The organism is Sphingomonas faeni (assembly GCF_040407565.1).
Lineage (GTDB): Bacteria > Pseudomonadota > Alphaproteobacteria > Sphingomonadales > Sphingomonadaceae > Sphingomonas > Sphingomonas faeni_F.
In genome coordinates this window covers 1-95,235 of record NZ_JAPZPR010000014.1, presented here as the reverse complement: position 1 = coordinate 95,235, position 95,235 = coordinate 1, and the positions used below count along the sequence as shown (strand labels likewise).

At 66.7% G+C, this 95,235-nt stretch carries 98 protein-coding genes and 1 tRNA gene; 47 read left to right on the top strand and 52 right to left on the bottom strand.

All coding sequences use genetic code 11. The annotated features are described in order from the left end of the window. The 10 genes from O6Y00_RS21030 to O6Y00_RS20985 all read right to left on the bottom strand — a co-directional run. Window positions 1–830, bottom strand: an 830-nt coding sequence (locus tag O6Y00_RS21030; protein ID WP_353444470.1) for a FlgK family flagellar hook-associated protein, incomplete at its 3' end; no start/stop codon positions are given. After that, complete coding sequence (locus O6Y00_RS21025) at window positions 827–1,156, bottom strand: rod-binding protein (protein WP_353444469.1); 330 nt, start codon at window positions 1,154–1,156, stop codon at window positions 827–829. The genes O6Y00_RS21025 and O6Y00_RS21030, both read right to left, overlap by 4 nt. Further along, window positions 1,153–2,259 carry a flagellar basal body P-ring protein FlgI gene (locus tag O6Y00_RS21020; RefSeq protein ID WP_353444468.1) on the bottom strand — a complete coding sequence of 369 codons (1,107 nt, stop codon included), beginning with the start codon at window positions 2,257–2,259 and terminating at the stop codon, window positions 1,153–1,155. The genes O6Y00_RS21025 and O6Y00_RS21020 overlap by 4 nt, the downstream gene beginning before the upstream one ends. A gap of 179 nt (window positions 2,260–2,438) precedes the next feature. Beyond that, the gene (locus tag O6Y00_RS21015) at window positions 2,439–3,104 is read right to left on the bottom strand and encodes a flagellar basal body L-ring protein FlgH (RefSeq protein WP_353444474.1); all 666 of its coding nucleotides are present in this window, start codon (window positions 3,102–3,104) and stop codon (window positions 2,439–2,441) included. 29 nt (window positions 3,105–3,133) lie between these two features. Further along, window positions 3,134–3,922 carry a flagellar basal-body rod protein FlgG gene (flgG, locus tag O6Y00_RS21010; protein WP_056061573.1) on the bottom strand — a complete coding sequence of 263 codons (789 nt, stop codon included), beginning with the start codon at window positions 3,920–3,922 and terminating at the stop codon, window positions 3,134–3,136. 13 nt (window positions 3,923–3,935) lie between these two features. Continuing rightward, window positions 3,936–4,688 carry a flagellar basal-body rod protein FlgF gene (flgF, locus tag O6Y00_RS21005; RefSeq protein WP_120299608.1) on the bottom strand — a complete coding sequence of 251 codons (753 nt, stop codon included), beginning with the start codon at window positions 4,686–4,688 and terminating at the stop codon, window positions 3,936–3,938. A 24-nt stretch (window positions 4,689–4,712) separates the two neighbouring features. Continuing rightward, a complete protein-coding gene (locus O6Y00_RS21000) occupies window positions 4,713–5,999 on the bottom strand; it encodes a flagellar hook protein FlgE (protein ID WP_353444467.1) in 1,287 nt (428 codons plus the stop codon). Between the two features lie 28 nt (window positions 6,000–6,027). Then, window positions 6,028–6,711 carry a flagellar hook assembly protein FlgD gene (locus O6Y00_RS20995; RefSeq protein WP_353444466.1) on the bottom strand — a complete coding sequence of 228 codons (684 nt, stop codon included), beginning with the start codon at window positions 6,709–6,711 and terminating at the stop codon, window positions 6,028–6,030. Window positions 6,712–6,713: 2 nt separating this feature from the next. Further along, window positions 6,714–7,124 (bottom strand): flagellar basal body rod protein FlgC, encoded by a 411-nt coding sequence (gene flgC, locus O6Y00_RS20990; protein WP_353444465.1) that lies wholly within the window; start codon window positions 7,122–7,124, stop codon window positions 6,714–6,716. 1 nt (window position 7,125) lies between these two features. Beyond that, window positions 7,126–7,464, bottom strand: coding sequence for a flagellar basal body rod protein FlgB (locus O6Y00_RS20985; protein WP_353444464.1), 339 nt, complete (start codon window positions 7,462–7,464; stop codon window positions 7,126–7,128). Between the two features lie 504 nt (window positions 7,465–7,968). Here O6Y00_RS20985 and O6Y00_RS20980 point away from each other — a divergent pair. The 8 genes from O6Y00_RS20980 (at window position 7,969) to O6Y00_RS20945 (ending at window position 14,176) form a co-directional block, all read left to right on the top strand. Further along, window positions 7,969–8,643, top strand: coding sequence for a motility protein A (locus tag O6Y00_RS20980; RefSeq protein WP_353444463.1), 675 nt, complete (start codon window positions 7,969–7,971; stop codon window positions 8,641–8,643). Continuing rightward, window positions 8,640–9,161 (top strand): hypothetical protein, encoded by a 522-nt coding sequence (locus O6Y00_RS20975; RefSeq protein ID WP_353444462.1) that lies wholly within the window; start codon window positions 8,640–8,642, stop codon window positions 9,159–9,161. Before O6Y00_RS20980 ends, O6Y00_RS20975 begins: the two co-directional genes overlap by 4 nt. Beyond that, window positions 9,158–9,652 (top strand): flagella basal body P-ring formation protein FlgA, encoded by a 495-nt coding sequence (locus O6Y00_RS20970; RefSeq protein WP_353444461.1) that lies wholly within the window; start codon window positions 9,158–9,160, stop codon window positions 9,650–9,652. Before O6Y00_RS20975 ends, O6Y00_RS20970 begins: the two co-directional genes overlap by 4 nt. Window positions 9,653–9,736: 84 nt before the next feature. Beyond that, window positions 9,737–10,030 (top strand): flagellar biosynthesis anti-sigma factor FlgM, encoded by a 294-nt coding sequence (flgM, locus tag O6Y00_RS20965; protein ID WP_353444460.1) that lies wholly within the window; start codon window positions 9,737–9,739, stop codon window positions 10,028–10,030. After that, complete coding sequence (locus O6Y00_RS20960) at window positions 10,017–10,334, top strand: flagellar protein FlgN (protein WP_353444459.1); 318 nt, start codon at window positions 10,017–10,019, stop codon at window positions 10,332–10,334. The genes flgM and O6Y00_RS20960 overlap by 14 nt, the downstream gene beginning before the upstream one ends. A gap of 186 nt (window positions 10,335–10,520) precedes the next feature. Beyond that, entirely contained in the window at window positions 10,521–11,366 is an 846-nt protein-coding gene (locus O6Y00_RS20955) for a lytic transglycosylase domain-containing protein (RefSeq protein WP_353444458.1), read from the top strand. Between the two features lie 3 nt (window positions 11,367–11,369). Continuing rightward, window positions 11,370–13,430 (top strand): flagellar biosynthesis protein FlhA, encoded by a 2,061-nt coding sequence (gene flhA / locus O6Y00_RS20950; RefSeq protein ID WP_353444457.1) that lies wholly within the window; start codon window positions 11,370–11,372, stop codon window positions 13,428–13,430. Then, window positions 13,427–14,176: a FliA/WhiG family RNA polymerase sigma factor gene (locus tag O6Y00_RS20945; RefSeq protein ID WP_353444456.1), complete on the top strand. Its 750-nt coding sequence runs from the start codon at window positions 13,427–13,429 to the stop codon at window positions 14,174–14,176. Before flhA ends, O6Y00_RS20945 begins: the two co-directional genes overlap by 4 nt. 7 nt (window positions 14,177–14,183) lie before the next feature. Here O6Y00_RS20945 and O6Y00_RS20940 read toward each other — a convergent pair whose 3' ends face one another. Together O6Y00_RS20940 and O6Y00_RS20935 are read right to left on the bottom strand one after the other, a co-directional pair. Then, a complete protein-coding gene (locus tag O6Y00_RS20940) occupies window positions 14,184–14,618 on the bottom strand; it encodes a hypothetical protein (protein ID WP_353444455.1) in 435 nt (144 codons plus the stop codon). A 239-nt stretch (window positions 14,619–14,857) separates the two neighbouring features. Continuing rightward, the gene (locus tag O6Y00_RS20935) at window positions 14,858–15,667 is read right to left on the bottom strand and encodes a flagellin (protein ID WP_353444454.1); all 810 of its coding nucleotides are present in this window, start codon (window positions 15,665–15,667) and stop codon (window positions 14,858–14,860) included. A gap of 302 nt (window positions 15,668–15,969) precedes the next feature. On the opposite strand from O6Y00_RS20935, the gene O6Y00_RS20930 reads away from it, so the two are divergent. The 18 genes from O6Y00_RS20930 to O6Y00_RS20845 all read left to right on the top strand — a co-directional run bounded on the left by O6Y00_RS20930 (window position 15,970) and on the right by O6Y00_RS20845 (window position 31,378). Further along, window positions 15,970–17,286 (top strand): sigma-54 interaction domain-containing protein, encoded by a 1,317-nt coding sequence (locus tag O6Y00_RS20930; RefSeq protein WP_353444453.1) that lies wholly within the window; start codon window positions 15,970–15,972, stop codon window positions 17,284–17,286. Beyond that, complete coding sequence (gene fliE / locus O6Y00_RS20925; RefSeq protein ID WP_056061615.1) at window positions 17,283–17,645, top strand: flagellar hook-basal body complex protein FliE; 363 nt, start codon at window positions 17,283–17,285, stop codon at window positions 17,643–17,645. The genes O6Y00_RS20930 and fliE overlap by 4 nt, the downstream gene beginning before the upstream one ends. A gap of 1 nt (window position 17,646) precedes the next feature. Continuing rightward, window positions 17,647–19,317, top strand: coding sequence for a flagellar basal-body MS-ring/collar protein FliF (gene fliF, locus O6Y00_RS20920; protein ID WP_353444452.1), 1,671 nt, complete (start codon window positions 17,647–17,649; stop codon window positions 19,315–19,317). Further along, window positions 19,314–20,324: a flagellar motor switch protein FliG gene (gene fliG, locus O6Y00_RS20915; RefSeq protein WP_353444451.1), complete on the top strand. Its 1,011-nt coding sequence runs from the start codon at window positions 19,314–19,316 to the stop codon at window positions 20,322–20,324. The genes fliF and fliG overlap by 4 nt, the downstream gene beginning before the upstream one ends. Then, window positions 20,317–21,054, top strand: a complete 738-nt coding sequence (locus O6Y00_RS20910; RefSeq protein ID WP_353444450.1) for a FliH/SctL family protein — start codon at window positions 20,317–20,319, stop codon at window positions 21,052–21,054. Before fliG ends, O6Y00_RS20910 begins: the two co-directional genes overlap by 8 nt. Beyond that, on the top strand, window positions 21,048–22,373 hold the full coding sequence (locus tag O6Y00_RS20905) for a FliI/YscN family ATPase (protein ID WP_353444449.1): 1,326 nt from the start codon (window positions 21,048–21,050) through the stop codon (window positions 22,371–22,373). The genes O6Y00_RS20910 and O6Y00_RS20905 overlap by 7 nt, the downstream gene beginning before the upstream one ends. A gap of 1 nt (window position 22,374) precedes the next feature. Then, window positions 22,375–22,800: a hypothetical protein gene (locus O6Y00_RS20900; protein ID WP_353444448.1), complete on the top strand. Its 426-nt coding sequence runs from the start codon at window positions 22,375–22,377 to the stop codon at window positions 22,798–22,800. A 33-nt stretch (window positions 22,801–22,833) separates the two neighbouring features. Next, window positions 22,834–23,973 carry a flagellar hook-length control protein FliK gene (locus tag O6Y00_RS20895; RefSeq protein WP_353444447.1) on the top strand — a complete coding sequence of 380 codons (1,140 nt, stop codon included), beginning with the start codon at window positions 22,834–22,836 and terminating at the stop codon, window positions 23,971–23,973. 19 nt (window positions 23,974–23,992) lie between these two features. Continuing rightward, the gene (locus O6Y00_RS20890; RefSeq protein WP_353444446.1) at window positions 23,993–24,622 is read left to right on the top strand and encodes a flagellar basal body-associated FliL family protein; all 630 of its coding nucleotides are present in this window, start codon (window positions 23,993–23,995) and stop codon (window positions 24,620–24,622) included. Window positions 24,623–24,625: 3 nt separating this feature from the next. Beyond that, the gene (locus tag O6Y00_RS20885) at window positions 24,626–25,588 is read left to right on the top strand and encodes a flagellar motor switch protein FliM (RefSeq protein WP_353444445.1); all 963 of its coding nucleotides are present in this window, start codon (window positions 24,626–24,628) and stop codon (window positions 25,586–25,588) included. After that, window positions 25,585–25,875: a flagellar motor switch protein FliN gene (fliN, locus tag O6Y00_RS20880; protein WP_056054132.1), complete on the top strand. Its 291-nt coding sequence runs from the start codon at window positions 25,585–25,587 to the stop codon at window positions 25,873–25,875. The genes O6Y00_RS20885 and fliN overlap by 4 nt, the downstream gene beginning before the upstream one ends. Before the next feature lie 6 nt (window positions 25,876–25,881). Further along, a complete protein-coding gene (locus tag O6Y00_RS20875; protein ID WP_056054129.1) occupies window positions 25,882–26,136 on the top strand; it encodes a flagellar biosynthetic protein FliO in 255 nt (84 codons plus the stop codon). Beyond that, window positions 26,133–27,083: a flagellar type III secretion system pore protein FliP gene (gene fliP, locus O6Y00_RS20870; protein ID WP_353444444.1), complete on the top strand. Its 951-nt coding sequence runs from the start codon at window positions 26,133–26,135 to the stop codon at window positions 27,081–27,083. The genes O6Y00_RS20875 and fliP overlap by 4 nt, the downstream gene beginning before the upstream one ends. A 4-nt stretch (window positions 27,084–27,087) precedes the next feature. Next, window positions 27,088–27,357 (top strand): flagellar biosynthesis protein FliQ, encoded by a 270-nt coding sequence (gene fliQ, locus O6Y00_RS20865; RefSeq protein WP_055874447.1) that lies wholly within the window; start codon window positions 27,088–27,090, stop codon window positions 27,355–27,357. Between the two features lie 159 nt (window positions 27,358–27,516). Beyond that, a complete protein-coding gene (gene fliR, locus O6Y00_RS20860; RefSeq protein ID WP_353444443.1) occupies window positions 27,517–28,290 on the top strand; it encodes a flagellar biosynthetic protein FliR in 774 nt (257 codons plus the stop codon). Further along, complete coding sequence (flhB, locus tag O6Y00_RS20855) at window positions 28,290–29,432, top strand: flagellar type III secretion system protein FlhB (RefSeq protein ID WP_353444442.1); 1,143 nt, start codon at window positions 28,290–28,292, stop codon at window positions 29,430–29,432. Before fliR ends, flhB begins: the two co-directional genes overlap by 1 nt. Before the next feature lie 66 nt (window positions 29,433–29,498). Next, on the top strand, window positions 29,499–30,983 hold the full coding sequence (gene fliD, locus O6Y00_RS20850) for a flagellar filament capping protein FliD (protein ID WP_353444441.1): 1,485 nt from the start codon (window positions 29,499–29,501) through the stop codon (window positions 30,981–30,983). Beyond that, complete coding sequence (locus O6Y00_RS20845; protein ID WP_353444440.1) at window positions 30,980–31,378, top strand: flagellar protein FliS; 399 nt, start codon at window positions 30,980–30,982, stop codon at window positions 31,376–31,378. Before fliD ends, O6Y00_RS20845 begins: the two co-directional genes overlap by 4 nt. Before the next feature lie 129 nt (window positions 31,379–31,507). Here the strand turns inward: O6Y00_RS20845 and O6Y00_RS20840 are convergent, their stop codons facing one another. Genes O6Y00_RS20840 through argH form a run of 5 tightly spaced genes read right to left on the bottom strand, consistent with a single transcriptional unit; the run spans window position 31,508 to window position 36,150 of the window. Next, window positions 31,508–32,461 (bottom strand): CorA family divalent cation transporter, encoded by a 954-nt coding sequence (locus tag O6Y00_RS20840; RefSeq protein WP_353444439.1) that lies wholly within the window; start codon window positions 32,459–32,461, stop codon window positions 31,508–31,510. Then, window positions 32,458–33,231, bottom strand: coding sequence for a precorrin-2 dehydrogenase/sirohydrochlorin ferrochelatase family protein (locus O6Y00_RS20835; protein ID WP_353444473.1), 774 nt, complete (start codon window positions 33,229–33,231; stop codon window positions 32,458–32,460). The genes O6Y00_RS20840 and O6Y00_RS20835 overlap by 4 nt, the downstream gene beginning before the upstream one ends. A 38-nt stretch (window positions 33,232–33,269) precedes the next feature. Continuing rightward, window positions 33,270–34,532: a diaminopimelate decarboxylase gene (gene lysA, locus O6Y00_RS20830; protein ID WP_353444438.1), complete on the bottom strand. Its 1,263-nt coding sequence runs from the start codon at window positions 34,530–34,532 to the stop codon at window positions 33,270–33,272. Window positions 34,533–34,543: 11 nt separating this feature from the next. Continuing rightward, the gene (locus O6Y00_RS20825) at window positions 34,544–34,786 is read right to left on the bottom strand and encodes a hypothetical protein (protein ID WP_353444437.1); all 243 of its coding nucleotides are present in this window, start codon (window positions 34,784–34,786) and stop codon (window positions 34,544–34,546) included. After that, entirely contained in the window at window positions 34,783–36,150 is a 1,368-nt protein-coding gene (gene argH, locus O6Y00_RS20820) for an argininosuccinate lyase (RefSeq protein WP_435368661.1), read from the bottom strand. Before argH ends, O6Y00_RS20825 begins: the two co-directional genes overlap by 4 nt. Before the next feature lie 16 nt (window positions 36,151–36,166). Here argH and O6Y00_RS20815 point away from each other — a divergent pair, with 16 nt between their 5' ends. Then, window positions 36,167–36,796, top strand: coding sequence for a TlpA family protein disulfide reductase (locus O6Y00_RS20815; protein ID WP_353444435.1), 630 nt, complete (start codon window positions 36,167–36,169; stop codon window positions 36,794–36,796). A 230-nt stretch (window positions 36,797–37,026) separates the two neighbouring features. Here O6Y00_RS20815 and O6Y00_RS20810 read toward each other — a convergent pair whose 3' ends face one another. Then, a complete protein-coding gene (locus tag O6Y00_RS20810; RefSeq protein WP_353444434.1) occupies window positions 37,027–37,971 on the bottom strand; it encodes an NAD-dependent epimerase/dehydratase family protein in 945 nt (314 codons plus the stop codon). Between the two features lie 297 nt (window positions 37,972–38,268). Between O6Y00_RS20810 and O6Y00_RS20805 the strand changes: the two genes are divergently transcribed. Together O6Y00_RS20805 and O6Y00_RS20800 are read left to right on the top strand one after the other, a co-directional pair. Then, window positions 38,269–39,591, top strand: a complete 1,323-nt coding sequence (locus tag O6Y00_RS20805) for a hypothetical protein (protein ID WP_353444433.1) — start codon at window positions 38,269–38,271, stop codon at window positions 39,589–39,591. 50 nt (window positions 39,592–39,641) lie between these two features. Further along, on the top strand, window positions 39,642–40,583 hold the full coding sequence (locus O6Y00_RS20800) for a glycosyltransferase (protein WP_353444432.1): 942 nt from the start codon (window positions 39,642–39,644) through the stop codon (window positions 40,581–40,583). Between the two features lie 6 nt (window positions 40,584–40,589). Here O6Y00_RS20800 and O6Y00_RS20795 read toward each other — a convergent pair whose 3' ends face one another. Beyond that, window positions 40,590–41,471, bottom strand: a complete 882-nt coding sequence (locus O6Y00_RS20795; protein ID WP_353444431.1) for a hypothetical protein — start codon at window positions 41,469–41,471, stop codon at window positions 40,590–40,592. 251 nt (window positions 41,472–41,722) lie between these two features. Here O6Y00_RS20795 and O6Y00_RS20790 point away from each other — a divergent pair, with 251 nt between their 5' ends. From O6Y00_RS20790 to rfbA, 5 genes are all read left to right on the top strand, one after another. Beyond that, the gene (locus O6Y00_RS20790; protein ID WP_353444430.1) at window positions 41,723–42,601 is read left to right on the top strand and encodes a glycosyltransferase family 2 protein; all 879 of its coding nucleotides are present in this window, start codon (window positions 41,723–41,725) and stop codon (window positions 42,599–42,601) included. Between the two features lie 104 nt (window positions 42,602–42,705). Further along, window positions 42,706–43,293 carry a dTDP-4-dehydrorhamnose 3,5-epimerase gene (rfbC, locus tag O6Y00_RS20785; RefSeq protein WP_353444429.1) on the top strand — a complete coding sequence of 196 codons (588 nt, stop codon included), beginning with the start codon at window positions 42,706–42,708 and terminating at the stop codon, window positions 43,291–43,293. An 11-nt stretch (window positions 43,294–43,304) separates the two neighbouring features. Beyond that, window positions 43,305–44,360: a dTDP-glucose 4,6-dehydratase gene (gene rfbB / locus O6Y00_RS20780; protein WP_353444428.1), complete on the top strand. Its 1,056-nt coding sequence runs from the start codon at window positions 43,305–43,307 to the stop codon at window positions 44,358–44,360. After that, window positions 44,357–45,271 carry a dTDP-4-dehydrorhamnose reductase gene (gene rfbD / locus O6Y00_RS20775; protein WP_353444427.1) on the top strand — a complete coding sequence of 305 codons (915 nt, stop codon included), beginning with the start codon at window positions 44,357–44,359 and terminating at the stop codon, window positions 45,269–45,271. Before rfbB ends, rfbD begins: the two co-directional genes overlap by 4 nt. Next, window positions 45,268–46,134, top strand: a complete 867-nt coding sequence (gene rfbA / locus O6Y00_RS20770) for a glucose-1-phosphate thymidylyltransferase RfbA (protein WP_353444426.1) — start codon at window positions 45,268–45,270, stop codon at window positions 46,132–46,134. The genes rfbD and rfbA overlap by 4 nt, the downstream gene beginning before the upstream one ends. 47 nt (window positions 46,135–46,181) lie before the next feature. On the opposite strand, the gene O6Y00_RS20765 is transcribed toward rfbA, so the two are convergent. Further along, window positions 46,182–46,481: a hypothetical protein gene (locus O6Y00_RS20765; RefSeq protein WP_353444425.1), complete on the bottom strand. Its 300-nt coding sequence runs from the start codon at window positions 46,479–46,481 to the stop codon at window positions 46,182–46,184. Window positions 46,482–46,779: 298 nt separating this feature from the next. On the opposite strand from O6Y00_RS20765, the gene gmd reads away from it, so the two are divergent. From gmd to O6Y00_RS20750, 3 genes are all read left to right on the top strand, one after another. Then, window positions 46,780–47,817 carry a GDP-mannose 4,6-dehydratase gene (gene gmd / locus O6Y00_RS20760; protein ID WP_353444424.1) on the top strand — a complete coding sequence of 346 codons (1,038 nt, stop codon included), beginning with the start codon at window positions 46,780–46,782 and terminating at the stop codon, window positions 47,815–47,817. Further along, the gene (locus O6Y00_RS20755; protein ID WP_353444423.1) at window positions 47,817–48,683 is read left to right on the top strand and encodes a GDP-mannose 4,6-dehydratase; all 867 of its coding nucleotides are present in this window, start codon (window positions 47,817–47,819) and stop codon (window positions 48,681–48,683) included. The genes gmd and O6Y00_RS20755 overlap by 1 nt, the downstream gene beginning before the upstream one ends. A gap of 99 nt (window positions 48,684–48,782) precedes the next feature. Beyond that, window positions 48,783–49,865 carry an acyltransferase family protein gene (locus tag O6Y00_RS20750; protein ID WP_353444422.1) on the top strand — a complete coding sequence of 361 codons (1,083 nt, stop codon included), beginning with the start codon at window positions 48,783–48,785 and terminating at the stop codon, window positions 49,863–49,865. A gap of 59 nt (window positions 49,866–49,924) precedes the next feature. On the opposite strand, the gene O6Y00_RS20745 is transcribed toward O6Y00_RS20750, so the two are convergent. The 6 genes from O6Y00_RS20745 to O6Y00_RS20720 all read right to left on the bottom strand — a co-directional run bounded on the left by O6Y00_RS20745 (window position 49,925) and on the right by O6Y00_RS20720 (window position 57,995). After that, a complete protein-coding gene (locus O6Y00_RS20745) occupies window positions 49,925–51,055 on the bottom strand; it encodes a glycosyltransferase family 4 protein (protein WP_353444421.1) in 1,131 nt (376 codons plus the stop codon). A gap of 3 nt (window positions 51,056–51,058) precedes the next feature. Continuing rightward, entirely contained in the window at window positions 51,059–52,396 is a 1,338-nt protein-coding gene (locus tag O6Y00_RS20740; RefSeq protein WP_353444420.1) for a hypothetical protein, read from the bottom strand. A 1-nt stretch (window position 52,397) separates the two neighbouring features. Beyond that, window positions 52,398–53,588, bottom strand: a complete 1,191-nt coding sequence (locus tag O6Y00_RS20735) for a hypothetical protein (RefSeq protein WP_353444419.1) — start codon at window positions 53,586–53,588, stop codon at window positions 52,398–52,400. After that, the gene (locus tag O6Y00_RS20730) at window positions 53,581–55,779 is read right to left on the bottom strand and encodes a GumC family protein (RefSeq protein ID WP_353444418.1); all 2,199 of its coding nucleotides are present in this window, start codon (window positions 55,777–55,779) and stop codon (window positions 53,581–53,583) included. Before O6Y00_RS20730 ends, O6Y00_RS20735 begins: the two co-directional genes overlap by 8 nt. Before the next feature lie 17 nt (window positions 55,780–55,796). Then, a complete protein-coding gene (locus O6Y00_RS20725) occupies window positions 55,797–56,495 on the bottom strand; it encodes a polysaccharide biosynthesis/export family protein (RefSeq protein ID WP_353444417.1) in 699 nt (232 codons plus the stop codon). 87 nt (window positions 56,496–56,582) lie between these two features. Then, window positions 56,583–57,995 carry an O-antigen ligase family protein gene (locus tag O6Y00_RS20720; protein WP_353444416.1) on the bottom strand — a complete coding sequence of 471 codons (1,413 nt, stop codon included), beginning with the start codon at window positions 57,993–57,995 and terminating at the stop codon, window positions 56,583–56,585. 314 nt (window positions 57,996–58,309) lie between these two features. Between O6Y00_RS20720 and O6Y00_RS20715 the strand changes: the two genes are divergently transcribed. Next, window positions 58,310–59,899 (top strand): glycosyl hydrolase family 28-related protein, encoded by a 1,590-nt coding sequence (locus tag O6Y00_RS20715; protein ID WP_353444415.1) that lies wholly within the window; start codon window positions 58,310–58,312, stop codon window positions 59,897–59,899. A 36-nt stretch (window positions 59,900–59,935) separates the two neighbouring features. Here the strand turns inward: O6Y00_RS20715 and O6Y00_RS20710 are convergent, their stop codons facing one another. The 3 genes from O6Y00_RS20710 to O6Y00_RS20700 all read right to left on the bottom strand — a co-directional run bounded on the left by O6Y00_RS20710 (window position 59,936) and on the right by O6Y00_RS20700 (window position 62,954). Further along, entirely contained in the window at window positions 59,936–61,090 is a 1,155-nt protein-coding gene (locus O6Y00_RS20710) for a glycosyltransferase family 4 protein (protein WP_353444414.1), read from the bottom strand. A 117-nt stretch (window positions 61,091–61,207) separates the two neighbouring features. After that, window positions 61,208–62,521 (bottom strand): hypothetical protein, encoded by a 1,314-nt coding sequence (locus tag O6Y00_RS20705; protein ID WP_353444413.1) that lies wholly within the window; start codon window positions 62,519–62,521, stop codon window positions 61,208–61,210. A gap of 359 nt (window positions 62,522–62,880) precedes the next feature. Then, window positions 62,881–62,954: transfer RNA gene (locus O6Y00_RS20700), tRNA-Gln, on the bottom strand. A 185-nt stretch (window positions 62,955–63,139) separates the two neighbouring features. Between O6Y00_RS20700 and O6Y00_RS20695 the strand changes: the two genes are divergently transcribed. Together O6Y00_RS20695 and O6Y00_RS20690 are read left to right on the top strand one after the other, a co-directional pair. Further along, complete coding sequence (locus O6Y00_RS20695; protein ID WP_353444412.1) at window positions 63,140–64,180, top strand: Ppx/GppA phosphatase family protein; 1,041 nt, start codon at window positions 63,140–63,142, stop codon at window positions 64,178–64,180. Next, entirely contained in the window at window positions 64,177–64,848 is a 672-nt protein-coding gene (locus O6Y00_RS20690; RefSeq protein ID WP_056487962.1) for an RlmE family RNA methyltransferase, read from the top strand. The genes O6Y00_RS20695 and O6Y00_RS20690 overlap by 4 nt, the downstream gene beginning before the upstream one ends. Window positions 64,849–65,409: 561 nt before the next feature. Here the strand turns inward: O6Y00_RS20690 and rpoZ are convergent. Continuing rightward, a complete protein-coding gene (rpoZ, locus tag O6Y00_RS20685; protein ID WP_353444411.1) occupies window positions 65,410–65,754 on the bottom strand; it encodes a DNA-directed RNA polymerase subunit omega in 345 nt (114 codons plus the stop codon). A 128-nt stretch (window positions 65,755–65,882) separates the two neighbouring features. On the opposite strand from rpoZ, the gene O6Y00_RS20680 reads away from it, so the two are divergent. Then, the gene (locus O6Y00_RS20680; protein ID WP_353444410.1) at window positions 65,883–67,043 is read left to right on the top strand and encodes a phospholipase D-like domain-containing protein; all 1,161 of its coding nucleotides are present in this window, start codon (window positions 65,883–65,885) and stop codon (window positions 67,041–67,043) included. Window positions 67,044–67,319: 276 nt separating this feature from the next. Here the strand turns inward: O6Y00_RS20680 and O6Y00_RS20675 are convergent, their stop codons facing one another. Next, entirely contained in the window at window positions 67,320–67,934 is a 615-nt protein-coding gene (locus O6Y00_RS20675) for a class I SAM-dependent methyltransferase (protein ID WP_353444409.1), read from the bottom strand. Window positions 67,935–68,127: 193 nt separating this feature from the next. Between O6Y00_RS20675 and O6Y00_RS20670 the strand changes: the two genes are divergently transcribed. Further along, complete coding sequence (locus tag O6Y00_RS20670; protein ID WP_353444408.1) at window positions 68,128–68,451, top strand: antibiotic biosynthesis monooxygenase; 324 nt, start codon at window positions 68,128–68,130, stop codon at window positions 68,449–68,451. Further along, on the top strand, window positions 68,448–69,773 hold the full coding sequence (locus O6Y00_RS20665; protein WP_353444407.1) for an MFS transporter: 1,326 nt from the start codon (window positions 68,448–68,450) through the stop codon (window positions 69,771–69,773). The genes O6Y00_RS20670 and O6Y00_RS20665 overlap by 4 nt, the downstream gene beginning before the upstream one ends. Before the next feature lie 96 nt (window positions 69,774–69,869). Here the strand turns inward: O6Y00_RS20665 and O6Y00_RS20660 are convergent, their stop codons facing one another. Together O6Y00_RS20660 and O6Y00_RS20655 are read right to left on the bottom strand one after the other, a co-directional pair. Beyond that, window positions 69,870–70,028, bottom strand: coding sequence for a hypothetical protein (locus tag O6Y00_RS20660; protein ID WP_353444406.1), 159 nt, complete (start codon window positions 70,026–70,028; stop codon window positions 69,870–69,872). A gap of 396 nt (window positions 70,029–70,424) precedes the next feature. Further along, window positions 70,425–72,698 (bottom strand): CDC48 family AAA ATPase, encoded by a 2,274-nt coding sequence (locus O6Y00_RS20655; protein ID WP_353444405.1) that lies wholly within the window; start codon window positions 72,696–72,698, stop codon window positions 70,425–70,427. A gap of 284 nt (window positions 72,699–72,982) precedes the next feature. On the opposite strand from O6Y00_RS20655, the gene O6Y00_RS20650 reads away from it, so the two are divergent. Continuing rightward, on the top strand, window positions 72,983–73,867 hold the full coding sequence (locus tag O6Y00_RS20650; RefSeq protein WP_353444404.1) for a LysR substrate-binding domain-containing protein: 885 nt from the start codon (window positions 72,983–72,985) through the stop codon (window positions 73,865–73,867). Window positions 73,868–73,988: 121 nt separating this feature from the next. Here the strand turns inward: O6Y00_RS20650 and O6Y00_RS20645 are convergent, their stop codons facing one another. Then, window positions 73,989–74,447 (bottom strand): peptidylprolyl isomerase, encoded by a 459-nt coding sequence (locus tag O6Y00_RS20645; protein WP_056053908.1) that lies wholly within the window; start codon window positions 74,445–74,447, stop codon window positions 73,989–73,991. Between the two features lie 109 nt (window positions 74,448–74,556). Here O6Y00_RS20645 and mgtE point away from each other — a divergent pair, with 109 nt between their 5' ends. Together mgtE and O6Y00_RS20635 are read left to right on the top strand one after the other, a co-directional pair. Continuing rightward, complete coding sequence (gene mgtE, locus O6Y00_RS20640; protein ID WP_353444403.1) at window positions 74,557–75,966, top strand: magnesium transporter; 1,410 nt, start codon at window positions 74,557–74,559, stop codon at window positions 75,964–75,966. Between the two features lie 43 nt (window positions 75,967–76,009). After that, entirely contained in the window at window positions 76,010–76,414 is a 405-nt protein-coding gene (locus O6Y00_RS20635) for a DUF1489 family protein (RefSeq protein ID WP_056053914.1), read from the top strand. Between the two features lie 250 nt (window positions 76,415–76,664). Here O6Y00_RS20635 and O6Y00_RS20630 read toward each other — a convergent pair whose 3' ends face one another. From O6Y00_RS20630 to O6Y00_RS20590, 9 genes are all read right to left on the bottom strand, one after another. Further along, complete coding sequence (locus O6Y00_RS20630; protein ID WP_353444402.1) at window positions 76,665–77,396, bottom strand: GIN domain-containing protein; 732 nt, start codon at window positions 77,394–77,396, stop codon at window positions 76,665–76,667. A gap of 37 nt (window positions 77,397–77,433) precedes the next feature. After that, a complete protein-coding gene (locus O6Y00_RS20625) occupies window positions 77,434–78,165 on the bottom strand; it encodes a head GIN domain-containing protein (protein WP_353444401.1) in 732 nt (243 codons plus the stop codon). A 221-nt stretch (window positions 78,166–78,386) separates the two neighbouring features. After that, complete coding sequence (locus O6Y00_RS20620) at window positions 78,387–78,737, bottom strand: Rap1a/Tai family immunity protein (protein WP_353444400.1); 351 nt, start codon at window positions 78,735–78,737, stop codon at window positions 78,387–78,389. Further along, window positions 78,734–79,453, bottom strand: a complete 720-nt coding sequence (locus O6Y00_RS20615) for a hypothetical protein (protein ID WP_435368660.1) — start codon at window positions 79,451–79,453, stop codon at window positions 78,734–78,736. The genes O6Y00_RS20620 and O6Y00_RS20615 overlap by 4 nt, the downstream gene beginning before the upstream one ends. A 144-nt stretch (window positions 79,454–79,597) precedes the next feature. Further along, a complete protein-coding gene (locus tag O6Y00_RS20610; protein ID WP_353444398.1) occupies window positions 79,598–79,909 on the bottom strand; it encodes a hypothetical protein in 312 nt (103 codons plus the stop codon). A 579-nt stretch (window positions 79,910–80,488) separates the two neighbouring features. Beyond that, window positions 80,489–81,022, bottom strand: coding sequence for a CarD family transcriptional regulator (locus tag O6Y00_RS20605; RefSeq protein ID WP_056053923.1), 534 nt, complete (start codon window positions 81,020–81,022; stop codon window positions 80,489–80,491). 202 nt (window positions 81,023–81,224) lie between these two features. Continuing rightward, window positions 81,225–81,566: a ferredoxin FdxA gene (fdxA, locus tag O6Y00_RS20600; protein WP_031393648.1), complete on the bottom strand. Its 342-nt coding sequence runs from the start codon at window positions 81,564–81,566 to the stop codon at window positions 81,225–81,227. A gap of 255 nt (window positions 81,567–81,821) precedes the next feature. Continuing rightward, the gene (locus O6Y00_RS20595) at window positions 81,822–82,115 is read right to left on the bottom strand and encodes an RNA-binding S4 domain-containing protein (RefSeq protein WP_353444397.1); all 294 of its coding nucleotides are present in this window, start codon (window positions 82,113–82,115) and stop codon (window positions 81,822–81,824) included. A gap of 7 nt (window positions 82,116–82,122) precedes the next feature. Beyond that, window positions 82,123–84,615 (bottom strand): helicase-related protein, encoded by a 2,493-nt coding sequence (locus tag O6Y00_RS20590; RefSeq protein ID WP_353444396.1) that lies wholly within the window; start codon window positions 84,613–84,615, stop codon window positions 82,123–82,125. A gap of 198 nt (window positions 84,616–84,813) precedes the next feature. Here O6Y00_RS20590 and O6Y00_RS20585 point away from each other — a divergent pair, with 198 nt between their 5' ends. Next, a complete protein-coding gene (locus O6Y00_RS20585; RefSeq protein ID WP_435368659.1) occupies window positions 84,814–86,334 on the top strand; it encodes a M23 family metallopeptidase in 1,521 nt (506 codons plus the stop codon). On the opposite strand, the gene O6Y00_RS20580 is transcribed toward O6Y00_RS20585, so the two are convergent. The 9 genes from O6Y00_RS20580 to O6Y00_RS20540 all read right to left on the bottom strand — a co-directional run bounded on the left by O6Y00_RS20580 (window position 86,331) and on the right by O6Y00_RS20540 (window position 94,922). Then, complete coding sequence (locus O6Y00_RS20580; protein ID WP_353444393.1) at window positions 86,331–87,350, bottom strand: Brp/Blh family beta-carotene 15,15'-dioxygenase; 1,020 nt, start codon at window positions 87,348–87,350, stop codon at window positions 86,331–86,333. The genes O6Y00_RS20585 and O6Y00_RS20580 overlap by 4 nt on opposite strands. Then, on the bottom strand, window positions 87,325–88,113 hold the full coding sequence (locus O6Y00_RS20575) for a bacteriorhodopsin-like (protein WP_353444392.1): 789 nt from the start codon (window positions 88,111–88,113) through the stop codon (window positions 87,325–87,327). Before O6Y00_RS20575 ends, O6Y00_RS20580 begins: the two co-directional genes overlap by 26 nt. A 308-nt stretch (window positions 88,114–88,421) precedes the next feature. Then, a complete protein-coding gene (locus O6Y00_RS20570) occupies window positions 88,422–89,045 on the bottom strand; it encodes a PAS domain-containing protein (protein WP_353444391.1) in 624 nt (207 codons plus the stop codon). Between the two features lie 145 nt (window positions 89,046–89,190). Beyond that, the gene (locus O6Y00_RS20565; RefSeq protein ID WP_353444472.1) at window positions 89,191–90,786 is read right to left on the bottom strand and encodes an ATP-binding protein; all 1,596 of its coding nucleotides are present in this window, start codon (window positions 90,784–90,786) and stop codon (window positions 89,191–89,193) included. A gap of 217 nt (window positions 90,787–91,003) precedes the next feature. Beyond that, window positions 91,004–91,723, bottom strand: coding sequence for a TIGR02186 family protein (locus tag O6Y00_RS20560; protein WP_353444471.1), 720 nt, complete (start codon window positions 91,721–91,723; stop codon window positions 91,004–91,006). A gap of 49 nt (window positions 91,724–91,772) precedes the next feature. After that, window positions 91,773–92,687: a sulfite exporter TauE/SafE family protein gene (locus O6Y00_RS20555; RefSeq protein WP_353444390.1), complete on the bottom strand. Its 915-nt coding sequence runs from the start codon at window positions 92,685–92,687 to the stop codon at window positions 91,773–91,775. Between the two features lie 67 nt (window positions 92,688–92,754). Further along, window positions 92,755–93,822 carry a hypothetical protein gene (locus O6Y00_RS20550; protein ID WP_353444389.1) on the bottom strand — a complete coding sequence of 356 codons (1,068 nt, stop codon included), beginning with the start codon at window positions 93,820–93,822 and terminating at the stop codon, window positions 92,755–92,757. Then, window positions 93,819–94,574 carry a glycosyltransferase family 2 protein gene (locus tag O6Y00_RS20545; RefSeq protein ID WP_435368658.1) on the bottom strand — a complete coding sequence of 252 codons (756 nt, stop codon included), beginning with the start codon at window positions 94,572–94,574 and terminating at the stop codon, window positions 93,819–93,821. Before O6Y00_RS20545 ends, O6Y00_RS20550 begins: the two co-directional genes overlap by 4 nt. Window positions 94,575–94,697: 123 nt before the next feature. Continuing rightward, on the bottom strand, window positions 94,698–94,922 hold the full coding sequence (locus O6Y00_RS20540) for a hypothetical protein (RefSeq protein WP_353444388.1): 225 nt from the start codon (window positions 94,920–94,922) through the stop codon (window positions 94,698–94,700). Window positions 94,923–95,235: the final 313 nt, after the last annotated feature.

Genomic DNA, 95,235 nt, shown 5'->3' with positions numbered 1-95,235 from the left:
AGATGTGTATAAGAGACAGGCGCCACCGCGGACGCGCCGCCCGCGCCGGTCACCGCGAACTGCACCGCGCCTTCGCCGTTGCGCGCATAGGAGATCTGCTCGCTGGCCCCGCCCGCGACGAACACCGCGCCGGCCGCCCCGCCGAGCCGCACGGTGGTCCGCCCCAGCGAATCGAACGACGTGTTGACGTCGGCGATCGCGCTCATCTGCTCGAGCACCTGGTCGCGCTGGTCTGCAAGCTGCGCGGCGGTCGACGATCCCGGCGCGGTGCGCGCGATGCCGTCGTTGATCTTGGCGAGCGCGGTGCCGAGCGCATTGAACGACTGCACCGCCTGCGACGCGGTCGAATCGAGATCCGCGGTCGCGGTATCGAGCGCACGCCCGGTCGCGGTGAAGGCGGCGGCGGCAGTGCCGGCCGCTTCGAGCATGACCGCCCGCGCCGGCTCCGATGTCGGATCGGCGGCGAGTTTCTGGGCGGACGTGAAGAAGCCCGTCATCCGGTCGCCGAGCTGGTTGTCGCCCAGCGCTGTCTCGATCCGGTTCATCCAGGTGACCCCGGCTTCGGTCTTGGCGAGATCGGAGCCCGCCGAGCGAACCGCCTGCGAGCGGTACGCGTCGGCGCTGCGGCCGATGCCGGCGATCGTGACGCCCCCGCTGCTGACCGACCGGCGCGCGTTCAGGCCGCCGCCGACCGACGACACTTCGGTGAGCGTCGTCGTCCGCCGCGTATAGCCTGCGGTGCCGGTGTTCGCGATGTTCTCGGACACCGTCGACAGCGCAGTCTGGTACGCGCGCACGCCCGAAGCGCCGATCGAAAGGAGATCGCTCATGGCGGCGAGTCTGCCGCGGCCTGGTTAAGATCGGATTGAGACTTGGCGAGAAAATCGGTCATCGCCTTGCCGATGCCGAGCGGCGTGTGCTCGGCCATCGACTTCGCGATCAGCCCGTCCTGCATGTCGGTGAAGGTGTCGATCGCCTTCGAATCGAACAGCGGGTCGGCGAGCTTGGCCTGCCGCATGCTCTTCAGCATCATGCCGGTGAACACGGCCTCGAACTTCTCCCCCGCCTTGTCGAGATTGTCCTTCGACTTGAGGCGGCTCGTGTCGGTCGAGATCCCGGTCGTGGGCGCGGCTGCGGGTGCGTTGAGCGGGCTCAAAGGACGATCAACTCGGCCTTGAGCGCGCCGGCTTCCTTCAGCGCCTCGAGGATCGCGACCAGGTCGGCCGGCGATGCGCCGATCGCATTGACCGCCTTGACGATGTCGGCGAGCTTCGGGCCGGGCGCGAGCAGGAACATCGGGCGACGCTCCTCCTCGACCGCGACCGCGCTGTTCGGCGTGACGACGGTCTGGCCGCCGCTGAACGGCGCGGGCTGGCTGACCTGCGGCTTCTCGTCGATCCGCACCGTCATCTTGCCGTGCGTGATCGCCGCCGGGCCGACGCGGACCGCCGAGTTGATGACGACGGTGCCGGTGCGCGCGTTGACGATCACCTTGGCGGACGGCTCGGCGGAGACGACGTCGAGATTCTCGATCGTCGACATCAGCGTCGCACGGATATCGGCACCGATCGGCGCACGGACTGCGACCGAGACCGCGTCGATCGCCTGCGCGCTGCCGAAGCCGAGCTTCGAGTTGATCGCGCCGGCGACGTTCTGCGCGGTCGTGAAATCGGCGCGCGCGAGGTTGAAGGTCAGCGTCGGTGCGCTGTCGAACCCGGTCGCGACCGCGCGTTCGACGGTGGCGCCCTCGGGGATGCGCCCGGTCGAGGGCACGTTGACGACGATCTTGGACCCATCCGCGCCTTCAGCTCCGAGCCCGCCGACCGCGAGGTTGCCCTGCGCCATCGCGTAGATCTGGTTATCGGCACCGAGCAGCGGCGTCATGATGAGGCTGCCACCGCGCAGCGACTTGGCCTTGCCCATCGACGCGACGGTGATGTCGAGCCGCTGGCCGGGTTTCGCGAACGGCGGCAGTTCGGCGGTGATCATGACGACCGCCGCGTTCTTCATGCCGGGGTTCGCGGACGGCGGCAGCTGGAGGCCGAAGCGCGACGCGACCGCCTTCAACGACTGCACGGTGTATTCGAGATTGTCGTCGCCGGTGCCTGGCAGGCCGACGACGATGCCGTAGCCGGTCAGCTGGTTCGAACGGATACCCTGGAACCCGCCCAGGTCCTTGATCCGGTCGGCCGAGGCCGGCGCGGCGATCAGGAGCGAGGCGAGGAGGGTGGTGAGGAGACCTGCGAATAAGCGAAACACGGTCTTTAGTCCTTTACCGTTCGTGCTGAGTAGCGACCGAGTAGGCGCGCAGCGGCGTATCGAGGGTGCGTATCGAAGCATGGGTTCCGCGCGCCAACCTGTCCTTCGATACGAGCCCTCGATACGCGCCTTCGGCACTACTCGGTCTCTACTCAGGACGAACGGCTGGGGGGTGCGCATCAAAACGGGCTGACGACGGAGAAGAAGCGGCCAAGCCACCCTTGGCGGCCAGCGCGGGCGACGTCGCCCTTGCCGGTGTACGAGATCTGCGCATCCGCGACCCGCGTCGACAGCACGCGGTTGTTGGCGTCGACGTCGGCGGTGCGGACCAGGCCCTTGATCTTCAGGAACTCGTCGCCGCGGTTGAGCGTGACGCGCTTCTGGCCCTGCACGAGCATCGTGCCGTTCGGATAGACCGCGGCCACCGTGACGCTGACCTCGCCCGACAGCGAGTTCGCCTGGTCGGCCGCGCCCGTCCCGTTAAAATTGCGCCCGCCGCTGATCGACGCATCGGTCTTGTTGAACAGATTGAGCAGCCCGGTGGTCGGCGGCGTGATGCTGGCGCCGCCGTTGCTGTCGAGCTTCGACCCCGACGACTTCGACGCGGCGGTGCGCTCGACCAGCACGATCGTCAGCGGATCGCCGACCTTCCGTGCACGCCAGCCTTCGTACAGCGCCGCGTAGCCGTCCTGCGCCTGGAAGATCGAGCCGGTCGCGACGACCGGCACCGGCTGGACCGGCAGAGGCCGCGCGACCGAGAAATCCTCGGGCGGCGCCTTCTTGCCGAACAGGCCGGCGTCTGCCGACGACGCGCCGAATCCAGCGAGGACGATCGCGCTCGTCATGACGACGGAGTGGAATGGGGTGCGGGTCATCACAGGTTCTGGTTGACGTATTTGAGCATGTCGTCGGTCGCCGAGATCATCTTCGAATTGACCTCGTACGCGCGCTGCGTCTCGATCATGTCGACGAGCTCCTCGACGACGTTGACGTTCGACGCCTCGAGCATGCCCTGCTTGATGCCGCCACGACCGTCCTGCCCCGCGACGCCGACGTTCGCCGCGCCACTCGCTGCGGTCTCGACGAGGTAGTTGTCGCCGGTCGCCTGGAGCCCTGCCCCGTTCGGGAAGCTGGCGACCTGGATCTGGCCGATCTGCGATGCCTCGGTCTGGCCGGGGACCATCGCCGACACGGTGCCGTCGCGGCCGATCGTGATCCCCGTCGTCCCCTCGGGCACGGTGATGCCGGGCTGCACCTGATAGCCTTCGCTGGTGACCAGCAGGCCCTCGGCCGAGCGCGAGAAATTGCCGGCGCGGGTGTAGCCGAGCGTGCCGCCGGGCATCTGCACCTGGAAATAGCCGTCGCCGTCGAGTGCGAGATCGAGGCTGTTGCCGGTCGTCTGCATCGCGCCCTGCGTGTCGATCCGCGCAGTGCCCTGGATACGGACGCCGGTGCCGAGGTTGAGCCCGGTCGCGTATTTGGTCTCGGCGGTGCTCTGCGTGCCGGGCGTCGTGACGGTCTGGTAGGCGAGCGTCTCGAACGCCGCACGGTCCTTCTTGAAGCCCGTGGTGTTCACGTTGGCGAGGTTGTTCGAGATGACGCGCATGCGCATGTCCTGGGCGTCGAGCCCGGTGCGCGCGATATGCATGGCTGCGGATGACATTCGTCTGTTCCTTCTAGCTCGGCAGGCGCATCAGCGATGCACCGCTCTCGTCGATTTCCTTGGCGGATTTCATCATGTTGGCCTGGACTTCGTAGCTGCGCTGGTTCTCGATCATGTCGACCAGCGCCTGCGTCATGTTGACGTTCGATCCTTCGATCGCGCCGCCCTGAACCTTCGCGTCCATGTCCTCGGGCAACGCCCCGCCGCCGCGCACGCGCAGCAAATTGTCGAGGCCCTTGACCGTGTCGGACCCCTTGGTGTCGGCGAGCTTGAGCTTGTCGATCACCTGCGTATCCTTGGCATCGCCGCCCTGCGGCACGATCGAGATCGTGCCGTCGGCCGAGATCGTCAGCGACTGGTAGGGCGGCAGGGTGATCGGCCCCCCCGAGCCGATCACCGGATGCCCGTCGCCGGTCTGCAGCACGCCCGATGGCGCGACCTCTAAGTCACCGCGGCGGGTGTACGCCTCGGATCCGTCCGACGCCTGCACCGCGAGCCAGGCGGTCGTACCGGTGATCGCGACGTCGAGCGGACGCCCGGTCAGCTGGATCGCGCCGGGCGAACGATCGGCGTCGGTCACCTCTTCCGACGTCGGCGCGCGCGCCTCGATCGTCGAGCCGTCGCCCTTCAGGTTGAGCCGGTCGAACACCACGCGATCGGCGCGGAAGCCGGTGGTCGACGCGTTCGCCATGTTGTTGGCGATCGCCGCCTGCGCCGCCATGTGCGCGCGCAGGCCCGTCGCCGCGGTGTAGACCAGCTTGTCCATTCAGGGTCCCCTGCTCGCTCGTGCTTAGCTGCGGATGTTGAAGATGGTTTCGGAGATCTGGTTGGCGGTATCCAAGGCCTTCGAGTTCGCCTGGAAATTGCGCTGTGCCGCGATCAGGTTGACCAGCTCCTCGGTGATGTCGACGTTCGATCCCTCGATCGTCCCCGACATCAGCTTGCCGAAGCCGTTGGTGTCCGCCGCGCCGAGCTTCGCCGACCCCGAGATGCCGGTCGACTGCCAATAGCTGCTGCCGAGCTGGCGCAGACCTTCGGGGTTGGAGAAGTTGGCGAGCATCACCTGCCCCAGCACCTGCGTGTCGCCGTTCGAGAAGCTGGCGTTGACCATCCCCTTCTCGTCGACCGTCACGCCCTGGATCTGGCCGACAGCGGCGCCGTCCTGCGTGCGCGACGCGACGTTGAACGCGCTCTTCAGCTGCGTCGTGCCCGCGCCGAACGCGAAGCTGATCTGCTGCGGGGCGGTCGAGTTGGCGGTGGTGAACTCGTCGTACACGATGGGCGCGGCGGGCGCGGTCAGCTTGCCCGATGCGTCGAACGTCATCGTCGTGCCGCCGACGCTCGGCGATGTCGCCGACCCGCCCGACGTCAGCTCCTTGTCACCGACGAAGCTGTGGACTTCCCACGTGCTGCCCAGGTCGGCGGTCGAGGCCGCGGAGGTGCGCTTGAAGTAATTGGTCATCGTCATCGCGTTGCCGACGGCGTCGTACACCGTGGTCTGCGCGGACTGGTTGTAGCTCGACGGATCGAACCGGTCGAACGTCGCGGTCGTGGGCACCGCGGAATTGGCGTTGAGGTTGAGCGACATCGTCACCGCCTTGGTCGGCGTGGGCTTGCCGCTCGTCTCGGGCAGGCGGAGGCTCACCGACGCGTCGGTGCCGGTCGGGACGACGGTGCCCGAGCCGTCGACCGGGAACACCTGGAGATGCGAGCCCTGCGAGTCGACGACGAAGCGGTTGGAGTCGACCAGGAAGCCGCCGTTGCGCGTGTAGTTGATCGTCGCCGATTCCGCGTTCGGCTTGACCGCGAAGAAGCCGTCGCCCGACACCGCGAGATCGAGGCTGTTCGACGACTGGATCAGGCTGCCCTGCGAGAATTGCTGGCGATTGCCCTGGACGACGACGCCCGAGCCGACCTGCTGCGACGGCGCCAGCGAGACGCTCGAGGCGATCACGTCGGCGAATTCGGTGCGGCTCTTCTTGAAGCCGTTGGTCGAGACGTTCGCGAGATTGTGCGAGATCGTCGACATCTCGGCCTGCGACGCCTGGAGACCGGAGAGCGAAGTGTAGAAGGACATGACGGTTTAGCTCCTGGAAACTCTGGGTTCAGCCGATCTGGCGGACGGCGCTGGCGGGAATTTCGCCGAGGCCGGGAAGCGTGAGGATGGCGGCGCCGGTGGTGGTCGACACCGACTGGACGGGGGACCAGACCAGGCCGGTCGCGCCGACCGTGGTGCCGGCGTTCTGCGCGTTGACCTGGACGGTGAACGGCCCGCTACCGGCGTCCGCACCGGCGGCGTCCCGGCCGTCCCAGTCGTAGCCGATCGTGCCCTTGGCCTGCCTGCCGAGCGACATGGTCTTGAGGACCGCGCCGTTCGCATCGCTGATCGTGACGTTGACGTCGGTCGCGGCACCGGCCAGCTCGACCGACCCGGCGATCCCGCCGCCCGCGCGACCATAAGCGGTGCTGCCCGGGGTCAGGACGGTCTTGCCGACATAGCCGAGCGCTTCGCCGGTGCTGGTGACGCCCAGCTTGTCGGCGATCGCTTTCATCGTCGTGTTCATCTCGGAGATGCCCGAGGTGGTCGAGATCTGCGCCATCTGCGCGACCATCTGGGTGTTGTCGACCGGGTTGAACGGGTCCTGGTTCTGCATCTGCGCGGTCATCAGCTTCAGGAAGTCGGACTGGCCGAGCGCGGTCGACGACTTGGTCGTGGTGGTCGCCGCCGCGGCCGCCGAGGAGCGCGTGATGCCGAGGTTGGACAGCGTGGTATCGAACGATGTTGCCATGATCAGCGGCCTAGCTTGAGGGTATCGATGATGAGCGACTTCGCCGTGTTCATCACCTCGATATTGTTCTGGTAGCTGCGGGCGGTCTCCATCATGTCGACCATCTCGCGGGTTTCATCGACCGCCGCCTCGAAGATGTTGCCATCCTTGTCGGCCAGCGGATTGTCTGGGTCGTAGCGCTTCGTCGGCGCTTCTCCGGCGGTGACGACGCGCTCGACGTCGACCGTGGACATCCCGCTGGCGGCGTCGAAGCTGGTGCGGAACACCGGCTTCATCGTCTTGTACGCGGTCTCCGCGGAGCCGGTTGTGCCGCCGGCGTTGGCGAGGTTCGACGCGGTCGTGTTCATCCGGACGAGCTGCGCGGACATCGCGCGGCCGGCGACCTGGAAGATCGTCATGGGCTGATTGGACATGTTACTCGCCCCTCAGCGCGCGGGTGATCTGGCCGATCCGCCCGTTCAGGAACGACAGTGTCGTCTGATACTGCACGGCGTTCTCGGCGAACGCGGTCTGCTCCTGGCTCAGCTCGACGGTGTTGCCATCCATCGAGGTCTGCGTCGGGATGCGGTACTTGGTCGCCGCATTTGTGCTGCCGTCGTTCTCGACCGAGGCGAGCGCGGCCTGGAAATCGATGTCGCGCGCCTTGAAGCCGGGCGTCGAGGCGTTGGCGATGTTCGACGCCAGCACACCCATGCGCTGCGACCGCACCTCGAGTGCCGCTCCGTGAACTCCGAAAAGCGTGTCGCCTGACACAAGCCCGTCTCCTGGCGCACCATTGCGCAATCCGACATAAGCAATGGCCGTGCCAGTTTTTGTGGCGAGGGTGGGGGATGGTGGTTTGCCGGGTGGTGGCGGGCGGGCGGCAAGGTAGGCGGCAAGAGGTTGCCGGTGTTGCAGGAGTGAGCGGCAAGGCAGTTGCCGTTTAGCTTTTAAGACCGGCAAACCGAACCACTGGCCCGTGCCCATCACGATGTTTCCCCGCGAAGGCGGGGACCCAGTCTGGGCTCCCGCCTTCGCGGGAGAACAAGGAGAGGAGCGCTGTCACTTCCCCACTTCCACCACCCCGGCGAAGGCCGGGGCCCAGTTGGAAAGGTCGCAGTAGCGCAGCGCAGCCTCAGTTGCCGATGTCCGCCAACTGACCCACGACCTCCGCCGGGATAGAGATATGACCAAGAGCACCCTTCTTCCCCCCGCCCTTCACGAGGGAGCGGAACAAAAGTCTCCCAATTGGCCCACCCCTTGCATCACCCCACGCACATGACCACGCTCGCCCAACTCCTCGACCCCGCAGCACTCGCCATCGTCGCCGGCGGCACGACGCTCGCCGTCGTCCTCCGCACCCCCCTTCGCGATCTCGGCCGAGCCCTCGCCGCCGTCACCACGCTCGGCCGCGGCCGGTTCGACGCCGACCCGCTGCTGCTCCAGATCACCGCCCTTGCCCGCATCGCCAAGCGCCACGGCGTGATGGCACTCGACCGCTCGGTCATCACCGACGCCGACGTCGCCGCCGGGATCGCCGCGATTGTCGACGGTGCGTCGGCAACCGACGTCGCGACGCTCGTCCAGCACCGCCGCAGCGCGCGGATCGAACGTCACGTCGCCGCCGCCGACGTCTGGGCCGGCGCTGCAGAAGTCGCCCCCGCGATGGGCATGGTCGGCACGCTGATCGGCCTCGCGCAGATGTTCGCGACGATGAGCGATCCCGGCGCGATCGGCGGCGCGATGGCGGTGGCGTTGCTCGCCACGCTGTACGGCGCGCTGTTCGCAAACCTGCTCTTCATGCCAATCGCCAACCGCCTGCGCGCGCAAGGGCGTAACGAGGCTTTCGAGCGCGCGCGGATCGAGGCGCCACTGGTAGCGCTTGCCGAACGCGAGACTCCGCGCGGCTACGTCGCACCCAGTTCGCCACCCACGCTGGCCACCGTCGCGTGAACGCCAGCGAATATCCCGATGCGCCGACCGGCAAGCCACTCTGGCTGATCACGCTCGCCGATCTCGCCCTATTGCTGGTCGGCTTCCTCGTGCTCCTGCAGGCAACCCAGCATATCGGCGGCAAGGATTTGGCAAAGGGTATCCGCGAAGGCTTCGGCGCGAACGACGCAGAGCCGACGCCGATGCCCGTCGCCGCCGCCGGCATCCTAGATTTCGCGCCCGGCTCGGCGATCCTGCCGACCACGCCCGGCGCGCTCGTCGCCTGGGCGCGGGAGGCGGCGCGTGATCCCCGCGTCATGCTCACCGTCACCGGCTCCACCGACGGCACGCCCGCCGACGTCGACCGCGTCACCGGCAGCGCCGCGATCCTCGCCGCCGATCGCGCGCGGACCGTCGCCGCCGCGCTCGCCGCGGTCGCGCCGTCTCGCGTCGCGATCGTCACCGCCACCAAGCCCGGCCGCCGTGCCGCCATCGTCTCCGTCGCCTTTGTCGGCGAACCGATTAGGACCGCTCAATGATCATCCCGTTCCTGCTCATGGCCGCCAGCTTCCAGGATACCGCCGCGCTCGACGCCTCGGTCGCCGCGTTCACCGGCCGCCCGACCGGCGCCGAGGGTGGCGCGCGCACGCCGGTCGACGCACGGCTGCGGCTCGCGACCTGCCCGACCGTGTCGCTGTCGTGGCGCTCGGAACAGCATGACGCGGTGGTCGTCTCGTGCACCGGCCCCGCCTGGCGGATCTTCGTCCCCGTCATCCGCCCGGCCAATGCGCCCGCCGCGATCGCCGCGTCGTTCGCCCCCGCCGTGAAGGCCGCACCCGTCATCAAGCGCGGCGATCCGATCGTCATCGAGGCCGGCACGGAGGGCTTCTCGATCAGCCGAGAGGGCGTCGCGATGGGTGATGCCGCGCCCGGCGGCCGCTTCATGGTCAAGGTCGACGAGACCCGCACGCCGGTCCAGGCAATCGCGGTCGACGCTGGCCGAGCCACGCTGCCGGGATGGTCGAACTAAATTCGGCAGACAGATTAATTTTGCTAAAGGTTTTGCCGGTGCGGCCGTTTCTCCTGATGTCAGCGCAAACCAGAGGATGCGGACATGGTGGACTCGATCGGTGCGAAACCGTCAGTAGCAGGAGATCGCACCGTCGCGCGCGTCGCCGCTGCGACGCCGGCGACGGCGGTTCAGACGCCCGTACGCCCCCAGGCATCGGTGTTGCCGGAGTCGATCGCGCTCGCCAAGTCGATGGCCGCGGCGCCCCCGGTCGATGCGGCGCGCGTCGCCCAGATCAAGAAGGCGATCGCCAGCGGCACCTTCCCGATCCTCCCCGCGACCATCGCCGACCGGCTGATGGCGCTCAAGCTTTCGTGGAATTCCAATGAAGCGTCGTGATGCCCTGATCCGCGTGATCGACGCGCTCCACGCCGAGATCGCCGCGCTGAAGTCGAACGACGTCGCCAGCCTCGAGCGCGCGACCGCCGACAAGCTCGCCGGGATCGAACAGGTCGCGCTGCTAGGCACCGGCCCGGCCGGCCCTGAGATCCGTGAGCTCGCGGACGAAGCCAACCGCCTCAACGAGACGTGCCGGATCTACACCAATTTGATGGCGGCAAATGTCCGCCGCCGCCTGCAAACCCTGACCGGTGACGGCGCCATTGCCGGCTATCGGCCGGGGCTGCGCGCCGCGTACGCCTGAATTCTGCACCTCTCCATTTTAACCTCCGTCATCCTGACGAAAGTCAGGATCCAGAGTAACAGAGGATTGCACTACGTGGCTCTGGGTCCTGACTTTCGTCAGGATGACGGCGCTACGGGAACCGAACACCAAAACTGGCACGCCCCTTGCTGAGCATCCCCTAAACCAGGGGCACCGCACACGGGCATGACCGTCAATCCTATCACTACCGGCCGAATCCAGTCCGCGATCGCGCTTGCGAGCAGCAAGACGGGCGTGGATTTCGACTATCTGCTGGGCCAGGCGAAGCTCGAGAGCGGGCTCAACGCCAACGCCAAGGCCGGCACGTCCAGCGCCTCCGGCCTCTATCAATTCATCGAACAGAGCTGGCTCTCCGTCGTCAAAAAGCACGGCGCCGAGCACGGCATGGCGTGGGCCGCGAACAGCATCGGCACATCGTCGAGCGGCCGCCTCTCGGTCGGCGATGCCGGCACCAAGGCGGCGATCCTCGCGCTGCGCAACGATCCCAACGCCGCGTCGCTGATGGCCGCCGAATACGCGTCGGACAACAAGGCCTCGCTCGAAGGCACGCTGAACCGCCCGGCCTCCGGCACCGACCTGTATATGGCGCACTTCATGGGTCTCGGCGGCGCGACCAAGTTCCTGAAAACGATGCAGGCCAACCCGCAGGCGAGCGGCGCCGCACTATTTCCGGCCGCGGCACGTGCAAACCACAATGTCTTCTACGATTCGAACAACCAGCCGCGCACGCTGTCGGCGATCTACGACCGGTTTGCCGACAAGCTCGGCGGTGCCGCCGCCGGGGCAAGCGCGACCGCGACGCCCGCCAACTACGCCGCGCAGGCGCTCGACATGAACGGCAGCACGGTCATCACCGGCAACAACGAGAGCGCCGACGACGCGCTCGCCTGGGCGACCACCGCGATAAACAAGTTCACCGGCAAGACGACGCAGGCTGCGGTGAACGTCCTGCGCCCGACGCCCGACACCGCGCGCCTCGCCTACATGATGCTCGCACGGTTGGGCGGCTAAGCCATGAACCGCATCCTCTCCAACGCCCGCGCGTCGGTCCTGCCGCTCGCGATTCTGCTGCTCGTGCTCGTCATGGTCGTGCCGATCCCGGCATTCATGCTCGACATCTTCTTCGTGGCGAACATCGCGATCAGCCTCGCGGTGCTGATGGTCGCCTTGAACGCGCAGAAGCCGCTCGATTTCTCCGCCTTCCCGACCGTGCTGCTGTTCGCCACCCTCTTCCGCCTCGGCCTCAACGTCGCCTCGACCCGCATCGTGCTGGTCCACGGCCACGAGGGCGAAAGCGCGGCGGGTCACGTCATCGAGGCGTTCGGCACGTTCCTGATCGGCGGCGATTACGTCGTCGGCATCTTCGTCTTCGCGATCCTGATGATCATCAACATGATCGTCGTCACCAAGGGCGCGGGCCGCGTGTCGGAAGTCAGTGCGCGCTTCACGCTCGACGCGTTGCCCGGCAAGCAGATGGCGATCGACGCCGACCTCAACGCCGGCCTGATCACCCCCGACGAAGCCAAGGCACGCCGCGTCGAAGTCTCCACCGAAGCCGATTTCTACGGCTCGATGGATGGATCGTCGAAGTTCGTGAAGGGCGATGCGGTCGCGGCGATGCTGATTCTCGCCGCCAACATCATCGGTGGCCTGATCCTCGGCCCCGTCAGCCACGGCATGACGATCGCGGATGCGGCGCACAACTACATCCTGCTCGCGATCGGCGACGCGCTCGTCGCGCAGTTGCCGTCGCTGATGCTCTCGATCGCCGCCGCCTCGATCGTCACGCGCGTCACCTCGGACAAGGATCTCGCCGGCCAGATCGGCGGCCAGTTCGGAAGCCCACGCACCTGGACCCCGGTCGCGGTCATCCTCGCGCTGCTCGGCATCCTGCCCGGCATGCCGCACATGGTGATCCTGCCGGCCGCGGCGATCGCCGGGTTCGCCGCGTGGAAGCTCCGCCAGATCGAGCGCCGCCCTGCCCCCGTCGTCGTCGTCCCGGTCGAGACGATCGACCAATCGAAGATCGGCTGGGAGGAAGTCACCGATGGGATGCAGGTCAATCTCGACATCGGCTACGGCCTGGTGCCGCTCGCCGACGAGCGTCGCGGGTCGCCGCTGATGGGGCGCATCACCGGCGTGCGTCGCCAGCTGTCGAAGGAACTCGGCTTCGTCGTGCCGCAGGTCCGCGTCCGCGACGACATCAACCTCGCGCCGTACGTCTACCGCATCCTCGTCAACGGCGTCGTCGTCGGCGAGGACACCGTCTCGCCCGACGAGATGCTCGCGCTCGACACCGGCCAGGCGTTCGGCGACCTGTTCGGCAAGAAGGTCAAGGATCCGACCTTCGGGCTCGACGCGACCTGGGTCGATGCGAGCGACGCCGATGCCGCGACTGGTGCCGGCTATCTCGTGGTCGATCCCGGGACCGTGATGGCGACGCATCTCAACCACCTGCTCGGCCAGAACGCGTCCGAGCTGCTCGGCCAGGACGAAGTGCAGGCACTGCTCGACGGTCTCAAGGAGCGCGCCGCGCAACTGGTGGCAGCACTCGCACCGCTGCCGATCACGACGCTGACGCAGGTCCTGAAAGGCCTGCTCGCGGAGAACGTGCCGCTCAAGGAATTCCGTCGCATCGCCGGCGCGATCGCGGTCGCGGCACAGCGCACGCAGGACGCCGAGGAGATCATCGAGACGATCCGTCCCGAGCTCGGCGCGCTCATCATCCAGAAACTGTGCGGCGTGCGCGAACCGCTGCGCGTCATGACGTTGGAGGGTCAATTGGAAGGTCTGCTCGGCCAGGCGATGCGCGCCGATCAATCGCGCCGCCACGTGATCGAACCCGATCTCGGCCGCCGCATCGTCGAGGCGCTGCAACGCGCCGCCGAACCGCTGATCGCCGAGGCGAAACCGTTCGCGCTGGTGGTCCAGCCGACCATCCGCATCGCCATCCGCAAGCTCGTGCGGACGTGCCTGCCCGATACGCCGGTCATGTCGTTCTTCGAAGTGCCCGAGGAGAAGGCGGTCGAAGTCGTCGCCGTCATCGGTGCGTCGCAACAGGCGCTGGCGGCATGAGCGCCCTCCCGATGCGCGGTGCGTTCGCCGATGCGCAACCGCTGACGTACCGCCCGCACCAACGCCCCGGCGGCGATGCGGACCAGCTCGTCAAACAGCACCTCCCGCTCGTCCGCCGGATAGCCTGGCACGTCCACGGCAGCATGAGCAGCAGCGTCGAGGTCGAGGACCTGATCCAGGTCGGCCTCGTCGCGCTGGTCGAAGCCGCCGCGAATTTCGACGAACGCGGCATGCCGTTCAAGACCTACCTGATCACGCGTTTGCGCGGCAGCATGATCGACGAACTCCGCCGCCAGGCCACGTCGACGCGCGGCGCGATGCGGCGCCGTCGCCAGTATGCCGAGGCGATCTCGACGCTCACCGCCCGCACCGGAAAAGCTCCAGGAGAAGACATGATCGCAGAGCATATCGGCGTGACGATCGAAAAACTCCGCACCGACTACGTCACCGCCGACGCGATCCGCTTCGACTCGATCGACGAGATGTACGCCGACGACCTGCCCTGGTTCGCCGACGACACGCCGGACGCGTTCGAGCAGCTCGCCGACAGCGACATGCGCGAGGCCCTGATCAAGGCGATCACCGCGCTGCCGGAACGCGAGGCGCAGGTGATCCAGCTTTATTACGTCGAGGAACTCAACCTCGAGGAGATCGGCGAAGTCTTCGGCGTCGGCTCCGCGCGCGTCTGCCAGATCAAGGCGTCGGCGCATGCCAAGCTGAAAAAGGCGCTCGCCCGCCAAATCTAGCGCATGCTCAGCCGCGCGCATCCGGCGGTCGACCGCCAGGCAGCGGCACCGGCGCGTGAAACGGCGCCGCTCGACACGTTGCCGTCGCGCTCCGCGTGGTGCTGCCGAGAAGGCGGATGACTTGATGGTCGACCAGCGTCGCGGTTCTGCGATCGAACGTCATTAGTCGCGTCTGATTGCCGCCATGTATGTCCGCGAGCCTGATCGGATCGGACGCGCGGTCGCTGATCGCATAGGTCTGCTCGGCCCGGCACGCCGCGTAGCAATAATATCCCGTCGCCAGATCGGCGCTGAACGTCAGGGCGTAGGGAACGATCTGTGGCGCAGCGTCGCCGACCCGGATGGTTTCCGTGCCGCTGCATCGCTCGCCGATCCGGGCTTGGCCCTGCGCCGAGGTCGATCCGAGGATCGCGAGCGCGAACGCACAAACAGCGTGTCTCATGGTGGTCGCCCCGGCACTGTGATCGACGAGCAGACCTAATCCCGTGTCGCGTCGTCCGCCAATGACAATAGCGTCACCGAACACCGCACGCGATCCGCCCTGTCGGCGACGCACCGCAAAACCCAAAAACCCCGATGGCATGCGCCACCGGGGTTTCGTGCCGCCCCTCCGTTGCCGGAGTTAGGCAGGTCCGATCGGCACCGACACCCTCGGGGGGGCGGTGCCGGTGCCGGTCCGGATTACTGAAGCAGCTTCAGGACGCTCTGCTGGCTCTGGTTCGCCTGGCTGAGCATCGCGGTCGATGCCTGGCTCAGGATCTGCGCCTTGGCGAGCGCGGTCGTCTCGGCCGAGAAGTCGGCGTCTTCGATGCGGCTCTTGGCGTCCGACAGATTGGTCGCGTTCGAGGTCAGGTTGTTGACGACCGACTCCAGGCGGCGCTGACCTGCACCAAGCGATGCTCGCGTCGCCGAAACGCTGTCGAGTGCCGTGTCGATATCGTCGATCGCAGTAGCCGCACCCGTAGCACTGGAAATGTCCGAACCCGTTGCTGCGGTAAGATCGAGGGCCGTGATCGTCAGGTCGACCTGGTCAGTGCTACCGGCGCCGGTCTGGATCTTGATGACCGTATCCGCGGTATCGAACAACTTGACCTTGTTGAACTTCGTGTCACTCGTGATGCTGGTGATCTGCGCCGAAAGCTGGGTAACCTCGACCTGCATGTTGGTACGATCGGTGTCGTCATAGGTACCCGATGCGGACTGCACCGACAATTCGCGCATACGCTGCAGCATGTTAGTGACTTCGTTGAGCGCGCCATCGGCGGTCTGCGCCAGTGCGATACCGTCATTCGAGTTGCGAACGGCTTGGTTCATGCCCTTGATCTGCGCGTTCATCGAGCTTGCGATCGCGAGACCCGCGGCGTCGTCCTTGGCCGAGTTGATCCGCTTGCCGGTCGACAGGCGCTCCATCGCCGTCGACAGTGCAGCCGATGCCATGTTCGAGGCGTTCGAGGCGCGCATCGACGAGATGTTGGTACCGATAACAGTCATGGTGGGTCTCCGAATGTCCGGCTTCCCGCCGCCCCCATGGCGAAGGACCGAGCCGTCGAATGAGGTAACGGCCGCTTCGGGACGGACTTAAGCGGAAAATGCGTCGGAAAATTCGCCCGGGACGTCGCCTCGTGTGCGGGCTCGCACGGACGCGGACACGCGCGCGAACATGGGCACGCGCGCGCACGCAGCCGCGTGTGGCCGCGCGACCGCGCCCGGAAATAATCTGCCGGCCGGCGGCAGGGTTTAACCGCGCGTTTACCACCCCTACCCCATTCACCGAATCGTCCAGGGGGAACAGCATGCGTTCGATTTTTCCATCAGCTGCAGTCACTTCGCGTAAATATGCACTCGTGTCGTCGCTCCGTGCGCAAGGCTTCGGCATCGGCTCGTTCGAAACCGCGCAGCCCGGTGCCAACGACCTGTATCTGGTGGCGGATGGCGAAGGCATCGCGGCCCCCGCCCGCACCGTCGTGATCGGCAACGAGGGCCGTGAAGTGACCCCGTCGCGCAACGGTTCGCCGGCACGGATCAGCTTCGCCGCCGACGACACCGCCGTCGGCAACGGCTTCGCGCGCGCGCTGATCGGTGGGCCCGAGATGCCGACCGCAGCGGACCCCGAATCGCTCGCTCTCCTGGCGCTGGCGGAGCGCGTCGCCGCCGCGGACATCACCGTCCTGATCAACGGCCCGACCGGCACCGGCAAGGAAGTGCTCGCCCGCGCCATCCACAATGGCTCCGTGCGCAAGGACAAGCCGTTCATCGCGATCAACTGCGCCGCGCTGCCCGAATCGATGCTCGAGGCGCTGCTGTTCGGCCACCAGAAGGGCGCGTTCACCGGCGCGTCGTCGGGCGGCGACGGGTTCTTCCGCGCGGCCAATGGCGGCACCATCCTGCTGGACGAGATCGCCGAGATGCCGCTCCAGTTGCAGGCCAAGTTGCTCCGCGTGTTGCAGGAGCGCGAGGTCGTGCCGCTTGGCGCCTCGGTGCCGCAGCCGATCGACGTGCGCGTGATCGCTTGCGCCAACCGCGACCTCCATGCCGAAGTCGCCGCCGGCCGGTTCCGCGCCGATCTCTATTACCGCCTTGCCGTGTTCCCGCTCGCGACCAAGTCGCTGGCCGAGCGCCCGCAGGACATCCCCGCGCTCGCCGCGACGCTTATCCTGCGTCATGCCGGCAACCGCAACGTCATCCCCTGGCCGAGCCACGCGGCGATCGAACAGCTGATGCTGCACGATTGGCCGGGCAACGTCCGCGAGCTCGAGAACGTGGTCCAGCGCGCGCTGCTGTTCTGCGGTGGTGACACGATCGAGGCGAACCACATCGTGTTCGACCGCCCGGTAACGATGACGTTCCAGCGGGCCGCGCCGGTGATGTCGATCGCCCCCGCCGCAACACCAGCTGAACCCGAAACCCTCGGCAATATCGTCCAGATGAGCGAATTCGCGGCGATCCGCGAGACGCTCAAGGCCTGCAACGGCAGCCGCATCGAGACCGCGAAACGCCTCGGCATTTCCGAACGCACGCTGCGCTATCGCCTCGCCAAGGCGCGCGAGCAGGGTGACGACATCGGCAGCGCCCAGAATTGGGGCAACGCTAACTGGGCCGCCTCGGCATGAGCGGCGTATCCGGCATCGGCGGCGGCGCGATGAGCGTCGACCGCGTCATGGCGCTGCGCTCGCAGATCCTCGAACGCAATCAGGCGCTCTCGCGTGCTGGAGCAGCCGGGAACGTCACGCCGACCGAGACGGTCAAGCCGACCAGCTTTGCCGATTCGATGGAAACCGCGCTGAAGAGCGTCAACGACGGCCAGACCCAGGCCGCCAAGCTCAGCGAAAGCTATGAGCGTGGCGAGACGGTCGACATCGCGAAAGTGATGCTCGCCCGCCAGCAGGCGTCGGTCGGCTTCGAGGCGACGTTGCAGGTCCGCAACAAGCTGCTGTCCGCCTACAAGGATATCATGAGCATGCCGGTCTGACATGAGCACCGCACTCATCCCCACATCCGGCGCGACCGAACGGTTCGCCAATCCCCTCCAGCAGATCAAGGGCGCGTTCGCGCAGCCTGCGGTCCGCCGCTCGCTGCCGATGGCGCTGATGGTCGGTCTTATCGCCGCCGCCGCGCTTGCGTGGATGAGCCTGTCGACGCCGACGCAGAAGACGCTGTTCAGCGGCCTGCCCGATTCCGACAAGGCCGCGGTCACGTCCGCGCTGACGACCGCCAACATCAAGAGCCATATCGACGAGGGCACCGGCGCGCTGACCGTCGGCGAGGACGATTACAGCCGCGCGAAGATGCTGCTCGCTGGGCAAGGCCTGCCGAAGGCAGCGCCCGGTGGTTACGCGATCCTCGACCAGCTGCCGATGGGCGTTTCGCGCGCTGTGGAAGGCGAACGCCTCCGCCAGGCGCGCGAGTCCGAGATGGCGAAATCGATCGAGGAAATCGACGCGGTCGCGGAGGCGCGCGTGCATCTCGCCATGCCCGAAGCATCGGTGTTCGTCCGCGACAACGCCTCGCCGTCAGCGTCGGTCATCCTGAAGCTTCAGGGCGGCCGCTCGCTGAGCGACGCGCAGGTCAGCTCGATCATCAACCTCGTCGCCTCGTCGGTCCCCGGCATGAAGCCCGAGGCCGTGACGATCGTCGACCAGATGGGCGCGCTGCTCACCAAGGGTGGCGGCAAGGACGGTGCCGGTGCGGCGAGCGACGCACGGATCGATATCCAGCGCCGCGTCGAGGACAAGTATCGCACCCAGCTGATCGCGCTGCTCACGCCACTCGTGGGCGCAGGCAATTTCACCGCGGAAGTCCAGGCCGACGTCAATCTCGACGAGAGCCAGGCGACGCGCGAAAGCTATGAGAAGCAGGGCGTACTACGCGCCGAGACGGGCAACTGGACCGGCAACCAGAAGGACGGCGCTGCCGGTGCTCCCGGTGGTATTCCTGGCGCGCTGAGCAACACGCCGCCCGCCGCCAGCACCTTGTCGACGCCGCAGGCCGCCAACGGCGCGTCGGGCAGCCCGGCTCAGCCGGTCGCCGGTGGCGCCGCGCCCGACGCGATGAAGCAGTCCGACCAGTATCAGCGCGCCTACGACCTCGGCCGCGAAGTCTCGGTCACGCGCGCCACGCCGGGCGGGGTCAAGCGGCTTTCGGTCGCCGTCCTGCTCCGCGATCCCGACAAGGGTCGCCGCACCGCGATGGAGATCAACCAGATCAGCGATCTCGTGAAGAGCGCGGTCGGCTTCGATCAGGCGCGCAACGACAACGTCACCGTGATCAGCCGTAAGTTCGCCGGCGCCGATGCGACCGCGACGAGTGGCCCCGCCTGGTACGACAATGCCTGGCTGCCGGTGCTCGCACGCAACGGCACCGCCATCCTTATCGCGCTGCTGGTGCTGCTGCTCGGCGTCCGCCCGATCGCCAAGGCGCTGATGAAGAAGCGCGACGACGCCGGCACGCGCCCTGCGCTCGGCCAGCCGATCGGCGCAGCGAACGCCGACGGCATGGCGGTCGCCGCCCCCGTCAGCCTCGACCAGCTCGAGAACACGCGCGGCTATGACGACCGGATTGGTGCAGTCCGCGGCTTCACGCGCGACAATCCGACGCGCGCAGCGCTTGCCGTGCGCGACATGATCAAGGCCGACGCCAAGTGAGCGAGGCCGCCATCCGCACCTACACCGGCGTCGAGCGCGCCGCGGTGCTGATGATGCTCGTCGGCGAGGAGGAGGCTGCGGCCATCCTCCAGAAGCTCGAGCCCGAAGAAGTCCGCCAGCTCGGTGCAGCGATGTTCAAGGTCGCCGACGTGTCGGAGCAGGAAGTCGAGGACGTGCTCGACGATTTCGTCGGCCGCGCGCGCGAGCGTACCGCGATCGGCTTCGACCCGCGTCCGCAGATCGAGGCGGTGATGAACCGCGCGCTTGGCCCCGAGAAAGCGGAAAGCGTGCTCGCGCGCATCACGCCGCCCGAGGCCGCCTGCGAACTCGAACTGCTCGACTGGCTCGACGCACCCGAGATCGCCGCGATGATCGAGAAGGAGCACCCGCAGATCGCGGCTGTGCTGATCGCCAATCTCGACGCCTCGATCGGTGGCCAGGTGCTCGAACTGCTGCCCGACGCGGTCCAGCCCGATATCCTCCACCGCATCGCCCGGCTGGGCCCGATCACGCCCGAGGCGGTCGAGACGTTGAAGATCGTCCTCGCCAACCGCACCACCGCGGCCCCGGGCTCGGCGGGCGTCACGCTGGGTGGCACGCGTGAAGCGGCCAAGATCCTGTCCGGCGCGCGCAAGGCGACCGAACAGCGCGTCATGCCGAAACTGTTCAAGATCGACCGCGACGTGGCGAAGGCGATCGAAGAGGCGATGTTCGTCTTCGACAATCTGCTTGAGCTCGACGACAAGAATCTCGGCACGCTGATCCGCAACGTCGACAGCGAGATCCTGACCAAGTCCTTGAAGGGCGTCGACGAGACCATCCGTAACCGCTTCCTCGGCTGCATGTCGGCGCGCGCCGCGGACGGCATCCGCGACGAGATGGAGGCACGCGGTCCGATGAAGCTCGCCGAAGTGCTCGAGGCACAGAAGGCGATGATCGGGATCGCGCGCGGCCTCGCGAAGGACGGCACGATCCAGATGGGCGGGGGCGACGACGATTATGTCTAACGGCTTCACCGCGGGCTTCGCGTCGCGCCACACGACGACGGCCAACATTCTGGCAAGCGCATTCGCCCCACCCTCCGGGTTCGCGGCTGCGGATATTCGCGAGCGTGCGACGGTGCGGCCCGCGAACTTCGCGTCGCCGAACTTCTCGTCGGAGCCGAGCACCCCACGTCACTTCAGCCCGGCCGACAAGGACGTGAACCCGACCGCTGGCTGGGATCCGCTCGATCCGGCAAGCGAGTCGTCGTTCATCGATCCGCTCGCTGCCGCGCATGCCGCCGGCTATGCGGAGGGTCTCGCCGCCGCAGCCGCCGCCGCGCACGAGACGGCGGCACGCGACGGCGCGCTGCTCGGCGACCTCGCCGCCGCACTCGGCAACGACCGGATCGACCGCGATCACGTCGCCGCTCAACTCCGCCAGACGGTGCTGTTCCTCGTCTCGAAACTCGTCGGCGAGGTAGGCATCGCGCCCGACGTCCTCGCCGGACGGATCGAAACCGCTGCCGACCTCCTGTCCGACTCCGCCGAATCCGCGCTGCTCCGCGTCCACCCGGACGACGTCGCGCTGCTCGAAGGCCGGCTGCCCAAATCGATCTTCGCTGCGGGCGATCCGGGCGTTGCACGCGGCAGCTTCGTGCTCGAAAGCGCATCGACGATCGTCGAGGACGGTCCGGAACTGTGGCTCGACCAATTGGCGCAGGCGATCGACCGGGTGCCGGTGCCCAAATGCTGAACCGCTTTACCGCCGACTATCTCGAAACCCTCTCCAACGCCGATTTCGTCGCCAAGCCGAAGGTCTCCGGCCGCCTCGCCTCGTTCGACGGGCTGTTGATGGAAGCGGTCGGCCTGACGCTACCCGTCGGCACGGTCTGCCAGGTCGGCGAAGGCACGGCGAGCGTCGAGGCCGAAGTCATCGGCTTCCGCAACGGCCGCACGTTGATGATGAACCTGGGCGGCCCCGCCGCGCTCCTCCCGCGCGCGCCGGTCAAGCCGATCGGCTCTCCAGGCGAGGCGGAAGTCGGTGCCGCACTCCTAGGTCGTGTCGTCGACGGCGCCGGCAAGCCGATCGACGGGCTCGGCCCGATCCGTGGCGCCAGGCGCTGGCCGCTCGCGGGGAAACTCCAGTCGCCGCTCGATCGTGGCCGCGTGCTCGAACCGCTCGACGTCGGCGTCCGCGCGATCAACGGCCTGCTGACGATCGGCCAGGGCCAGCGCGTCGGCATCATGGCGGGCTCGGGCGTCGGCAAGTCGGTGCTGCTCGGCATGATCGTCCGCGCCGCGCAGGCCGACGTCATCGTCATCGGCCTGATCGGCGAGCGCTCACGCGAAGTCGCCGACTTCCTCGAAACCAAGGTGGCCGGCGCAGCGCGCAAGCGTTCGGTGGTCGTCGCGGTCCCCGCCAACCACTCCCCCGTCCTCCGCATCCGCGGCGCACTGCGGGCGCACGCGATCGCCGAATCCTTCCGCGACGAAGGCAAGAAGGTCCTCCTCATTATGGATTCGCTGACCCGCGTCGCCCACGCCGGTCGCGAGATCGGCCTCGCGCTAGGTGAACCCGCGTCCGCGCGCGGTTATCCACCCAGCGCCATCGCCATGCTGCCGAACCTGATCGAGCGCGCGGGCGTCGACGTCCACACCGGCGGCTCGATCACCGCGATCTACACGGTGCTGGCGGACGGCGACGACGGCAACGACCCGGTGGTCGATTCCGCCCGCTCGATCCTCGACGGCCACATCGTCCTCAACCGCCAACTCGCCGAGCGTGGCGTCTACCCCGCGATCGACATCGGTCCCTCGGTCAGCCGCGTGATGACCGACATCGTGCCCGCGCATCACGCCAAGGCCGCACGCACGCTCCGTCGCCACCTCGCCACCTACGAGGAAAACCGTGATCTCGTCCTTATGGGCGCCTACCGCCACGGCGCCGATCCGGCGATCGACGCCGCCATCGCCTGCCACCCGGCGGTGATGGAATATATCCGCCAGGACGCCGACGAGAACGTCTCGTTGAACGACGCGGTCGCCGAGCTGACCGGCGTGTTCGGCGGCTGAGATGGCGGATGCCCGCGGCAAGACGCTGGCGCGCATCCACCGCGTCCGCACGCTCCAGCTCGGGCTGACCCGCGCCGACGAAGCGCGCGCGAACGACAAGTTCGCCAGCGAACAGGCACTCTCCGGTCGTATCGCCTTGCTCGCCGAAGCCGTCGCGCCGGTCCATGAAACGCAGGTCGCCGTGTCGCTCGGTGCCGCCGCGCACTACCGCGATCGCCTGCAACAGTCCGCCAACGCAGCCGTCGAACGCGTGCAGGCCGCCGAATATCACGTCGAGCGCGCCGCCGAGGCAACGCGTGCTGCCAAGCGGGACCAGAGCGCGGTCGAGAAGCTCCTCGCCCGCGCCGACGCCGATGCGGTGCTCAAAGCGATCCGCGCGATGGAGGAGGCACCCGCCTTCCGGAAGGTTCGGCACGATCCTTGCTGAGTGCCGGGCAGACGCCCGAACGCGAGTGCCCGAATGATCCAGACCGCGACCCTTTCCCATACCGTTCCCCCCCATCCTCGCGCCTCTGCTGCGAAGAATGGCGGCGAGTCGGGCGATTTCGCGGGCGCCTTCGAGCAGGTCAGCGACGAAGCGAAACCCGAACCTTCCGCCGTAGCGCCGGAAGACGAGCCCCGGCAGGACGACGCCGCGACCGGCAACGCCTTGCCGCTGCCGGATATGGTGCCCGATGCCGTCTTCGTATGGCAGCCGATCATTGCAACGCCTGCCCCTGCCCCAGCCGTTTCCCTGCCCGCTGCACGCATCGCCGATGCATCCACCATGCAACCAACTAGCGTGCAGCGACCGACATTCGCGCAATCGCAGCCGCAGGCCGCCACGCCTGCTCCGATAGAGCCTCAACCAATCCTGCCCGCCTCGCCGATCCAAGCTGGCGGCACACCCGCAACGCAGTTCGCCGCCGCGATCATGGCTGCGATGCCACCGGTAAAGACGGCCGTGCAGACGCCGGTGGACACGCCGACCACAGACGCGCCGCGTTGGGCCATGCCCGATACGGCGCCCGTTACCCTCGTCGCGGCACAACCCGACACCGTCCAGCCGCAACCCGGTACGGTCGCGTCGGCCGCGATGGTGTTCGGCGCGGCGATTCAGGATGCGACGAAGAAACGTGATGAGCCCGACACGCCCGCCCCGTCCGATACGCCACTGGCCCCGGTCGGCGCGACCGCACCGCATGAGATCAAGGTCGCCGACGCGCAGCAGGCGCCGCTCGACATGCGGCAGGAGCGCTGGCCGCACGCGATGATCGAGCGGATCGAGATGCTCCGCGACGCCGCCGATGCGGTCGACACACGCATCCGCCTCGTCCCCGACGCGCTCGGCGCGATCGACGTATCGGTGAAGACGGAGGGCGACACGGTGCGCGTCCACTTCAATGCCGAGCAGGCTGCGACGCGGACGTTGCTGACCGACGCGCAGCCAAGGCTCGCCGAACTCGCCGAAGCGCGCGGGTTGAAGCTTTCGCAAGGATCGCTCGGTGACGGCGGCGCACACCAGCAGCAGCGCGCACCCGCGGCGCCACAAACCCCGAATCGCCCCGCGCCGGTCTCGACCGTGATCGCGGATACGCCCGACGACATCCGAATCGCTTGAACCGAAGGACCCTGAAATCATGAGCGACACAAAAGAAACGCCCGACGCCGCCCTGAAGAAAAAGGGCAAGATGAAGACGATCCTGATCGGCGGCGTCGCGCTGCTGGTGCTGGTCGGCGGTGGCGTCGGCGCGGGCGTCTATGCGTCCAGTGCCGGGTTGATCGGCGGCGGCGGTCACGCCGCCGAAGCCGAGGACGGCAAGCCCAAGCTCGTCCCCAAGAGCGAGCAGAAGCATGCGTCCGAAGGCGGCGAAGGCGGCGGTCACGGCGGCGAGGAAGCCGCGCCCGAAAACCACGGGATGAAGCCCCCCGCAGGGCAGGGCGGCGACAAATACGCCTCCACCTACTACCCGCTGGAGAAGGATTTCACCTCAAATCTCCAGGACTCGGTGCACTTCGTCCAGGTCGGCGTCGCGGTCTCCACGCCGTATGACGACACCGTCATCACCAACCTCAAGACCAACGACATCGCGGTGCGTTCGGCGATCCTGATGGCGCTCGGCGACACCACCGAGGAGCAGGTGATGAGCAGCGACGGCAAGCGTCAGCTACAGGTGAGATTGGCGAAAGCGATCAACGATACGCTCAAGCAGAAAGAAGGGTTCGGCGGCATCGGTAACGTTTACTTTACCAGTTTCGTTGTTCAGTGAGGCATGGTTAACGAGGCCTCAGCAAAGACACGCGAGCGACGCGACCGGGACCGTTCCGGCGCGCCCAAGGACGGCGTGCTGCATCAGGGCGTGCTCGGCGGGGCCAAGCTCAATCCGTTCGGCGACCTGCATTCGTTGCAGCATCTCTCGGCGCGGTTCGCACGCGGTTTGCGCGGCGTGTTCGAGCCTTTGCTGCGCCAGGAAGTGCGCTGCTGGGCCGAGCCTCTCGTGGTCCAGCGCTTCACCGATTACCGCGCGGAACGCAGCGATGCGCTGACCGCGTGGCTGCCGCTGATCATGACGCCGGGGATGGCGCAGGCGCTGTGCATCATGGACGGCAAGTTCGTGCTCGAGATGCTCGACATGTTCTTCGGCGGCACCGGCGCCGCGCCGCACGTCCTGCCGACCGAGTTCTCGCCCGCCGCCGAGGCGATGGTCGCGCGGATCGGCCAGATGATCGCCGCGCCGCTGAAGACCGCGTGGGAGCCGATGGCGCGGTTCGATTTCCTGCCGACCCGCGTCGAGGTGAACCCGGCGATGATCGCCGATCTCGACGGCGAGGACGCGATGATCGTCACGCGCTTCGGCATCGCCGCGGGCGCCGCGAAGCCGGTGTTCCTCGATCTCGTCTACCCCGTCTCCGCGCTGAAGCCGCACGCGCCGTCGCTGACCGCGAAGGTCGTCGGCAAGTCGGCCGAGCCCGATCCGGCCTGGCGCACCGAGCTGACGCGGGCCGCCATGAACGTGCGCTTCCCGATCCGCTCGGTGCTCGCCGAGCCGGTCGTCAAGCTGACCATGCTGATGGACCTGAAGCCCGGCGACGTGATCCCGATCACCATCTCGGGCGACGTGCCGGTGATGGTCGGCAACAACCGCCTCGGCTGCGGCACGGTCGGCACGTCCAACGGCTTCGCCGCCATCCAGCTCACCTCGATTACCCGTTTCGACGAAGGATTTGCAGCATGAACGACATGACCGGAGGCTTCCCCGTAGATGCTGCCGTCGCCGCCAATTTCCGGCTGCTCCAGGATGTCGACGTCAAGCTGACCGTCGAGATCGGCTCGACCAGCCTGACGCTGCGCGAACTGCTCGCGCTCGGTGAATCCAGCGTGATCGAGCTCGATCGCCAGGCCAACGAACTCCTCGATGTATTTGTCAACGGCACCCTGATCGGCCGCGGCGAAGTCGTCACGGTCGGCGAACGCTTCGGTGTGCGGATGACCGAGCTCGTCAGCCCCGACAAGCGCGGCTGATCGACGATGCTCTGGACCTATATCCTCAAGCTCGTCATCCTGCTGCCACTGGTGTGCGGACTGATGTTCGGCTGCCTGTATCTGTGGCGCAAGTTCGAGAGCCGGATCCCGGGCAAACCCTCGACGCGGCTGATCGGCGTCAAGGAAACGATGATGATCTCGCCGGGTCTGCGCCTCGCGGTGATCGATTTCGAGGGCCGTCGCCTGCTCGTCTCGGTCGGCCGCGGCGGCGTGCACCTGATCGACAAGGTCGACGCATGAGCGCGGTCGCTCGCCCGACGGTGACGCGCAAGGGTTCGGGCCCTGCCCTGTTCGCCGCATCCTCCGCCCAGCCGTTTTCCCGCGTACGCGGGAATCCAGGAGCCACGAACGGTGCGCTGCTTGGTTCTGGGTCCCCGCGTTCGCGGGGAAACGGGTGGGTTTGGGTCCTGCTGGCGGTAGTCCTCGCTCTCTTCCTCGCAATGCCCGCCTTCGCGCAAGGCGTCCCTGCCCCGACCAACCCCGCCGTCGGCGACGCGGTCGATCGCGCGCTCGGCCAGCTCGGCGGCCAGGCCGCGGGCAATACCGGCCAGAGCGGCTCGTTGTCGCTCTCGCTGCAAGTCCTCATCATCATGGGGCTGCTAACGGTCCTGCCGGGGATCCTGCTGATGATGACCAGCTTCACGCGAATCATCATCGTGCTCGCGATCCTGCGCCAGGCGCTCGGGCTGCAACAGACGCCGCCGAACCAGGTGCTGCTCGGGCTGTCGCTGTTTCTGTCGTTCTTCATCATGGCGCCGACGATCAGCCAGATCAACACGACCGCGATCCAGCCCTATGCCGCCGGGCAGCTCGCCGGCACACAGATGATCACGACGGCTGGCGTTCCGCTGCACGCGTTCATGGTGAAGCAGACGCGGATCAAGGACGTCACGATGTTCGCGCAGATTGCGAAATCCGGGCCGTACGCGACGCCGACCGACATCCCGTTTTCGGTGCTGCTCCCGGCGTTCGTCACGTCGGAGCTGAAGACCGCGTTCCAAATCGGCTTCCTGATCTTCCTGCCGTTCATCGTTATCGACCTCGTCGTCGCGACCGTGCTGATGTCGCTCGGCATGGCGATGTTGTCGCCGACGATCATCTCGATGCCGTTCAAGCTGCTGCTGTTCGTGCTGGTCGACGGCTGGGCGCTGACGATGGGTAGCCTCGCCAACTCGTTCGCGACTTGAGAGCATGGACGCGCAATATTTCCTGACCGTCGCGAACCAGACGATGTGGGTGCTGGCGCTCGCCAGTGCGCCGATCCTGATCCCGGCGCTGCTGGCGGGGCTGATCCTGGGGATGATTCAGGCGGCGACGTCGATCAACGAGCAGACGCTGTCGTTCGTGCCGAAGCTGGTCGTGGTCGCGGTATCGATCCTGATCTTCGGGAGCCTGATCCTCGGGTTGCTGAGCGATTTCACGATCGGGATCTTCGAGCGCATTCCGGATCTGGTGAAGTGAGGCGCAGCGCCAGCGCGGCTACGCCCGCGCTGCCAGCGCAAGCCCGGCCGGCCTCGGCGACGCCGAGGTCCGACGACGCGGCTTTGCCGCGGCGGGGCCATGCTGAACACGCGACCGCACTTGCTGCTCCCCTCCCGCAAGCGGGAGGGGAACTTACTGATGCTGGGCTTCGGCCTCTCGATCGAGCCGCAGCTGTGGGCGCTCGTGTTCGTGATGATCCGCATTGGTGCGACGTTCATCGCCGCGCCGGTGTTCGGGTCCGTGTCGGTGCCGCTGACCGTGCGCGTCACTTTGTCGGGCGCGATAGGGTTCCTCGTCCTCGCGGCGCACCCGATCGTCCCGCCGCAGAACATCTTCGCGGTCACCACGATCCTCTCCGCCGCCGCGGAAGCGCTGGTCGGCCTCGCGCTAGGCTTCGTCCTTCAGATCGCGTTCGCCGCACCGATGATCGCGGCCGAGGTGATCGGCGGCGCGATGGGGCTCGGCTTCGCATCCTCGATCGATCCGCAGAACGGCAAGTCCTCCCCCGCCCTCGGCCAGTTTTTCTCGATCATGCTGACGCTGCTGTTCCTGTCGGTCGACGGCCACCTGATCCTGATCGACCTGCTGGTGAAGAGCTACGACGTCCTCCCGCCCGGCGCCGCGTGGATCGGCGTCGAGCGGCTGAAGGCGATCGCGTTCTTCGGGGGTTACGCGTTCCTCGCCGGACTGTTGCTCGCGTTGCCAGTGGGTTTCCTGCTGCTCTGCCTCAACATCGTCGTCGGCATGCTGAGCCGCGCCGCGCCCTCGCTCAATCTGTTCGCGGTCGGGCTCCCGGCGAGCCTCGCGGTCGGCGTCATCACGCTGGCGATCGCGTTCCCGACGATGGGCGACTACATGCTCGTCATCGTCCGCGAAGGACTCGCCGCCACCGAAAACCTGGTGCTCGGCTGATGTCTGAGGATTCGGGCGAAAAAACCGAAGCACCAACCGCAAAGCGCAAGAAGGATGCGGTCAAGAAGGGCGACATCCTCAAATCGCGCGACTTCGCCACCGCGCTGAGCATGCTCGCCGGGGTCGCCTGGCTGATCTACGCCGGCCCGACGCTGATCACCGCGTGCAAGGCGATCATGAGTTCGAGCTTTCAGTTCACCCATGCCGATGTCGAGGACTTCTCCCCCTGGCGGCCGCTGATGGAAGCCGGCGGCAAGCTCGCGCCATCGCTCATCACGCTGTTCATCGTCAGCATCGGCGCCGCGATCCTGAGCCAGGCAGGGCTCGGCTCGCTCGGCTTCAACGGCGGCCTGCTCGCGCCCAAATACAGCCGCGTCGATCCGGCGGCGGGGCTCAAGCGCATCTTTGGCGCGAACGGCTGGATCGAGCTCGGCAAGTCGTTGCTGAAGGTCGTCCTGCTCGGCACGATCGGCGGCTGGATGCTGTGGAACGCCGCGCATTCGACGATGGGGCTCGCATCTTCCGCAGATCTCAACCAGGCGCTGTCGACGCTCGGCGGGATCTTCAAGGGCATCCTGATCGCGATGGCGTTCGGGCTGTGCGCGATCGCCGGGATCGACCTGCCGATCCAGATCATCCGCCGTCTGGGCAAAATGCGGATGTCGAAGCAGGAGGTGAAGGACGAGCACAAATCGACCGAAGGCAATGGCGAAGCGAAAGGCCAGATGCGCGCGAAGATGCGCGCGATGGCCAGCGGCGGCCTGCGGAAATCGGTCGCGGAGGCGCATGTCGTACTGACCAACCCGACGCATTTTGCCGTGGCGCTGCGCTACGATCGCGGCAGGGACCAGGTGCCGGTGGTGGTCGCCAAGGGGCGCGGTGCGACTGCGCTGGCGATCCGCGAACTCGCCGGTGAAGGCCGCGTGCCGATCCTCGAATATCCGGTGCTGGCGCGTGCGGTCTATTACACCAGCAAGGAGGGGCAGGAAGTCCGCGACGACCTGTACACCGCGATCGCCACGGTGCTGGCGTTCGTGTTCGGACTGAATGCGGCGGCCGGCGGTACGGCAGCCGGCGTCCAGCCCTTCGTGACCGTGCCGAAGGATGCGCGGTTCGACGAAAACGGCGTAAAACATGTCTAAAGATCGCCTGCCGCCGGCCGTTCCTAGGGGTAAGCGCGCGCCGATCGTGCGTGCAGGAATCGCTTCATGGTAACTTCGACGACGAGCGCGACGGCCACGCCGACCCCCACCACGACGAGCGGCAAGACCGCGGTCAACACCGCGACGCAGTCGTTGCTCACCGCGCTGAACGCGGGTTCGGGAGTCGATACGGGCACGCTGGTTTCCTCACTGGTCGAGGCGCAGTTCGCCGCACGCACGGCGACGCTGAAATCGCAGACCGATGCGCTCACCGCACAGATCTCTGGCATCAGCACGATCAAGAGCACGATCACCGGCTTTTCGACCGCGCTGGAGACGCTGGTGAAGAGCGGTTCGTTGCAGACTCAGCCGATCAGCTCCAGCACCGCGACGGTCTCGGCGACCGCACTGTCGGGCGCGAAACTGGCGAACCTGTCCGCCAGCGTGACGGTCAAACGGCTCGCGACGGCGCAGGCATCGAGCAGCATCGAGCCGTTTCCGAGCCGGACGGCGCCGCTCGGCACCGGCAAACTGACGCTGACGATCGGCACGAAAACCTATCAGGATGCGGACGGCACGGTCTGGGACGGCGGGATCGACGGGAAAGCCTATACGTTCGACGTAGGCCGCGGCAGTCTCGACGAGATCGCCGCCGCGATCAACGGACAGCGGACCGGTGTCACCGCGTCGATCGTCACAGACTCGACCGGCGGCGCCTATCTGTCCGTCAAGGGCACGACCGGCGTCACGCAGGCGTTCACGATGACCAGCGAGAACGGCAACGCGCTCGACATCGGCCAGGGTTCGGCCGCTATGCAGACCACGGCCGAGGCGGGCAATGCCCAGCTGATGGTCGACGGCATTGCCGTGGAGCGGTCGAGCAACATCGTCAGCGACCTCGTCGACGGCGTGAAGCTGCAACTGAACGCGGTATCGACGTCCCCGGTGTCGCTCACCAGCACCACGCCGACCGATGCGCTGACCCAGGCCGTCACCGACGTGATCGAGACGTATAACCAGGTCCTGGCGGCGATCACCGAGCAGACCGATCCGAAGACCGGCACGCTGCGGTCGGATCCCGCCGCGGCGTCGCTGCTGAAATCGCTGAAGGCGCTGACGTCGAAGGCTCTGGTCGGCGGCGCCGTCTCGGGCATCCCGCGGACGCTCGCCGAGATCGGCGTTGCCACCAACAACGACGGCACGCTCCGCGTCGACAGCAAGCTGCTCGCCAAACAGGTTGCGGCCAATCCGGACACGATCGAGGCGATGTTCGCGCCATCGGGCAGCAACGTGCTGGGGCTGTCGGCGACGCTGTCGGCACTGACCACCAGCGCGACGAGCGTGGCAACCGGGCTCGGCGCCTCGACCGCGCGCTATACGGCCGCGGTCAGCGACATCGCCAAGCAGCAGGACAAGGTCACCGATCAGTCCGCGCAGCTGTCGACCCGGCTGACCCAGCAATATGCCAGCCTGAACTCGCGCCTGTCCGCGTATAAATCGACGCAGACGTTCCTCACCAACCAGATCGCCGCCTGGAACAAGAGTTCGTGACCTACGCCTCGACCCTGACGCGCGATCCGTTCGCGACCTACCGCCAGATCGACGCGGTCGGTCGCACCGCCGCCGCGGACGGCCCGGCGCTGGTGCAACTGCTCTACAAGGAGCTCGTCGCCGCGCTGCGTGCCGCCGCCTGGGCCTGCGAGCACCGCAAGTTCGCGGTCAAGAGCGAGCGTATCACCCGCGCCACCGCAATCCTGTTCGCGCTCGAAGCGGGCCTCGATTTCGAAAAGGGCGGTCAGGTCTCCGAGACGCTCGCACGGTTGTACGGCGGCGCGCGCAAGACAGTGATCAACGCCTCGCTCGGCCACGATCCCGCGCCGTTCCGCGACTCCGCCGACATGCTCGAAGAGATCGCCCAGGCATGGCGGACCGCCAGCGCCGCCTAGGCTTGCTCGATCCTCCCCCGCCAGGGGGAGGTGGCTGGCACTTGCCAGACGGAGGGGGCGGACACGGAACAGCGGTGGTCGCCGCCTCTCCCTCCGTCGCAGTTGGCGCCACCCGAAAGAGTTGAAGGTCTAGCGCCGGAACCAGTGGCGAGCGGTGAAATACCCGACGACGCCCACCGCGATCACGACGCAGGCGGCCGCGATCGCATCGAACGCCCACGGCTCCTCGGCATAGGGCAGCCCCTTCACGTTCATCCCGTACAGGCCGGTGAGGAAGGTCAGCGGCAGGAACACCATCGCCGCGATCGAGATGATCAGCGAACGACTGTCGATCTGCTCCGCGCGCAGGTCGGTCAGCGTCTCGTGAACCAGCGCCGAGCGTTCGCGGATCGATTCGAGCTCCTCCGCCATCCGCGCCGCGCGATCCGCCGCCGCCGCCAGATGCAGGCGATCGTCGTCGGCAAGCCAATCGCCAGGCAACGCCGCGAGCTTCTCCAGCGCCGCACGTTGCGGACTGAGAAAGCGCTTATAGCCGATCGCCGCCACCCGCACCTTGCTGACCGTGCGACGCAGTTCGAACACACGATTGGCGTCGAGCTGTTCCTCGCAATCGTCGAGCTGATCGCCCAGCGACGCGACATCGGGATCGAGATCGGTGGTGATCGCGGTCGCGAAGGCGGCGATCAGGTCGCCCGGGTCGCGGATCTCGCCGCGCTCGACCATCTTCTCCACCTCGGCGACGGCGATCAACGGTTTCCGCGTGACCGAGAACACACGGCCCTTCACGGCCCAGATCCGCACCGAGGCGAGCATGTCCGACGTATCGAGCTCCTCGTGCGACCGCCCGCGCAGGTTGAGGAACGCCCCCTCGCCGACCGCCTCGCAGCGCGGCCGCGTCTCGGCCGCGGTCAGCGCATCGACGACATATTCGTCGAGCTTCGCCTCGTCGCGGAGCCAGTCCTGACCGTGCTCCGCGGTCGTCGACAGATGCACCCAGACGAGGTCGGCGGTGCAATCGAGCGCCTCCTTCACGCCGACGGGCGTCGCTTCGCCGTCGGTGATGCGAAAGCCGAAGCCGCTCACAAGGCCATCTCGATCGCGACCGACAGGCCGGTGCCTGGATCCGCGGGCATTGCCGCGCAAAGCCGCGCCGCATCGGCACGCGCGCGATCGAGGATCGCCGAGGGGACGTCGGCGCTGTGATACACCCGGTCCGCGCTGGCCAGCGCGCGCGCCTGGCGGAGCGTCAGGTCGTCCGGATCGGTCGAGGTGAGGCGGATCGCGACCTGCTCCCCTCCCTTCCAGGGAGGGGAGTCTGGTGTGGCCAGCCATGCGTCGACGTCGTGCGTCGGCGAAAGCGGATCGAGCGCCCCCCCCGCCTCCATCGCCGTCGCCAGCGCGCGGCGGCGCTCGCCCATATCGGGCCAGCGCATCCGCAAAGCACCACGGGCAGCCTGCAACGCCAGCGCGAGCTTTCCCAGATCGGCCGGCACCAGCGCTTCCAATCGCTGCCGCACCGCCGCGGCGAGTCCCGCCGACACGCCGCTCGTCCCGATCGCGATCAGTACCGGCGCACGGTCGACGATCGCGGGCAGCGTGAAGTCGCACAGCGCAGAACGATCGACCGCGTTGACGAGGATGCCGCGCGCCTTCAGCCGCGCGACCGCTGCCAGCGCTTCGTCCTCGTCATCGATCGCGACGATAGCGAGCGACGCAGGAGCATCTTCACCAACGACGTCCGCGCCCGCGCGATCGAGCAGCCGCCGTTTCGCATCCGCCGCCTCGCCTTCGCCCAGCAAAATCACCGGGCGCCCCGCCAGCCGGACGAACAGCGGCAGACTTTGCAGCGGCAATGTCGGCGGCAGCGGCGGCGGCGGCGAAGCGGGTGACGTCACCGCTTGAGCCATTCCGGCACGCGCTCGGCGGCCAGGATCGTCTCCGGGTGGATGCGGTCGGCGACCACCGCGAACCGGTCGCCGTCGACCAGCACTTCGGGGACCAGCGCGCGGCTGTTATAGGTCGACGCCATCGTCGCACCGTACGCGCCGGCGGTACGGAAGATGCCGAGATCGCCCGACTTCACCGCGTCGATGTCGCGCCCCATCGCGAAGGTATCGCCGGTCTCGCAGACCGGGCCGGCGATGTTGGCGGTCATCCGCTCGCCGCTCGGCTCGACCGCGACGAAATCATGATACGCGTCGTACATCGCGACGCGCGCGAGGTCGTTCATCGCCGCATCGACGATCACGTACGGGTTCAGGACGCCGGGCTTCACCCAGATCACCTCGGTCAGCAGCACGCCGGCATTGCCCGCGATCACGCGGCCGGGCTCGAACATCAGCTCGACGTCCCAGTCCGCGGTCGCCCGCGCGACCATCGCGCCATAGTCCGCCGGGCTCGGCAACACATCGTCCGGCTTGTACGGCACGCCAAGCCCGCCGCCGAGATCGACGCGGCTGATCGTGTGCCCCGCAGCGCGCAATTCCGCGACCAGTTCGCCGATCCGCGCATAGGCGGCCTCGAGCGGCGCGAGATCGGCGAGCTGGCTGCCGATGTGGATCGCGACGCCGCGCAAATCGAGACCGTCATGCTGCGACAGCCGGTCGAACATCGCCACCGCCTGGTCGATCGCGACGCCGAACTTGTTCTCCTTGCGCCCGGTCGAGATTTTCGCGTGCGTTCCCGCGTCCACGTCGGGGTTCACGCGCAGCACCGCCGGCGCGCGCTCGCCGCGCGCATGCGCGAGCGCGGCGAGGACCTCGCCTTCCTCCTCGAGCTCGAGATTGAACTGGCCGATCCCCGCGTCGAGCGCCTGCGCCAGTTCGCGCCGCGTCTTGCCGACGCCCGAGAACACGATGTCCGACGCCGGGATCCCCGCTGCCAGCGCGCGCTGCATCTCGCCCGCCGAAACGACATCGGCGCCATAGCCCTCGTCGGCGAGAACGCGCAGCACCGCGACGTTCGGGTTCGCCTTGATCGCATAGGCGAGATGCACGCGCCCCGCGCCCTTCAGCGCATCGCGGAACACCTGCGCGTGGCGGCGGAAGGTGGCGGTCGAATAGACGTAGACGGGTGTGCCGACGGCCTCGGCGATCGCCGGCAGCGCGACGTCCTCGGCGTGCATGACTCCGTCACGATAGGCGAAATGGTCCATGGATCAGGTCTTCAATTGGGCGGCGGCAGGTCGAACTCGTCGCTGCGCCGCGGCTGGGACGTGGTGAGCAGCTCGTCGCTGCGCTGCGGGCGTTGCTGCGTGGTGGGGGTCAGCAACTGCGCGGGGGTCGGTGTCGTCTTCGCCCCGTACGGCGCGATCGGCAGCGTCTTGCCCTCTGCCGGTACCAGCCTGTCCGCCGCGCCGCAGCCCGACAGCGCCAACGCCAGTCCCGCCAATCCTAGAAGCCGTTTCATGCACTATCTCCCCGCGCCGCACGAATCGCAGCGCGCACATTGTCCGGCGCGGTGCCGCCGAAGCTGGTCCGGCTGGCGACCGACGCATCGACCGAGAGCACGCCGTACACGCGTTCGTCGATCCGCGCATCGATTGCCTTGAGGTCCTCGATCGGCAGCGCATCGAGCGCCACCTTGCGCTCCTCCGCCAGCTTCACCGCGCGCCCGGTGACATGGTGCGCCTCGCGGAACGGGAGGCCCGCCTCGCGCACCAGCCAGTCGGCCAGATCGGTCGCGGTCGCAAAGCCGCTCTCTGCCAGCCCGCGCATCCGATCGGTGCGGAACGTCGCGCTCTCGACCATCCCGGTCATCGCCGCGATCGACAGCGCGAGCAGGTCGTGCGCCTCGAACACCGGCGGCTTGTCGTCCTGCATGTCCTTCGAATAGGCGAGCGGCAGGCCCTTCATCGTCACCATCAGCGCGGTCATGCAGCCGAGGATGCGTCCGGCATGCCCGCGGACCAGTTCGGCGGCGTCGGGATTGCGCTTCTGCGGCATGATCGAACTGCCCGTCGACCATTGATCGCTGAGCGCGACGAACCCGAACGGCTGCGACGCCCACAGCACGAACTCCTCGGCGAGGCGTGACAAATGAAGCGAGGTCTGCGACGCGGAGGTCAGATACTCGATCGCGAAATCGCGGTCGCTGACGCCGTCTAGCGAATTGCTCATCGGCCCGTCGAAGCCGAGCGCCTCGGCCGTCATCGCCCGGTCGATCGGAAAGCCGGTGCCCGCCAGCGCAGCCGAGCCCAGCGGCGATCGGTTCATCCTTGCGCGGGCATCGGCGAACCGTCCCACGTCACGCGAAATCATCGCATGATACGCCATCAGGTGATGCCCGAGCGTCACCGGCTGCGCGGATTGCAAATGCGTAAAGCCGGGCATGACGCTAGCCGCATGCTCTTCCGCCCGCGCGAGCAGTGCCGCCTGGAACCCCGCCAGCGCCGCCAGCGCCTGGTCGATCGCATCGCGTACCCAAAGGCGAAAATCGGTCGCGACCTGGTCGTTGCGCGACCGCGCGGTGTGCAGCCGCCCCGCGACCGGACCGATCGCATCGGCGAGCCGCGCCTCGGTCTGCATGTGGATATCCTCGAGGACCAGATCCTCCGCGACGCCGTGCTCGGCATAGTGCGCGGCCACCGTATCGAGCCCGGCCGAGATCGTCGCCGCGTCGTCAGCCGAGACGATGCCCTGTTTGCCGAGCATCGCGACATGCGCCTTCGAGCCGGCAATATCCTGCTGCCAGAGCCGCTTGTCGAAGGGAATGGAGGCGTTTATCTCGCGCATGACCGCTGCCGGCCCCTCGGCGAACCGCCCACCCCACATCGAATTGGAACCGTCCATGTTCTCGAATCCTGTATTCAAAGCGCGGCCGACCCTGTGTTTCGTGGGACTGGGCCTGCTGGTCGCCGGCTGCGATAGGAAATCGCCCGCGCCTGAGCAAGCGAACGTCGTCGCGGCCAATACCGCCTCCGCCGACGAAGTGCCCGCCGGCCCCGCCCCCGACGAGGCGACCGGCCCGTCGGTCAGCGCGCAGAAGCTCGACCGCAGCCACAAGGGCGAGGCCGGACCGGCGGTCGCCTTCACCGCGCCCGACGGCAAGTCGGTGACGCTGGCGACGTTCAAGGGCAAGCCGTTGCTGCTCAACATGTGGGCGACCTGGTGCGCGCCGTGCGTCGCGGAAATGCCGACGCTCGACGCCGCGGCGAAGTCGCTCGCGGGCAAGGTGCAAGTGATTGCGGTCAGCCAGGACATGCAGGGCGCGGAGAAGGTGACGCCGTTCTTCGCCGCCAAGAAGTTCTCGACGCTGAAACCCTATCTCGATCCGAAGCTCGGGCTCAGCCTCGCCTATCAGGCGAACCTGCCGACCACGATCCTGTACGATTCGGCGGGCAAGGAAGTCTGGCGGATGACCGGCGGCTACGAGTGGAACACGCCGGCAGCAGCCAAGCTGATCGGCGAGGCTTCATAGTCCATACAGCGAGGAATTGTGCCGACCCGCCTTGGTGACGAGCCAAAGGTTGATGGCGAGCCGGCACTCCGCCTTAACGACAGATCCGCCCTCAAAGGTGCAAACAACGTCGAAAACCGCCGGAATGCGACGAACGGACCCGCGAACTGCGATCAACGTTCAGGCGGTGGCCGTGCCAACCATGAGGTCGACCGACTGGGCGCATCTACCCGGCGACGCGGACCGTCATGTCAGGAGACGGCCGCCATCCACGCCGCGGTCGACCGCAGGCCATCGTGCCAGTCGATCTTTGGCGTCCAGTGCAAGACGTCGCGGGCGCGGTCGCATTGCAGGATGTTGACCGGAATATCCGCCGCCCTGGCCGCGCGATACGTCACCTCGACCTCGGTTCCCAGAACGTGGGAAATCGACGATACGACATCGTTCAGCGACCGGCCGATCCCCGATCCGATGTTGAACAGGCGCAGATCCGACTGCGTGACGCTGGCGGCGATCAGCGCATCGCAGACATCGTCGACGTGGAGATAGTCCCGGATCACGGAACCGTCGCCCCAGATCTCGACCGGTTGGCCGTCGATCGCGCGCTTGAGGATCGTCGCGACGATCCCCTGCGCCCGGTTGGGCCGCTGGAACGGACCATAGGGATTCGCGACGCGCAGGATCGCATAGTCCAGCCCGTCGATGAGGCGGTACAGGCCCAGCAGCTTTTCCATCGCCAGCTTGCCCAGCCCGTACGCCGAGATCGGATCGGTCGGCGCGGCCTCGGTGATCGGCAGGTGCGCGGGCGGCCCGTAGACGGTGCCGCCCGAAGAGACGAACACCAGTTTGCGCACGCGTGCCTGGGTCGCGGCGGCGATCAGCATCAGATTGCCCGCCAGCGTCCGCTGCAACTCGGTCGACGGGTCGCGGTTCGATGTCGAGGGATCGCTGCCGCCGAGCAGGTGGAACACGATCTCCGCGCCGTCCAGCGCCCGCGCGATCGCGTCCGCATCGTCGAACTCGCCATCGACCCAGTGCTGCGCGAACATCGCGTCGGCCCCGTGCGGGCGACGGCCGAAGCCGGTCACCACGGCCCCCGCGTCGGCAAGCCGGCGGCACAGATTGGTGCCGATGAACCCGCCGGCGCCCAGCACGACGCAGTGACGGCCGGCAATCGAGTCCCGGACGATCGTCATGCGAGCCTGCAATCAAGAAGGATGGCGCGATTGGCGAGGGGGGCCCGACCGGACATCCGCAGGCTTTCGCGCAGGCCGGCCGATCGGCCAGGGCAGCAATCGTTCAACATGCGCGTGCCCCTAGCCTACCCGATCCAAGATCGCCAGCCGGCGCCGATCCAGCACCGCCGGTCCCGCTCCAACGGCGCGAGCCGGCGCGCCGGTACGGAATTGCTTGCGCCGCCCCCCCGCTTTGGTCATGGCGCGCCAGCGTAGATCGCCGACGCGCACCCTCCCATGACGTTCAGGATCCCATTGATGACTGCGTTCCTGCGCAAAATCCGCATCGACGCCGCCGTTGCCATGACGGTGATGCAGCGAGTCTGGGGCGTCGCCGCCGGCCTCGTCATGGTGTTGCTGACCAGCACCCTCTTCTCCAAGGAGATGCAGGGCTATTACTACACGTTCAGCAGCCTGATCGCGTTGCAGGCGTTCTTCGAGCTCGGGTTGAACTTCGTCCTGGCGCAGTTCGTCAGCCACGACATCGTGCTGCTCGACGAGCATAACGATGCGCAGGCCCGCCAGGCCGCGATCGACCGCATCGGCCTGCTCTACGAGTCGGTCCGCCGTTGGTTCGCGGTCACGTCTGTGTTGTTCGCGGTCGCTGTCGGGATCGGCGGCTTCGTGTTCCTGCGCCGCGGCGGGGCCGGGCTGCCACCGAGCGAATGGGCCGGCGCATGGGTGCTGATCGTCGTCGCGGCGGCCATCAACCTCTATTACAGCCCGCAGATCGCGATCGCCGAGGGTACCGGCAAGGTCGCCCGGGTTGCCAAGCTGCGGACGATTCAGTCGGTCGGCGGCTACCTCGCCTGCTGGGCGATCATCGCGATCCACCCGACGCTGTACGCGGTCGCCTGTATCGGCCTGGCGATGGCGCTGACCTCCGGCTGGTGGCTGCGTCGGCACAGCGGCGTGCCGGAGATCGCGCGGCGGGTGGCGCCGCAGGGCGTCGGCTATGGCTGGCGCAAGGACATCCTGCCGTTGCAGTGGCGGATCGGCCTCAGCTGGATGAGCGGCTATCTGCTGTATCAGGTGTTCACCCCGTTCACCTTCGCGCATCGCGGCCCGGCCGAGGCGGCGATGATCGGCCTGTCGATCGCGATGTTCAGCAACATCTCGCTGATCGGCATGAGCTGGTTGTCGGCGACCACGCCGGTGCTCGCCGGACTGGTCGCGCGCGGCGAGCGCGACACGCTGCGACGCCGGTTCAGGACGCTGTTCCTGCAGTCGCTGGCGTTCCAGATCGTCGCCTGCGCGGGGCTGTGCGTCGTCGTCGCGCTGGGCCGCTATCTCGAGATCCACATCATGGAGCGCTTCCTGCCGACCGCTGACCTCGCGATCCTCGCGGTCATCTCGTCGTGCAACGTCGCGATCTTCGCGATGGCCACCTTCATGCGCGTGCACAAGGAGGAGCCGATGCTGTGGAACTCGCTGGTTTGCGGGTTGCTCGTCACCGGCATCACCTATTTCGCCTCGTTCCACGGCGCCACCTATGTCCTGATCGGCTATCTGGCGGTGATCGTTCTGCTGAGCGTGCCATGGACGCTGCTGCTGTTCCGCCGGTATTGGCAGATGCGGTAGCCCCTGGCGCCGCGCAGTGCTCAACACCGAATCCGACGAGAGTGAACCCGATGGCCAAGACGACGCTGGCGCTAGTCATACCCACCTATTGCCGCGCACCGCTGCTCGCCAAGGGCCTCGCGCACATGGCCGAGGCGCTCGTCGCCAACGGTGTCACGCTCTACATCTCGGACGACAGCCCGGACGACGCGACCGAGACGATGCTGCGGGGGTTCGCCGAGCGGATGCCGGACATCCGCTATCGCCGCAACCAGCCGGCGCTCCGCCACGATCTGAACATCGTCCGATCGCTGCTGTGGCCGACCGAGGATTTCGTGTGGATCCTGGGTGACGCGGGCATGGTCGAGCCGGCGGGGCTCGACCGTGTGCTGGCGATGCTCGACGATCAGGACCTGATCTTCGTCAATTCGCATGCGCCCGAAACCGCGGACATCCCCCACATGACGGGCGAGACCGCCCGCATTTTCGTCCGCGATCAATTCTGGCACCAGACCCTCACGGGTGCGACGATATATTCGCGGCGCATGCTCGACTGGGTCCGCGACACGACCCCGAACGGCGAAGGCCTCGTCCGCAACTTCCCGCATCTGTCTCTGATCGTCGACTATATGGCGGCGGCCGAGCCCGATATCGGATGGGTCGGTCGCCACGCGACGCGGTTCAGCCCCAAGGACAGCTATTGGCGCAAGAGCGCACTGTCGGTGTTCGTCGACGATTGGGCGAAGGCGATCCGGCGCCAGCCGTCGGTTATCCGCGCCGAGGAATACCCCGCCGTGCTGCGATCGCACTCGCAGAACACCGGGCTGTTCGCGGTGGGATTGCTGACCGAATTGCGCCGCGCCGGTGCGCTGAACCGCGAGTACGTTCGCGGCCAGCCGGATTTCGCCGATGCGATGCATCTCCCGAAATGGCTGTTGCGCGCCATCATGCTGCTGCCCGTCGGCGTTCTCGAACAGGGCGCGCGCGTCTCGCGGTATCTCCGCAGGCGCTGACCCACGTCAGCGTTGGAGGTCGTCCACCGGATGATCACGATCGGCAAGCACCTCCAACAGCGCTGCACGTTCGTAGATCGCGCCGTGCTTGCCGAGCAAGCCGCGCTTCAGGAAGGGGAAGCCCGCCTCCAGCAACGCCAGCGCGGCGAACAGGCTCGGGTCGTCCGAACGGCTGCCATCGGCATACCACAACGCGCCGACCGACATCGCCTTCGCCGCGACCGTGGCGAAGCGGGTTTCCTGCAGGAACACCGCACCGCGGTAATCGCCGAATGCGAAGCGGGCCGGGAATATCGTCCGCAATGCCTGTGCCTTGCGACGATCGAGCGCCTTGATATGGAACGCGTAGGACTGGATGTGGTTCTGCACGGCGGCCGACGCGGTAAAGCCGGTCAGGTCCCATGCCATCTGCGGCCAGAGCGAATCCGCCGGCACGAACGGCCCGAACACCGAGTCGTTGAGGACCAGCACGTCTGCGCCCGGGCTGTGCGCGACGATCTCGCGTACCGCCAGCGCATAGGCGGAAAAGTCGAACCCCGGCAGCGCCTTCCAGTACAGCGCATCCGCCATCAAGCGCAGTTCGGCCGGTACGTCGCCGACGGTCGCCGCGGCGCAGATCACCGCGACCTTCGCGGTCCCCTCGCGCAGGCGGGCGAGCGTGAAACGATGCGCGTCGGTCAGCGCGCCATCGGGCAGGTACACGAAATACACGATCCAGCGCGGCGCCACCGCGAACGGCATGATCGCGAGGCTCGCGGGGGCTTTCACGATCCCCTTCACCGCGATCAGCCGGCGCAACCGCATCGCCATGTCGGGTTTGGAGGCTGCGAATGTCCAGTCGCGTTCCAGCGCGTCGATCCCGATCGCGGTTTTCGTCTTGATGCTCACCGTCTTCATCCCGCCGCACTTGACGTCCGGCGGGGCGGACGATCTGGACAGCGCCGCGCACGATGGCTAGGCGCCGCAACGACACCCGCCATGTGCAATGGCACAGGCCACCGGGCGTACGGACGAACGATTGCTCTCGCAAGCGTCTCGCGGTCCATCGGTCGAGAACGTCGGGGCATCGCAGCCGCACCGCACGAACTGGATCATAGCGGTTGAACTGCGGTGGCAAGCATCCGCAACAGAGGCAGTAGATGAACCTTCTCGTCACGATCACGTACAACGCGATGGCGCACGCGATCCTCGATCCGTTCTTCGCGTGCATCGCCGCGCAGACCGATCCGGATTTCGAGATCCTGGTGATCGACAACGCGTCGACCGATGGCACCGTGGCCTATCTGCGGACGCTGGACCTGCCCAATCTACACATCGTCGCGAACGCCGAGAATATCGGCTTCGGACGTGCCTGCAATCAGGGCGTCGACTTCGCCCGCGAGCGCGGTGCGACGCACGTCACGTTCATCAACAACGATACCGAATTCGATCCCGGCCTGATCGGCAACATGGTCGCATCGCTCGACGCGTCCGACGCCATCGGGCTCTCGCCGCTCATCACCTATTACGACGAGCCCGACCGGATCTGGTTCATCACCGGATCCTATCGCTGGCGGCGCGGCATGATTCCCTATCACGACCAGATCGGCCACCGGGTCGTCGACGCGCCCGGCCCTCGCCTGCGGGAAACCGATTTTGCGCCGGGCTGTTGCCTGATCTTCCGCATGGAGGCGTTCGACGCGGTTCGCGGCTTCGACGATCGGTTCTTCGTCTATTGGGAAGATGCCGATTTCTGCCTCGACCTGAAGGAACATGGCCTCCGGGTGGTGGTCGATACCGATCTGGTCTGCCTCCACAAGGTCAGCATTTCGACGGGCGGCGCGTTCAGCGACTTCTCGATCTTCCAGTTCAACCGCGGGCACATGGTGTTCGTCCGCAAGCATTTCGGGCTCGGTGCGGCCGCGTTCGTCGTACCGGTCGTGTTCGCCAAGACGGTGCTGAACGTGCTGCGGGGACGCATGAAACCGCGACAGTTCCCGATCTGGTTCAGAGGCATACGATCCGGGCTTGCGCGCTAAGCCGGCGAAGGGCCCTGCAGAATACCAATACGCACGTCCGCGAAACCCGGCAGTGGAAGGAATGGTGCATTGCGACACACCCATTATGACGGTAACTCGTCATCATGAGCATCGCACAATCCCCCGTCCAGTTGATCCGCCCGAAGCGCCACGGCGATGCGCGCGGCTGGTTCACCGAAGTGTATAGCGAAGCCACTTTCGCAAAGCTCGGCATCGACTGCCGCTTCGTCCAGGACAATCATTCGCTCTCCGTGCCGAAGTTCACGCTGCGCGGCCTGCATTTCCAGACGCCGCCGCACGGCCAGGACAAGCTCGTCCGCTGCATCCGCGGCGCGATCTTCGATGTCGCGGTCGACGTCCGCAAGGATTCGCCGACGTACGGCCAGTGGGTCGGCGCAGAACTGTCCGCCGAGAACGGCCATCAGCTGTTCGTGCCGATCGGTTTCGCGCATGCCTTCCTGACGCTCGAGGACGATTGCGAGGTCAGCTACAAATGCTCCGATCTCTACGCGCCGACCTGCGACGGCGGCGTTCGCTGGAACGACCCTGAAATCGGCGCAGGCGGGATCGACTGGCCGATGCCGTCGGGTGTCACGCCGGAACTGTCCGCGAAGGACGCCGTCCTTCCCCTGCTCGCCGATTTCGACAGCCCCTTTCCCTATGACGGCCGCCCCCTGGCGCCGCTCGCCTGAAGGATAGACCCATGCGTATTTTCGTCACCGGCGGGGCCGGCTTCATCGGTTCGGCTCTCGTCCGTCACCTGATCGAGAACACCGAGCACGAGGTGCTCAACTTCGACAAGCTGACCTATGCGGGCACGCTGTCGACGGTCGAGCGCGTCGCCAGTTCGAACCGCTACCGCTTCGTCCAGGGCGACATCTGCGACGCGGAGGCCGTCAAGGCTGCGATCGCCGAGTTCAAGCCAGAGATCATCACGCATCTCGCCGCCGAAAGCCATGTCGACCGCTCGATCGACGGCCCCGGCGCGTTCGTCCAGACCAACGTGGTCGGCACCTTCACGATGCTCAGCGAAGCGCGCGCCTATTGGCTCGGGCTCGACGACGAGGCCAAGGCGGCGTTCCGCTTCCATCACATCTCGACCGACGAGGTCTATGGCTCGCTCGGTGATACCGGGCTGTTCACCGAAGAGACCCCGTACGATCCGCGCTCGCCCTATTCGGCGTCGAAGGCCGGCTCGGACCATCTCGTCAGCGCATGGGGGCACACGTTCGGGCTGCCGGTGCTAATCACCAACTGCTCGAACAATTACGGGCCGTATCATTTCCCCGAAAAGCTCGTGCCGCTGATGATCGTCAAGGCGCTCGCGGGCGCCGACCTGCCGGTCTACGGCAAGGGCGACCAGGTCCGCGACTGGCTGTTCGTCGAGGATCACGTCCGCGCGCTGCATGCAGTGTTCGAAAAGGGCGAGCCCGGCCGGACCTACAATGTCGGCGGCAACAACGAGAAGCAGAACCTCGAGGTCGTGAAGACCGTCTGCACGATCCTCGATCGGCTGCGCCCGCGCGCCGATGGCCAGTCCTACGCAACGCAGATCGCCTATGTTGCCGACCGTCCCGGCCACGACAAGCGCTATGCGATCGACGCGACCCGGATCAAGAACGAGCTCGGCTGGGAGCCGGCCGAAACGTTCGAAACCGGCATCGAGAAGACCGTCGCCTGGTATCTCGACAACCAGAGCTGGTGGGAGGCGATCGTCGCCGAGCACAAGGCCGACCAGCGCCGCGGGCTTTCGGTATGAAGCAAGTCCTCGTCACCGGCGGGAACGGTCAGCTCGGCACCGAACTGAAGCGCTTCGCCTGGCCCGAAGGCTGGGCGGTGACCGCGATCGACATCGACGAGCTCGACCTGCGCGATACCGCCGCGATCGCCGCGAAGGTCGCCGAGGGCCATGACGGCCAGCCTTGGGCGGCGGTGATCTCCGCTGGCGCCTACACCGCGGTCGACAAGGCCGAGAGCGACATCGTCACCGCTTGGGCGGTCAACGCGATGGCACCCGCGGCGTTTGCCGAAGCGTGCGCCAAGGCCGACATCCCGATCGTCCAGGTCTCGACCGACTATGTCTTCGACGGCGCCCGCGATGGCGCGTGGGAAGTGACCGATCCGGTCGCTCCGCTCGGCGTCTACGGCGCATCGAAGCTTGGCGGCGAGCTTGCGGTACGGACCTCGGGTGCGCGCCACGCGATCGTCCGCACCGCCTGGGTGGTCAGCGCGCACGGCAACAACTTCATCAAGACGATGCTCCGCGTCGGCGCCACCAACCCGACCTTGCGCGTGGTCGACGACCAGCATGGCAGCCCGACCTCGGCGACCGACCTCGCGGCGGCACTCGCGACGATCGCGATGCGTCTGGTCGAGGATCCGGCGGCGCCCACCGGCACCTATCATTTCAGCAACGCCGGTGCGGTCACCTGGGCCGGTTTCGCGCGCGAGATCTTCGCACAGAGCGCGGCCCGCGGCGGCACCAGCGCCGAGGTGGAGGGCATCGCGACCAGCGAATACCCGACGCCCGCGACTCGCCCGGCGAATTCGTTGCTGAGCCATGACGCGATCGTGCGCGATTACGACATCCATCCGCCGGCGTGGCAGACCGCGCTCGGCAATATCCTCGACGAACTGCTCGGGGCCCCCAAGAAGGACACTTCCCAATGAAGGGCATCATTCTCGCCGGCGGTTCCGGCACGCGGCTCCATCCCGCAACGCTGGCGGTCAACAAGCAGTTGCTGCCGATCTACGACAAGCCGATGATCTATTATCCGCTGTCGGTGCTGATGCTCGCCGGCATCCGCGAGATCCTGATCATCTCGAGCCCCGAATATATCGGCAACTACAAGAACCTGTTCGGTGACGGGTCGGCGTTCGGCCTGACCATGGCCTATGCCGAACAGCCCAAGCCCGAGGGTCTCGCGCAGGCGTTCACGATCGGCGCGGACTTCATCGGCGACGACAATGTCGCGCTGGTGCTTGGCGACAACATCTTCTTCGGCGCGCACCTGACCGAACTGCTTGCCAGCGCGGTCGCCCGCACGCATGGCGCGACGGTGTTCTCGTACCGCGTCGAGGATCCCGAGCGCTACGGCGTGGTCGAGTTCGGCGAAGGCGGCAAGGCCGTCAGCCTCGAGGAAAAGCCGACGAACCCCAAGTCGCATCACGCGGTCACCGGCCTGTATTTCTACGACAACCGCGTCGTCGCATTGGCGCGCGACCTGAAGCCCAGCCACCGCGGCGAACTCGAGATCACCGATCTCAACCGCCTCTATATGGAAGCGGGCGACCTGTTCGTCGAACAGATGGGCCGCGGCTATGCCTGGCTCGACACCGGCACGCACGATTCGCTGCTCGAAGCGGGTGAGTTCGTCCGGACGATCCAGCATCGCCAGGGCATCCAGGTCGCCTGTCTCGAGGAAATCGCCTACGAGAAGGGCTTCATCACGCGCGAACAGGCCGAGCAGCGTGGCAACATGTTCAGCAAGACGGCCTATGGTCGCGCCATCCTGAACAGCATCCGGGACTGAGGTCTTTCGATCGCGGCGACCGGCTCGCTCGCCCAAAGGCGGGCGGCTCAGTCGCCGGAGATACGGAAGCTCATGTCGTTGCCCAGCCGTACGCCGACCCTGCCCTCGGCAGCACGCGCACGGTTGTAGGCTTCGTTCTTGCTGAGAATCCGATCCTGGCCGTTGAGAGACGCGGCCGGTGGTGCCGCGCGATCGTCGGGCGATACCGCTTCGGTCTGCGGCGTCATCGACGCGGCATCCTCCGCCTTGCGGGCGGCTTGCGGATTGACCGCCTCGGTCTGCGCGATCGCCAGCCCGGACCAGCACAGCCCTGCCCAAGCGAGTCCCAGAATGACAGATACGCGCATCGAACTCTCCTGCTGGCACCACCATGATGGGGGCCATGGCCGGAGCCGTATTCGGGCGCCGACGCGCATCCGTTAGTCCAACGCGGCGTTGAGGACAATCGCACGCCCCACCGGCACCATCAGCCGCACGCCCCGCCGCGAACTAGGCCCTTTTCGGCACGAACCGACCACTTCGACGCCATTTCGTCATCGTCGCATCTGGCTGGCAACGCCGTTCGCGGCTAAGACGCGGGCAAATTCAGCATTTCGATCGATCGTTCGCCGCGGCGGATCGGTCAAACCACGAATGGAGATACATGTGAGTAAAACCGCCATCGTCACCGGCATCAGCGGCCAGGACGGCGCGTACCTCGCGGAGAACCTGCTCGCGCGCGGCTACAAGGTCTACGGCACGTACCGCCGGACCAGCTCGGTCAATTTCTGGCGGATCGACGAACTGGGGATCACCGATCACCCCAACCTCAAGCTCGTCGAATATGACCTGACCGATCTCGGGTCGGCGATCCGCCTGATCGAATCGTCCGAAGCGACCGAGATCTACAATCTCGCGGCGCAGAGCTTCGTCGGCGTCTCGTTCGACCAGCCGATCACCACCGGCCACATCACCGGTCTGGGCGCGGCCTATCTGCTCGAAGCGATCCGCACCGTGAACCGCGGCATCCGCTTCTACCAGGCATCGACGTCGGAGATGTTCGGCAAGGTCCAGGCGATTCCGCAGGTCGAGGACACGCCCTTCTACCCGCGCAGCCCCTACGGCGTCGCCAAGCTGTACGCGCACTGGCTGACGGTCAATTACCGCGAGAGCTTCGACATCTTCGGCACGAGCGGCATCCTGTTCAATCACGAATCGCCGCTGCGTGGCCGTGAGTTCGTGACCCGCAAGATCACCGACACGGTCGCCAAGATCTCGATGGGCAAAGCCGAGCTGCTCGAACTCGGCAATCTCGATGCCAAGCGCGACTGGGGCTTCGCGCGCGATTACGTCGAGGGCATGCGCCGCATGCTGCAGCACGACATCCCCGACACCTTCGTGCTGGCGACCAACCGCATGGAGACGGTCCGCACCTTCGTCGAGCTCGCCTTCCGCCAGATCGACATCGAACTGGACTGGTCCGGGTCCGAGGACCAGGAGACCGGGACCGACCGCAAGACCGGCAAGCTGCTGGTGCGTGTCAATCCCGACTTCTACCGCCCGGCCGAAGTCGAGCTCCTGATCGGCGATCCGGCCAAGGCTCGTCGCGATCTCGGCTGGGAGCCCACCGTCCAGCTTGAGGAACTCGCCGCGCTGATGGTCGAGGCCGATATCCGGCGCAACACGGCCGGCTGGTCGTTCTGATGCGCGTTGCGGTGACGGGGGCGAGCGGTTTCACCGGTCGCTTCGTCGAAGAGGCGTTGGCGTCGCGGGGGGTGGAATGCCTCTCGCTCGACGTCGATCTCTGCGATCCCGCGGCGGTCGAGCAGGCGGTGGGCGATGCCCAGTTCGACCGGCTGATCCATCTCGCCGCGCGCGCCTTCGTCAACGCGACCGACTGGCAATCCTTCTATCAGGTCAACCAGATCGGCACGTACGCGCTGCTCGACGCGGTCGCGCGCCTCAAACCGGGAACCCGGTGCGTGCTGGCGAGTAGTGCGCAGGTCTACGGGCCGGGAGCGGAAGGACTGATCGCGGAGGACGCGCCCACCCACCCCTCCAACCACTACGCGATCAGCAAGCTCGCGATGGAACAGGGTGCCCGGCTATGGCGGAACGCGCTCGAGATCGTCGTGGCGCGGCCGTTCAACTATACCGGCGTCGGCCAGGGCATCGAATATCTGATCCCCAAGATCGTCGATCATTTTAAGCGCCGGGCGCCGGTCATCGAACTCGGCAACCTGTGGGTGAAGCGCGACTTCGGCGATGTCCGCTCGGTCGCGGACGCCTATGCCGGGCTCGCACTGACCGAGACACCGCCGGCGCTGGTCAATCTGGCGACGGGCACGGTCCGTTCGATCGACGAGATCATCGCCGTCCTGACCGAACTCAGCGGCCACCGGATCGACGTGGCGGTCAACCCTGCCTTCGTCCGCGCCAACGACGTACCCGTCCTCGGCGGCGACATCGAACGCTTGCGGTCGGCCCTCCCCGACTGGCATCCTCGCGACCTCCGCGAGACGCTCGCCTGGATGTATGCTGATACCCGCGGCGCAGACGGCACCGTCTAGATTTTCGAAGCCGGCAGCCTTTCCGGCGCGCGCGACTCCCGAGTGGGGAACGCGCATCGATCGCTGCCATATCCAGTTCAGAGCATGCTGCGGGGACCGATGACCACCAAATCCAGAATAGAGCATGTCGACGGCCTGCGTGGTCTCGCCGCAATGCTCGTGGTGGTAGGGCATTGGTGCGAGCTGATCTCCCGCCAGGCGGTCCCGACCTCGCTTTCGCTTGGCCTCAAAGCCACGTTCCTCGATTATTTCAGCACCGGCCGCGTCGGCGTCGTGGCGTTCTTCTGTGTCAGCGGGTTCGTCATTCCGTTCAGCTTCAAGGGCGAAACCCCGCGAGCCCGGTTTGTCACCAGTCGCTTTTTCCGGCTGTACCCCGCCTATTGGCTTGCTTTGGCGGGTGCGGCGATCCTGCTGCCGCTGGTCGGACCAAGCTACTCCGCGTGGAATATTCTCGCCAATGCTACGCTGCTGCCGAAATTTCTCGGCCAGCCCTACATTCTGGGTGTGTGCTGGACGCTGACGATCGAGCTGATCTTCTACGGCATCTGCTTCCTCGCGTTTTCTGCCAATGTGCTGCACTCGGCCCGGTTCAATTTCGCCGCGGTAACGACGTTTATCCTGATCGGGCTTGCCATGGCGTTCTACCGGTCCACGCATCCGGGTACGGGGATGCCGGCCGGGACCATGACGTTCCTCGCGGTCATGCATTTCGGCACGCTGACGCGGCTGGCGACGTTGGAGCGTAGTCGGGAGGCAGGCATCCTGACGCCGATCGCGCTCGGCATTCTCGTCGTCGGCGTGGTCGCGGCGGATACGATCGGTTATCGCCACAACAGCGACAGCGAGCTCGGCTGGATCGCCATGAGCACGGGGTATCTGGCCGGCGTCGCGCTGTTCCTGCTGTGCATCTACCGCCAGTGGTTCGGCGGACGCATCATGGTGTTTCTGGGGGCGATCAGCTACGCCGTCTACCTGTTCCATCCGATCGTCCATGAGCTCTGCAGGCATTTCTGGACGAGTTTTTCGGACTGGCGTTCGGCCACTCTCGTCCTGACACCGATCTACTTTGCGACGAGCCTCGTCGTCGCCACGCTCGTCTATCGGTTCGTCGAGCTGCCCGGGATCGAGCTCGGCAAGAAATTCTCCGCGATCAAATGGTCGAGGAAGATTCGCCGAAGCTGATCCGGATGGGTTAGCCGGTCACCATCGTGGCCGAGGCGATCCGTCGGGGCGCGAGGAAGTCAAGGCGTCAGGGCCGTCAACGCCGCCTGATCGCCATCCTGCGTCGCCAGGACCGTGAGCATCTGCACGGCGGTATCACGCCAGACGAACTGCTGGGCGCGACGGCCGGCACGCTCCGCCAGGTCCGCGCGCAATCCAGCATCGGTCACGATCCGCCGCAAGGCGTCTTCCCAAGCTGCCTGATTGTGCGGATCGGCGTAGATCGCGGCGTCGCCACAGACTTCGGGAACAGCGCCTCCGGTGGTGGCGATCACCGGGCAGCCGGTGGTCATCGCCTCCAACGGGGTGAATCCAAAGCCCTCGGACAGCGAGGGGCACGCAAACGCCAGCGCGTTGCCGTACAGGGCCTTCAGCTCGCCATCGCTGACCCGGCCGATATAGCGGACGTTATCCGCCTCACGCAGGCCCGCATCGTGGAATACGCGCTCATTGCTGCCGCCGGCCACCACCAGATCGACGCCGGGCAGGTTCGCCGCGATGAACGCGTCGATCAACGTCGGCAGGTTTTTATGACGCGCGAGCGAGCCGATCGCGAGCACGTAGGGACGCGACCGGAGTCCGCATCGCTCCAACACGCTGTCGTCGGCCACGAGATCGTTCAGATGATCGACGCCAAGCTTCAGCACGTGCGCCTTTCCCTTCGGCACGATGCCGAAGCGCTCCAGCTGACCCTTCGAAAATTCCGAGATGGTGAAGACCGCTGCGGCGCGACGCGCCACGACCGTCAGCACGACGCGGTACCAGGTTCGAAACGCCCAGGAGTAGGATTCGGGGTGCAGCACGAACTGCGCGTCGCAGATCACCACCGCCTGCCGCATGCGAGTCATCGGCGCGATGTTGCAGAAATTCAGCAGCCACGCCTTCGGCGCGACCTTGGGAAGCTCGATCTGCTCCCAGGCGTGCCCGTCCAGCCGCCCGACCGGCATGATGCTGGGAACCGGCGGTCCAAAGCTCGCCACCTTCTCGTGCTGGTCGCCCGTTGCCGACGGCACGACGATATCGACGTCGTCGCCGAGGCCCCTGGTCGCCACGACGGCACGGATCGCGCGCGTCAGTTCGATCGCCAGGCGTTCGACACCCGTCACCGGCCGGACGAGGAACCGTCCGTTCAGAACCAATTTCAACGGCATTTTCTAGGCTTTCCGAAATGGCGCCGGCAGGGCGAGACGCTGCTCGCGGACGCGGGCATAGCCAAGCGCGACCATGAACCAGGGCGGCAGATACGCGTATTCCGATACCGTGAGCATCTCCATGAAGAAGATCGCGAGCAACGTGGCGATGATCGCCTCGCGGTCTGGCGCGCGCTTGATCAGGACGCACGGCGCCAGCATCAGCATCGAATAGAGCAGGAACCCGACGATGCCGATGTTCGCCAGCAGGTTGGACAGCATGTCGGTCGAGCGCACCGTTCCGAACCCGAGCCCGAAGAATGCCCGAATGAAGTTACCGTCGAAGATCACGCCGGCATGGTTCGTGAACGACGACCATCGTTCGTTGCCGGAGACCGAATCGAGCTTCTGGAACAGCAGCTTGTCGACTGCTTCCTGGATCGGTGCAGCGGTAAAATACAGCAACAGGAAAACGACTAGGGCGGCACCGATATAGAGAATGAACTCCTGGCGTTGCCGGACTTCGATGTAGCCGATGCCGACCGCCAGCCCGAGAATCGCCGTCGACGAGGTCGAGAGGACGAGCGTGAGCGTCAGGATCGCGAACAGCACCCACCAGCGCCGTGCGAAGGCGTAGACCGCGAACGGCGTGACGGTGAGCGCGTACATCGACGGCTCGCCGACTAGGCTCTTGAGGCGCATGAACCCCGATCCGAAGATGTTGGACGGCTGCACCATGCTGCCCGTGGCGAAGTCGCCCTCGCCGGCGCCACCGGACGCATCCTTGAGGTCGCCGAAATTACGGTTCGACAGGAAATCGACGTTCTTGTGCAGGATGGCGTAGAAGATGAACTCGTACATGCCGTACGCCGCGAGCAGCAGAATGCCGTAATAGGCGTATTTCAGGAACGCTTCCTGATAATAGGTATAGATCATGTACGTGAACAACAGCGCCACGAACAGGTAGAGACCCTGCGTGATATGCGACTGTCGCAGGTTTCCGTAGATCGAAATATCGCGGATAACCTGGAGCCGGCTGAGATCGGGTTCATCGATCATCAACGCCGACAGGCTGAACGTCATGTAGATCGCGTACAGCAACAGGAAACCCGCGGTGAAGGCGAGGATCCGTGCATAGCGGCGATCGGCACCGAACAGGAACACCAGCGACCCCAGCACCAGCAGGAACGCCGGGGTCGACCCCTGGATCGGGGTCAGCAATATGCTCTGGATCGGCGCAACGAGCAGCAGAAGGCGGAAATAATATTTCCGGATCAGGCCATCGGAAACCTGGCCATAGATCGAAGCCGGCTTGGGCCGGGGACGCGCCATGGTCGCGGAACCGGCGAAACTCGATGCCATATCAGGCCCCCTCGTTGGCCGTTCCGACGCGACGCAGGACTAGCCGATCGATAGCGATGTGACGCGGCGTCGCCGCGGCCTGGATATCGCCCGCGATGCGCAACACGGGATAGGCACAGGGAACCGCGCCACTGGTCGCAAAGCGCTTCGGGTTGCGCGCATCCTGGACCAGCGGGGTCGCGTCCTCGGCGCAGACCAGCGTGAAGTTCAAGGCCGACAGGTCGCCGACGTTCTCGGCACTGGTGCCGACGTCGAGCGCGTAGCGGCCGGGCGTGGCCGAGGTACGCTGTTCGGCGAACACGGGAACGCCGCGACCGTTCCACTCGATATCCAGCGATCCGCGGCCATGCTCGACATACGCGCTGGCGTTGTAGCCCTGACCGCTCTTCATCTGCCATTCGTACGGCACCGTATCGGTGCCGCTCTGGAAATTCGTGGCCGCTTGAACGAACGACACGTCGTTCAGCGGCGAGGTAATGCCAGGCCGCCGGCTTTTCCACAGCTCGAATGCCAAGGCCGGCAAATCCGCCCTGTCCAGCGCGTCGACATTCGGAATGAGGACGCCGCTATCCAGCCGCAAACCGCGTTGCTGCATTGCCATCATCACTTCGTAACGCGCCTGAAACTGCGCGGGCGTCTTCAATGCACCGGTCGACTGGAGGTAAAGCCCCCCCCAATTGACCTTGCTCGACAACCGCCGAACGAAATCTTTGCGCAACGAAGGATCGGTTTCCACCGTTGCGAGGACCGGTATGATCTGGTCCATCAGCTGACGACGACGCAGCAGCGCGTCGCTGACGTCGAGGATGTCTGCGACGTTCGCCCGCGTCGCCGAGACGTACAACCTGTTCTGCAGGGCGGGCGTATCGCGCCAGCCGAGCCTGGTCACCGCATCGATCCACGGCGCGATCCGGCTCGCACCGGCCGTCTGGACGTCACGGATCATCGCGACGTTGACGATACGCTGATCGACCGGTTTCGCGGCGATCGCGGCGTCGACCGTTCCCTGCGGCAACCCGCGGATCCCCCGCATGGTCTGAGGGTCCTTGTTCGTCAACAGCGCGCTCGCCCGCATGGCGGATACCGTATTCACCGCCGACGATGCGACCGCGAGATACCCTTCGACGGGCAGCAGAACCGCCGCGGTCAGCGCTACCGCGATGCCGCGACGGAGTTTGCTCTGTTCAGTCATCGCGCGCGGCGTAGTCGTAGCTATAGCCATATTCGCCATAGCCGTAGCCGAACTTGCCGGGATCGAACTTCAGCAGGACCGCACCGACGATCGTGCCGCCGCCTTGGGCGAGACGCGACAGCGACGTCTGGATGATCCGCGACGAATTGCGGCCCGATTCGACGACATACACCGTCGCCTCGACCTGGCTCGACAGGATCACCGCGTCGGCGAGCCCGAGGACCGGTGCCGAATCGAGCAGGATGATGTCGTAGGACGCCTGAAGATCGGCCAGCAGGGACGGAACCTGCGGGCTGTTCATCAACTCGGTCGGGTTCGGCGGGATGTCACCGGCGACGAGAATGTCGAGATTCTCGTTGTCCGACCGGCGAATCCCGTTTGCTAGCGCGATCTGCCCAGCGAGCACGTTGCTGAAGCCCTGCTTGTTCGCCACGCCGAACAGGCGGTGGACGTTGGGACGGCGCAGATCGACGTCGATCACCAAGACACGCTTGCCGAGCCGCGCGAAGCTGAGGCCCAGCGCATGGCAGGCGGTCGACTTGCCCTCGCCCTGCTGCGTGCTGGTGAACATGATCGTCCGCGGAATGCCGTTCTGCGACAGCAGCGACAGGCTGGTCCGCACCGAGCTGTACGCATCGCTCTGGAACGACTTCGCATCGGCGAGATCCTGCGCCGGGTTTTCCGACGACGGCACGACGCCGAGGATCGGCAACCCGCTGGCCGCGCGCAGTTCGTCCGGGGTGCGGACCGAGTTGAACAGCTGCTCGCGAAGGAACACGAAGAGCGCAGAGAGGAGCATCGCGAGGATGATCGCCAGGGCGACGTTCAGCGGCAGCTTCGGCCACGACGGACGATCCGGGATATTGGCGCGGTCGACCATCGACAGGTTGTTGGTCTGGACACCGGATTCGGCGTTCAACGCGTTGTAGCGACGCAGCAACGCCTCGTATTGCTGACGATTGGTGTCGGCCTCACGGCGCAGGATCGAGAGTTCGATACCCTGGTTCTGCTCGGACAGCGTCCCGCTCTTGAGCGCGTCGATCTCGCCGGACAATTGCCGTTCACGCGCGATCGCGACGTCATACTGGTTCTTTATCCCCGCTCGGATGTTGCGCGCGATCGTGTTGATCTGTCGATCGAGTTCGCGGATCTGCGCGGTCGCGCCTGCGACCGTCGGGAAGTCCTCGCGACGCGTGGCAAGCTGTTGCTGCTGAAGACCCTGCGCCTCGGCACGCTTCTCGAGCAGCGACTGGACCGCCTGGTTGGCCAGCACGTCAGGCGTGCTGAGCGGTGGCAGCGAGGAAACCTTGCTCCACTTCTGCTCGGCAGCAATCCGGTCGGCGATGGCCGTCGAATACGCTGTGTTCAGCTGAACCAGCTGCGCGGTGATCAGCGATTGCGGACGCGTGCTGTCCGTCGAGCCGCCCGAACCCGCGGCGTTGCCGGCGTCGACGATCCGCGTGCGACGGGCGTAATCGACCACCGCCTTTTCGGACTTCTCAAGCCGCGCCTGCGCTTCGCCGAGCTGGCCGCGCAGGAAGTCCAGCGCGTAGACCGAGCTGCCGGCCTTCCGCGCCAGGTTGCTGCGGATATAGGCATCGGCATAGGCATTGACGATCCGGGCCGACAGGCGCGGATCGGGGCTCGTGAAATAGATGACGGCGATGCGGGTATCGCCCGTGAACTTCACCGTCATGTTGTCGCGCAGCGTCTTGATCACGCGATCGTTGTGCGCGTCGCGTGGCGACATGCCGGTCGGCAGCTTGGCGGGATCCTCGCCGGCGTCCATCGCCTGCAGGAAGCTTTCGCCGCGATACAGGCCTTCGCCCTCGGCGACCGCCTCGGCGACGCCGCGGCTGCGGATGATGTCGAGCTGGGTCTGGAGGAAGCGATCGGTATCGGCCTTGCCGCCCGGGCTCTCGCGATCGGCCTCGGTGCCGAGGACCTTCTCGGCCTCCTGGCGTACTTCGATCGAGGCGGTCGCCTGGTACAGCCGGGTGGTCAGCAGCGCGACCGCGACGGCCAGCAGGATGCAGACCGTGAAGATGCCGGCGATCCAGTAGCGCGACCGATAGGCCGCCGCCCAGATCTCACGCAGCGTGTTCGCGGTCTCGTGAGTCTCGACCGGTGCACCGGGCACGACGAGCTCGGACGAACCCGACCCGGTCGTGCCGTTAAACGGAAACTGCATTCGCTCGTGCGCCTCGTTCATTGGTTCAGTGCGATGAATAGACCGGCAAGACCCGGCAGCGCGGCCAGGCCGACTCGGAAGAGCGACGAAGCCTGCGAATACCCGACGACGATGATGTCGGACTGCTGGATTTCCGGATCAGGCGAGCGTGCCGCACGAATGTCGCGCAGGTCGAAGCGGGCGACGTACCGCTTGCCGTCGATCTGCCGCATGATGAGGATCTCGTCGAGCTTGGCGAGATCGGACACGCCCTCGCCGAGTGCCACCGCCTGCAGCAGCGTCAGATGCGCGCCGGGAATCTGGTACACGCCGGGCTTCTTGACCTCGCCGTCGATCGTGACGGTGAAATTGGCAGCACGCGCCAGCGACACGGCGACGCTCGCATTGCGCAGATAGCGCGCGTTGAGCAGCGTGGTGATCTGACGCGCGACCTCGCTCGTCGATCGGCCGGCAACGGGCAGTTCGCCCAGCAACGGATAGGAAATCTTCCCGCTGAGCGAGACCGGCAGTTCCTCGACCGTCAGATCGGGCTCGCGGAACACCTTGATCGAGATCGTGTCGAGCGGCCCAAGCCGATAATCGCTGGGGGCCGGCGGCGTGATGATGCCACCGACGGCCGCGGGCGGCAGCTCGCCGCCCATCGGGATGCCGGAGCCGCCCGCGCAACCCGCGACGGCGGCGACCAGCGCCAACGACGGTATGAATGTCAGGCGCAAACCCACAACCTTTATGAAATCAGGACACGGGCCGATCACACGACCCGCCGCTCCGTAGCAGTATGGCCCGCGGTTCATCAAGTCGGTTTAGGATGCGTCGTCCCGGATCGTGGGTATCGGCGCACGGGCTACCGCTGCACCGCGATAGATCGCAGCCAGCGCGAGTGCGAACAGCCCCCAGGCGGCCGGACGGCGCAGCGGGTAATCGACCGCGCTGTGAAACGCGAACAGCGCGACGACGGCAAAGCCGAACAGCATCTCGATCCGGCGAGGATCCTTGCGCGACAGCCCGCGGAACGCACGCACGGGTCCCGGCAGCGACACCACGAGCGCGGCCAGCAGCAGCACGCCGGGAACGCCGAACTCGATCACGAGCTGCAGATATTCGTTATGTGCGCTGTTGACGAAGGTCGGCTTGACCCAGGCGAGCTGCTCGTTCGCGGCGAACAGCGTCGTGAACGAGCCGACGCCGCTGCCGAGCAGGCCGTAGCGCTGCGCCAGCGGCCAGGACCAGGATGCGATCTGCCAGCGGAGATCGCCGTCGACGTCCTCGATTCGGCCGGACACCAGTTCGAACGCGGAGGTGGACAGGATCGCGACCACGAACAGCACGGCACCCGCGACGGCGGCAAGCTTCCACTTCAGCGCGACGCCCCGCGCGAGATCGGCGAACACCGCGGCGGCGGCCAGCACGCCGAGGGCAAGCCCCGCCCGGCTGTTGGTCGTCACGATGCACACCATGGCGAACACGATATAGCCGATATTGACCAGCCGGCGCTGGTCGCGGGCGAACATCTGACGACTGACGACGAAGCCGAACAGCACGATCGAGCAGGCGATCGCGAGCGCCATGTGATTCTTGTTGGCGTAGAATCCGAGCATCGTCGCGCCGGTGTTGGCGGGATGGAATTTGGGGAACGTGCCGTCGCTGACGACCTGCGACACGCCGAGCACGACGCCGAGCAGCGTCAGGCCGAGCGCAATGTGCAGCATGCGGCGGAACTGCGCGTCGTTCAGACGGAGCAGGAACCCCATGAACGCGACGAACCCGGTCGCGAGGATCGCGCACAGCGCAGTGCTGACCGGCTCCATGCTGAGCGGCTGCCAGGTGTCTGCGCGACCGGCCAGCCCCAGCGTCTCGATACGCAGCGCCTGGCCCGGCAAGGCCTGCCAGATCGAGGGCGGCAGCGGTATCATCTGCAGCAAGGGCAATATGGCGATCCCGACAAGCGCGATCCGCGCGATCGGCGACAGCGTGCCGAGCACCGCGAAGCCATCGCGCCAGGCGAGCAGCAGCACGAGGACGATCGTCGCCAGCGACACCAGCGCATAGCCGATGTTCCAGGTCGCCAGCCCGCCACCGAACAACGTGATCAGGATCAGATAGGCGGCGGCCGTGAAGAAATCGCCATTGCCCTTGAGCAGCGATGGGCGTTTGCCGTGCCGTGCCGTCGACCGCTTGCGGTGTCGGGAGCCACCGGTCCGTTCTGATCCGTACATGCTATTCCTACGCTCGAACTGGCCGCCACGACCGCAAATCGCCTGCACGATCGACAGCGGGCCTTCCGCCTACCCCACCCGGATCACGCATTGGCCGGGTTTTGTCCAGCGATGCGGTGCAATGATGCGCGGTTTCTGCTCCGGAGATACGCGAAAACATGCGTAGCGATGTTGACCGAGATCATAACGACAGGCAGCGCCGGTAAGGTCCCGCGCGCGCGATCCGGCCGCTATCCAACAGGAGCAAACTCATCCGCGATTCCTTCCCGACGTCCCGGCGCGCAATCCTGAGCGCGCTCACCAGCACGCCGTTGATGACCAGCTCGGCGATCCGTGCCGACACCGGCCCGGCGACGCCCGGCACGGCTGCCAGCGCCCACGCGACCGTGACCCCCGAGCAATTCGGCGCGGTCGGCGACGGCGTGGCCGACGATACCAAGGCGATCCAGCGCGCGATCGACGCGATCGTCGCGCGCGGCGTCGGCGGGGTCGTGGTGCTGCAGCCGAGCGTCGCCTATCGCTGCCGTTCGGGCCTGGTGATGGACGCGTCGCACGTCTCGCTGTCGGGCAACGCGATCCTCGATTTCGCCGGTTGGGACGGCGTTTGCCTGCGCGTGACGTCGTCGAGCATCGCCGCGCGCGGCACGCCCAACAACAATTACGGCCGCAAGGGCATGATCTGGGGCAGCCTGTGGCTCAAGGGGTCGGGTGCGAATACGAAATGCGTCGGCATCGCGCTCGATTCGGCGACCGCGGGCACCTCGGCTCAGATGCTGATCGAGAACATGGCGGTATCGAACTGCGGCACGGGCATCCGGTTCGGCAGCCATGCGTACAACAACGTGCTGGTGCGGTGCGATGTCTTCGGGTGCGGCGTGTGCGTCGACTGGCCCGCCGCCGACGACAATGGCGAGCGCAACACGCTGTTCGGCTGCGTCCTGTTCAATTCGGAGATCGCGGTCCGCGTGTCGCTGTCCAGCGCATCGCTCCAGCTGGTCGGCTGTTCGATCGACTATACGCGGATCCTGTATCAGGTCGACGAGGGCTCGGTGTTCGCCACCTCGTGTCATCATGAAAGCGATCGCTGGGACGATCGGCCGATCCGGTGCACCGGGCAGGATTCGTTCATCCGCCTCGACGGCGGCTGGCTGCTCAACCAGCTGAACGACTGGAACGCGCGACATCTCGTCGAGGTCGGCGGGAACGCGGTGGTGCGATTCGAGAGCGTGATCGCGCATAATATCGTGCTGAAGCCGACCGACCCGAGCCGCCCCGCCTGCTGGGCGACCGGACCGGGGGAATTCCAGATCACGGGCAGTCATTCCTTTGGCGCCAGTGCCCTGCCGCCCCGCTTGCACGATGCCCATACGCTGCTGTCGGATCCCGATTTCCGCTCCAGGACCTGGGAAGACCTGATCTGGCGGACGCAGGACACCGCGCCGATCGTCTCACGCCATGGCGGCGGCAGCGACAATCTTCGGCTGGGCAAGTCGGCGATCGGCGGGGATACCGGGCTGGTCGCGGTCAAGGCCGGTGCGTCGACGACCGCGGCGGCCTTCGCGATCGTCACCATGCCGGTGCATTACGGCGACAAGATTCTCGCCGGGTTCCGCGTCCGGCAGGCGCAGCGGTCGGGTGGCGACGCGACCCTGCTCGTCTCGCCTGCCTGGGTGCGGATCGACGGCGAGGACGCCAATGGCGTGCCGCGCGTCGTGCGCCAGGAGATCGTCGGGACGCAGTCGCTGACGCCGTCCGCCGATCGATTCGTCGCGGTCGCGCCGCTCGCCTCGCGCAAGGGACGGTCCGCGCCGAGCTGGGCCACGCATTTCGTCCTGCTGGTCGACCTGGTGAAGGCCGGCGCGACGAGCTTCCTGTTCAACGAGCTGTGGTGCGACACGATCTGACCGCACCACAGATCCGATCTGCCGTCTGACGGACCGTCAGCGCAGGGCGGCGACATCCCTGGCGTGGTCCGCCATCGCGGTGTCGACGAACCGGAAGATCTCGTCGCGGAACCGCGCGGTCGAGAAGCGTTCGGCGTTGGCGCGGCAGGCCTCGGGCGTGATAACGGGAAGCCGGGTCTCGAGATGCTCCACCGCGGCGACGATCGCCTCGGCGGTCTGCTCGCGGAAGAACACGCCGGTCTGGCCGCCGCGCGCCTCGTCCGCGTCCAGGCCGCGAATCGTCTCGGTCGCGGCGCCCTTCGCATAGGCGATCACCGGCGTGCCGCAGGCCTGCGCCTCGAGCGGGGCGATGCCGAAATCCTCCTCCGCCGCGAAGATGAAGGCCTTGGCGCGCTGGAGATGGTCGACGACGACCGGATCGGGCTGCTTGCCCATCAGCGTGACGTTGGGGCCGGCAAGCTTGCGCGCCGCCGCCATGTCGGGGCCGTCGCCGATCACGATCAGGTGACGATCGGGCATCGAGCGGAACGCCTCGACGATCAGCGGAATGCGCTTGTACGGCACCATCCGCGACATCGTGACGTAGAAATCCCCGCGCCCGGGCGCCACCGTGAAGCGATCGAGATTGACCGGCGGATAGATGATCGTCGACGTGCGGCCGTACGCCTTGCGGATCCGTCGTCCGATGAACCCCGAGATCGCGACGAAATGATCGACGCCGCTCGCAGTCCGCACGTCCCAGATGCGCAGATAGTGCAGGATAGACCGCGCCAGGATGTTCTTCAGCCCGCGGGTGATCCCCGACTCGCGCAGATAGGTTTCCTGGAGGTCCCACGCATAGCGGATCGGGCTGAACGTGTACGCGATATGGACCTGGTCGGGCCCGGTGATGACGCCCTTCGCGACCGCCGAATTGGTACTGATGACCAGATCATAGCCCGTGACATCGAGTTGTTCGACGGCGATCGGCATGAGCGCCAGATACGACCGGTAATGCTTGCGCGATCCGGGCAGGCGCTGGATGAAGCTGGTGGTGACGCTGCGCCCCTGCAGCCAGCCGCGCTCGGCCTCGGGCAGGAAATCCACCACGCAGAACAGGTCGGCCTGCGGATAGATATCCATCAGCTGCTCGACGCAGGATTCCCCGCCGCCCTTCAACGTCATCCAGTCGTGGACGATGGCAACCTTCATCGATGTTTCCCGTAGCTCTCGAAACCGGCAGACGATGCCGACATGCAAAATCCCCCGACCCCTGCGGCATCGGCGGCAGGGGTCGGGGGGCGGTGTTAGACGGTCATACCCGCGTCGTCAGGCAGCGCGAACCTCGTGGCGGTCGGCCAGCGCGGCGGCACACATCCGATCGAAGACGTCGGCGAGCGGCAGCGGCGCAGGCTCGGCGCGCGGGCCGAGCGCATCGACGAAATAGCCGGTCGGCTGGTGGATCGCGTTCTCGATCGAGACGAGCGCGAACGCCTGCGAATGGTCGCCGGGCTGGCCGTCGATCGTCACCGCCTCCAAACCCTCGGGCGGGCCGAAATAGCCGACCTGACAGAACAGCGTCTCGCCGCGCTCGTCGACCGCGAACAGCGGCGCATCGCCGACCCGCACGCGATCGAGCACCGGGAGCGCGGCCTTCGCCGCCTCGACGCTCGCGAATTCGAGCAGGAAATCGCGCGACATGCGTGGCCGGATCGTCGCGCCCTCGAGCCCGACCTTGGCGAAGAAGCCGGGAAAGTCGACGATGCGGTACTGGTAATGCTCGCGCTTGTTCGGCACCTGGCTGAGCCCGGTGGTGATGAAGACGTGGGTATCCTTCAACGCCAGCATCTCGCCGACGATCGCATCGTAGACGCGGTAGATGAACAACAGCGGATCGGCGCCGGTTTCCGCGGCCTTGCTGTACCAGCCCGGATTGGCGCGCTCGCCGTCATACGCCTTGGAATCATAGGTGTGATGATGCTGGATATGCGCACCGGCATTCAGGAACAGCGATGCGAAGCCGGGCTTGTGCCGCTTCCACAGGCTGACGAAGACATCGGCGAGCAGCCGGTCGAGGAACGCGGCGCGGGCCCATTTATACTTCAGCGCGACCGGCAGGATCTTGAAATATTCGACGATCGACGCGCTCGTCATGTGCGGCAGCGCGAGCGGCAGGATCCGGCTCGCGAGCTTGGCGATCGAAGCGTCGGCGGTCGCGTTGTCGTTCACCAGCGACCCGAGCAGCGCATAGAGCTTGGCGACCTTCGGATCCGCGACCAGCTTGGTATGCGTCCAGGGATCGGGCAGGAAGAACGCGGCATCGGCACAGCGATTGGACGCGTTCATCGGCGAGATCGCACCGACCTTGACGCCGCGCTGCTCGAGATAATCCCAGATCTGCGGCTGGTCGTTATAGACGATGTCGCCAAGCCGGAACAGCTGATGCTCGGCATAGGTCTTGCCGGTATAGACCGTCGGCCACTGGATCCAGGGCTCGAGCTCGGGATAGATTTCGCCGGCGTCGGTCTCGCGCACGCGATTGTCCGCGAACAGGCGCGCAAAGTTCGGCAGCGCCCCGCGATCGACGAAGTTCTTGATATAATGGAAATTAAGCTCGTTCAGCTCGAGCGACAGGACCTGCATAACTCTACCTTCCTTGCCCGAAGCGCGGAAACACGGTGCCGGTCTCCAAGCTTCGCAGCCCGCCACGTCGCCGGTGCGCAATCCGGCGCCGAAGCGACCGGTGGAGCATCGAGCGACGAGGTTCCGACGTAGGACGCGCCCTACTCCGAGCGTTCGTATCACGTCCAGCCTCATAACAGGCGAACCAGCCGACCGGTTTCCATTTTGGGACCATTGTGGGGCTATTATCGCCAAACACCCCGATCCCCGACCAACCGAACCGCTTGCCGGGTAGTTTCAGCACCATGATCGCGATGAAAATACTACCCGATCGATGCCATCGACAGACGGCGACATACGGCGTTTCGGGCGGGAGGCGCTGGATGCCCCGTGAGGATTCGAACCTCAATAGGCGGTATCAGAAACCGCAGTCTTACCATTAGACGACGGGGCATCAGCGAGGGCGCGATCTAGGCGGGGTGTTGCGGGCTGTCAACGCCAAGATCGCGCGGAACCGCCACATCGCTTGCGTAATCGCCGCGTGGCGCTACATTCGATGCCAAGCACCGGGCAGGTATTTTCCTGCGGCGGCAGATATAGATAGCGAGTTTTACGGCGATGGGGGATGTTTCCGCCCGAATGCCGTTCCGGCAGGGCAGTCCTGCCCGTCCGGCGGCGACCCGGCCCTCTCGTGGGCGGTGGGCCGATGCGCAGGCGTTTGCCGCGCTCGATCTCGGCACCAACAATTGCAGATTGCTGATCGCGCGGCCGCAAGCCGGCGGCTTCGCGGTGATCGATGCGTTCTCGCGAATCGTCCGGCTGGGCGAAGGCCTGGCGTCGACCGGCCGCTTGAGCGACGCCGCGATCGAGCGGACGATCTCCGCGCTGCGCGTCTGTTCGGACAAGTTGCAGCGCCGTAATGTCACGCTGGCACGATCGGTCGCGACGGAGGCGTGCCGGCAGGCGTCGAACGGTCCCGACTTCATCGCCCGCGCGCTCGCCGAGACCGGCATCCATCTCGACATCATCTCCGCCGAGGAAGAGGCGCGGCTGGCGGTGCTCGGATGCCATGCGCTGATCGAGCCCGGCGAGGACCCCGCGCTCGTGTTCGATATCGGCGGCGGCTCGACCGAACTCGTGCTGGTCGATACCTCGACGCCGATCCCGACCGTGCTCGACTGGCATTCGGCGCCGTGGGGCGTGGTGTCGCTGACGGAGCATGCCGGCGGCGGTGAGGGCGAAGAGGGCCGCCGCGCCGCCTATGCGCGGATGCGGAGCGTCGTCGCGGACAGCTTTGCCGGGTTCGCCAGCCGTCTGCCCCGGCATATCGAGCGACCGCGGCTGCTCGGCACCAGCGGCACGGTGACGACGCTCGGCAGCGTGCATCTCGGGCTCAGCCATTACGACCGCTCGGTGGTCGACGGCCTGATCGTGCCCGCCTCGGCGATGCGCAAGATCAGCGCCGACCTTTCCCACATGTCGATCACGGAGCGCGCCAAGCTGCCGTGCATCGGCAACGAGCGTGCCGACCTGGTGGTCGCGGGCTGCGCGATATTGGAGACGATCATGGATTTGTGGCCCGCCGAACGACTCGGCATCGCCGACCGCGGTATTCGCGAAGGTATCCTTCGCCGATTGATGGGCGCGCCCAAACCGGGCAAGTCAGGGGTTGCGGCATGAGCCGCGGTGGCTCCGGCGGTCATGTCCGCGTTCTGACCGCGCGGAAACGGACCGCGCAGTCGACACGCTGGCTCGAGCGGCAGCTGAACGATCCGTATGTGAAGCGCGCCAAGGCCGACGGCTATCGCAGCCGCGCGGCGTACAAGCTGATCGAGCTCGACGAGCGGTTCGAACTCATCCGCGGATCGAAACGCGTGGTCGATCTCGGCCTCGCGCCGGGTGGCTGGGCGCAGGTGATCCGGCGGCGGATCCCCAAGGCGACGGTGGTGGGCATCGATCTGCTCCCGGTCGATCCGATCGAGGGCGTGACGATCTTCGAGATGGATTTCCTCGACGATGCGGCGCCGGGCAAGCTGATCGAGGCCTTGGGCGGCGCGCCGGATCTGGTGCTGTCGGACATGGCGGCGAATACCGTCGGGCATCCGCAGACCGACGCCTTGCGGACGATGGCGCTGGTCGAGACGGCGCTGCACTTTGCGTGCGAGGTGCTCGAGCCCGGTGGCACGTTCGTGTCGAAGGTGTTCGCGGGCGGTGCCGACTCCGAGCTGGTCGCGGAGATGAAGCGGAACTTCAAGACGGTGAAGCATGCCAAGCCGCCGGCCAGCCGCAAGGGGTCGGTCGAGTGGTTCGTCGTTGCGCAGGGGTTTAAGGGTCGGTCAGCGGATTAGCCTGGCTAATCCGCGTCGCGGACCGACCCCGGCCAGCGTTGCGCAGCAACGACTGACGACGCGGCTTTGCCGTGGCGCCCTGCCTTAGGGTGATCGCAAGCGATGCGGCTCGGATAAAGCATAAGCTTGTTTCCCCGCGAAGGCGGGGACCCAGACTGGCTCCCGCCTTTGCGGGAGAACATGGGCAGATCGATCGCCTAGCGTAATACGTCGATCCGCAACCCGCAGCTTCGTCATCCCCGCGCAGGCGGGGATCCATATTCTCGAGCGGTGACAATCCTACGAGAGGCCAGCCAATATGGGTTCCCGCCTCCGCGGGAATGACGGATGGGGCAGGCGGACTGAACGAGCGCGGGCCCTCACCCTTGCCACGGCAAACGCCGCGGGGTCCTTCCCTCTTTCCCCTTAAGGAGAGAGCATAGAAAAAGCCCGCGGACCTCCTGGGTCCACGGGCTCTCTCTATTTTCACGCGCCGCGGCGAACCCGCGTCGTCGGTCGGGCTATGCCCGCCGGCCGGGGTTTCGGCCAAGCCGCGGATTAGCTTTCGCTAATCCCGCTGCCTCAACCCTCGTAATCCGCGCCCAGATTCTGGTTCCGCGGCGGCGCAGCGGCGGTCAGGCGGAGCGCCTCGGCCGAGGCCGACAGGCTGCCGACGGCATCGACCTCGTCGTCGTCGTCGACGCGAACCTTCTGCAGGCCTTGAATGACCTGCTCCTTGAGATGCGTCGGCTTGACGTTCTCGTCGGCGATCTCGCGCAGCGCGACGACCGGATTCTTGTCGCGGTCGCGGTCGAGCGTCAGTTCGGCGCCGCCCGAGATCTGGCGCGCACGCTGCGCTGCGAACAACACCAGGTCGAACCGGTTGGGGATCTTGTCGACACAATCCTCGACGGTAACGCGCGCCATGCGGCTTCCTTCGTAACAACGATAGAATGAGAACGCGTCGCCTAGGGGGTATGGCCCGCATAGTCAAGAAATGCGCGGCCAGCGCCCCCGGGTTGCCACCCGAGCGCGCTATGTCCATCACGCACGCCATGGAAGATCCCGCCGAACAACCCAGCTTCACCGTCGATGGCAACCGGCTGACGCTGCTCGACACCGGCCCGCGACGGCTCGATGCGGTGCTCGCGCTGATCGACGGGGCCGCGCGAACGCTGCGCGTGCTGTACTATATCTATGCCGACGACGAGTCCGGCCAGCGCGTCAACACCGCGCTCATCGCGGCCGCAAGGCGCGGCGTCGAGGTGTCGCTGATCGTCGACGGGTTCGGCAGCGACGATGCCCCGCACGCCTTCTTCGCACCGCTCGAAGCCGCCAACGTGTCGGTGTGCCGCTTCTCGGCGCGATTCGGCCGGCGGTACCTGTTGCGCAACCACCAGAAGCTCGCGCTTGCCGACGAATCGAAGATCATCATCGGTGGCTTCAACATCGAGGACGATTATTTCGGCACCGTCGCGGAGCAGGCGTGGCGCGATCTGGGCCTGCTGGTCGAGGGCCCCGCGGCCGGTCGCCTGGCGGGCTATTTCGACGCGCTGAAATCATGGATCCACGAGCCCAAGGGCAAGGTGCGAAAGCTGACCGCGGCGCTGGCGAAGTGGAGCGAGACGCAGGGCCCGACGCGCTGGCTGATCGGCGGGCCGACGCGCAAGCTGTCGCCCTGGGCGCGGGCTGTGCGCGACGACATGCGCGCCGGGCGGCGTATCGACGTGATCGCGGGGTATTTCACGCCCAGCCCGGCGCTGTTGCGGCGGCTCGATCACGCCGGCCGCCGCAACGCCGGCGTCCGCGTCGTCACCGCGAGCAAATCGGACAACAACGCGACGATCGCCGCCGCGCGGTTCACCTATGCGGGCCTGTTGCGCAAGGGCGTGCGGCTGTTCGAATACCAGCCGACCAAGCTGCATACCAAGCTCTACGTGATCGACGACGTGGTCCATATCGGCTCGGCGAATTTCGACATGCGCAGCCTGTTCATCAACATGGAGCTGATGCTGCGGATCGAGGATGCGGCGTTCGCAGGGCATGTCCGACGCTACGTCGACGGCGAGGTCGCGAAGTCGGTCGAGGTGACCGCGGCGCTGTACGAGGCGAACACCGGCTGGGTGCAGCGCCTGAAACAGCTCGGCGCGTATTTCCTGGTTGCGGTGGTCGACCCGAGCCTGTCGCGCGGGCTGAACTTCGGGATCGATGAATAGGGGGCATTTTTCGATCCTCCCCCCGCCAGGGGGAGGTGGCTGGCCCTTGCCAGACGGAGGGGGAGGTAAGGGATCACGTCTGTTCCGTGTCCTCCCCCTCCGTCACCTTCGGCGCCACCTCCCCCTTGCGGGGGAGGATCGTTCGGTTTCTACTATCGAAAATTCTATCAGCGCCGCCGGCAAAGCCGCCGTCGGACGGGTTCGGCTATCTCGCCGACCCGCCGGCCGGGCCTGACGCTGCGCTTGCGCATCGGCGCGGGCGTGGCCGCGCCTGCGTCAGGCCTTCCACGCCCAGTATAGCTGCGCGGGCGGCACGTTCCACCACTCCATGTCGTGGTCGATCGCCTCGAAATGCGGCGTCAGGAAGTCCTTCACCTTGGGCGAGAACTGATAGACCAGAAAGGCCCCACCGATGCGCAGGACCGAATGCGTCGCGGTCGCGATCGCCGGCCCGACGCCGGGCGGCAGCGTCGAGAAGGGCAGCCCCGACAACACGTAATCGGCCTTTTCGAAGCCGTGATCGGCGACGATCGTCTCGACCTCGTCGGCCGACCCCAGCACCGCGAAGAACCGCGGATCGGTGATCGTGTGGCGCAGATACTGGATGAACTCGGGGTTGGTGTCGATCACCACCAGCTTGGCGTCTGGCGCCATGCGGTCGAGGATCGGGCGGCAGAAGGTGCCGACGCCGGGCCCGTACTCGACGAACAGCTTGCAGTTCGCCCAGTCGACCGGCCCCAGCATCTTGCGGATCAGCTTGTCGGACGACGGCACGATCGATCCGACCATGACGGGATGTTTCAGGAACCCTGAAAAGAACATCTGCCACGGCGACGGCACGCCGGCAGGGCGGCTGCGTGCACGCCGGGTGGCGGTGGTCGAACTGGGCATCGTGTTCCTTACGATCAGGGGTCCCGCACGGTGGCGGAGCTTTGCCCCTCCCGTCGCACGAATTCCGAACGCGTTTCAAGGGGCGCGGGTTGCATCGAGCGACAAACCATCGGGCACGTCATGCTGCAAGTCGTGCTGCGACAGGCGTTTGCGCGCGCTTTGCCAATGTCGCGTCATCGCCTAGACACCCGGCATGCACGACGATCGAACAGGACAGACGGCGGTCATTTTCGTGTCGTTCCGTAACGACGCGGACGCGATCGGCTATGGCACGGCGGCGGCGGCGATGGACGCGCTCGCCGCCGGGCAGCCCGGCTATCGCGGCGTCGACACCGCCCGTGACGAGGGCGGCACGGGGATCACCGTCAGCTACTGGGCGGACGATGCCGCCGCGATCGCATGGCGCGACCACCCGGATCATGCAGCGATTCGCGAGCGTGGCCGGTCGCTCTGGTACGACAGCTATTCGGTCGCCGTGACGCAGGTCCAGCGCGCCTATCGTTGGACGCGACCATGACCGGCGCGGCGACCAACGGCCCGAAGCGCGAAGACCCGAAGATCGACCGGCGCTTCGCACTGATGTTCCTGGTGATGCTGACGATCGCGGCGGGGAATACGGCGTTGCAATCGGTCCTGCCAGCGCTCGGCCGGTCGCTCGGAGTCGCCGACAGCGCGGTGGCGGCGGCGTTCTCGGTGTCTGCGCTGCTGTGGGTGATCGCCGCGCCGTTCTGGGCGAACCGGTCTGACAAGCACGGCCGGCGCGCGATGATCCTGCTCGGCGTCGGCGGGTTCAGCGTGTCGCTGACCTTGTGCGGGGTGTTTTTGCTCGCCGGAATCAACGCGTGGATCGGCGGGACGACCGCGTTCCTGTGCTTCATCGGTGGCCGGCTGATCTACGGGGCGTTTGGTGCGGCAGCGCCACCCGCGGTCCAGGCGCTGGTCGCCGGCGAGACGACGCGCGAGGAACGGACCAAGGCGCTGACCTTGCTCGCGTCGGCATTCGGGCTCGGCACCATATTCGGCCCGGCGATCGCGCCGTATCTCATCCTCGGCTCGATCGGCGGAGTCGAGATCGGCCTGGCGGGCCCCGCATTCCTCTTCGCGGTGTTCGGGATGGCGGTGTGGATCACCGTGCGACGGATGCTGCCCGACGACAAGATCGTCGCCCCGCACGACACGCACGGCGCGAGTTCGGCCTACCCCTCGATCGGCGGCGCCCCGACCGGCGCCTCGGTGACCGCCGCCACGCAATCGCATGTCGAGCATGTCGGCTATACCGATCCGCGGATCCGCGCGTGGATGATCGCCGGGCTGGTGATGGGCCACGCGCAGGCGATGACGGGGCAGGCGATCGGCTTCCTCGTGATCGACCGCCTCCACCTCGCCCCCGCGCTCGCGCTCGAGCCGACCGGCATCGTCCTGATGATGGGCGCCGGCGCCGCGCTGCTCGCGCAATGGGGCATCATCCCGCGCCTCAACATGACCCCGCGGCAACTGGTGCTGACCGGGTTAGTGCTGGCGGCGGCGGGAACCGCGCTGACCGGGATCGCGACGTCGCTCTACACGATCGCGACCGCCTATGCGCTGGCCAGCCTGGGCTTCGGCTTCACGCGACCGGGGTTCACCGCAGGCTCGTCGCTCGCGGTCGGCGCCAACGCGCAAGGTTCGGTCGCGGGCAAGGTGACGAGCATCAACGGCGCCAGCTTCGTGCTCGGCCCGTCGATCGGCGTCGGCCTGTACGAGGCCCAGCATTCGCTGCCGTATCTGGTCGCGGGCGCGGCGTGCGTGGTGATGATCGTGTACGCCTGGGTGTCGCTGAAGGACGCCAGAGACAGTTAGGATAGGACACCCATTCGGGCGCACGCGTGGTTACGCGGGCGCCCTCGGTCGGTCAGGCAGCGCTCGTGTTACGGTCGCCCGCGTCGCCACCGTCCGCTATTTTGCGGAGGCTATGATGCAGTATAAAAGCACCGGAACGCCGATCAGCAGGATCATCAACAGCAAGTTCATCTGGATCAGCCGGTTGAGCCAGTTTGGCCGCCGGACGGAATGCTCGTCCGCATCCGCTTCCGAATAGTCTTCGACGATATCCATGTCGAACGTGTTGGAAAAGAAATGCCTTGGCCGCATTCGCAGGAAGGGCCGAGGCGAAGGAGCGTGATCGTCTATGTCCTGGCGCACCGACGGGTGATCGCCGGATTTCGGGGCGGAGTCTGACATTATGTGGTTTCCGTTTTACTCGAGATCATGGGCGCGCAGAGCACGTCCCAACGGTCAGATCGAATAAAGCCCGAACTCGAACGGCCTATAGCCGCGAGCTCGGGCTAACCACGTGCGGCGAGTTGCCCGGAATGGTCTCGGAAACGCTTATGTGTCGCAGGAGCGTTCATGCAAGTTACATTGGAGCCGGGTGACGTAATGTCAACTAATAGCGGCGCAGACCCGTATTGCCGATGGGTAGCCCCCCCTCCGCCGGGAGGGGGGCGCTAGTCATTCCCCATTCTTCGCGGGAAAGGCGAAACCGATCGGCTGGATGGCGGTGGCGTCCTGCTTTAGGCGGGCGGCCATCTGTTCGTATTCGCGTTCGGTTTCCGGCGTTACGCTCGCGCGCGACTCCTTCAGCGCGCCGTCGAAGTCGGCCATCGTCACGTCGGTCGAGTCGATCGAGCGGCGCAACGCCACCAGACCGGCACGGCGGACGACGTCTTCCAGATCCGCACCGGAGAAACGGTCGGTGCGGTCCGCCAATCGATCGAGATCGACGTCAGACGCGAGCGGCATCTTCTGCGTCTGGATGCCAAGGATGCGGCGGCGGCCGGCCTTGTCCGGTACGCCGACATAGACGAGTTCATCGAACCGGCCCGGCCGCAGCAACGCCGGGTCGATCAAATTGGGCCGGTTGGTCGCGCCGATCACGACGACCGACTGCAACTCCTCCAGCCCGTCCATCTCGGCGAGGATCGTGTTGACGACGCGTTCGGTCACCTGCGGCTCGCCGGCACCGCTGCCACGCGCAGGCACCAGCGAGTCGAGTTCGTCGATGAAGATCACACAGGGTGCGACCTGACGCGCGCGCTGGAACAGGCGGGCGATCTGCTGCTCGCTTTCGCCGTACCATTTGCTCAGCAGGTCGGACGATTTGGTGGCGATGAAGTTCGCCTCCGCCTCGCGCGCGACCGCCTTTGCCAGCAACGTCTTGCCGGTGCCGGGGGGGCCGTAGAGCAGGAAACCCTTGGCCGGACGTATACCGAGCCGGCGGAACGCGTCGGGGTTCTTGAGCGGAAGTTCGACGCCTTCCTTCAGCCGCATCTGCGCATCGTCGAGACCGCCGACATCGGCCCAGCGCACGGTCGGCGCCTGCACCATGACTTCGCGCATAGCCGATGGCTGGACGCGTTTCAGGGCACCCAGGAAATCCTCGCGCGTGACCGACAGTTCGTCGAGCACTTCGGGCGGGATCGTCCGCTCTTCGAGGTTCAGCTTCGGCATGATCCGGCGGACCGCCTCGATCGCCGCCTCGCGGGTCAGCGCGGCGAGATCGGCACCGACGAAACCGTACGTGGTGCGCGAAAGCTCATCGAGGTCGACACGGTCGCCAAGCGGCATGCCTCGCGTGTGGATACCGAGAATCTCGCGACGGCCACGCTCGTCGGGCACGCCGACGACGATCTCGCGGTCGAACCGGCCCGGACGCCGCAGCGCTTCGTCGATCGCCTCGGGACGGTTGGTCGCCGCGATCACCACGAGGTTCGCGCGCGACTCGAGACCGTCCATCAACGTCAACAACTGCGCGACGAGACGCTTTTCCGCCTCGCCCGACACCTGGCCACGCTTGGGCGCGATCGAATCGATCTCGTCGATGAACACGATCGAAGGCGCTGCCTTCGCGGCTTCCTCGAACACTTCGCGGAGGCGGGATTCGGACTCGCCATAGGCCGAGCCCATGATCTCGGGACCGTTGATCAGGAAGAACTGCGCGTCCGATTCATTGGCGACGGCACGCGCGAGCCGCGTCTTGCCGGTGCCGGGAGGGCCATGCAGCAACACGCCCTTGGGTGGATCGACGCCAAGCCGCTGGAACAGTTCGGGGTAGCGGAGCGGCAGTTCGACCATCTCGCGCAACTGGTCGATCGTCTGCGCCATGCCGCCGATGTCGTCATAGGTGACATCGGCGCGGCGTGCGGCCTGCGGCTCCTCATATTCGGAGCGGAGTTCGATCTCGGTATTCTCGTCGATGTGCACCACGCCCTTGGGGCTGGCCGCGATCACCGCGAGGCGGATCTCCTGCAACGCGTACGCCGGCGCGTTCATGAACTGCTGGACGTTCGGCGGCATGTTGCCGACACGCTGATGCCCCGCGGTCGCGACGATATCGCCCTGGCAGATCGGCCGGCCGAGGAAGGTGCGCTTGAGCGCGTTGGTCGAGCCCTGGAGGCGGAGGTTCTGCTGTGCCGGCGCGAACACGACGCGCGTCGCCGGCTTCGATTCGGCCTTGCGCACTTCGACGAAATCGCCCGAACCGACGCCGGCGTTCGCACGCTGGAGACCATCGAGACGGAGAATGTCGAGGCCCTCGTCCTCCGGATACGGCCCGACGGCGCGCGCGGGCGTGTTCTGCTTGCCGAGGATCTCGATCACGTCACCCTCGCCGATGCCGAGCGTCGCCATCAGCGCGCGCGGCACGTGCGCGAGACCGCGGCCGCTATCCTCGGGACGCGCATTGGCGACCTGGATTTTCCGCGTGGGATTTTCGCTATCGGGCATCTCGACTCCTTCGAACTCGAAGCGTGTCAGATGGGGGCGAAGTTCCAGGCTTGCGAGGCGTTACCTCGTTTACGGCTCAAGAAAACGCACAAAAAAAGGGCCGGCCAATGAAGGCCAGCCCATGAAAGTTTTTAGGAGAGGATGCCTGAAAGGCGAGGTCTTTTTGCGGCGAGACGGTTCATGTTGCAAGTGCGAAGGGATCAGCTACGATTGCGCTAACTGCAATCGTATGGCTGAATGCGTCCAGCGGTCATTGTCACACGCGTCGAGTCGAAAGAGGGATCATGCGCAGGCTGCCGCCATTGGGATCTATCGAGGCGTTCGTACAGGTCGCGCGGCTGGGGTCGATCAAGGCTGCGGCCGAGGACTTGGCGCTGTCCGCACCCGCGCTCAGCCGCCGCGTGCAAAGCCTCGAACGGTTCATCGCCAAGCCGCTGTTCGCGCGGCGGCATCAGGCGATGGTGCTCAATGCGGATGGCGAGCGGCTGCTGGCACAAATCGCCCCGGTACTCGATTCGCTGTCGGACGCGGTCGAATCGCTGACCAGCACGACCGAGGTGCTGCGGCTGCGTCTTGGAATCCTGCCGCTCTACGCGTCTCAGAAGCTGTTTCCCCGGCTAGGGGAACTGCGCACGACGCATCCCGAACTGCATCTCGACATCGATACCGCGGCGCATCTGGTGTCGCGGCTCGGCGATGGGCTCGATGCGGTGATCGCCTTGTCGCGCGAGATCGATCCGGCGTTCTACGCGCGGCGGCTCGATCGGAACTCGGTGTATGTGATCGGTGCGCGGAGTTTGCTGGAGCGCGCGGACCCAGTCACGCGGCCGGAACAGCTCTCGACGCTGACGGCGCTGGTGCACCGCGACATGACGGATACGTTCACGGCGTGGCGGACGGCGGCAGGGCTGGACGATATCGAACCGCTGGCGATCGATCATTTCGATTCGGGAGCGCTGATGCTGGAGGCGGCCGCGCAGGGCCTCGGTGTCGCGTTCATGCACGCTAGCCACTTCGAGGATGCAAACGATCCGCGACTGGTGCGGCTGTTCGATATCGAGGTGGAGAGCCCGTACAGCTACTGGTTCGTCTGCCGCCCGCGGGCGTTGCAGACCAAGCCGGTGAAGCTGTTCCACGACTGGCTGATACGGACGGTGGCAGAAGTATGACCGCTACTCCCCTCCCGCTTGCGGGAGGGGTCGGGGGGAGGGGCGCGCCTCACGCGCCGGACGCCGGTACGTACGTCGCGCCCTCCCCTAGCCCCTCCCGCGAGCGGGAGGGGAATTCAGCTTACGCAGCGCGAGCCTTGACGATCTTGCCCGGCGTCTTCGGTGGCTCGCCCTTGGGCAGCGCGTCGATCAGGTCCATGCCGTCGGTGACTTCGCCCCAGACGGTGTACTGCTTGTCGAGGAAGCGTGCGTCGTCGAACACGATGAAGAACTGCGAGTTCGCCGTGTCGGGCTGGTTGGTGCGCGCCATTGAGCACACGCCGCGGACATGCGGCTCGGCCGAAAATTCCGCCTTGAGGTTGGGCTTGCTCGACCCGCCGGTGCCGTCGCCGCGACCGCCGTCGCCGCCCTGCGCCATGAAGCCCGGGATCACGCGGTGGAAGGGTACGCCGTCGTAGAAGCCTTCGTTCGCCAGCTCGGCGATCCGCTCGACATGCTTGGGCGCCAGATCGGGGCGGAACTTGATCGTGACGTCGCCGCCATCGAGGGTCAGCGTCAGCGTTTCGGGGGTATCGGCCATCATGTCTTCTCCTGAATTGATGGGGCGCAGATAGGGAGCCGCACTCCGACTGGCAAATGCACGCGCGCCGGGTTAGGGCCCAACCGCGCATCTTTTAAGGGAGGCAGCCATGAGCGAACTCGAGCTTCCCGAGGTCGAAACCGACACCCAGCCCGAAAACCAGCTCGATCGCGACGACCATCTGCGTCCCGAATTCGTGCGGGCCGTGCTCGATGCGGTCGAGGACGGCGACGACGAGGCAGCGCGTACGCTGGTCGAGCCGTTGCACCCGGCCGACATCGCCGATCTGTTCGAGCTGACCCCGCAACAGGATCGCGCCGCGCTGGCGCGTGCGGTCACCGACCTGCTCGACGGCGACGTGTTCGCCGAGATGAACGATTACGTCCGCGAGGATCTGATCGATGCGCTCGAGCCGCACCAGGTCGCCGATCTCGCCTCCGAACTCGATACCGACGATGCCGTCGCGATCATCGAGGACATGGACGAGGACGAGCAGCGCGCGGTGTTGCGTGCGCTCGATCCGGACGATCGCGCGGCGATCGAGGAGGCGCTGAGCTACGCCGAGGAGTCCGCCGGTCGCCTGATGCAGCGCGAACTGATCGCGGTGCCCGAGCATTGGACCGTTGGCGACGCGATCGATTATCTGCGCGGCCACGAGGAGCTGACGACCGATTTCTGGGAGATCTTCGTCGTCGATCCCGCGCACAAGCCGATTGGCACATGCCAGCTGTCGTGGATGCTGCGCACGCCGCGCGGGATCGCGATCGCCGACGTGATGAAGCGCGAGCAGACGCTGATCCCGGTCGACATGGACCAGGAGGAAGTCGCGCTCCGCTTCCAGAAATACGCGCTGATCTCCGCGGCGGTGGTCGATCATGGCGGCCGGCTGGTCGGCATGATCACGGTCGACGACATCGTCCACATCATCTCCGAAGAAGCGGGCGAGGATACGCTGCGTCTGGCAGGCGCCGGCGACGGCGACATCAACGAGCCGATCCGACTGACCGTGCGCACCCGCTTCATCTGGCTGGTGGTCAATCTCGGCACCGCGATGGTCGCGTCGTCGGTCGTCGGGCTGTTCCAGGGGACGATCGCGAGCTTCGCGCTGCTCGCCGTGCTGATGCCGATCGTCTCGGGGATGGGCGGCAATGCGGGGACTCAGACGCTCGCCGTGGTGGTCCGTGCGCTGGCGACGAACCAGCTGACGAGTTCCAACACCGCGCGGATGATCGGTCGCGAGTTCCGCATTGCCGCGGCGAACGGCGTGATGCTGGGCGCGCTGATTGGTCTCGGGACGTACGTGATCTTCCGCAACACCGACCTGTCGCTAGTGATCGCCGCGGCGATGCTGGTGAATAATATCACCGCGGGGCTGGGCGGCGTGCTGGTGCCGGTGACGCTCGACAAGTTCCGGATCGATCCTGCGGTATCGTCCGCGGTGTTCGTGACGACGATGACCGACACGATGGGGTTCTTCTCGTTCCTCGGGCTCGCGTCTTTGTGGGGTCTGCACGGTTGATCGGCCGGTTGACTGGGCCGGTTTAAGGCCCATTTCCAACGCCATGCCGCTCCACCTTACCAAAGTCGCGTTCGGCGCGGAAAGCGTCGACCACCTCGCCGAGCGCCTCCGGCTGCGCGGCGAGGAGGGGCCGGTGTTCCTAACCACGCGCTATCTGCCCAAGCGGCACGAGGAAGTGGCGGGCCAGGGTTCGATGTTCTGGATCCTGAAGCACCAGCTGATCGCGCGCTCGCCGATCCTTGGCTTCGGCGAGGCGGAGGAGGGGCGCGTCGCGATCCATATCGATCCGAAGCTGGTGCTGGTGCAGGCGCGACCCAAGCGTGCGCATCAAGGGTGGCGGTATCTGGAGGGTGCCGACGCCCCGCTCGATCTGGGCGGCGATGCGACCGGGCTGGACGTGATGCCGCCGGCATTGATGACGAAACTGGCGGAATTGGCGCTGATCTGACGGGATTGGGTAGCAGCAACACGTGTGACGATCGGCTTTCTCCGCCACCCGCCCATCAGCCGCCATGAAATTCCTGGTGCGCGTATTCGCCGATCAAGCCACCCCGGCGGAGGCCGGGGCCCAATTGGGGGACGAATGTAGCGGCGGACAGTACCTCGTCATTCCGACCTTTCCAATTGGGCCCCGGCCTTCGCCGGGGTGGTGTTGACTGCACACTTTACTTCGGCAGCCATACCGATAGTGGACCGCCCTACTTCCCCTCAACCGCCCCCGGCTTCCCGCACACCACCGGTCCGCCCGCCGCCGCATCCACCCGGCATTTGGCGTTGCCCGCGACCGTCACCGTGCCCAGCCCGCTGCTCGTCACCTGCGCGGTATAGCGCGCCGCCGCCTTCACCTCGCCGACCCCGTCGAGATGCACGATGAGGTCGTTGACCGTCAGCCCGGTCGCATCGATCGCGCCCGGTCCGCTGGCGATCAGGCGCGCGCGGGCGGCGCGGCCGGCGAGCGTCATCTGGCCGGTGCCGATCAGCGTCGCATTCAGCTGGTCGGTGTCCGCCGCGGCGAGCGCCAGGCTGCCATTGCCGCTGACCGTCACGTCGACCTTCATCCCGCGCATCCGGGCGATCGTGAGCCGTCCCCCGGCCGCCACGCTCGCCGAGACGAGGCCGGGGGTCGAGAGCGTCACGACGATCGGTCCGCCGCCACCGTTCCCGCCGCCCCGCGGCTGCTCGCCCCAGCCGCCGGTGCCCTTGCGAACCGACAGCGTCGTGCCGTCGATGCGCACCGCCACGCCCTCGGTCACGCGCGGATCGCCCGTGATCGTCGCGCGCGGCGAACCGATCGTGACGCGCACCTCGAACGGCCCCTCGACGCGGAGCCTGTCGAAGCTCCCGACCGACTCGGTTCGGCTCGCGACCGGCGCCGGCTTGGCCAATACAGGCGAGGACAGCAGGAGCAGCGGGGCAAGCAGAGATCTCATGCGCGCAACCGTCGCCGCTTGCGTGCCTGTCGGCAAGTCAGTTCCCGCAGCGGACGCTTCCCGAGCCCATCTTCGACGTCGTGCAGCGCGCCTTCGGGCCGAGATCGACATCGCCCGAGCCCATCATGTCGACCTTGGCGGGGCCGTCGACCGCCGCGCGGACGCTGCCCGAGCCGGCGATCTCGATCTTGGCGGACGTCGCCTGGAGCTTCGACGCATCGACGTTGCCCGATCCGGCGATCTCGACGGTCAGGTCGTGCGCGGTGCCGCTGGCGCTCGCCGTGCCCGAGCCGGCGATCGAGAATTTCGCCGTGTCGACCTGCACCGCGGCGATCGTCAGGTCGCCCGATCCGGCGATCCCGCCCTCGAATTCACCGCCCTCGACGCGGTCGACGGCCATGTTGCCCGAGCCCGAGACGTTCGCCTCGGTCAGCCGCGGCAGCGTGACGTACACCTTCACCTTGGCGCCCTTGGTCCAGCCGAAGTTCGCGCCGTTCTTGCGGCCGACTTTGAGCGTTTCGCCGTCACGCTCGATCTTCAACCGGTCGAGCTGGTCGGCAGGCCCTTCGGCGCGAATCGAGAAGCCGGTGCCGACGCGAACGTCGACATCGTCCGAACCGCGCAGGTCGATCTGGTCGAAGTCGGCGACCTGGTAGGTCCGCGTCGTGCCCGAGCCCGACGCCGCGACGCCCGATCCCTCCTTGTCGCCGTCCCAGCTGAACGAACAGGCGGCGAGAGGAATGATCAGCCCGAGCGCAAGATAGTTCATCGCATCCTCCTGTGTGTTGTACAAGCAATACACTCGATCGGAGGCGCTGCAAAGCAAAATCGCGGGCGGCGGATGTGAACTCGAGCGATCCTCCCCCGCCAGGGGGAGGTGTCGCCGAAGGTGACGGAGGGGGAGGACACGGAACAGATGTTCCCCTCACCTCTCCCTCCGTCCGGCGAGCGCCAGCCACTCCCCCCCCCCCCGCGGGGAAGATCAGGCGCTCATCGGCGCTTGCAGGGGTAGGCGTCGCGCAGCGCGTCGCGCACGACGAACGACGGCGCGCCGGTGCCGGTCTTCTTGGCCCGGGCGTGGAGGTATTTGCGCACCGTCGCGGCGACCTCGATGTTCGAGGCGTGGTCCGGCGACGGGCAGATCTCGCGCGACAGCGACAGCGCATCGAACGCGCCGAGGATGTAGCCCGTGCAGACGTCGGCGGTGGGATCGTCGTCCTTGCCGCGGCAGAATTCGAGCATCTGCTGCGTGGTCAGCGAACTCACCACGACCGGTCGATCTGCCGGTCGATGTGCCGGGCGATCGGCTGCGGCGAGCATCGCGAGCATGAGCAGGATCATGAGCGTCCTTCCAACCCGACGACATCCCGACCGCGCGATCCGGTGCCGACATAGGGCAGCAGGCGCACGCGGGGGAACACGTCGTCGAGCGATTTGGTGTCGGGCAGGATGTAGACCACGCCACCCTTCTTCTGGAACTGCCGGCTGAGCATACCGGTATAGAATTTGGTGCCGACGTTGATGCAGCCGAAGCTGATGCGGTTGTCGTCGGGGGTCGGCGACAGCAGGCGCTCGACGCGGTGCTCGCTCTTGTGCGTGGTGATCACCGCATGCAGCGCGACCGAATTCGCGTAGTCGACCCACAGCACGCGCTGGTGCCCGAACGCGCGCCCGAACTTCGCGACGAAGCGACCGGCGGGCGTGGTGCGCTCGGCGGGTCCGATGTCCGCAAGGTTCTTGGCGCCGACACCCGGAGACGAGTCGTCGCCGATGCCGATGCCGAGCAGGACCGGCGTCTGGCCGAGAAAATCGCCCTTCGCCCCGAACAACAGCAGGGACGCCGCCTGCTTGTCGATCACGACAAAAGGGAGGCCTTTATTGTCGTGCTCCGCCGCGATCCAGCCGAGCAGGCGGTCGGCCGGTTCCGACAGCGGCGGCAACGGAATCGGTGTCGCGACCTTCGCCACGACGGCTTTCGCGCTCGGGCCGGTCTTGGGCTTGGCCTTGGGTTTGGCCTTGCGCGCTTGCGTGGCCTTGGTGGGGGTAGCCGACGCCATCTGTGGCGCGACCACCGCAAGCACCAGTCCGGCGGCAATCGCTATGCGGGGGATACGGCGAAACAGCCCTGCGGACACCCGTGTCCGGCAAGGCTGTTCGTCGATGCAAGCGCGTCGTGCGGCGATGAGCCCGGCCGCCGCGCGTCAGCCGCGGGGCTTGCGCTGGCGCTGCTTGGCCTGCTGCTGGACCTGCTGGTCGAGGCCATCGACACGACCGGTGAGCTGGTCGATGCGCTGGCCGTTCTGCTGCGACTGGCCTGCTGCCGCCTGGGCCTGGGCAAGTGCCTGGCCGGACGTGCCTTCGACGGTGCGCAGACGGCCGTCCATACCGTCGATCCGCGTGTTGACCACGGCGATCTGGTCGCGGACGAAGCCCTTCGTGGCGCAACCGCTAAGCCCGATACCGGCGATAAGGATCAGGGCGACCGTCGGATATTTCGGGAGATTCGTACGCATAGACTTAACCTTTCCAAACATGGATGGCGTCAGTCAGCGGAGAGTCGATGGAATAACAATCGATATCCGGCGAGACGTTCGCTCCGTGCGGCGAGAGTTCGCCAGCGATGGAGCCTGCGACTGGATTTGAGGCGTAACGAGACTGCCGGTCTCTTTCTTGATGTATGGCAAGGTTACGTTCAGAATAGCGGCTCGAACCGCCCATATCATGGCGGATACTTGCAATACTTGCACCACCCCCAACGTGCACCACCCCGGCGAAGGCCGGGGCCCAATTGGGAAACGTCACTAACTTAAGGCCGTGCTCCGTCACTCCAACCTATCCAATTGGGCCCCGGCCTTCGCCGGGGTGGTGGTGGTGGTGGTGGGTACGCCGCAATCCTCCCCCGCCAGGGGGAGGTGGCTGGCGCTTGCCAGACGGAGGGGGCGGTAAGGAATGACCGTTGTTCCGTGTCCTCCCCCTCCGTCACCTTCGGCGACACCTCCCCCTTACGGGGGAGGATCGTTGAGTTCGGTGCAAACGAAAAAGGGCGGCCCCGCAGGACCGCCCTTTCATACTCGGATCGGATGCGAAGGCGGTTACGCCGGCACCTTGTCCTTGTTGTAGATCGCGGCCGCGGCGCGGAGGATGTCGAGGATCTTCTCCTGCGCCTTGGGCTCGTCGAGCTCTTCCATCGCCGCCAGTTCGCGGGCGAGGCGGCTGGTCGCGCCTTCGAAGATCTGGCGCTCGGAATAGCTCTGCTCGGGCTGGTCGTCGGCACGGAACAGATCGCGGACCACTTCGGCGATCGACACGAGGTCGCCCGAGTTGATCTTCGCTTCATATTCCTGCGCGCGGCGCGACCACATGGTGCGCTTGACCTTGGGCTTGCCCTTGAGCGTGTCCATCGCCTCGCGCATCGTCTTGTCCGACGACAGCTTGCGCATGCCGACGCTTTCGGCCTTGTTGGTCGGCACGCGGAGCGTCATGCGCTCCTTCTCGAACCGGAGGACGTAGAGTTCCAGTGTCATGCCGGCGATTTCCGAGCGCTGGAGCTCGATCACACGGCCGACCCCGTGCTTGGGATAAACGACGAAATCACCGACATCGAAGGACAGTGCCTTGGCAGCCATTTGGGGCCTTTCCGGATCAGGCCTCCACGCGACGCCTCGACGAAGGACTCGTCGCTGCTGCATCGGGGGAGGGATAGGTCTACACGTCAGACGGATGACGTGAATCATCGCGCCCGTCGCGGACCCATCTAGCAGCTTTGCAATAAAATTACCAGCCGAACGTGGCAGGCCGCTTGCCCTTTTCGGGATTCGCCGCCTCTTATCAGTCGCCTGCGCCGGGCTCGGGCGAGAAATACTTGTCGAACTTGCCCTCGACACCCTTCATCGCGTCGGCGTCCGGCGGCGTCTGGTTGTCGTTGCGCGTGACGTTGGGCCATTGCGCCGAGAAGGTCGTGTTGAGCTCGAGCCACTGCTCGAGGCCGCTCTCGGTGTCGGGCAGGATCGCCTCGGCGGGGCATTCGGGCTCGCACACGCCGCAGTCGATGCACTCGCTGGGATTGATCACCAGCATGTTCTCGCCTTCGTAGAAGCAGTCGACCGGGCACACTTCCACGCAGTCCATGTACTTGCAGCGGATGCAGGCATCGGTGACGACGTAGGTCATTGCAGAACTCCTGGGCCGGATTCCTTTCCGGCGACGAACGCGCCAGCGACTATGCGCGCCTGCCCGTCGCGTCAATCATAGCAAGCCTTCTGCGACACGTTATCAGGCTTTGCCCCTCTCGTATCCTCCCCTGCCCAACACCCCTCCGTCATCCTGACGAAAGTCAGGACCCAGGATACCAAGGGCAGCCTCTCGCGGCTCTGGGTCCTGACTTTCGTCAGGACGACGGCGGCCGCTCGTGTCGAACCTCGTCGGTCACCCGGAAGCAGGATCGCGCACGGTACCGGCCGGCGTCTTCCCAGCAATCAAATCCTGATAGCATCCTTGCGCCTCGGGAGCCGGCCCCCGCCGTGCCGGCAAAGCCTCGACCCGGATCACCCGAACCTGATCTGCCACCGCAAACGTCAGCACGTTCCCCACCCTAACCGGGCAATGCGCGCGATCGATCGGCCGTCCGTCGATCCGCAGATGCCCCTTCTCGGCGATCGCCTGCGCGGCGCTGCGCGTTTTCGCGAGCCGCACGAACCACAGGAACCGGTCGATCCGCATCGCGCCTTCAACCATGGCGGACCAGTGCAGCCAGCCCGGCAAAGGCGTTCTGCCGCGACGGATCGACCGGCGCCGGCGCGACGGCGCGAGCCGGCGGCCGACCGCGCCAGACCCAGCGCGGCGTGTCCCCCGCCAGCGCCTTGAATCCCAGTTCGGCCATCAACCGCTCCAGCGACGCCGGATCGACACCCATCGAGGTGGCCAGCGCCGGATCGGGCGCGAACGGTGTGCGACCCTGCCGCGAATCGTGCGCGGCACGGGCGATGCGCTCGATCAGGTCGATCCGGACCGCCTGGAGTCCGAGCGGACGGAACCCTGCCTCGAGGACCGCACCCTCGCTGCCACGCGCCAACACCGTAGCCCCATCTCGCGGGGCGGCGATCGTCACACCGCGAGCAGACGCGAGGATACGCCGCCAGCGCGCCGACTCGGGCTTGAGCAACCGCGCGTCGAACAGGTCGAGCGCGCCGACCGTGATCCCGATTTTCCGCAGCCGCTTGCGCTCCTCGAGATCGATCGCGTCAAGCGCGACCCGCATCGGCAACCGCGGCAGGATCCCGCCAGCCTCCTCGATCGCACTGGCGACCGCGCGCAAGGCGGGCGTTGCGTTCGGATCGCGACTCACCTCGGCCAGGTGGACCAGCACGGCAATCCGCCGCTTGAGCATCCCGGCGAGCCACAGCGCCAGCCGCGCCTCGATCCGCTCCCGCGCGGTCTTGTCGAGGCAATCGAGCGACCGATCGAGGATCAGCTTCGGCCGCGCGAACGAAGGCCCAGCACCAAGCTTGGCGACCGGATGTCCCGCCCAGATCACCTGCGCCGCATCGTCGAGCGCGATATCGGCGTCCGGCGCATCGACCAGCGACTGCCCGCGCCGCGAGCGCTCGCCCGTCAGCCGCTTTTCCGCCGCCGCGAGCAGCAGCCGCTTGTCGCTCGCCCGCGCGTCCGCCGCGACGGTAAAGCGGAACCCGTCGAGCCGACCGATCGGATGGTCCTCGACCATCACCTCGCCCTCGGGACCGATCACCACCGGCAATGCGCCCGCATCCGCACCGATCTGGCGCATCAGCGCGGTCGTGCGCTTGTCGACGAACCGCTGCGTCAGGCTGGCATGCAGCGCATCCGACAGCCGCTCCTCCAGCGCCGCCGTCCGCGCGGCCCACAAGGTCGGCTCGGCCAGCCAGTCGGCGCGCTGCGCAATATATGCCCAGATCCGCGTCGCCGCGATGCGCCCCGCGATCACCGGCACGTCGCCCGCCACGGTATCGAGCCGCGCGATCTCGTCCGCAAACCACTGGTGCGGGATATGCCCCCGCCCCTCGCTCAGATGCCCGAACAGCCGCGACACGAACCGCGCATGCGGATCGAGCCCGACTTTCCGGAAATCCGGAACGCCGCATGCTGCCCATAATCGCGCGACCATCGCCGGGTGCCGTGCGCGTTCGCGGACCCAGCCCTCCTCCGCAAGCCGCTTCAAAACCCCCAGATCAAGGGCTTGAGGCGCGGCGCGCAAAACACCGGCGGGCGGGCGCGCTTCCAGGCTCGCGACCAGCGCATCGATGCTTGTGAAATCGGGCTCGCCCTGCCGCCAGTAGAGGTTCTCGAGGCGCGGAAACCGGTGTTCCTCGATCGCCAGCACTTCCTCGGGCAGGAACGCGCCGGGACCATCGTCGGACAGCGCGCCAAACGTGCCGTCGCGCTGATGCCGCCCCGCACGCCCTGCGATCTGCGCCATTTCCGCGACCGTCAGCCGACGCTGGCGCTTGCCGTCGAATTTGTTGAGGCTGGCGAACGCGACGTGCGCGACGTCCATGTTGAGCCCCATCCCGATCGCGTCGGTCGCGACGAGATAGTCGACCTCGCCCGCCTGGAACATCGCGACCTGCGCGTTGCGTGTGCGCGGTGACAGCGCCCCCATCACCACCGCCGCGCCGCCACGCAGGCGCCGCAGCATCTCGGCGACCGCGTACACCTCCTCCGCCGAGAACGCGACGATCGCCGAGCGCTTCGGCAACCGGCTGATCTTCTTCGCGCCCGCATAGGTGAGCGTCGAGAAGCGCGGCCGATTGACGATCTCCGCGCCGGGCACCAGTTTCTTGATCATCGGCCGCAATGCCTCGGAGCCGAGGATCATCGTCTCCTCGCGGCCCCGCGCGCGCAGCAGGCGGTCGGTGAACACATGCCCGCGCTCGGGATCGGCGCCCAGTTGCGCCTCGTCCAGCCCGACGAACGCGACGTCGCGATCGGGCATCGACTCGGCGGTGCAGAGGAACCAGCGCGCATCGGGCGGCACGATCTTCTCTTCGCCGGTGACCAGCGCCACCCGGTTCGCGCCCTTGATCGCCACCACCCGGTCATAGACCTCGCGCGCGAGCAGACGCAGCGGAAAGCCGATCATGCCGCTGGAATGCGCGCACATCCGCTCGATCGCGAGGTGCGTCTTGCCCGTGTTGGTCGGGCCGAGAACTGCGGTCACGCCACCGGAAGCATCATCGCTCATGCCGACAACATCGGGGGTAAACCATGCGCGCGCAATGACCTGGGCCGAGTTTCCTCGCCCCGCGCAACCTACCGCCGGGCAAGCACTTCTCGCCGCAAACCGGTTCGCGCGGACACACCGGTTAATTTGACTTTAGCAGGTTGCGATCACAACGACCGCCTGACGCCGGGGGGACCGGCACCATCGGGGCAGGCCTGCGTGTATCTTCGTAACGATCAGGGCTTCGAGTTGGCGAGCGCTGTACCGGGCCAGGGGTTCGGCCGCGGGCTCGCGCCGTCGCTGTCCGAGCTGTCGCGCGCAGACCTGTTGCGCGACCGGACGACGCGAGCCGATTTCTCGCGGATCGACTGGGTGCCCGATCTCGGCGCGCGGATCGGCAGCCTCGACTGGTGGCGCGGGCTCGCGACCTGCACCGCGCTGTGTGCCGCGACGTGGATGCTGTCGCCCGGCGTGAAGCCGCTCGTCGGTGCGGTGCCGACGCCGCTCGCGGGCGCCGAGTGGGAGGAGACGCGGGCGCAGGGCATCGCACCGCTGGCGCAGGGGGCGACGACCGGCCGGCGGATGGCCGCGAACGATCTCGTCGCGCCGCTCGCGCAGGTACCCGAACGACCGAGCGTCGACCTGTCCGCGACGCTTGGCGAGGGCGATAGTTTCGACCGCGCGCTGATCCGCGCAGGCGTCGGCCGGACCGATGCGGAGGCCGCCGCGGCGCTGGTCGCGCAATCGGTCGACCCGAAAGCCATACCGGCCGGCACGCGGATCGCGCTCACGCTCGGGCGGCGGGCGGATCGCACCGTCGCACGGCCGTTGGAAAAGCTCGATGTCCGCGCCCGGTTCGATCTGGCGCTGTCGCTGACGCGCGGCGCGAGCGGGCTGATGGTCGCGCGCAAGCCGATCGCGGTCGACACCACGCCGTTGCGGATCCAGGGCCTGGTCGGCTCGAGCCTGTACCGCTCCGCGCGCGCGGCGGGGGTACCGGGCAAGGCGGTCGAGTCGTTCATCAAGGCGATCTCGACGCGGCTCTCGATCGGCCGTGACGTCGGCGCCGCCGACCGCTTCGACCTGATCGTCGCGCGCGAGCGGGCCGCGACCGGCGAAACCCGGATCGGCGACCTGCTGTTCGCCGGGATCGACCAGGGCCGCCGCAAGGTGCAGCTGGTCCGCTTTGCCGCCGATGCGGCGAACGCGGATCCAGACAGCGACTCGGGCCGCGGCGGCTGGTTCGACGCGAACGGCCAGACCGAACGCCGGGCCGTCTCGGGCATGCCCGTGCTCGGGCGGATCACCTCGAACTTCGGCTGGCGGATGCACCCGCTGCTGGGCTTCACGCGGATGCACAAGGGGCTCGACATCGGCGCGCCTTACGGCTCGCCGATCCACGCGATGACCGACGGCGTGGTCGCGTTCGCGGGACGGACCGGCGGCTATGGCAATTTCGTCAAGCTGATCCACGGCGGCGGGATGGCGAGCGGCTACGGCCATATGAGCCGGATCGCGGTGGCGTCGGGAACGCGCGTCCGCGCCGGACAGGTGATCGGGTATGTCGGCTCGACCGGCATGTCGACCGGCCCGCACCTGCACTGGGAAGTGTGGAAGAACGGGGCCGCGATCAACCCGCGCTCGGTGTCGTTCGCGAGCGTCGCGCAACTCTCGGGCGAGAAACTCCGCGCGTTCAAGGCGAAGGTGGCGCAGCTTCTCGCGGTGCGAATCGGAAACTAGCGCGCGGCGCGTTCGTTCGCGCGGTCGATCCAGCGCGACGCGATGAGATGGGGTACCGCGACCGCGCCGAGCAGCTGGAAGGCCTGCGCGGTGAGATCGGGCGTGAATGCGTCGGGCAGGCTCATCGCGCAGACCAGCCAGCCGGCGATCGCCGCCGCCGACATCGCCGCGCCGATCGCCAGCCAGCGCAGCGGCGACAGGTCCGGCAGGCGCAACCGGGCATCGGCGAGATGGCGCGGCGAATGCAGGAAGACGAAGAACAGGGCGAACCCGAATACCGGCGGCGCGACGACGAGCATGGCGATCGCGACCGCCATCGCCGCCGCCCATTCACGCGCGCCGTCACGCCAGGCGACGGCGATGCCGACGCCCGTCACCAGCAGGGCGACCGGGGCGAGCGCAAGCAGCGCATGGGCGACCCCCACCCCGCCCTCGCCATCGGCCATCGCCGCGAACAATCGCCCGACCTCGGCGGGATGACCGATCGCCGGCGCGACGATGATCGCGGTGCCCGCCGCCATCTTCAGCAGCGGTTCGTCGAGCATCGTCCAGTCCTCGCCGAAATGAATCGCAGCGACGATCAGGAACAGGATCAGCGCCACCAGCGGCAGCATCGACCACAGCACCAGCATCGCAGCGGCGACCCCGACATAGCCGGCAACGGCCAGCGCGAGCGGCCGTCGCCCAATCGCGGCGGTGCGCGCGATCAACGCGATGTCGTAGGCGCCGTGCGGCATGCCGCCCGCGACGAACAACAGTGTCGCGATCACCGTCGCGGACGGTCTGGTCAGCGGCACCCGCGCGACGATCGCGACTGTCAGGCACGCCGCCGCCAGCCAGAACGCAGGGTGCGCGAAACCGCCGCGTCCGATCGGGACGCGGCGGAGATCATCCGACGGGGCGGCATGCCTCACGCCAAGGCTGCGCCGGCCGGGCACGCTGGGGTGAAGCATGGCCGGGTGATGCAGGCCGGGGTGATGCAGGCCGGGGTCAGGCGTAGTGCCCGGTATCGCCATGCGCCTCGGCCCGCGATTTGCGCGACGAAATCATGAAGATCAGGATACCCAGTCCGGCCTTGGCGAGCAGATCGGCGATCGTGTAGCCGAGCTGGATGACTGTCGTCGCCGTGCCGCCGGTGATCCCGACATACGGCGCCATGTAGACGATCGGGTAGAAACCCCAGGAGGCGAAGGTGAGCAGGCGCGCCTTGCGCACCAGATCGCGCGCTTCGACCCGCTGCTGGTTGATCGAGTCGCCAAGCCCGCGGAACAGCTCCCAGACGATGTAGACGAACGGGATCGCCGACAAGGTGCCCCACAAGGCGCGGGTCGGGATGTCGGTCGCGATTTCGCCGGGATAGCCCAGGATGATCATCAGCGCCGCCGCCGTGCCGAGGCGAGTCGCCTTGGACGCGGTTTCCGCCGCGGACAGCCGCATCACCAGGATGAGTTCGATCAGCAGCAACGGCACCGTCAGCAGCCAGTCGACATAGCGATAGGCGTCGTTGAACGCGAAGCCGGTTGCGGTGACGATGCCGTCCTTGAGGACATAGGCCTCGTTCCAGCTCTGGAAGATCCGGAGATAATGATAGGCGGCGATCGCGGTCACGATACCCGAGATGGTCAGCGCCGTCCGATAGGCCGGCGCCACCTGCGAACGGCTCAGCCAGAGGAACGCGGTCGCCGCGCCCATCGCGGCGAGGGTGAAGGAGAAGGCATTATAGGCCAGTGAAAACTGGAGGGGGGTCACGACATCCATTGGAGCCTCGATCGATCGCATGGCGCCGCGCGCGCCACGATCGCGCGCCGGCAAGGCTGAGGAGGCCCCAGGCCGATGTCCGGACCGGTCCTTGATGCCACCCGACAATGGCGCCACAGCGACGACGAGCGCAACGGAGGGGTCATGCCCATGCCGTCATCGGGTTGGCGTCCGACTCCGGTTGTATCGCTGTGACGACCGGGATCGGTGTACGCCTGCGTCCCGCGTCGCGCGATACGGTACATGGTCCATACCGGCGTGATCTCCGCAAGGGACGGGCGGTGTCACGGGGTTCCGGCCAGCCCGTCCCCGACCCGTTTAGAGCCCGTTTAGAGCCCGGCTTCGACGGCCAGCCGGATCAGGTCCGCGGTCGTCCTGGTCCCCAGCCGGGTCATCAGGATCGCGCGGTGCATCTTCACGGTCTTTTCGGACAGGCCGAGTTCGGCGGCGATCTGCTTGTTGAGCAGGCCGTTCGCCACGAACTTCAGGATCTGGCCCTGTCGGGTCGACAGCGACTTCACCATCTCCGCCGCGCGGATTCGCCGCATGCTCGTCTGCGGCGTCGCGTCGGCATCGATCTCTACCTGCGATCCAAGGAAATAGAGCAACGTGTCGTCTTCGTCGTAGATCGGTGCGACCAGCACGGCGTTGCGGAACGGCTGGCCATCGCGCTTGTAGTTGAGGATCTCGACCAGCACCGGCCGGTGCTCGCGGACGCCGCGGCGGATCTCCTCGGATAGCCAGGGTTCGGTGGCCGGGCCTGACAGGAACCGGCAATTGCGGCCCACCACATCGTCCGGCCGGTATCCCGTCAGATCGCAAAAGGCCTGATTGCAGGCGACGATCGGGTTGTCGGGCAGGCGCGGATTGCTGACCACAGAGGCGATCGGACTATCGGCCACCAACCGGATGACCCGGTCTTCGGGGCACGGCTGTTCCGTCGCGATCACCATGCCTGCCCCCCCTGCCTGTGCCTCACCTGTCGGCGCGAGCTACCGATGATGGCTAGCACATATAATATGGATCGGACGTACGGTTAACGGGTTCGATCCGATCCGATCGCGGCTTTTCTATCGCGCCGCGCTGGCCGGAAGCGGCTTATTTCCCCTGCGCGCGCCAGCGTTGGATCGTGCGGCCGATGATCTGGTCCTCGCCGCCGACGTCGCGCCACAATTGCGAGAAGAGCGGGTCGCCCGATGCGGGGCGTTTCGATTCCTCGAGCCCGTCGAAGCTCACGCGGATCGGGATCGTCACGCCCTCGCCGCAGATGATGCACTCGCGGTTGCGCAGCGCGGGAATCGAATCGAGGAAGCCGCGCGCACCCTCGGGCATCGCCGCGCGGACGAACGCCTGATCGCGGTCGTTGTTGAGGCGCATCGCGATGATCGTGCCGCACTGCGACAGCACGCCCTCCGCGAGATCCGACGGGCGCTGCGTGATGAGACCGAGCGACACGCCGTATTTGCGGCCTTCCTTGGCGATCCGGCCAAGGATCCGGCCGACCGAGCTGGTCGCCTCCTGCCCCGCCGGGATGTAGCGATGCGCCTCCTCGCAGACGAGCAGGATCGGCCGCTGCGGTTCGTTGCGCGACCAGATCGCGAAGTCGAACGTCATCCGCGCCAGTACCGCGACGACAACCGAGGTGATGTCCGACGGTACCCCCGACACGTCGATGATCGAGATCGGCTTGCCGTCGCCCGGCAGGCGGAAGATGCGCGCCAGGAAACTCGCCATCGTGTCGGCGACGAGCATGCCCGAGAACATGAAGCCATAGCGCGGATCGGCCTTGATCTCGTCGATCTTGGTCTTCAGGCGGAGGTACGGCGCGGTGTCCCCCGCGCGGTCCATCCGGCCCATCTCCGCGCTGATGATCGTCGTCAGGTCGCTCAGCAGATACGGGATCGGCGCATCGACGGTCAGCTTGGCGATCTCCTGGCCAAGCCGGCTCTTGGCCTTGGCGGCGAGCAGGCATTTGGCAAGGATGTCGGCGTCGAACTGGCGCGCGGAGCCGCTGCTGGTGAGGAACACCTCGCAATGCTCCTCGAAGTTCATCAGCCAATACGGCATCTGCAGGTTCGAGACGTCGTAGATCGCGCCGTTCGATCGGAACGCGGCGGCATATTCGCCGTGCGGGTCGATCATCACGATATGGCCCTGCGGCGCCAGTTCGCAGATCCGGTGGAGGATCAGCGCGGCACTGGTCGACTTGCCCGTGCCGGTCGACCCGACCAGCGCGAAATGCTTGCCGAGCATCGCGTCGATATACAAAGCGGCGCGGATATCGGTGGTCGGATAGACCATGCCGACCTCGATATTGGCGCGATCCTCGGCGGCATACACTTGTTTCAAGTCGGACGTGGTGATCGGGAACACCTCGCAGCCCGGCATCGGATAGCGCGTGACGCCGCGGCGGAAGCGGAAGAGCCGGCCGGTCAACTGCTCCTCGTCGCCCTCGCCGAGATAGTCGATCTCGGCGGCGACGCAGGTGCCGGCGGCATCCTCGAGCTTGAGCGAACGGATGTTGGCGACCAGCCAGGTCGTGCCGACGCGCATCTTGACCTGACTGCCGACCTGGCCCGCCGCGGCGACCACCGGATCGGCATCGTCGTACAGCGCGCCGATCGAGGCACGATCCAGCAGCACGCGACTGCTCGATCCTGCGATCGCGAACACCACGCCGATCGGGGCCGACATCGGCCCGCACTGCGGCCCGCACTGCGGTGCGCATGGCGGTGCGCACGGGCCAGGCGCGACCATCGACCCGTTGGCCGGCACCGCCGCCTGCAGGAATGCGCCGTGTCCCGACAAGTCGCTCATTATGGCACCATCTCCGGTCATTACCGACCAGCTCTGCCATCCAATGCGTAAATATCCGGTGACGACGGCGTTAACGATCCCGCGTCGGTCGGGCCTACACCCGGCGCGCGATCCAGCCCGCGGCCCAGCCGAGGAACACCGACAACGCGACCGCGGTGAGGCCGTAGATCACCGACGAACGCTCCGCCGCACGCGCGACGAAACGCTCGAACCCCGATTTGCGGATGTCGATGTCGCGCACCGCCGCCGCCAGCACGCGACCGTCGCGAATCAGGAACGTCTCCGCGGTAAAGCGCCCGACGGGCACGCGCGCCGGGATCGTCACGCGCGCGCGGTAGAGGACGCCGTCGGTGATCTCGACCGCGCGCGGCGCCTCATAATACAGGCCGGCGCGACGTTTCAAATCGACCAGCCCTTGTTGGAACCGATCCTGCGTCGCGGTCGGCGCGCTGGAGGCGGGCGACAATTGCAGGCTGTCGAGCCCGAGTTCGTAGATCGCACGCGTCCGATCGTCGACCAGCCGGCCGATCGGTTTCGACGAGGCGATCGCATAGAAGCTCGGCGCCGAACGATAGCGCAGCCGCGACGCGTTGACCCAGATGCCGGCGACCTTCTCCTTCTCGCGCATCAGGATCGACTGGGTCGGCCCCTTCACGACGACGACGATTTCGGTCGGTTGCTCGCCGGTCGGCAGGCGTCCGCCGGGGTAGAGAATCGCCCCGAACAGCAGCAGTTCGGCACCGGTGAAGCTGTAGGCGATCTCGATATTGCGCTGCGAGACGTCGGGGACGAGGACCGGCTTGGCCTGCGCCATCAGCAGCGGCGCCAGCAGCAGTAGCGGCCAGGGCTTCACGACCCGGCCCTCACGACAGCGTGACCGAGAAGATCTCCTCGGGCCGCCAGACCAGGCCGAGCAGGATGCGCGCACCGACCAGCAGCACCATCACCGCGAGCGCGAGGCGGAGATATTCGGGGCGGAACTTGGTGGCGAACCGCGCCCCGATCTGCGCGCCGACCACCGAGCCGAGCAGCAGCAGTCCGGCCAGCACGATGTCGACCGCCTTGGTGGTGGTCGCGTGGACCATCGTCGCGACCGCCGTCACGAACAGCGTCTGGAACAGCGACGTGCCGACCACCACCGAGGTCGCCATGCCGAGCAGGTAGATCATCGCGGGGACGAGGATGAACCCGCCGCCGATGCCGAGCAGGATCGTCAGGATGCCGGTGAAGAAGCCGAGCAACAAAGGTGCGAGCGGCGAGATGTAGAGCCCGGAGGCGTAGAACCGGGTCCGCAGCGGGAGCGCGGCGACGAGCGGGTGGTGGCGGCGCTTGCGCGCTTTCGGCGGCCGCCCGGTGCGCGCGCGACCGATCGTGCCGATCGATTCCTTCGCCATCATGCCTCCGATCGAGCCGAGCATGACGACGTAGACGATCGCGATCACGGTATCGATCTGGCCGCTCTGCTGGAGCAGGCGGAACAGCCATGCGCCGAAGAACGAGCCGAGGATGCCGCCCGCGACCAGCACGCCGCCCATCTTGGTATCGACGCCCTTGCGACGGAAATGCGCGAACACGCCCGAGACGCTCGCGCCGGTCACCTGGCTCGCGGACGAGGCGGCGGCGACGGTCGGCGGGATGCCGTAGACGATCAGCAACGGGGTCGTCAGGAAGCCGCCACCGACCCCGAACATCCCCGACAACAGGCCGACGCCCCCGCCGAGCAGGATGATGACGAGCGCGTTGACCGACAGGTTGGCGACGGGGAGATACAGATCCACGCACGCAGCGTTACACCGGATTGCGCGCGCGGGGCTAGGCTCGACTCGGCAGGACTGGTCGGCTTCCCTAGAAGTCGCTGCCGATCGACAGCGCCGGCCCCGAGCCCGGCCTTGCGGCACCGGCGACGCGTTCGCGCCAGTCGAGCGTCAGGCGCAGCGTCTTGCGCGCGACCGGTACCGTCGCGACGATCGACGGGCCGAGATCGAACCGCTCGGCGGCACGTTGCGCGCTGCCCCATGCACCGACGCCGATATCCACGCGCGCGCCGGCGACCCGGCCGATCGGATGCGTGACCCTTGCCGAGGCATCGACGAACCCCTCCACGCCGTCGCGGACGATTACACCGGCCTGGCCATAGCCTTCGAGGCGAAGTCCGGGGGCGATGTCGGCGGGTCCATAGCCGGCGATCACGCCGAGCGTCGGCCCACCTCGCCCGCCATCGAGCGCGAACCGGTGTTCGGCGACGAGGCGGACCGGCAACCGCGTCGGTTGCCATTCGATCCCGAGTGCGGCCTCGCGCCCTGCCCCTTCGAGCGGTGTCGCGAGCCGCGCGACCACAGAGAATCTGCGTCGCTTGCCGAGCGCGTAGACCAGTCGCAACCCGGCCTGCGATGCGCCGAGCTGGCCGCCGGATACGGTACCGGCCGGGCCACCGCGCGCGAGCAGCCACGCGCTGCCACTCAGCCGGCCCGGTGCCGACACCATGACGGGGGGGGCGATCGGCGACGGCATCCGCTCGGTTCGTGGCGCGGATGCAGGGGTGGTATCGTTGGAGACCGCCGCGAGCGCGGGTATCGCTGCGATCCTTGGCGGTGCGAACGAATGGCGTTCGACGGTGGGCTTTGACCCCGAAGAAATAGGCGGTCCCGGCGAGACAGGCGGTCCCGACGAGTCGTGTGATTCCGACAGGGCATGCGGTTCCGAAGCGTCATGCGGAAGGTCAGCCGGTGGCGAACTCCGATCTTGCAGAAACCTCATCGTGGTTTTCCCACCGGGTATCACTGCCTCGATCAGGCGGGGAAGCGTGTGGGATGCGGGAAGCGCGTCGATCGCGGGGAGCAGCATGGCGATCCGGATCAGCACCCATCCCCCCAGCGACAGCACCAGAAACCGCAGCGGACGGCCGCCGGTCATCGCGTGACGGCGACACGGCCCAATCCGTCGATGCCGACGACCGGATGTCCGGCCAGGTCGGGAAACGCGTGCCGCGTCTTGTCCCAGACCGGCGGCGCGCCGCGCAACATGCCGATATAGACGAGTACCGCGCGGGGCGCCGCGAGCAACGAGACGAGATTGCCGACGAAGAATCGCGGCAGCGCCCACAAGGCCTCGCGGAGGCCGTAGCTTCGCCAGGTGAACACCATGCGCATGCCCAGCCGCCACGCCAGCAACAGCGCGTTGGCCGCGAGCAACCACAACGCGATCGGATACGCGCCGTTCGCATACGGCGCCGCATGCGCCGATTGCGCATGCAGCGACAGCGACAGGATCCAGGCCGGCACCGCGAGATATCCGATCGCGAGGACGACGACGGCGATCGGCGCGCGACGATCGCGCATCCGCATCCAGTGATCCGCCAGCGCGCGCGGTCGCGCCCAGCCGGTGCGATCCCATCCGGCGAGCGCGATGCCCGTCATCCAGCGGGTCTTCTGACGCACCGACTCGGGGATCGTGCCGGGAAAATAGGCCCGGACGGCGACCACCGTGCCGGTGTCGTCGGCGGCGACCCGTGCGAAGATCCCGCGCGCGCCGAGTTCGGCAAGTCGCAGACCGAGTTCGTAATCCTCGGTCAGGCTGGTGGCGTCGAACGGGTCGCCGCCGCGGGCCAGCGCCACCATCGCGAGAAAATGCGGCGATATCGCGCATCCCGTACCCGCCAGCGGCATGGCCGCGCCGACGACCGTGCGAACGATAATCTGTTTGGCGTGGGCCTCAGCGAATGCGAAACCGCTCTCGTATGGCCGATCTCACCTCAACTCCGCGTTGGCCGTATGTCCGCTTTGGAGAGGTTATTTACCGTTGATATCGTGACGATGCGGCGCTGATTGCGCTTCGCCTACCGCGACATGGTTTCGTTCTAGATAGCGCAGGCCAAAGAATGCGACGGCGATTACAGCGATCAGGAAGGTTGCTAGAAAAACGTTCCAAAACAGCTGATTAGGCTCGCGAAACTCAGCCCAAAGCGGGATCGCTAAAAATACGCTGATCAAAAAAACGGCATACCGTTTCGACATTGCACTACCCAGTATTTGCCCAGACCGGTCTATCATAACGGTACTGCCAACGTCCGCTAGTGGGCGGAAGCGGTCGTTCGAAACGAGTTGCGATAACGCTCAAGCCGCTTCAGCGAATGCGAAACCGCTCTCGTATGGCCGATCTCACCTCAACTCCGCGTTGACCGTATGTCCGCTTTGGGGAGAAAAGCCGACATTGCACGGTTTCATCCGCCTGCTAAGTATCCTCACACGATGTGCGGAGCAGACAGATGGGATTGGAACGCTTCGTCGAGACGTGGACTTCGTCCCATTATCCCCCCGAGAGGGTCCA

Coding starts and splice junctions, on each gene's coding strand:
- O6Y00_RS21015 (WP_353444474.1), bottom strand. CDS start 3,104: ATGACGAGCGCGATCGTCCTCGCTGGATTCGGCGCGTCGTCGGCAGAC.
- O6Y00_RS20670 (WP_353444408.1), top strand. CDS start 68,128: ATGCACGACGATCGAACAGGACAGACGGCGGTCATTTTCGTGTCGTTC.
- flhB (WP_353444442.1), top strand. CDS start 28,290: ATGTCTGAGGATTCGGGCGAAAAAACCGAAGCACCAACCGCAAAGCGC.
- O6Y00_RS20550 (WP_353444389.1), bottom strand. CDS start 93,822: ATGACCGGCGGCCGTCCGCTGCGGTTTCTGGTGCTGTCGCTGGGGGGA.
- O6Y00_RS20635 (WP_056053914.1), top strand. CDS start 76,010: ATGCCGCTCCACCTTACCAAAGTCGCGTTCGGCGCGGAAAGCGTCGAC.
- O6Y00_RS20740 (WP_353444420.1), bottom strand. CDS start 52,396: ATGGCATCGAGTTTCGCCGGTTCCGCGACCATGGCGCGTCCCCGGCCC.
- argH (WP_435368661.1), bottom strand. CDS start 36,150: ATGTGGGGTGGGCGGTTCGCCGAGGGGCCGGCAGCGGTCATGCGCGAG.
- O6Y00_RS20675 (WP_353444409.1), bottom strand. CDS start 67,934: ATGCCCAGTTCGACCACCGCCACCCGGCGTGCACGCAGCCGCCCTGCC.
- O6Y00_RS20570 (WP_353444391.1), bottom strand. CDS start 89,045: ATGGTGATCGCGACGGAACAGCCGTGCCCCGAAGACCGGGTCATCCGG.
- O6Y00_RS20660 (WP_353444406.1), bottom strand. CDS start 70,028: ATGGATATCGTCGAAGACTATTCGGAAGCGGATGCGGACGAGCATTCC.
- O6Y00_RS20540 (WP_353444388.1), bottom strand. CDS start 94,922: ATGTCGAAACGGTATGCCGTTTTTTTGATCAGCGTATTTTTAGCGATC.
- flgC (WP_353444465.1), bottom strand. CDS start 7,124: ATGTCCAATCAGCCCATGACGATCTTCCAGGTCGCCGGCCGCGCGATG.
- O6Y00_RS20560 (WP_353444471.1), bottom strand. CDS start 91,723: ATGGCGCAGGCCAAGCCGGTCCTCGTCCCCGACGTCTCGCAGCGCAAT.
- O6Y00_RS20910 (WP_353444450.1), top strand. CDS start 20,317: ATGTCTAACGGCTTCACCGCGGGCTTCGCGTCGCGCCACACGACGACG.
- O6Y00_RS20955 (WP_353444458.1), top strand. CDS start 10,521: ATGACCGTCAATCCTATCACTACCGGCCGAATCCAGTCCGCGATCGCG.
- O6Y00_RS20690 (WP_056487962.1), top strand. CDS start 64,177: ATGAGCCGCGGTGGCTCCGGCGGTCATGTCCGCGTTCTGACCGCGCGG.
- O6Y00_RS20730 (WP_353444418.1), bottom strand. CDS start 55,779: ATGCAGTTTCCGTTTAACGGCACGACCGGGTCGGGTTCGTCCGAGCTC.
- O6Y00_RS20650 (WP_353444404.1), top strand. CDS start 72,983: ATGCGCAGGCTGCCGCCATTGGGATCTATCGAGGCGTTCGTACAGGTC.
- O6Y00_RS20995 (WP_353444466.1), bottom strand. CDS start 6,711: ATGGCAACATCGTTCGATACCACGCTGTCCAACCTCGGCATCACGCGC.
- O6Y00_RS20890 (WP_353444446.1), top strand. CDS start 23,993: ATGAGCGACACAAAAGAAACGCCCGACGCCGCCCTGAAGAAAAAGGGC.
- O6Y00_RS20680 (WP_353444410.1), top strand. CDS start 65,883: ATGGAAGATCCCGCCGAACAACCCAGCTTCACCGTCGATGGCAACCGG.
- O6Y00_RS20930 (WP_353444453.1), top strand. CDS start 15,970: ATGCGTTCGATTTTTCCATCAGCTGCAGTCACTTCGCGTAAATATGCA.
- rpoZ (WP_353444411.1), bottom strand. CDS start 65,754: ATGGCGCGCGTTACCGTCGAGGATTGTGTCGACAAGATCCCCAACCGG.
- O6Y00_RS20945 (WP_353444456.1), top strand. CDS start 13,427: ATGAGCGCCCTCCCGATGCGCGGTGCGTTCGCCGATGCGCAACCGCTG.
- O6Y00_RS20895 (WP_353444447.1), top strand. CDS start 22,834: ATGATCCAGACCGCGACCCTTTCCCATACCGTTCCCCCCCATCCTCGC.
- O6Y00_RS20960 (WP_353444459.1), top strand. CDS start 10,017: ATGAAGCGTCGTGATGCCCTGATCCGCGTGATCGACGCGCTCCACGCC.
- O6Y00_RS21000 (WP_353444467.1), bottom strand. CDS start 5,999: ATGTCCTTCTACACTTCGCTCTCCGGTCTCCAGGCGTCGCAGGCCGAG.
- O6Y00_RS20580 (WP_353444393.1), bottom strand. CDS start 87,350: ATGGCGATACCGGGCACTACGCCTGACCCCGGCCTGCATCACCCCGGC.
- O6Y00_RS20625 (WP_353444401.1), bottom strand. CDS start 78,165: ATGAACTATCTTGCGCTCGGGCTGATCATTCCTCTCGCCGCCTGTTCG.
- O6Y00_RS20720 (WP_353444416.1), bottom strand. CDS start 57,995: ATGTACGGATCAGAACGGACCGGTGGCTCCCGACACCGCAAGCGGTCG.
- fliN (WP_056054132.1), top strand. CDS start 25,585: ATGAACGACATGACCGGAGGCTTCCCCGTAGATGCTGCCGTCGCCGCC.
- O6Y00_RS20735 (WP_353444419.1), bottom strand. CDS start 53,588: ATGACTGAACAGAGCAAACTCCGTCGCGGCATCGCGGTAGCGCTGACC.
- O6Y00_RS20810 (WP_353444434.1), bottom strand. CDS start 37,971: ATGACGATCGTCCGGGACTCGATTGCCGGCCGTCACTGCGTCGTGCTG.
- O6Y00_RS20695 (WP_353444412.1), top strand. CDS start 63,140: ATGCCGTTCCGGCAGGGCAGTCCTGCCCGTCCGGCGGCGACCCGGCCC.
- flhA (WP_353444457.1), top strand. CDS start 11,370: ATGAACCGCATCCTCTCCAACGCCCGCGCGTCGGTCCTGCCGCTCGCG.
- O6Y00_RS20905 (WP_353444449.1), top strand. CDS start 21,048: ATGCTGAACCGCTTTACCGCCGACTATCTCGAAACCCTCTCCAACGCC.
- fliD (WP_353444441.1), top strand. CDS start 29,499: ATGGTAACTTCGACGACGAGCGCGACGGCCACGCCGACCCCCACCACG.
- fliF (WP_353444452.1), top strand. CDS start 17,647: ATGAGCACCGCACTCATCCCCACATCCGGCGCGACCGAACGGTTCGCC.
- rfbD (WP_353444427.1), top strand. CDS start 44,357: ATGAAGCAAGTCCTCGTCACCGGCGGGAACGGTCAGCTCGGCACCGAA.
- rfbB (WP_353444428.1), top strand. CDS start 43,305: ATGCGTATTTTCGTCACCGGCGGGGCCGGCTTCATCGGTTCGGCTCTC.
- fliR (WP_353444443.1), top strand. CDS start 27,517: ATGCTGGGCTTCGGCCTCTCGATCGAGCCGCAGCTGTGGGCGCTCGTG.
- O6Y00_RS20605 (WP_056053923.1), bottom strand. CDS start 81,022: ATGGCTGCCAAGGCACTGTCCTTCGATGTCGGTGATTTCGTCGTTTAT.
- O6Y00_RS20900 (WP_353444448.1), top strand. CDS start 22,375: ATGGCGGATGCCCGCGGCAAGACGCTGGCGCGCATCCACCGCGTCCGC.
- O6Y00_RS20575 (WP_353444392.1), bottom strand. CDS start 88,113: ATGCGATCGATCGAGGCTCCAATGGATGTCGTGACCCCCCTCCAGTTT.
- O6Y00_RS20805 (WP_353444433.1), top strand. CDS start 38,269: ATGACTGCGTTCCTGCGCAAAATCCGCATCGACGCCGCCGTTGCCATG.
- flgM (WP_353444460.1), top strand. CDS start 9,737: ATGGTGGACTCGATCGGTGCGAAACCGTCAGTAGCAGGAGATCGCACC.
- O6Y00_RS20710 (WP_353444414.1), bottom strand. CDS start 61,090: ATGAAGGTTGCCATCGTCCACGACTGGATGACGTTGAAGGGCGGCGGG.
- O6Y00_RS20715 (WP_353444415.1), top strand. CDS start 58,310: ATGACCAGCTCGGCGATCCGTGCCGACACCGGCCCGGCGACGCCCGGC.
- O6Y00_RS20545 (WP_435368658.1), bottom strand. CDS start 94,574: ATGCCGCTGGCGGGTACGGGATGCGCGATATCGCCGCATTTTCTCGCG.
- rfbA (WP_353444426.1), top strand. CDS start 45,268: ATGAAGGGCATCATTCTCGCCGGCGGTTCCGGCACGCGGCTCCATCCC.
- O6Y00_RS20595 (WP_353444397.1), bottom strand. CDS start 82,115: ATGCGGATCGACCGGTTCCTGTGGTTCGTGCGGCTCGCGAAAACGCGC.
- O6Y00_RS20665 (WP_353444407.1), top strand. CDS start 68,448: ATGACCGGCGCGGCGACCAACGGCCCGAAGCGCGAAGACCCGAAGATC.
- O6Y00_RS20565 (WP_353444472.1), bottom strand. CDS start 90,786: ATGTCGGCCCCGATCGGCGTGGTGTTCGCGATCGCAGGATCGAGCAGT.
- O6Y00_RS20940 (WP_353444455.1), bottom strand. CDS start 14,618: ATGAGACACGCTGTTTGTGCGTTCGCGCTCGCGATCCTCGGATCGACC.
- O6Y00_RS20825 (WP_353444437.1), bottom strand. CDS start 34,786: ATGAAACGGCTTCTAGGATTGGCGGGACTGGCGTTGGCGCTGTCGGGC.
- O6Y00_RS20935 (WP_353444454.1), bottom strand. CDS start 15,667: ATGACTGTTATCGGTACCAACATCTCGTCGATGCGCGCCTCGAACGCC.
- O6Y00_RS20620 (WP_353444400.1), bottom strand. CDS start 78,737: ATGATCCTGCTCATGCTCGCGATGCTCGCCGCAGCCGATCGCCCGGCA.
- O6Y00_RS20705 (WP_353444413.1), bottom strand. CDS start 62,521: ATGCAGGTCCTGTCGCTCGAGCTGAACGAGCTTAATTTCCATTATATC.
- fliP (WP_353444444.1), top strand. CDS start 26,133: ATGAGCGCGGTCGCTCGCCCGACGGTGACGCGCAAGGGTTCGGGCCCT.
- O6Y00_RS20745 (WP_353444421.1), bottom strand. CDS start 51,055: ATGCCGTTGAAATTGGTTCTGAACGGACGGTTCCTCGTCCGGCCGGTG.
- O6Y00_RS20970 (WP_353444461.1), top strand. CDS start 9,158: ATGATCATCCCGTTCCTGCTCATGGCCGCCAGCTTCCAGGATACCGCC.
- flgF (WP_120299608.1), bottom strand. CDS start 4,688: ATGGACAAGCTGGTCTACACCGCGGCGACGGGCCTGCGCGCGCACATG.
- O6Y00_RS20885 (WP_353444445.1), top strand. CDS start 24,626: ATGGTTAACGAGGCCTCAGCAAAGACACGCGAGCGACGCGACCGGGAC.
- fliE (WP_056061615.1), top strand. CDS start 17,283: ATGAGCGGCGTATCCGGCATCGGCGGCGGCGCGATGAGCGTCGACCGC.
- O6Y00_RS20645 (WP_056053908.1), bottom strand. CDS start 74,447: ATGGCCGATACCCCCGAAACGCTGACGCTGACCCTCGATGGCGGCGAC.
- O6Y00_RS20800 (WP_353444432.1), top strand. CDS start 39,642: ATGGCCAAGACGACGCTGGCGCTAGTCATACCCACCTATTGCCGCGCA.
- O6Y00_RS20755 (WP_353444423.1), top strand. CDS start 47,817: ATGCGCGTTGCGGTGACGGGGGCGAGCGGTTTCACCGGTCGCTTCGTC.
- O6Y00_RS20655 (WP_353444405.1), bottom strand. CDS start 72,698: ATGCCCGATAGCGAAAATCCCACGCGGAAAATCCAGGTCGCCAATGCG.
- O6Y00_RS20630 (WP_353444402.1), bottom strand. CDS start 77,396: ATGAGATCTCTGCTTGCCCCGCTGCTCCTGCTGTCCTCGCCTGTATTG.
- O6Y00_RS20590 (WP_353444396.1), bottom strand. CDS start 84,615: ATGAGCGATGATGCTTCCGGTGGCGTGACCGCAGTTCTCGGCCCGACC.
- fliQ (WP_055874447.1), top strand. CDS start 27,088: ATGGACGCGCAATATTTCCTGACCGTCGCGAACCAGACGATGTGGGTG.
- O6Y00_RS20615 (WP_435368660.1), bottom strand. CDS start 79,453: ATGGCGTCGGCTACCCCCACCAAGGCCACGCAAGCGCGCAAGGCCAAA.
- flgG (WP_056061573.1), bottom strand. CDS start 3,922: ATGTCATCCGCAGCCATGCATATCGCGCGCACCGGGCTCGACGCCCAG.
- O6Y00_RS20750 (WP_353444422.1), top strand. CDS start 48,783: ATGACCACCAAATCCAGAATAGAGCATGTCGACGGCCTGCGTGGTCTC.
- O6Y00_RS20610 (WP_353444398.1), bottom strand. CDS start 79,909: ATGCGTACGAATCTCCCGAAATATCCGACGGTCGCCCTGATCCTTATC.
- rfbC (WP_353444429.1), top strand. CDS start 42,706: ATGAGCATCGCACAATCCCCCGTCCAGTTGATCCGCCCGAAGCGCCAC.
- O6Y00_RS20875 (WP_056054129.1), top strand. CDS start 25,882: ATGCTCTGGACCTATATCCTCAAGCTCGTCATCCTGCTGCCACTGGTG.
- O6Y00_RS20815 (WP_353444435.1), top strand. CDS start 36,167: ATGTTCTCGAATCCTGTATTCAAAGCGCGGCCGACCCTGTGTTTCGTG.
- lysA (WP_353444438.1), bottom strand. CDS start 34,532: ATGGACCATTTCGCCTATCGTGACGGAGTCATGCACGCCGAGGACGTC.
- O6Y00_RS20790 (WP_353444430.1), top strand. CDS start 41,723: ATGAACCTTCTCGTCACGATCACGTACAACGCGATGGCGCACGCGATC.
- mgtE (WP_353444403.1), top strand. CDS start 74,557: ATGAGCGAACTCGAGCTTCCCGAGGTCGAAACCGACACCCAGCCCGAA.
- O6Y00_RS20980 (WP_353444463.1), top strand. CDS start 7,969: ATGACCACGCTCGCCCAACTCCTCGACCCCGCAGCACTCGCCATCGTC.
- fdxA (WP_031393648.1), bottom strand. CDS start 81,566: ATGACCTACGTCGTCACCGATGCCTGCATCCGCTGCAAGTACATGGAC.
- O6Y00_RS20765 (WP_353444425.1), bottom strand. CDS start 46,481: ATGCGCGTATCTGTCATTCTGGGACTCGCTTGGGCAGGGCTGTGCTGG.